The 115,343-nt window shown below is 71.9% G+C and carries 102 protein-coding genes and 1 tRNA gene (2 of these 103 cut by a window edge); 32 read left to right on the top strand and 71 right to left on the bottom strand.

What is annotated here, in order from left to right; translation table 11 throughout:
• The 5 genes from KM842_RS05045 to KM842_RS05025 form a co-directional block, all read right to left on the bottom strand.
• A protein-coding gene (locus KM842_RS05045) for an NAD(P)/FAD-dependent oxidoreductase (RefSeq protein WP_216261396.1) crosses the window boundary here: on the bottom strand, positions 1-1,072 show its 5' portion. The gene continues 257 nt to the left of window position 1, outside the view; 1,072 of the gene's 1,329 nt are visible here — the first part of the coding sequence; the start codon lies at positions 1,070-1,072; its stop codon lies off the left edge, out of view.
• A gap of 76 nt (positions 1,073-1,148) precedes the next feature.
• The gene (locus KM842_RS05040) at positions 1,149-1,352 is read right to left on the bottom strand and encodes a hypothetical protein (protein WP_216261395.1); all 204 of its coding nucleotides are present in this window, start codon (positions 1,350-1,352) and stop codon (positions 1,149-1,151) included.
• Between the two features lie 7 nt (positions 1,353-1,359).
• The gene (locus KM842_RS05035; protein WP_253206345.1) at positions 1,360-3,174 is read right to left on the bottom strand and encodes a DEAD/DEAH box helicase; all 1,815 of its coding nucleotides are present in this window, start codon (positions 3,172-3,174) and stop codon (positions 1,360-1,362) included.
• 110 nt (positions 3,175-3,284) lie between these two features.
• Positions 3,285-4,529: a DNA polymerase IV gene (gene dinB / locus KM842_RS05030; protein WP_216261394.1), complete on the bottom strand. Its 1,245-nt coding sequence runs from the start codon at positions 4,527-4,529 to the stop codon at positions 3,285-3,287.
• A gap of 34 nt (positions 4,530-4,563) precedes the next feature.
• Positions 4,564-5,730 carry an acyl-CoA dehydrogenase family protein gene (locus tag KM842_RS05025; RefSeq protein ID WP_216261393.1) on the bottom strand — a complete coding sequence of 389 codons (1,167 nt, stop codon included), beginning with the start codon at positions 5,728-5,730 and terminating at the stop codon, positions 4,564-4,566.
• A 24-nt stretch (positions 5,731-5,754) separates the two neighbouring features.
• Here KM842_RS05025 and KM842_RS05020 point away from each other — a divergent pair, with 24 nt between their 5' ends.
• Positions 5,755-6,540: an SGNH/GDSL hydrolase family protein gene (locus tag KM842_RS05020; protein WP_216261392.1), complete on the top strand. Its 786-nt coding sequence runs from the start codon at positions 5,755-5,757 to the stop codon at positions 6,538-6,540.
• A 45-nt stretch (positions 6,541-6,585) separates the two neighbouring features.
• Here KM842_RS05020 and KM842_RS05015 read toward each other — a convergent pair whose 3' ends face one another.
• Positions 6,586-7,113 carry a hypothetical protein gene (locus KM842_RS05015; RefSeq protein ID WP_216261391.1) on the bottom strand — a complete coding sequence of 176 codons (528 nt, stop codon included), beginning with the start codon at positions 7,111-7,113 and terminating at the stop codon, positions 6,586-6,588.
• A 92-nt stretch (positions 7,114-7,205) separates the two neighbouring features.
• Here KM842_RS05015 and KM842_RS05010 point away from each other — a divergent pair, with 92 nt between their 5' ends.
• Positions 7,206-7,829, top strand: a complete 624-nt coding sequence (locus tag KM842_RS05010; protein WP_216261390.1) for a TetR/AcrR family transcriptional regulator — start codon at positions 7,206-7,208, stop codon at positions 7,827-7,829.
• A 13-nt stretch (positions 7,830-7,842) separates the two neighbouring features.
• Here KM842_RS05010 and KM842_RS05005 read toward each other — a convergent pair whose 3' ends face one another.
• Positions 7,843-9,102: a D-alanyl-D-alanine carboxypeptidase family protein gene (locus KM842_RS05005; RefSeq protein ID WP_216261389.1), complete on the bottom strand. Its 1,260-nt coding sequence runs from the start codon at positions 9,100-9,102 to the stop codon at positions 7,843-7,845.
• A 119-nt stretch (positions 9,103-9,221) separates the two neighbouring features.
• Positions 9,222-10,037 carry a TrmH family RNA methyltransferase gene (locus KM842_RS05000; protein ID WP_216261388.1) on the bottom strand — a complete coding sequence of 272 codons (816 nt, stop codon included), beginning with the start codon at positions 10,035-10,037 and terminating at the stop codon, positions 9,222-9,224.
• Positions 10,038-10,144: 107 nt separating this feature from the next.
• Here KM842_RS05000 and KM842_RS04995 point away from each other — a divergent pair, with 107 nt between their 5' ends.
• The 3 genes from KM842_RS04995 to KM842_RS04985 all read left to right on the top strand — a co-directional run bounded on the left by KM842_RS04995 (position 10,145) and on the right by KM842_RS04985 (position 12,584).
• Entirely contained in the window at positions 10,145-11,038 is an 894-nt protein-coding gene (locus KM842_RS04995; RefSeq protein ID WP_216261387.1) for an NAD-dependent protein deacetylase, read from the top strand.
• Positions 11,035-11,673, top strand: a complete 639-nt coding sequence (locus tag KM842_RS04990) for a histidine phosphatase family protein (RefSeq protein WP_216261386.1) — start codon at positions 11,035-11,037, stop codon at positions 11,671-11,673. Before KM842_RS04995 ends, KM842_RS04990 begins: the two co-directional genes overlap by 4 nt.
• 131 nt (positions 11,674-11,804) lie before the next feature.
• Positions 11,805-12,584 carry a hypothetical protein gene (locus tag KM842_RS04985; RefSeq protein ID WP_216261385.1) on the top strand — a complete coding sequence of 260 codons (780 nt, stop codon included), beginning with the start codon at positions 11,805-11,807 and terminating at the stop codon, positions 12,582-12,584.
• Between the two features lie 54 nt (positions 12,585-12,638).
• On the opposite strand, the gene KM842_RS04980 is transcribed toward KM842_RS04985, so the two are convergent.
• Both KM842_RS04980 and KM842_RS04975 read right to left on the bottom strand, forming a co-directional pair.
• Positions 12,639-13,691 (bottom strand): glycosyltransferase family 4 protein, encoded by a 1,053-nt coding sequence (locus KM842_RS04980; RefSeq protein ID WP_437124545.1) that lies wholly within the window; start codon positions 13,689-13,691, stop codon positions 12,639-12,641.
• Positions 13,692-13,723: 32 nt separating this feature from the next.
• A complete protein-coding gene (locus KM842_RS04975; RefSeq protein ID WP_253206255.1) occupies positions 13,724-14,797 on the bottom strand; it encodes an alpha/beta fold hydrolase in 1,074 nt (357 codons plus the stop codon).
• An 82-nt stretch (positions 14,798-14,879) separates the two neighbouring features.
• On the opposite strand from KM842_RS04975, the gene KM842_RS04970 reads away from it, so the two are divergent.
• The 11 genes from KM842_RS04970 (at position 14,880) to KM842_RS04920 (ending at position 27,056) form a co-directional block, all read left to right on the top strand.
• The gene (locus tag KM842_RS04970; protein ID WP_437124544.1) at positions 14,880-15,638 is read left to right on the top strand and encodes a 3'-5' exonuclease; all 759 of its coding nucleotides are present in this window, start codon (positions 14,880-14,882) and stop codon (positions 15,636-15,638) included.
• Between the two features lie 69 nt (positions 15,639-15,707).
• Positions 15,708-16,838: a DUF475 domain-containing protein gene (locus KM842_RS04965; protein WP_216261383.1), complete on the top strand. Its 1,131-nt coding sequence runs from the start codon at positions 15,708-15,710 to the stop codon at positions 16,836-16,838.
• 55 nt (positions 16,839-16,893) lie between these two features.
• Positions 16,894-17,481 (top strand): TerD family protein, encoded by a 588-nt coding sequence (locus KM842_RS04960; RefSeq protein WP_216261382.1) that lies wholly within the window; start codon positions 16,894-16,896, stop codon positions 17,479-17,481.
• Positions 17,482-17,537: 56 nt separating this feature from the next.
• Positions 17,538-18,119, top strand: coding sequence for a TerD family protein (locus tag KM842_RS04955; protein ID WP_216261381.1), 582 nt, complete (start codon positions 17,538-17,540; stop codon positions 18,117-18,119).
• Positions 18,120-18,184: 65 nt separating this feature from the next.
• Positions 18,185-18,763, top strand: a complete 579-nt coding sequence (locus tag KM842_RS04950; protein ID WP_216261380.1) for a TerD family protein — start codon at positions 18,185-18,187, stop codon at positions 18,761-18,763.
• Between the two features lie 64 nt (positions 18,764-18,827).
• Positions 18,828-20,048, top strand: coding sequence for a toxic anion resistance protein (locus KM842_RS04945; RefSeq protein WP_216261379.1), 1,221 nt, complete (start codon positions 18,828-18,830; stop codon positions 20,046-20,048).
• Positions 20,049-20,634: 586 nt separating this feature from the next.
• Positions 20,635-21,195 carry a TerD family protein gene (locus KM842_RS04940; protein WP_216261378.1) on the top strand — a complete coding sequence of 187 codons (561 nt, stop codon included), beginning with the start codon at positions 20,635-20,637 and terminating at the stop codon, positions 21,193-21,195.
• On the top strand, positions 21,192-22,280 hold the full coding sequence (locus KM842_RS04935; RefSeq protein ID WP_216261377.1) for a hypothetical protein: 1,089 nt from the start codon (positions 21,192-21,194) through the stop codon (positions 22,278-22,280). Before KM842_RS04940 ends, KM842_RS04935 begins: the two co-directional genes overlap by 4 nt.
• Positions 22,277-23,449 carry an HpcH/HpaI aldolase/citrate lyase family protein gene (locus tag KM842_RS04930; protein WP_253206344.1) on the top strand — a complete coding sequence of 391 codons (1,173 nt, stop codon included), beginning with the start codon at positions 22,277-22,279 and terminating at the stop codon, positions 23,447-23,449. The genes KM842_RS04935 and KM842_RS04930 overlap by 4 nt, the downstream gene beginning before the upstream one ends.
• The gene (locus tag KM842_RS04925) at positions 23,446-26,238 is read left to right on the top strand and encodes a phosphoribosyltransferase domain-containing protein (protein ID WP_216261376.1); all 2,793 of its coding nucleotides are present in this window, start codon (positions 23,446-23,448) and stop codon (positions 26,236-26,238) included. Before KM842_RS04930 ends, KM842_RS04925 begins: the two co-directional genes overlap by 4 nt.
• Complete coding sequence (locus tag KM842_RS04920) at positions 26,235-27,056, top strand: HAD family hydrolase (RefSeq protein ID WP_216261375.1); 822 nt, start codon at positions 26,235-26,237, stop codon at positions 27,054-27,056. The genes KM842_RS04925 and KM842_RS04920 overlap by 4 nt, the downstream gene beginning before the upstream one ends.
• A gap of 89 nt (positions 27,057-27,145) precedes the next feature.
• Here KM842_RS04920 and KM842_RS04915 read toward each other — a convergent pair whose 3' ends face one another.
• From KM842_RS04915 to glgA, 3 genes are all read right to left on the bottom strand, one after another.
• Complete coding sequence (locus KM842_RS04915; RefSeq protein WP_017887280.1) at positions 27,146-27,394, bottom strand: type B 50S ribosomal protein L31; 249 nt, start codon at positions 27,392-27,394, stop codon at positions 27,146-27,148.
• A gap of 110 nt (positions 27,395-27,504) precedes the next feature.
• Positions 27,505-28,287, bottom strand: a complete 783-nt coding sequence (locus tag KM842_RS04910) for an ABC transporter ATP-binding protein (protein ID WP_216261374.1) — start codon at positions 28,285-28,287, stop codon at positions 27,505-27,507.
• 170 nt (positions 28,288-28,457) lie between these two features.
• Positions 28,458-29,654 (bottom strand): glycogen synthase, encoded by a 1,197-nt coding sequence (gene glgA, locus KM842_RS04905; protein ID WP_216261373.1) that lies wholly within the window; start codon positions 29,652-29,654, stop codon positions 28,458-28,460.
• Positions 29,655-29,701: 47 nt separating this feature from the next.
• Here glgA and glgC point away from each other — a divergent pair, with 47 nt between their 5' ends.
• Both glgC and serB read left to right on the top strand, forming a co-directional pair.
• Positions 29,702-30,943 carry a glucose-1-phosphate adenylyltransferase gene (gene glgC, locus KM842_RS04900; protein ID WP_216261372.1) on the top strand — a complete coding sequence of 414 codons (1,242 nt, stop codon included), beginning with the start codon at positions 29,702-29,704 and terminating at the stop codon, positions 30,941-30,943.
• Between the two features lie 104 nt (positions 30,944-31,047).
• Positions 31,048-31,686, top strand: coding sequence for a phosphoserine phosphatase SerB (serB, locus tag KM842_RS04895; protein WP_216261371.1), 639 nt, complete (start codon positions 31,048-31,050; stop codon positions 31,684-31,686).
• A gap of 31 nt (positions 31,687-31,717) precedes the next feature.
• Here the strand turns inward: serB and fabG are convergent, their stop codons facing one another.
• Entirely contained in the window at positions 31,718-32,431 is a 714-nt protein-coding gene (fabG, locus tag KM842_RS04890; RefSeq protein WP_216261370.1) for a 3-oxoacyl-ACP reductase FabG, read from the bottom strand.
• Between the two features lie 165 nt (positions 32,432-32,596).
• Here fabG and KM842_RS04885 point away from each other — a divergent pair, with 165 nt between their 5' ends.
• The 3 genes from KM842_RS04885 to KM842_RS04875 are packed head-to-tail and all read left to right on the top strand — an operon-like array spanning position 32,597 to position 34,325.
• Entirely contained in the window at positions 32,597-33,085 is a 489-nt protein-coding gene (locus KM842_RS04885) for a DUF3099 domain-containing protein (RefSeq protein ID WP_216261369.1), read from the top strand.
• Positions 33,085-33,360, top strand: coding sequence for a hypothetical protein (locus KM842_RS04880; RefSeq protein ID WP_216261368.1), 276 nt, complete (start codon positions 33,085-33,087; stop codon positions 33,358-33,360). The genes KM842_RS04885 and KM842_RS04880 overlap by 1 nt, the downstream gene beginning before the upstream one ends.
• Complete coding sequence (locus KM842_RS04875) at positions 33,357-34,325, top strand: SURF1 family cytochrome oxidase biogenesis protein (RefSeq protein WP_216261367.1); 969 nt, start codon at positions 33,357-33,359, stop codon at positions 34,323-34,325. Before KM842_RS04880 ends, KM842_RS04875 begins: the two co-directional genes overlap by 4 nt.
• 141 nt (positions 34,326-34,466) lie before the next feature.
• Here the strand turns inward: KM842_RS04875 and KM842_RS04870 are convergent, their stop codons facing one another.
• Entirely contained in the window at positions 34,467-36,065 is a 1,599-nt protein-coding gene (locus tag KM842_RS04870) for an ABC-F family ATP-binding cassette domain-containing protein (protein WP_216261366.1), read from the bottom strand.
• Between the two features lie 114 nt (positions 36,066-36,179).
• Here KM842_RS04870 and KM842_RS04865 point away from each other — a divergent pair, with 114 nt between their 5' ends.
• On the top strand, positions 36,180-36,779 hold the full coding sequence (locus tag KM842_RS04865; protein WP_216261365.1) for a biotin transporter BioY: 600 nt from the start codon (positions 36,180-36,182) through the stop codon (positions 36,777-36,779).
• 270 nt (positions 36,780-37,049) lie between these two features.
• On the opposite strand, the gene KM842_RS04860 is transcribed toward KM842_RS04865, so the two are convergent.
• Genes KM842_RS04860 through sufB form a run of 5 tightly spaced genes read right to left on the bottom strand, consistent with a single transcriptional unit; the run spans position 37,050 to position 41,231 of the window.
• Positions 37,050-37,379, bottom strand: coding sequence for a metal-sulfur cluster assembly factor (locus tag KM842_RS04860; protein ID WP_216261364.1), 330 nt, complete (start codon positions 37,377-37,379; stop codon positions 37,050-37,052).
• Between the two features lie 2 nt (positions 37,380-37,381).
• Positions 37,382-38,152, bottom strand: a complete 771-nt coding sequence (gene sufC / locus KM842_RS04855) for a Fe-S cluster assembly ATPase SufC (RefSeq protein WP_216261363.1) — start codon at positions 38,150-38,152, stop codon at positions 37,382-37,384.
• Positions 38,153-38,208: 56 nt separating this feature from the next.
• Entirely contained in the window at positions 38,209-38,535 is a 327-nt protein-coding gene (locus tag KM842_RS04850; protein WP_216261362.1) for a non-heme iron oxygenase ferredoxin subunit, read from the bottom strand.
• The gene (gene sufD, locus KM842_RS04845; protein ID WP_216261361.1) at positions 38,535-39,812 is read right to left on the bottom strand and encodes a Fe-S cluster assembly protein SufD; all 1,278 of its coding nucleotides are present in this window, start codon (positions 39,810-39,812) and stop codon (positions 38,535-38,537) included. Before sufD ends, KM842_RS04850 begins: the two co-directional genes overlap by 1 nt.
• Positions 39,813-41,231 (bottom strand): Fe-S cluster assembly protein SufB, encoded by a 1,419-nt coding sequence (gene sufB, locus KM842_RS04840; protein ID WP_216261360.1) that lies wholly within the window; start codon positions 41,229-41,231, stop codon positions 39,813-39,815. It lies immediately after the preceding gene.
• Positions 41,232-41,481: 250 nt separating this feature from the next.
• Between sufB and KM842_RS04835 the strand changes: the two genes are divergently transcribed.
• The gene (locus tag KM842_RS04835) at positions 41,482-42,450 is read left to right on the top strand and encodes a COX15/CtaA family protein (protein ID WP_216261359.1); all 969 of its coding nucleotides are present in this window, start codon (positions 41,482-41,484) and stop codon (positions 42,448-42,450) included.
• A gap of 537 nt (positions 42,451-42,987) precedes the next feature.
• On the opposite strand, the gene KM842_RS04830 is transcribed toward KM842_RS04835, so the two are convergent.
• On the bottom strand, positions 42,988-43,917 hold the full coding sequence (locus KM842_RS04830) for a heme o synthase (protein WP_216261358.1): 930 nt from the start codon (positions 43,915-43,917) through the stop codon (positions 42,988-42,990).
• A 424-nt stretch (positions 43,918-44,341) separates the two neighbouring features.
• Here KM842_RS04830 and tkt point away from each other — a divergent pair, with 424 nt between their 5' ends.
• From tkt to pgl, 6 genes are all read left to right on the top strand, one after another.
• On the top strand, positions 44,342-46,438 hold the full coding sequence (tkt, locus tag KM842_RS04825) for a transketolase (RefSeq protein WP_216261357.1): 2,097 nt from the start codon (positions 44,342-44,344) through the stop codon (positions 46,436-46,438).
• 151 nt (positions 46,439-46,589) lie between these two features.
• Entirely contained in the window at positions 46,590-47,702 is a 1,113-nt protein-coding gene (gene tal / locus KM842_RS04820; RefSeq protein WP_216261356.1) for a transaldolase, read from the top strand.
• A gap of 2 nt (positions 47,703-47,704) precedes the next feature.
• Positions 47,705-49,303: a phosphoglucose isomerase-related protein gene (locus KM842_RS04815; RefSeq protein ID WP_216261355.1), complete on the top strand. Its 1,599-nt coding sequence runs from the start codon at positions 47,705-47,707 to the stop codon at positions 49,301-49,303.
• A gap of 18 nt (positions 49,304-49,321) precedes the next feature.
• Positions 49,322-50,860, top strand: a complete 1,539-nt coding sequence (zwf, locus tag KM842_RS04810; RefSeq protein WP_216261354.1) for a glucose-6-phosphate dehydrogenase — start codon at positions 49,322-49,324, stop codon at positions 50,858-50,860.
• Complete coding sequence (locus KM842_RS04805) at positions 50,857-51,801, top strand: glucose-6-phosphate dehydrogenase assembly protein OpcA (protein ID WP_216261353.1); 945 nt, start codon at positions 50,857-50,859, stop codon at positions 51,799-51,801. Before zwf ends, KM842_RS04805 begins: the two co-directional genes overlap by 4 nt.
• 121 nt (positions 51,802-51,922) lie before the next feature.
• On the top strand, positions 51,923-52,693 hold the full coding sequence (gene pgl, locus KM842_RS04800; protein WP_216261352.1) for a 6-phosphogluconolactonase: 771 nt from the start codon (positions 51,923-51,925) through the stop codon (positions 52,691-52,693).
• Between the two features lie 510 nt (positions 52,694-53,203).
• On the opposite strand, the gene KM842_RS04795 is transcribed toward pgl, so the two are convergent.
• From KM842_RS04795 to polA, 15 genes are all read right to left on the bottom strand, one after another.
• Positions 53,204-53,566: an RNA polymerase-binding protein RbpA gene (locus KM842_RS04795; RefSeq protein WP_110825022.1), complete on the bottom strand. Its 363-nt coding sequence runs from the start codon at positions 53,564-53,566 to the stop codon at positions 53,204-53,206.
• Position 53,567: 1 nt separating this feature from the next.
• Positions 53,568-53,819, bottom strand: coding sequence for a preprotein translocase subunit SecG (gene secG, locus KM842_RS04790; RefSeq protein ID WP_110825023.1), 252 nt, complete (start codon positions 53,817-53,819; stop codon positions 53,568-53,570).
• 156 nt (positions 53,820-53,975) lie between these two features.
• The gene (gene tpiA, locus KM842_RS04785) at positions 53,976-54,755 is read right to left on the bottom strand and encodes a triose-phosphate isomerase (protein WP_216261351.1); all 780 of its coding nucleotides are present in this window, start codon (positions 54,753-54,755) and stop codon (positions 53,976-53,978) included.
• Complete coding sequence (locus KM842_RS04780) at positions 54,752-55,969, bottom strand: phosphoglycerate kinase (protein ID WP_216261350.1); 1,218 nt, start codon at positions 55,967-55,969, stop codon at positions 54,752-54,754. Before KM842_RS04780 ends, tpiA begins: the two co-directional genes overlap by 4 nt.
• A gap of 4 nt (positions 55,970-55,973) precedes the next feature.
• Positions 55,974-56,978 (bottom strand): type I glyceraldehyde-3-phosphate dehydrogenase, encoded by a 1,005-nt coding sequence (gene gap / locus KM842_RS04775; RefSeq protein ID WP_216261349.1) that lies wholly within the window; start codon positions 56,976-56,978, stop codon positions 55,974-55,976.
• Positions 56,979-57,266: 288 nt separating this feature from the next.
• A complete protein-coding gene (gene whiA, locus KM842_RS04770; protein ID WP_216261348.1) occupies positions 57,267-58,247 on the bottom strand; it encodes a DNA-binding protein WhiA in 981 nt (326 codons plus the stop codon).
• 77 nt (positions 58,248-58,324) lie between these two features.
• Positions 58,325-59,212, bottom strand: a complete 888-nt coding sequence (gene rapZ / locus KM842_RS04765) for an RNase adapter RapZ (protein ID WP_216261347.1) — start codon at positions 59,210-59,212, stop codon at positions 58,325-58,327.
• A 142-nt stretch (positions 59,213-59,354) separates the two neighbouring features.
• The gene (gene uvrC / locus KM842_RS04760; RefSeq protein ID WP_253206254.1) at positions 59,355-61,562 is read right to left on the bottom strand and encodes an excinuclease ABC subunit UvrC; all 2,208 of its coding nucleotides are present in this window, start codon (positions 61,560-61,562) and stop codon (positions 59,355-59,357) included.
• Positions 61,563-64,571, bottom strand: a complete 3,009-nt coding sequence (gene uvrA / locus KM842_RS04755) for an excinuclease ABC subunit UvrA (protein WP_253206253.1) — start codon at positions 64,569-64,571, stop codon at positions 61,563-61,565. It lies immediately after the preceding gene.
• A 48-nt stretch (positions 64,572-64,619) separates the two neighbouring features.
• Positions 64,620-65,567, bottom strand: a complete 948-nt coding sequence (locus KM842_RS04750) for an SDR family NAD(P)-dependent oxidoreductase (protein ID WP_216261346.1) — start codon at positions 65,565-65,567, stop codon at positions 64,620-64,622.
• Entirely contained in the window at positions 65,557-67,647 is a 2,091-nt protein-coding gene (gene uvrB, locus KM842_RS04745) for an excinuclease ABC subunit UvrB (RefSeq protein ID WP_216261345.1), read from the bottom strand. The genes KM842_RS04750 and uvrB overlap by 11 nt, the downstream gene beginning before the upstream one ends.
• A gap of 178 nt (positions 67,648-67,825) precedes the next feature.
• Positions 67,826-68,428: a dephospho-CoA kinase gene (coaE, locus tag KM842_RS04740; RefSeq protein WP_216261344.1), complete on the bottom strand. Its 603-nt coding sequence runs from the start codon at positions 68,426-68,428 to the stop codon at positions 67,826-67,828.
• Between the two features lie 337 nt (positions 68,429-68,765).
• A complete protein-coding gene (rpsA, locus tag KM842_RS04735; protein ID WP_216261343.1) occupies positions 68,766-70,220 on the bottom strand; it encodes a 30S ribosomal protein S1 in 1,455 nt (484 codons plus the stop codon).
• Between the two features lie 194 nt (positions 70,221-70,414).
• On the bottom strand, positions 70,415-72,094 hold the full coding sequence (locus KM842_RS04730; RefSeq protein WP_216261342.1) for a DUF885 domain-containing protein: 1,680 nt from the start codon (positions 72,092-72,094) through the stop codon (positions 70,415-70,417).
• A gap of 188 nt (positions 72,095-72,282) precedes the next feature.
• Positions 72,283-74,955: a DNA polymerase I gene (gene polA / locus KM842_RS04725; protein ID WP_216261341.1), complete on the bottom strand. Its 2,673-nt coding sequence runs from the start codon at positions 74,953-74,955 to the stop codon at positions 72,283-72,285.
• A 161-nt stretch (positions 74,956-75,116) separates the two neighbouring features.
• Between polA and KM842_RS04720 the strand changes: the two genes are divergently transcribed.
• Entirely contained in the window at positions 75,117-75,464 is a 348-nt protein-coding gene (locus KM842_RS04720) for a PaaI family thioesterase (RefSeq protein ID WP_253206342.1), read from the top strand.
• 85 nt (positions 75,465-75,549) lie between these two features.
• Here KM842_RS04720 and KM842_RS04715 read toward each other — a convergent pair whose 3' ends face one another.
• From KM842_RS04715 to KM842_RS04705, 3 genes are all read right to left on the bottom strand, one after another.
• Positions 75,550-76,020 carry a GNAT family N-acetyltransferase gene (locus KM842_RS04715; protein WP_216261340.1) on the bottom strand — a complete coding sequence of 157 codons (471 nt, stop codon included), beginning with the start codon at positions 76,018-76,020 and terminating at the stop codon, positions 75,550-75,552.
• A gap of 137 nt (positions 76,021-76,157) precedes the next feature.
• Entirely contained in the window at positions 76,158-76,763 is a 606-nt protein-coding gene (locus KM842_RS04710) for an ANTAR domain-containing response regulator (RefSeq protein WP_110825040.1), read from the bottom strand.
• A gap of 79 nt (positions 76,764-76,842) precedes the next feature.
• Positions 76,843-76,922: transfer RNA gene (locus KM842_RS04705), tRNA-Leu, on the bottom strand.
• 111 nt (positions 76,923-77,033) lie between these two features.
• On the opposite strand from KM842_RS04705, the gene KM842_RS04700 reads away from it, so the two are divergent.
• Complete coding sequence (locus KM842_RS04700) at positions 77,034-77,573, top strand: HdeD family acid-resistance protein (protein WP_216261339.1); 540 nt, start codon at positions 77,034-77,036, stop codon at positions 77,571-77,573.
• Between the two features lie 154 nt (positions 77,574-77,727).
• Here the strand turns inward: KM842_RS04700 and KM842_RS04695 are convergent, their stop codons facing one another.
• The 18 genes from KM842_RS04695 to KM842_RS04610 form a co-directional block, all read right to left on the bottom strand.
• Positions 77,728-78,867: a VIT1/CCC1 transporter family protein gene (locus KM842_RS04695; protein ID WP_216261338.1), complete on the bottom strand. Its 1,140-nt coding sequence runs from the start codon at positions 78,865-78,867 to the stop codon at positions 77,728-77,730.
• Between the two features lie 147 nt (positions 78,868-79,014).
• Positions 79,015-80,460 carry a pyruvate kinase gene (gene pyk, locus KM842_RS04690; RefSeq protein ID WP_216261337.1) on the bottom strand — a complete coding sequence of 482 codons (1,446 nt, stop codon included), beginning with the start codon at positions 80,458-80,460 and terminating at the stop codon, positions 79,015-79,017.
• Between the two features lie 99 nt (positions 80,461-80,559).
• The gene (locus tag KM842_RS04685) at positions 80,560-82,017 is read right to left on the bottom strand and encodes a glutamate synthase subunit beta (RefSeq protein ID WP_216261336.1); all 1,458 of its coding nucleotides are present in this window, start codon (positions 82,015-82,017) and stop codon (positions 80,560-80,562) included.
• A 113-nt stretch (positions 82,018-82,130) separates the two neighbouring features.
• Entirely contained in the window at positions 82,131-86,747 is a 4,617-nt protein-coding gene (gene gltB, locus KM842_RS04680; RefSeq protein WP_301183817.1) for a glutamate synthase large subunit, read from the bottom strand.
• Positions 86,748-86,935: 188 nt separating this feature from the next.
• A complete protein-coding gene (gene lgt, locus KM842_RS04675; protein ID WP_216261335.1) occupies positions 86,936-87,925 on the bottom strand; it encodes a prolipoprotein diacylglyceryl transferase in 990 nt (329 codons plus the stop codon).
• A 67-nt stretch (positions 87,926-87,992) separates the two neighbouring features.
• A complete protein-coding gene (gene trpA / locus KM842_RS04670; protein WP_216261334.1) occupies positions 87,993-88,832 on the bottom strand; it encodes a tryptophan synthase subunit alpha in 840 nt (279 codons plus the stop codon).
• On the bottom strand, positions 88,829-90,043 hold the full coding sequence (gene trpB / locus KM842_RS04665) for a tryptophan synthase subunit beta (RefSeq protein WP_216261333.1): 1,215 nt from the start codon (positions 90,041-90,043) through the stop codon (positions 88,829-88,831). Before trpB ends, trpA begins: the two co-directional genes overlap by 4 nt.
• A gap of 43 nt (positions 90,044-90,086) precedes the next feature.
• Positions 90,087-90,860, bottom strand: coding sequence for an indole-3-glycerol phosphate synthase TrpC (trpC, locus tag KM842_RS04660; protein ID WP_216262097.1), 774 nt, complete (start codon positions 90,858-90,860; stop codon positions 90,087-90,089).
• Between the two features lie 28 nt (positions 90,861-90,888).
• Positions 90,889-91,128, bottom strand: coding sequence for an HGxxPAAW family protein (locus KM842_RS04655; protein ID WP_216261332.1), 240 nt, complete (start codon positions 91,126-91,128; stop codon positions 90,889-90,891).
• Positions 91,115-91,867 (bottom strand): Trp biosynthesis-associated membrane protein, encoded by a 753-nt coding sequence (locus KM842_RS04650; protein ID WP_216261331.1) that lies wholly within the window; start codon positions 91,865-91,867, stop codon positions 91,115-91,117. Before KM842_RS04650 ends, KM842_RS04655 begins: the two co-directional genes overlap by 14 nt.
• A complete protein-coding gene (locus KM842_RS04645; protein WP_216261330.1) occupies positions 91,864-93,396 on the bottom strand; it encodes an anthranilate synthase component I in 1,533 nt (510 codons plus the stop codon). Before KM842_RS04645 ends, KM842_RS04650 begins: the two co-directional genes overlap by 4 nt.
• Complete coding sequence (gene hisI / locus KM842_RS04640; RefSeq protein WP_216261329.1) at positions 93,393-93,800, bottom strand: phosphoribosyl-AMP cyclohydrolase; 408 nt, start codon at positions 93,798-93,800, stop codon at positions 93,393-93,395. Before hisI ends, KM842_RS04645 begins: the two co-directional genes overlap by 4 nt.
• Before the next feature lie 71 nt (positions 93,801-93,871).
• A complete protein-coding gene (hisF, locus tag KM842_RS04635) occupies positions 93,872-94,666 on the bottom strand; it encodes an imidazole glycerol phosphate synthase subunit HisF (RefSeq protein WP_253206252.1) in 795 nt (264 codons plus the stop codon).
• Positions 94,663-95,502, bottom strand: a complete 840-nt coding sequence (gene hisG / locus KM842_RS04630; RefSeq protein WP_216261328.1) for an ATP phosphoribosyltransferase — start codon at positions 95,500-95,502, stop codon at positions 94,663-94,665. The genes hisF and hisG overlap by 4 nt, the downstream gene beginning before the upstream one ends.
• Before the next feature lie 60 nt (positions 95,503-95,562).
• Positions 95,563-95,826, bottom strand: a complete 264-nt coding sequence (locus tag KM842_RS04625; RefSeq protein WP_058742152.1) for a phosphoribosyl-ATP diphosphatase — start codon at positions 95,824-95,826, stop codon at positions 95,563-95,565.
• A gap of 9 nt (positions 95,827-95,835) precedes the next feature.
• Positions 95,836-96,501, bottom strand: coding sequence for a ribulose-phosphate 3-epimerase (gene rpe, locus KM842_RS04620; protein WP_216261327.1), 666 nt, complete (start codon positions 96,499-96,501; stop codon positions 95,836-95,838).
• Between the two features lie 23 nt (positions 96,502-96,524).
• On the bottom strand, positions 96,525-98,174 hold the full coding sequence (locus KM842_RS04615; RefSeq protein WP_253206251.1) for an RsmB/NOP family class I SAM-dependent RNA methyltransferase: 1,650 nt from the start codon (positions 98,172-98,174) through the stop codon (positions 96,525-96,527).
• Positions 98,171-99,109 carry a methionyl-tRNA formyltransferase gene (locus KM842_RS04610; RefSeq protein ID WP_216261326.1) on the bottom strand — a complete coding sequence of 313 codons (939 nt, stop codon included), beginning with the start codon at positions 99,107-99,109 and terminating at the stop codon, positions 98,171-98,173. The genes KM842_RS04615 and KM842_RS04610 overlap by 4 nt, the downstream gene beginning before the upstream one ends.
• Positions 99,110-99,264: 155 nt before the next feature.
• Between KM842_RS04610 and KM842_RS04605 the strand changes: the two genes are divergently transcribed.
• On the top strand, positions 99,265-99,726 hold the full coding sequence (locus tag KM842_RS04605; protein ID WP_216261325.1) for a DUF4383 domain-containing protein: 462 nt from the start codon (positions 99,265-99,267) through the stop codon (positions 99,724-99,726).
• Between the two features lie 84 nt (positions 99,727-99,810).
• On the opposite strand, the gene KM842_RS04600 is transcribed toward KM842_RS04605, so the two are convergent.
• The 14 genes from KM842_RS04600 to KM842_RS04535 form a co-directional block, all read right to left on the bottom strand.
• On the bottom strand, positions 99,811-101,811 hold the full coding sequence (locus KM842_RS04600) for a primosomal protein N' family DNA-binding protein (protein WP_216261324.1): 2,001 nt from the start codon (positions 101,809-101,811) through the stop codon (positions 99,811-99,813).
• Positions 101,812-101,819: 8 nt separating this feature from the next.
• The gene (gene metK, locus KM842_RS04595; RefSeq protein WP_216261323.1) at positions 101,820-103,031 is read right to left on the bottom strand and encodes a methionine adenosyltransferase; all 1,212 of its coding nucleotides are present in this window, start codon (positions 103,029-103,031) and stop codon (positions 101,820-101,822) included.
• Positions 103,032-103,036: 5 nt separating this feature from the next.
• Positions 103,037-103,300 carry a DNA-directed RNA polymerase subunit omega gene (gene rpoZ, locus KM842_RS04590; protein ID WP_110902190.1) on the bottom strand — a complete coding sequence of 88 codons (264 nt, stop codon included), beginning with the start codon at positions 103,298-103,300 and terminating at the stop codon, positions 103,037-103,039.
• Positions 103,301-103,355: 55 nt separating this feature from the next.
• Complete coding sequence (gene gmk, locus KM842_RS04585; RefSeq protein WP_216262091.1) at positions 103,356-104,264, bottom strand: guanylate kinase; 909 nt, start codon at positions 104,262-104,264, stop codon at positions 103,356-103,358.
• Positions 104,265-104,320: 56 nt separating this feature from the next.
• On the bottom strand, positions 104,321-105,211 hold the full coding sequence (gene pyrF, locus KM842_RS04580; RefSeq protein WP_216261322.1) for an orotidine-5'-phosphate decarboxylase: 891 nt from the start codon (positions 105,209-105,211) through the stop codon (positions 104,321-104,323).
• Positions 105,208-108,486, bottom strand: a complete 3,279-nt coding sequence (gene carB, locus KM842_RS04575) for a carbamoyl-phosphate synthase large subunit (RefSeq protein ID WP_216261321.1) — start codon at positions 108,484-108,486, stop codon at positions 105,208-105,210. The genes pyrF and carB overlap by 4 nt, the downstream gene beginning before the upstream one ends.
• Positions 108,486-109,700 (bottom strand): glutamine-hydrolyzing carbamoyl-phosphate synthase small subunit, encoded by a 1,215-nt coding sequence (gene carA / locus KM842_RS04570; RefSeq protein ID WP_216261320.1) that lies wholly within the window; start codon positions 109,698-109,700, stop codon positions 108,486-108,488. Before carA ends, carB begins: the two co-directional genes overlap by 1 nt.
• Positions 109,697-110,242, bottom strand: a complete 546-nt coding sequence (locus KM842_RS04565; RefSeq protein WP_216261319.1) for a PH-like domain-containing protein — start codon at positions 110,240-110,242, stop codon at positions 109,697-109,699. Before KM842_RS04565 ends, carA begins: the two co-directional genes overlap by 4 nt.
• Positions 110,239-111,594 carry a dihydroorotase gene (locus tag KM842_RS04560; RefSeq protein WP_216261318.1) on the bottom strand — a complete coding sequence of 452 codons (1,356 nt, stop codon included), beginning with the start codon at positions 111,592-111,594 and terminating at the stop codon, positions 110,239-110,241. The genes KM842_RS04565 and KM842_RS04560 overlap by 4 nt, the downstream gene beginning before the upstream one ends.
• Complete coding sequence (locus KM842_RS04555) at positions 111,591-112,550, bottom strand: aspartate carbamoyltransferase catalytic subunit (protein WP_216261317.1); 960 nt, start codon at positions 112,548-112,550, stop codon at positions 111,591-111,593. Before KM842_RS04555 ends, KM842_RS04560 begins: the two co-directional genes overlap by 4 nt.
• Positions 112,547-113,116, bottom strand: coding sequence for a bifunctional pyr operon transcriptional regulator/uracil phosphoribosyltransferase PyrR (gene pyrR / locus KM842_RS04550; protein ID WP_216261316.1), 570 nt, complete (start codon positions 113,114-113,116; stop codon positions 112,547-112,549). Before pyrR ends, KM842_RS04555 begins: the two co-directional genes overlap by 4 nt.
• A 76-nt stretch (positions 113,117-113,192) precedes the next feature.
• Positions 113,193-113,666 (bottom strand): transcription antitermination factor NusB, encoded by a 474-nt coding sequence (gene nusB / locus KM842_RS04545; protein ID WP_216261315.1) that lies wholly within the window; start codon positions 113,664-113,666, stop codon positions 113,193-113,195.
• Positions 113,667-113,677: 11 nt separating this feature from the next.
• On the bottom strand, positions 113,678-114,238 hold the full coding sequence (gene efp / locus KM842_RS04540) for an elongation factor P (RefSeq protein WP_216261314.1): 561 nt from the start codon (positions 114,236-114,238) through the stop codon (positions 113,678-113,680).
• Positions 114,239-114,309: 71 nt separating this feature from the next.
• On the bottom strand, positions 114,310-115,343 hold the 3' portion of the coding sequence (locus KM842_RS04535; protein ID WP_216261313.1) for an ABC1 kinase family protein. It continues 658 nt past the right edge of the window; 1,034 of the gene's 1,692 nt are visible here — the last part of the coding sequence; its start codon lies off the right edge, out of view; it ends in the stop codon at positions 114,310-114,312.

The following is a 115,343-nucleotide window of genomic DNA, read 5'->3' as shown; positions in this document are numbered from 1 at the left end:
ACTCCTCGAGGGGCTTGCCGGTGATCGACGCGACGATGTTGTCCGCGACGGTGACAGCCTGACGGACGGCGTTCTGGGCGTTCGGCGGGTAGTACGCCGGCTGCTTCTCGGCCGTCAGGTCCGGGACCTGCGCGACGTCGCCGAGGCCCCAGACACCCGGGACGACCTCGTGCGTGTCCTCGGCCTCGACCTGGAGCTTGGCGTTCGCGGCGAGGTGGCCCTTCGGCCCGCGCGGCAGGTCGGTGGCGTCGAGGAGCGGGTTCGGCTTGACGCCGGCCGTCCAGACGAGCAGACCGGTGGCGAACTCGTCGCCGTCGGACAGCTTGACGACGCCGCCCTCGCAGCTCGGCATGGTGGTCTTCAGGCGGACGTCGATGCCGCGGGCGCGCAGCGACTCGAGGGTCCACTTCGACAGCTCCGGACCGACCTCGGGCGCGACGCGGTCGAGCGCGTCGATGAGCACCCAGCGGGGCTGCTCACCGGCGAGCGACGGGTAGGTCGCGATGGCGGCCTGGGAGACGTCGAACAGCTCACCGATCGCCTCGACGCCGGTGTAGCCACCACCGATGAAGATGCTGGTGAGGAGTCGGCGACGCTCGTCCTCGTCGCGGGTGGCAGCGGCCTTCGCGATGTTGTCGAGGAGCTTGGCGCGGACGTACGCGGCCTCCTCCACGGTCTTGAAGCCGATGCCGACCTCGTCGAGGCCGGGGGTCGGGAAGGTGCGGGTGACCGAACCGAGGGCGACCACGAGGTGGTCGTACCCGAGCGAGCGGTCGTCGCCGCCGGCCGTGGCGACCGAGACGGTCTTGTCGGCCGAGGAGATCCCGGTGACCTTGCCCTGGATGACGCGGGTCTTGCGGAGCGCGCGTCGGAGTTCGACGGTGACGTCCTTCGGGGCGATGTGGCCGCCGGCGACCTCGGGCAGGAACGGCAGGTACGTGTAGTACGTGTTCTGGTCCACGAGGGTGATGCGCATCGGCACCGTCGCGGCGTGCTTCTGCAGCTGCTTGACGGCCGTGTAGCCGGCCGAGCCGCCGCCGAGGACGAGGACGTGAGGGATGGAGTCTGCCATTCCTCCGGTCTACCCGATCCTGCCCCTCCACGTCATCAGCGCCGCACCTGTCCGGCCGATCCGTGCGTGATCCGGGTCACTTCCGGCCGTCGCGGAGTCGCCACCACGCGGTCTCGGCGATCTCGCGTCCGGTGTAGACGCCGTGCTGGGTCCGCCGGGACTCGTGCAGCGAGAACCGCCGGAGTCGGTACCCGCCGCCGAACCGGTCGATGATCGCCTCGGGCGAGGCGTCGGCGTCGCGCTTGACGTACCAGGTGCGGTCGTCGACCTGCTCGATCACGCCGTGCTCACCGACGACCGCCGATGCGGGAGCGCAGGACGTCGATCCGCTTCTGGATCTGCTCGATGCTGGCCTGCGCGACGGCCGGCCCGCCGCTGATCCGTCGGAGCTCGGCGTGGATCGCGCCGTGCGGCTCGTTCGCGTGCCGGGACCAGATCGACACGAGGCGCTGCAGCTCGGACCGCTGCTCCTTGATCGTGAGGTACATCGGGCGGTTCTCGGGCTCGGGCGCCTTCGGTGTGCCGTCCTTGACGACGCGTCCCTTCGAGCGCTTCGCCTGGGTCGCCTGCCGTGCGCGGAGGAGGTCGCGCACCTGGTCGGGTTCGAGCAGGCCGGGGATGCCGATGAAGTCGAGCTCCTCGAGCGAGCCGACCTCGCCACCGGTGCCGAACTCGCCGCCGTCGTAGAGGACCCGGTCGAAGGACGCCTGCGAGTCGAGGGCCTCGAACGGCTGCACGTCGAGCAGGCTCTCCGAGGCGCGCTCCTCCTTGTTGGCCTCGGCGACCATGGCGTCCTCGGGGTTGTACATGCCGTCCTCGGCGTCCTTCGGACGGTCGAGGGCGTGGTCGCGCTCGAGCTCGAGGCTCGCGGCGAGGGCCATCAGGCCGGGGACGCTCGGCAGGAACACCGAGGCGGTCTCGCCCCGGCGCCGGGCACGGACGAAGCGGCCGATGACCTGCGCGAAGAACAGCGGGGTGCTCGCGCTCGTGGCGTAGACGCCGACGCAGAGGCGCGGGACGTCGACGCCCTCGGACACCATCCGGACGGCGACCATCCAGCGCGAGGTGTCCTCGGCGAAGGACTGGATCCGGCTCGACCCGGCGGCTTCGTCTGAGAGGACGACGGTCGGCCGCTCCCCCGTGATCCGCTGCAGGATGCGTGCGTACGCCCGGGCCGTCGTGGTGTCGGTCGCGATGACCAGGCCGCCGGCGTCCGGCACGCCGCGGCGGACCTCGGTCAGGCGCTTGTCCGCGGCCGAGAGCACCGCGGGCATCCACTCGCCCTCGGGGGAGAGCGCGGTCCGCCACGCCTGCGCGGTGATGTCCTTGGTGACGGCGTCCCCGAGCGAGGCGGCCATCTCGTCGCCCATCCGGGTCTTCCAGCGCATCTGCCCGGCGTAGGCCATGAACAGCACGGGGCGGACGACGCCATCCTTGAGCGCACGGCCGTAGCCGTAGTTGTAGTCGGAGATCGACGTGCGGATGCCCTGCTCGTCGGGGGCGTACTGCACGAACGGGATCGGCGCGGTGTCGGACCGGAACGGCGTCCCGGAGAGCGAGAGCCGGCGCGTGGCCTTCGTGAACGCCTGTCGGATGCCGTCACCCCAGGTGAGGGCGTCACCGCCGTGGTGCACCTCGTCGAGGATGACGAGCGTCCTGCCGCTCGCGGTGATCCGCTCGTGCACGTCGGGGTTCATGCCGACCTGGGCGTACGTGATCGCGACGCCCTGGTAGTGCCGGCCGAACATGCCGTCGCCGTTCTTGAACATCGGGTCGAGCCGGATGTTCACGCGGTCGGCGGCGTCCGCCCACTGCCGCTTGAGGTGCTCGGTCGGGGCCACGACGACCAGCCGGTCGACCGTGCCGCGGGCGAGGAGCTCGGTGGCGAGTCGGAGCGCGAAGGTGGTCTTGCCGGCGCCGGGGGTGGCCGCCGCCAGGAAGTCGCGCGGCTCCTTCTCGAAGTACTTCGTGAGCGCTTCGACCTGCCAGGCGCGGAGCTTCGAGGCGGTGCCCCACGCGGCGCGTTCCGGGAACGCCGGGGACAGGTGTTCCGCTGCCGCGTTGCCCGCGACCTCGGCGATGGCCGCCGGTTCGGTCGGCACCGCGGACGGGGTCGCACGGTCGTCCGGGGACCCGTCGATCGGGAGTTCGGCGGGTTGCTGGTGCTCGGTGTTCTCCGCTGCGCTCACTCCACCCGAGTGTACCGGCACGCTCAGTCCTGCCTGGCGTGCGGGGCACGCTGCTCGCCGGTGCCGCGGACCAGGGAGGCCGGTCGCAGCACGCCGGCACCGAAGCGTGCGGTGACGGCGTCGACCGTGGTCTCGGTCTCCCGCCACGGCGCGTCGTCGTCCCAGAGGGCGTTGCTGGCGGCCGCCGGCACGAGGTTCTCGCCGCGGACGCCGATCAGCCGGATGCGGTTGCCGGGCCGGTGCAGCACGTCGTACAGCTCGACCGCCTCGCGGTGCAGGCGCTTCGCGACGTCGCTCGGCTCGGCGAGCGTCCGGGAGCGGGTGAGGGTCGTGAAGTCGGTGTACCGGACCTTGAGCGCGACGGTCCGCGCCTGCACCTCGGCGCGTCGGAGCCGGACCGCGACCTTCTCGGCCAGTCGGAGGAGTTCGCGGGCGACGTCGTCGCGGTCGGTCAGGTCGCGACCGAAGGTGACCTCGTGCCCGATGGACTTCTCGCCGACGCCGGACTCGACCGTGCGCGGGTCCCGACCCCAGGACAGGTCGTGCAGTCGCTGCCCGCCGGCCGGCCCGAGCAGGGCGACGAGCGACGGCAGCGGGGTCGTCGCGAGGTCGCGGACGGTGTGGATGCCGCGACGCTCGAGGGTCTCCTGCGTCTTGCCGCCGACGCCCCAGAGCGCGGACACCGGCTGCGGGTGCAGGAACGCGACGGTGTGCTCGTGCGGGACGACGAGCAGGCCGTCGGGCTTCGACCGGCTGGACGCGAGCTTCGCGACGAACTTCGTGCTCGCGGCGCCCACCGAGCAGTGCAGGCCCGTCTCGGCGAACACGGTCCGTCGGATCTCGGTGCCGATCTGCCACGGCGTGCCGTACAGCCGCAGGGCACCCGCGACGTCGAGGAACGCCTCGTCGATGCCGAGCCGCTCGACCCGCGGGGTGAACCGGTCGAAGATGCGCATGACCTGGGCGGAGCGCGCGCTGTACTTCTCGAAGTGCGGTTCGACGATGACCGCGGCGGGACACCGGCGTTTGGCGACGGCCATCGGCATCGCCGAGTTGATGCCGTACCGGCGCGCCTCGTACGTGGCGGCGGTGACGACGGAGCGATCCGAGTCGTGCCCGACGATGACGGGCAGACCCACCAGGTCCGGGCGGTCGAGGAGCTCCACCGAGGCGAAGAAGGCGTCCATGTCGACGTGCAGGACCGTCGCCGTGCGGTCGTCGACGGGCGCGTCCGAGACGAGTCGGTTGCGTCCGTCCTGCTTGCTCACCGGGTCATGCTCGCACGGACCGCCGACACCGCGGTCACCGGGTGACGGGCCCGAACTCCGCCGTCGCGATGGTCCGCAGGGCGGAGTCCCGGGTCGACGGGTGGTACTGACCCGCCCGCACGTCCCGCGCCAGGCGGGCGAGCTCGTCGGACGCACGGAACGCCGATCCACCGACCACCCGCAGGGCCTCGTCCACGACGTGCTGTGCCGTGTCCACCGCGCGAGCCTTCGTCCCGACGAGCAGCGGGGACCAGCGGTCGTGGTCCACGAGCTCGTCGACGTCGCGCGCGAGGGCGTCCACCTGCAGGTGCACGGCGTCCGTCGCGCTCCGCATGGCCGCCACCGCCCGCCGGACGTCCGGGTCGGCGGAGCGGGGCGTCCCGTCCATCGCCGTGCGACCGGCGACCCGCTCGACGGCGAGGGCGACGGCGCGCGAGGCGATGCCGACGTACACCGAGGCGACGAGGAGCTCGAAGGCCGCGAAGACGCCGAAGACCAGCGGATCGGCGACGGGCCCGACCGGCAGGACCCGGACGATGCGCTCCGCGGGGAGGTGCAGGCCCTCGAGCAGGGTCGTCCGGCTCTGCGTCGCCCGCATGCCGAGGGTGTCCCAGTCGTCCAGGTGCCGGACGCCCGCGTCGCCGCGGACCGCGAAGCCGTGCACGAGCCGCGGCTCCGGCCCCGAGGTGTCCTTCCCGAACACGCTGAGCACGTCCCAGGCCGGCGCGAGCGACGTGGACACCTTCGTGCCGGTGAAGCGGTACCCGCCGTCACCGTCGGGTTCGGCGACGGTCAGCGAGTCGAACAGGACGGCGTCGTTGCCGGGCTCGCTCACCCCGAAGGCGAGCAGCCGGTCCGCCGCCGCGGCGGCGGTGACGGTCTGGAGGAACGCCCCACCCCGCGCGGTCACGGCCCGGGCCGCCTGCACCCACACCTGGTGCATCCCGAGTCCGAGCGCCGTGGCCGGCGCTGCCTCGGCGAGGGTCCGCTGCACCGCAGCGGTCGCGCGGAGACCCAGCCCCGAGCCTCCGTCCCGGACCGGCACGCCGATCCGCAGGTAGCCCGCCTGCCGGAGCTCGGCGAGGTCCTCGGTGCAGAACGCGTTCTCGGCGTCGTACCGGGGCGCACGCGCCGCGATGCGGGTGCGCAGGTCGGTCGGGACGGCCCAGGGGCGCTGGCTGCCGGAGGTGGACTCGGTCATGGGACGAGAGTACGGTCGCCTGACGTGTCAGACCGTCATCCGTGGACCAGGTACGTCGCGATCGGTGACTCGTTCACCGAGGGGATCGGTGACCCGGACCCCGCGTCGGTCGGCGGTCACCGCGGTTGGGCCGACCGGGTCGCCGAGGCACTCGCCGACGGCACCGACGAGGACTTCGGCTACGCGAATCTGGCGGTGCGCGGCCGGCTGCTCGGGCAGATCGTCGAGGAGCAGACCGAGGCGGCGGTGGCGCTCGGCCCCGACCTGGTGACCGTGTCCGCCGGCGGGAACGACATCATCCGCCCGGGCTCCGACCCGGACGAGCTCGCCGAGCGGTACGACAGCATGGTCGCGACGCTGCGGCGGGACGGCGCGACCGTCGTGCTGTTCACCGGGCCGGACGTCGGGATGACGCCGGTGCTCGGGATGGTGCGCGGCAAGACGGCGATCTACAACGAGCACCTGCAGGCGATCGCGCTCAAGCACGGGGCGCTCGTCACGAACCTGTGGGCGCTCCGCGTCCTGCGCGACCCGCGGATGTGGGCGCCGGACCGGCTGCACCACTCGCCGCTCGGGCACGCGACCGTCGCCGCCGCCGTGCTCGACACGCTCGGCGTCGCCCACCCGCTCGGGGCGTCGGTGCCGGAGCCCCTCGCCGCCCGGCCGTGGCGGGAGGCCCGCGTCGAGGACCTCGGGTGGGCCAAGGAGTACCTCGTGCCGTGGGTCGTGCGCCGGGTGCGCGGGACGTCGTCCGGCGACGGGATCACGGCGAAGCGGACGTCCCTGCAGCCGGTCGCCCCGCGGGGCTGACGGTCCGCAGCGACATGCCGCGGCACCGCGGCCGGTGGCGCCCGGTCACGTCGTCGCCCGCTTCGGCCAGACGGTGTAGCTGAGCGCCCAGAGCAGCTCGACCGCCACGATCACCCCGAGCACCGGGAACCACCCGACGAGCGGTTCGACGGCCGGCGTCCCCGGGCCGCCCAGGACGACGAGCGCGCCGAGCACGGCTGCCGACACCAGTGCCGCGAGCAGCGTGCGAAGGACGTCTCCCCAGCACTTCCGCGTGTACGCCCAGCCGGTGGGGCCGGGCGGCAGCGGCTGCCCGGTGCGCAGGCGCGTCAGGTGGCGGTCGGCCCAGCGCACCATCCGGTGCCCGTAGGTCAGCGAGAACCCGACGTAGAGCGCCGCGAGGCCGTGCTCCCAGGTCGCCGCTCCCCCGGCACGCAGGTCGACGGCCGTGACGACCAGGAGGACGACGTCGAGCACGGGTGCGAGCACGAGGACCGCGGCACCGAGCCGGAGCAGGCCGGCGGCGCGCAGGGTGAGGCCCCCGAGGACGGCGACCCAGAACCCGACCTCGCACGCGACGATGACGACGATCACGTCGCTGTCCCCCGGGTCTCGGCGGACCGGACTGTGCTGAGTACGACTGTGTTCACAACGGCCATGCTAGTACGACTGTGTACGATCAGCGCATGCCCCGCCTCATCGACCACGCCGAACGTGACGCCGTCATCGCAGCGGCAGCCTGGCGCGTCCTGGCCCGCGACGGCCTCCCGGCGTTCTCGGTTCGGCGGATCGCCGACGAGGCGGGTCTCGCGACGGCGTCGCTCCGACGGGCGTTCCCCACGCAGGCCGCCCTGCGGACGTACTGCCTGCGGCTCGTGGGTGAGCGGGTGCAGGCGCGGATGGACGCCCTCGCCGTCGCGTCCGACCCCGCCGCCGACCCGCGGGGCTTCGTGCTCGCGTGCCTGGCCGAGCTCCTGCCGCTCGACGCGGAACGGCGGTCGGAGACGGAGGTCTGGCTGGCCCTCGGCTCCCTGGCCACCACCGACGCCGACGTCCGGGCAGCGTACGACGACTCGTCCCGCACGATCGCGACCGCGTGCCGCTCCCTGCTCGGGATGCTGCCCGGCCCTGGCGGTGGCGACCCCGACGCGCTGTCGGCGGAGGCGCAGCGCCTGCACGCGCTCCTCGACGGCCTCGCCCTGCACCTCGTGCACGCGCCCCCCTCGGCGGACACCGCGTGGGCGCTGGACGCCCTCGACCGCGTCGTCCCGGACGGGCCGCGGCCGGACCCCGGCTCCGCCGCGGGCTAGGCGGCCCGGCGGTTCACCCGAGTGCGGCGGCCGGGTCGAACTGCACCCCGCGGAACGGGTTCGACCAGCGCCACCAGACGCCCGGGTCGTCGATCGCCGCGTCCAGCTCGAGCGGCACCGTCACCGGGTCGTGGTGGGACACCCGGAAGCGGACCGACCCGACCCGGTCGCCCGCCGCACCGACGGTCACCGGCTCGAACGTCGCCTTCGCGGTGACCTCGGTCCGACCCCAGACGAGCACCGAGGCCGCCCGGCTCGCGGTGGCGTCGACACCGTCCTGCCACGGCGCTTCGTACGTCCCGAAGGTCTGCCCCTCGTGCGTCAGCGTGACCACGTGGAAGTCGTCGGCCACCGAGTGGAGCAGCCGCCGGACGTCGACGTCGAGGGAGTCGTGGTCGACCCCGCCGAGCATCACCCCGATCACGGTGACGTCCCGGCCGCCGCGCTCGTACGTCGCGGCGAACAGCAGGCAGGCACCGGCCTCGTCGAGCGTCCCGGTCTTGATGCCCTCGACGCCGTCCATGCCGAGCAGCTTGTTCGAGTTCTCGATCTCCCCGACACCAGGCACCGTCGCGGAGCGGGTGCCGACGACCTGCTCAACGAGCGGGTCGGCCAGGGCGAGCTTGCCCAGGTCCACCAGGTCCGTGGCGGTGGACCGGTTGCGCGGGTCCAGGCCGGTCGGCTCGACGATCGTGGTGTCGTCCAGCCCGTGCTCGTCGAGCCAGGCGGCGGCTGCCTCGCGGTACCCGTCCATCGAGCCGAACGCCCACAACGCGAGTGCGCCGGCGTAGTTGTTGGCGGACTCCATCAGCGCCACCTGGAACACCCGGTACTGCGACATCCGCAGGTCCGACGGCAGCGGCGCCACCTCGCCGTTCTTCGCCGCGTACTGCGCGTACAGCGCCTCCATCGCGGGCGTGAACCGCACCGTGGGGCCCTGCTGCCCGACGTCGAGCGGCTTGCGGTCGAGGACCACGAGCGCCGTCACGATCTTCGAGATGCTCGCGATCGAGCGCTTCTTCCGGTCTCCGCTCGTCGTCAGGCTCTCCGGGAACCCCTCGGCCTCGACTGCCGTGGCCCCGTAACCCGGGAACCGCAGTTCCGGAGCGCTCGACCGCGGTGCGGCGTAGGTCGTCGCGCTCGCGGTCGTCGGGGCGAACGGCACCAGGGCGGCGGCCGCCAGGAAGGCGACGACGAGCAGCAGGACGGCGACGACGGCGATCGTCACGGGCCTCCGGACAGCGGAGCGGGGGCGGCGGACGACGTTCGGCACGAGACCGGATCGTACTGGAGGCGCGGGGCGGGTCGCTGGGACCGGCGCGGCCGCTCCGGGGCCGGGTCGGGCCTCCCGGCGGACCACGGTGGGCAGGTCGCGTCCGCGCCCCGGACGGCTCAGCGCGCGCGTTGCGCGTGCGCCACGGCCCAGAGGCCGACGGCGCTCGCCGCGGCGACGTTCAACGAGTCGACGCCGTGGTGCATCGGGATCCGGACGGTCGTGTCGGCGGCGGCCACCGCGGCCGGGGTGAGCCCCTGCCCCTCCGTGCCCATCACCAGGGCGACCCGCTCGGGCACGTCGGCGACGAAGTCCTCGAGGTCGACGGAGCGGTCGGTGAGCGCCATCGCGGCGAGGTGGAAGCCCTGCGCACGGAGGTCCTCCCCGGCGGCGGGCCACTCGCCGATCCGGGTCCACGGCACCTGCAGCACGGTGCCCATGCTCACCCGGACGCTCCGCCGGTAGAGCGGGTCGGCGCACCGCGGGCTGACCAGCACCGCGTCGGCCCCGAGCCCGGCGACGCTCCGGAAGACCGCACCGACGTTGGTGTGGTCGACGACGTCCTCGAGCACGACCACGAGCCGGGCGTCCCGCACCACGTCGGCGACCGTGGGCAGCTCCGGTCGGTGCATCGCGGCGATCGCGCCCCGGTGCATCCGGAAGCCGGTGAGCTCCTCGAGCAGCGCGTCCGGACCGACGAAGACGGGCCCGTCGTGGTCGGCGACCAGGGGCAGCACGCTGTCGACCCACTTCTCCTGCACCAGCACGCTCCGCGGGACGTGCCCGGCGCGGACCGCCCGCTCGATGACCGTGTTCGACTCGGCGATGTAGAGCCCGCCCTCCGGTTCCGTGACCCGGCGGAGCGCGACGTCGGTGAGCCGTGCGAAGTCGTCGAGGCGGGGGTCGTCGAGGGAGTCGATGCGGACGATGTGCACGGTGCTCGTTCCGGTCGGGGACGGGTCGGTCGTCCGGGGTCTGGTGGTGCCGGTGCGACCCGGGGAAGGCCCGGGGACGCTCGGCGGTTGAGGGTACCGTGGACACGATGGCGACGAGCGACGGCACTGCGACGGACGGCACGGCGGCGGACCCTGCGGGCGACGTCGTGGTCACCGACCTCGACCGTGCGGTCGAGGTCCTGCGCGGCAAGCGTGTCGCGGTCCTGACCGGCGCGGGCGTCAGCACCGACTCGGGCATCCCCGACTACCGCGGCGCGGGCCGCGTCGTGCGGAAGCCGATGACCTTCCAGGAGTTCCTGGCCGACCCCGCCAAGCGGCAGCGGTACTGGGCCGGCTCGCACCTCGGCTGGCGCACCTTCGCCGCCGCACGCCCGAACGACGGGCACCGCGCGCTCGCCGCTCTCGAGCGTGCCGGCGTCGTCGGCGGCATCGTCACGCAGAACGTCGACGGCCTGCACCTGCGCGCCGGGTCCCGTCGGGTCGTCGAGATCCACGGGTCGATGGACCGCGCGGTGTGCCTGACGTGCGGCCAGGTGTTCTCCCGCGCCGACCTCGCGGCCGTGCTCGACCGCGAGAACCCGTGGATCGACGAGCCCGGCACCGTGCAGCTGCAGCCGGACGGCGACGTCGAGATCACCGACGTCGAACGCTTCCGGGTGCCCGACTGCACCGTCTGCGGCGGCGTGCTGAAGCCCGACGTCGTGTTCTTCGGCGAGTTCGTGCCGGCCGAGAAGTTCCGCGAGGCCGTCTCCATCGTCGCCGAGGCGGACGCGCTCCTCGTCGTCGGGTCCTCGCTCACCGTGAACTCCGGCGTCCGCCTGCTCGACCACGCCACCCGCCGCAAGCACCCCGTCGTGATCGTGAACCGCGGCGCGACCCGCAGCGACCGCCGGGCCGCCGTGAAGCTCGACGCCGGCACCACCGAGACCCTGGTCGACCTCGCGGCGCGGCTGTCGCCGTCTGCGATGATCGACGGGTGACGACGCTCCTCTACCTGGTCCGACACGGCGAGACCGACTGGAACCGGCAACGGCGCATCCAGGGCTCCACGGACGTCCCCCTCAACGACACCGGGCGGCGTCAGGCGGTGCAGACCGCGGCGCTGCTCGCCCGCCGCTCCTTCGACGCGGTCGTGTCGTCGCCGCTGTCCCGGGCGCTCGAGACCGGGACGATCATCGCCACTCACCTGGGCCTGCCCGCCCCCGCCGGGTACGACGGGCTCCGCGAGCGCTCGTACGGCGAGGCCGAGGGGCTGACCCACCCGGAGATCGCCGAGCGGTGGCCGCACGACGCGGTCCCGGGTCGCGAGTCCCGCGCCGCCCTGCTCGACCGGGTCACCGAGACGCTCGCCGAGATCGCGGTCCGCTACGACGCCGGTTCGGTCGTCGTCGCCACGCACGGCGCCGTCATCCGCACCGTGGTCGACGCCGCGGCACCGGGCACGTTCGAGCGCTCCACGGTGCCGATCCGGAACGGCTCGGTGCACTCCTTCCGCTGGGACCCGGAACGCTTCCGCGCCGAACTCGTCCGCTCCGACGACCCGATCGACGAGGTGTCGGACGCCCCCGGCCGGTACGCCTTCGAGTACCAGAACCCGCTCGAACGCCGGAGCTGACCGGACACCACCGACCCGCGCTCGTCCGCGGAACGCTCGACACCCGTCCACGGGAGCACCCCCACCCGGCCGCGACTACGCTCCGACGCACGGCGCCCCACCCCGAGGGCCCGGCACTGCGAGGTGAGGCTGTGAGCACACCAGGACGGCACGCCGACGCCGGGGACGCCGGTCGCAGGACCGCCCCGTCCGTCGGGCGGAACGACCCCTCCGCCGGCTGGGACGACGACCTCGACACGGCGTTCGGTCCCGACACCGCCTCGACGCCGACGCGCACCCGGCCGGAGCGCGTCCGCACCGCGACCGTGGTCACCCTCGGCGTGGTCGGGGTCGCCGTGGTCATCGTGGTGGTGCTCGGCGTGATCCTGTCCGGCGTGCAGCGCGGGATCGGCGGGGTGTTCCCGGACCCGGAGGCCGACCGGGAGCGGTTCGTCGCCACGGCCTCGGCGCTGCCGGGCGTCACGGCCGTCGAACGGGCGCGCACCGAGCAGACCTCCCTCGCCGGGTACGACGTGTCGGCCCTGCTGCAGGTGGAGCCGGACCTCGACGACGCCGGGCGTCGCACGCTCGTGGACGCCGTGAGCGCTGCGGCGGCCGAGTCCTCCGGGTCGGGGGTCCGGATCTGGGCGACGGTCGACTTCGGCACCGTGCAGGTCGGCGTCTCCGACTCGCGCGAGACGAGTCGTCAGCGGCTCGACCTCGCCGACCGACTGGCCGCGATCGGCGGGGTCTCCGCCGTGCGCTGCGTGTTCATCACCGGCCCGAGCGGGCGGTCCGACGAGGCGGCGGACCAGTCCGTGTCGGTCACGACCCCGGCCGCCGGGGACGCGCTCGCCGCCATCGCCGCCGCCGCGGAGCAGACCGGGGAGGACGTCTTCGCCGGCGTCCAGGTCCGCACGCTGTCGTCCTGACGCCGCACCCGCCACCGCGCCGCGCCGTCGGCCACCCGCCGGGACGGACGGCGGTCAGCCTCGGCGGGCCGCCCGGTCCGCGACGGCTCGCTCGACGGCCTCCGTGACGCGCTCCGCCGAGTCCTCCCACCGGAAGCGGGCCGCCTGCGCGACCGAGGCCTGCGAGGCGGCGTCCCACCGGGCCTCCAGGCGGCGGACGGCGGCCGCGACGGCGGACGGCGACGACGGGTCGAAGTACTCGGCGACCTCGCCGCCGATCTCGCGGAAGATCGGGATGTCGCTGACGACGACCGGCGTGCCGACGCCCATCGCCTCGACGAGCGGGATGCCGAAGCCCTCGTCGTACGACGCGGTCGCCAGCGCGGTGGCGCTCCGGAGCACGGACAGGTACTCCTCGTCGGACGCGCCGTCGTGGAACACGATCGATCCCCCGGGGGCGAGGCGCTCCAGGCGGTCCCGGTCGGCTGCGGACACCCGGGACATGCAGTGCAGCGTCCAGTCCGGGCCGAGCAGCGGCAGCGCGGCGGCGAGCGTCTCGACGTTCTTGTACGGCATGAACGAGCCCATGTAGACGAGCGACCGCTCGCGGGGGCCGTCGGCGGCCCGGGGCTCGACCGGGTCCGCGGCGTTGTACGCGACCGTGACCGGACGGTTGGTGAGGCGGTGCTCAGCGATGAGGCCCGCCGTCGTCTCCGAGACCGTGACGACCCCGTCGGCGCCGTTCAGCAGGAGGCGCTGCGGCCACCACGCCAGGTGGAAGGCACGCCAGCCCAGGCGTAGCGGCCACGAGAACTCGCGCGGCGGCGTCCGGTTCCGGTAGTAGATGAGGTCGTGCAGCGTGAGCACGAGGGCGTAGCGGCGACCGCGGGAGCCCATCGTCTGCATCGGCGAGAACACCGCGTCGAGGCCGAGCCGGTTCACGTGCCGGGCGACGAGCGGCTCCCCCGCGTCGGTCGGGGCCGGGACGAGCTCCCACGGCAGGTCGGCGGGCAGGGACCCGAGCTGCCGCTCGTCGGAGACGAGCAGCACGTGGTCGTGCCGGTCCGGCAGGTGCGCGGCGATGCCGGCGGTGAAGCGGCTGATGCCGTCGTGCCGTCCGATGCGCACGTACCGGCAGTCGATTCCGATCCGGAGGCGCCTCACGAGCGGTCCCCCGCGTCCTGCCGGGAGGCGCCCCCACGCTTCCGCGGACGGGCTCGCGTGGCCGACGTGGCCGGCTCCCGCACGCGCCGGAGGACGGCGGCGGCCGCCTCGGCGGGCGTCTCGTAGTGCACGAGGTGGCCGACGCCCGGGACGACGACGAGCTCGGCGTCGTGGAGCCGGGCCGCGAGGGCGCGCTGCTCCGGGACGGCGGTGATGTCGTCGTGCTCGGCGGCGACCATGAGCACCGGCGTCGTGATGCGGTCGGCGAACTCCGAGACGTCGTGCGTCACCGAGGTCCGGAACGCCTCGAGGACGCTCGTCCGGTTCGCGAAGGCCGAGAAGTAGCGGTCGTGCTGGTCGTGCACCCAGCGCCGCAGCTCCGGGTCGCGCGACTTGAGCATCGCGACGCTCATCGCGCGCACGATGCCGCGGTTGCGGAGCAGGCCGAGCCCGAGCGCCCGTGGTAGCCGTGCGCCCAGGCGGTAGTACGCGATCGCGATCCCGGTCCCCACGGCACGTGGACCCTGGAGGGCCGGGGCGGCGATCGGGTTCACGAGGACGAGCAGGCGGGTGTCGAGCCCGGCGGCGACGGCGGCCGCGACGACGATCGACCCGAACGAGTGGCCGAGGACGACGGTCTCGCGGTCGAGGCCGAGCGCGGTGCGGAAGCCGTCGAGCCAGTGTACGTAGGCGTCGAGGTCCGAGACGGGCAGCGGGTCGGACACGCCGAACCCGGGCAGGTCCGGCACGAGCACGCGGACGCCCTCCGGGTGGCCGGCGACGAGGTGCGCGGCGAGGGACTCGAGCCCGTGGTGGTCGCCGCGGAAGCCGTGCACCGCGAGCACGGTCACCGGGGCACGGCGCGGGGTCCGGCCGGTCGGGCCGACGGCGGCCGCGGCAGCGTCGGCGGTCGGGACGTCGATGGCAGCGGCACCGTCGGTGCTCGGGACGTCGGCGGTGGGGCCGTACTCCCAGAAGTGCGTGGTCCGGCCGCCGACCAGGACCGAGCGGTGCACGACGGGGACGGCCGCCATGAGCGACTGGTACGGGGACAGCACGGGCGGTTGCATCGGCGTCAGTCTAGGGACGGCCACCGGACGTCCGGCGCGCGCCGCGCGTGGTCGTGTCGGTGCGGTTGGCTAGCCTGGCCGCGTGACCTCCCCCGCCGCCGCGATCGACCCGACGACCCGACCCCCGCAGGACCTGACGAGCCGCCCGTGGTGGCACGCGCTCGGCGTGTTCGACCTCGAGACCACCGGCATCGACGTCGAGACCGCCCGCATCGTGACCGCGCACGTCGGCCTCATCGACATGACCGGGCGCTCCATCGTCGAGGGGGCGTGGCTCGCCGACCCCGGCGTCGAGATCCCCGAGCAGGCGTCGGCGGTGCACGGCATCACGACCGAGCGCGCCCGTGCCGAGGGACGCCCGGCGGGCGAGGTCGTCGCGGAGATCGTCGCCGCGGTCGAGGCCGTCTTCGCCCGCGGCATCCCGCTCGTGATCTACAACGCCCCGTACGACCTGACCCTCCTCGACCGGGAGGCCAAGCGGCACGGCATCGCCTCCCCCGTCATCGGCAACGTCGTCGATCCACTCGTCATGGACAAGGCGCTCGACACCTACCGGAAGGGCAAGCGCACGCTCGAGGCGGCGTCGCAGCTCTACGGCGTCACCCTCGACGACGCGCACGACGCCGGTGCCGACGCGGTCGCGGCCGGACGGGTCGCGCAGGCCATCGCCGCCCGTTACCCGGACGAACTCGCGATCACCGCCGAGGAGCTCCACCGCAAGCAGGTCGTCTGGTGCTCCGAGCAGGCCGCGTCCTTCCAGGAGTACATGCGGTCGAAGCGCGACCCGTCGTTCACCGCGGACGGCCGCTGGCCCCGTCGCCACCCGGTGCCGAGCATGTAGCATTCCGAACGGGGCGTGCACGACGGTGCGTCCCCTCGACGAACGCACCACCAGGGGAGATCCGCGCACGTGTTCCTGAAGACCTTCGGGTGGTCACTGGCCATCACCGTGCTCGCCCTCGCGATCGCACTCGTCTACGGCGGGTGGAGCGCGGTCATCATCACCGCCATCCTCGGCGTGCTCGAGATCAGCCTCAGCTTCGACAACGCGGTCGTCAACGCCCGCATCCTCGAGCGGATGAACCCCTTCTGGCAGAAGATGTTCCTCACCGTGGGCATCATCATCGCCGTCTTCGGCATGCGCGTGCTGTTCCCGCTGCTCATCGTGGGTGTCACGGCGTCGCTCAACCCGGTCGAGGCCGTGCAGCTCGCGCTCGAGAAGGGCCCGATCGACGAGCCCGGCACCTACGCGTACCTCCTGCACGAGGCGCACCCGCAGATCGCTGCGTTCGGCGGCATGTTCCTGCTCATGATCTTCCTCGACTTCATGTTCGAGGAGCGCGAGATCCTCTGGCTCACCTGGCTCGAGCGCCCGCTGCTCTTCATCGGCAAGCTCCCGATGGTGAACGTCGTCGTCGCCCTCGCCGTCCTCGCCGTCGCGGGCACCACCGCGGGCGACCACCAGTCCACGGTCCTGGTCGCGGGCATCGCCGGTCTCGTGACGTACTTCCTGGTCACCGGACTCGGCGGCCTGTTCGACGTCGACGACCCGGAGGACGACGGCAACTCGTTCGAGACCACCGGCGAGATGGTGGCCGAGGCGAACCGCATCAGCGCCAAGCGCCGCGTCGGCAACGTCGCCGGCAAGGCCGCGTTCCTGCTCTTCCTGTACCTCGAGGTCATCGACGCGTCGTTCTCGTTCGACGGCGTCATCGGCGCCTTCGCGATCACCGCCGACCCGATCATCATCGCCCTGGGCCTCGGCCTGATCGGTGCGCTGTTCGTCCGGTCTCTCACCGTCTTCCTGGTCCGACAGGGCACGCTGGACGAGTTCGAGTACCTCGACCACGGTGCGCACTGGGCGATCGGTGCACTCGCGGCGATCCTGCTCGTCACGATCACCACCGAGGTGAACGAGGTCGTCACCGGCCTCATCGGCGTCGTCTTCATCCTCGCCGCGTTCATCTCGTCGGTGGTCCGCAACAAGCGCAAGGCCGGCGAGCACGAGCCCGCCGGTGACCGGGCGACCGTCGCCTCCTGACACCACCGGGGCCGACGTCCCCACCACGACCGACCACGACGAAGGGTTCACCGCAATGGGTCTCAGCCTCCAGAAGGGCCAAGCGCTCTCGCTCACCAAGAACGACGGGAGCGCCCTCACGCGCGTCCGGCTCGGTCTCGGCTGGGACGCGGTCGCCACGAAGCGCGGCCTGTTCGGCGGACGCAAGGCCGCGGACGTCGACCTCGACGCGTCGGCGATCTTCTTCGGCGCCGACGGCCAGCCGGTCGACTACGTCTGGTTCAACCAGCTGCGCAGCAAGGACGGCTCAGCCCAGCACACCGGCGACAACCTGACCGGTGACGGGGACGGCGACGACGAGGTCATCCGCATCGACCTCTCGGCCGTGCACGGCGCCGTCGCCCAGATCGTCTTCGTGATCAGCAGCTACAGCCGGCAGACGTTCGACAACGTGCAGAACGCCTTCTGCCGCGTCGTCGACGACTCGACCGCAGGCGCCCCCGAGGTCGCGCGCTACCAGCTCACCGACGCCGGGCCGCACACCGCGATGGTCATGGCGAAGGTGGCCCGCACCGGAGCAGGCTGGACCTTCACCGCGATCGGTGAGCGCGCCGACGGCCGCACCGTGCAGGACATGGTCGGGCCGGCGGCAGCGGCGCTCTGACCGCGGGCCGTCTCGGCACGACCGACAGCACCACAGCACCGACGGAAGGACGATCGATGGCGACCCTCTCGCTCTCGAAGGGCAACAACCTCTCCCTGACCAAGACCGACCCCGGCCTGCGCCGGGCGATGATCGGCCTCGGCTGGGACCCGCGCACCACGGCGGGCGAGCAGTTCGACCTCGACGCCTCCGCGCTGCTCGTCGGCGCGGACGGCAAGGTGCGCTCGAACGACGACTTCATCTTCTACAACCAGCTGCAGTCGACCGACGGTTCGGTGGTCCACCAGGGCGACAACCGCACGGGTGACGGCGACGGGGACGACGAGCAGATCCTCATCGACCTCGACCTGGTCGCGGCGGACGTCGCGCGGGTCGTCATCGTCGTGACCATCGACCAGGCCGACGCCCGGCACCAGAACTTCGGTCAGGTGCGCGGGGCGTTCTGCCGCGTCGTCAACGACGAGTCCGGCAACGAGGTCGTCCGCTTCGACCTCACCGAGGACGCCGCCTCGGAGACCGGCATGATCTTCGCCGAGATCTACCGGTACGACGGCGAGTGGAAGTTCCGCGCCGTCGGCCAGGGCTACGCCACCGGCCTCCGCGGCGTGGCCACCGACTACGGCGTCGTGCTCGACTGACGTCCGTCACCGCAACGACGCCACTGCACGACCGACAGCGCACCACCAACCCGGAAGGACCGATCATGGCCGGACTCTCCCTCACCAAGGGCAACAACCTCTCGCTCACGAAGACGAGCCCCGGACTCACCGTGGCGACCGTCGGCCTCGGCTGGGACCCGCGCACCACCGCCGGCGAGGCCTTCGACCTCGACGCGTCCGCGCTCCTCGTCGGCGCCGACGGCAAGGTCCGCTCGGACGCCGACTTCATCTTCTACAACCAGCCGCGGAGCGCCGACGGGTCCGTCGAGCACAAGGGCGACAACCGCACCGGCCAGGGTGACGGCGACGACGAGCAGATCGTCATCGACCTGCAGACCCTCCCCGCCGACGTCGAGCGGGTCGTCGTGGTCGTCTCGATCGACCAGGGCGAAGCACGCCGGCAGAACTTCGGCCAGGTGCGCAGCGCGTACTCGCGGGTCCTCGACCAGGAGGGCGCCGAGATCGTGCGCTTCGACCTCTCCGAGGACGCAGCCCCCGAGACGGCGATGATCTTCTCGGAGATCTACCGCAGCGGTGCCGAGTGGAAGTTCCGCGCCGTCGGGCAGGGCTACCAGTCCGGCCTCGCGGGCGTGGCGACCGACTTCGGCGTCCAGCTCGGCTGATCCGCCGGACCCCGACCCGCACCAGCAGCACCCAGCCGTTCCACCTCGTCACAGGAGACAACCGATGCCCGGACCGCTCGCTCCGCCGGAGCCCACCGACCCGTCCCAGGACGCCCTCGTCCTCCGTGCCGCCGACGCCGCCGAGGTGGTGACGCCGGACGACGCCCCCGGGATGGTCCCGGTCGACGCCGAGCGGCAGTCGCAGATCGCGGCGCAGGCGCGGGAGTTCGTCGACGAGGTGGCGAGCCTCGACCCGCGGTCCCCGGCCTTCACCGAGAAGGTCGACGGCATCAACGCGATCGCCGGCTCCGAGATCGCCCGCTCCGGCGGGTTCTCGTCGCGGATGCTCGAGCGGTCGCAGTCCAGCGTCTCGGGTGCCAAGCGCAGTGGTGACGACGCCCAGGTGAAGGTCGCCACCACGCTCGGCGACCTCCGCTCCACCGTCGAGGACCTCACGCCGAACCAGGCGGACCTCAGCACGGGCCGGAAGATCCTCGGCATGATCCCCGGCGGCAACAAGCTGGCGAAGTACTTCCAGCGCTACGAGTCGGCGCAGACGCAGCTCGACAAGATCATCAAGTCGCTCATGGCCGGGCAGGACGAGCTCCGCAAGGACAACGCCACCCTCGCCGACGAGAAGGTCCAGCTGTGGGAGACCATGCAGCAGCTGAGCGAGTACGCCGTGTTCGCCAAGGCCCTCGACGCGGCGACCGTGTCGAAGATCGAGGCGCTCCGCAACGGCGGTCGCGTGGACGAGGCGCAGAAGCTCGAGTCGGACGTGCTCTTCCCGGTGCGCCAGCGGCACCAGGACATCCTGACGCAGCTCGCCGTCTCGGTGCAGGGCTACCTGGCGATGGACCTCGTCCGGAAGAACAACACCGAGCTCATCAAGGGCGTCGAGCGTGCCCGGACGACGACCATCGCGGCGCTCCGCACGGCCGTCGTCGTCGCCCAGGCGCTCGCGAACCAGAAGATGGTCCTCGACCAGATCGACGCGGTGAACAACACCACGAACGCGATGATCCTGCAGACGAGCGAGATGCTCCGCGACCAGACCACGCGCATCCACGAGCAGGCGACGAACTCCGGCGTCAGCGTCGAGACCCTGCAGAAGGCGTTCGACAACGTGTTCCAGACCATGGACGCGATCGACTCCTTCCGCTCGCAGGCCGCGCAGAACATGTCGTCGACGGTCACCGCCCTCGAGTCGGGCATCCAGCGCGCCAAGCCGTACCTGGAGCGTGCCAGGCAGGGTGAGGGCGACCAGCGATCGGTCACGCGATGACGACCGCGGTCCACGCCCGTGCGTGATCGACTGCGTGCGCTGTTCGGCCGCGACGACGACGACCAGGACCGTCAGGTCGCCGACCCCGACGCCGTGACCCCGGCGTCGGCCGCGGCCGCCGCGGCGGCCCGGATCGACGTCCGGGGCTCCGGAGGCGCGGCGGACGACGCCAGTGCCGCCGCCGGCCTCGACGACCTGCGGGCGTTCGTCCGTGCCGCCGGTGCCGAGCTGCCCACCGTCGTGTCCTCGCGCGTGCGCCACGTCGAGGACCTCCTCCGCGAGGCCGCCGGCACCGTCGTCGCCCGTGGCGCGTCGACCGAGCAGCGGTACCTGTTCCAGGCGATCGTCGACGACTACCTGCCCACGCCCGTCCGCACCTACCGGTCCCTCCCCCGTCGGACCGTACCCCGGACAGCACCGCCACGGCGACCCTCGCCGGCCAACTCGACGTCGTCGCGGAGACGGTGGAGGACATGCACGAACAGATCCGGAGTGGCGCCATCGCCGAACTCTCCTCGCACGGACGCTTCCTCCGGGACCGCCTCGGCGAGGGCGACGAGGGGCTGCGCCTCCGCGGAGCGGACTCGTGACCGGGCAGCTCGTCCCCGGCGCGAACGCGGCCCTGACGGCGGAGAACCCCGGGCTGACCTCGGTCGTGGTCGGGATCCACTGGGACCAGATCGCGAGCCGCGGTCCGTCCGCCGAACTCGTCCCCGTCGCGATCGTCTGCGGGCCGGACGGCCGGGTCCTGTCCGACGAGGACCTCGTGTTCTTCAACCAGGTCGAGAGCGCCGACGCCTCGGTCCGGTACCTGGACGAATCGGACCAGGAGGAGATCGACGTCGACTTCGCCTCGGTCCCGGACACCGTGGACAAGATCGTGTTCGCGCTCTACCTCGACCCGGACCCGCGGTCCCCGAAGGACCTCGGCTCGGTCCGGTCGATGCGCGTGCGGGTGTGCGCCCCCGACGGCCGTGAGCTGCTCGTGTTCCCACTGCCGTCCGAGCGCAACCACCAGATCGACGCGGTCATCCTCGGCGAGCTGTACCGCCACCGTGCCGAGTGGAAGTTCCGCGCCGTCGGGCAGGGCTACACGACCGGGCTGGCCGGACTGCGCGCCGACCACGGCATCGGCCGCGCACGATGACGACGGGGCACCCGTTCCTGCGCCGTCGCGTGCGTCCGACCCGGCCGGACCAGGAAGCACGACCGGACCAGGAGACCCGCCCCGGCCAGGAGGACCGTCCCACCGCCGCCTCGTCGGGCGCCGCCGCCACGTCCGGGGCGGCGAGCTCCTCCCGGCCCGGCCCGTCACTCGCTGCTCCCCCGTCGGCGCCGTCGGTCAACTCCGGCTCCGGCTCCGGCTCCGGCTCCGGCTCCGGCTCCGGCTCCGGCTCCGGCTCTGGCTCTGGCTCTGGCTCTGGGCTCAGCCTGTCGTTCGGCCGTCCCGCCCCGGCCGCATCCGGCGGCCCTGCGTCGGGTGGTCCCGCGTCGGGTGGCCACGCGTCGGGTGGCCCAGCGTCCGGCGCCCCGTCGTCCGGTCCGGCGCTCGCGCCGCCCGCCACCCGGCCGAGCGGCGCCGTCCCCGGCTCCGGCACGACCCTCCCGGGTCGCACCGCCGCCACCGGCGGCGGCCGCACCGCAGGCGGCGACCGCACCACCGCCCCCGGCGCACCGGCGGGCCCGTCGGACCGGGTCGCTCGTCGCCTGGCCGCACGAGCCTCCCGGATCGTCCCGTTCCCCGCACCGGACCCGCGCGCGATCCGCGTCCTCGGTGCCGAGGAACCCGTCGCCCGGATCGACCGCCGTCGGTCCGCGGTGGGCGCGCTGCGGATCACCGGCGCCACGAGCGTCGCGTGGGAGTCCGTGGACCGCGTGGTCGGTGCGGCGACGGTCGACGGCGCGACCGCCGGTCGCACCGTGCAGACCGCCGGCAACCGCCCGCTCGTCGGCTACGACGGGCGGGACGTCCTCGTCGCGCTCCGCCACGTCCGCCAGCTCCGACGTGCGCTCGTCATGGCGCGCGGCTCGGAGCGGCTCGTCGTCGCGCTGCACGACGGCACCACCCTCGCCGTCGAGTCCGGCGACGCGCACACCTTCACGATCCTGGCGCTCTCCGTCGTCGACGGGGAACTCGAGCTCCGCGCCGAGCCGTTCCCCAGGGCGTCCCACGACGGCGACGTCTTCGCCGCGTTCGGGTTCGTCCTGTCCGCCCCCACCGTCGGAGTCTGACCCGTGCGCCACTTCGCCAACCTCCCCGAACAGGACGCCCTGTTCCTCCGAGCCCCGAGGACGTCACGCGGGACAGCGACCAGGACCTCCGGGCCGTCGCCCTCGGCGCGACGCTCTACACGCCGGGGATCCGGCCCGACCTCGTCCGTGACGTCCGACGGCAGACCGAGCTCGGCGCCGGGTCGATCGTGCTCTGCCTCGAGGACTCGGTGGCCGACGACGACCTGCCGACGGCCGAGGCGAACGTCGAGGCCGCCCTCCGCACCCTGTCCGAGGACGTCGACGCGGCGACGCTGCCGCAGCTGTTCCTCCGGGTCCGGACGCCCGACCACTTCGCGCGGCTCCTCGACCGGCTCGGGGACCGGGCGCTCGACGCACTGAGCGGTGTCGTGCTCCCGAAGTTCGAGGACGGCCCGGAGTCCGGCGCCCGGTGGTTCGAGGTGCTCGACGCCGCGAACGCCGGACGACCCGCCGCCCGACGGCTGCTCGTCATGCCGATCCTCGAGTCGCCGGCGATCATGCACCGGGAGTCGCGGACCGAGGCCCTCGCCGACGTCCGCGAGCTGCTCCTCGCCCGGCGCAGCGACGTCCTCGCGGTGCGGATCGGCGCGACCGACCTGTCGAGCGTGTACGGCCTGCGGCGTCCGTCGCACCTGACGGTTCACGACGTGCAGGTGCTCGCCTCGGTGATCGGCGACGTGGTGAACGTCCTCGGGCGGGCCCGGGACGGCTTCGTCGTCGCCGGTCCGGTGTGGGAGCACTACCCCGACTCCGACCGGGTGTTCCGCACGCAGCTGCGCACGACGCCGTTCCAGGAGGCCGGCGACCTCCAGCTGCGCCGCCAGTTGCTGCTCGAGGGCTTCGACGGGCTCCTCCGCGAGGTCACGCTCGACCGTGCGAACGGCCTGACCGGCAAGACCGTCATCCACCCGCGCCACGTGCCGCTCGTGCACGCGATGTCGGTGGTAAGCGACGAGGAGTATTCCGACGCGTCCGACGTGCTCGCGAACGCCACGGGCGGGGTCGCGGCCTCGCGCTACGGCAACAAGATGAACGAGATGAAGCCGCACCACGCCTGGGCGGAGCGCACGATGCTCCGCGCCCGGGCGTTCGGTGTGACCACCCCGGACGTGACCTACGTCGACCTGCTCGAGCGGAGCCTCCCGTGACCACGACCACGACCACGACCAGCCTGCCGACCAGCCTGCCGACGCCCGCCGACCTCGGCGTGACCCTCGTCGACGACGCCGCGACCGCGACGACCGGCGCTCCCGGGGTGCCGCTGTCGTCCCTGGTGCGGCTGGCGCTGCGTCGGAACCCGAAGCGCGCCCACCTGCTCGTGTCGACTGTCCTGGCCAAGCACGTGCCGACGGTCCCCGCGGTCGCCCTGCTCGCCGGCGAGGCGCTCGGTGCCCGGGTGGCCGACGTCCTCGACGGCGGGGCGCGGTTCGACGCCACGGCCGCCGCGCGCCTCCGTGCCGTGCTCGACGCGCAGGCCGCCGCCGCCGGTACCGGGTCCGCCCCCGAGGACGCGCCGTCCACCCGCTCGGGACCAGCCGACCCCGCCCGCACCGGGGACGCCGCCGCCGTGGACCGTCACGATGCGCTGCACCGGTCCGCGACGACCCTCCGCACGGACCTCGCCGCCGTCCGCCCCCTGACCTCGGACGCCCTGGTCCTCGGCTTCGCGGAGACGGCGACCGCACTCGGCGCCCTGGTGGCCGAGTCCCTCGGCGCCGCCACCCTGCACTCGACCCGACACGACCCCGCCGGTGCCACCCCCGCCGCGGGGTTCGACGAGGCGCACTCGCACGCCACCGCCCACCGACTGCTGCCGGCCGAGGACGACTGGCTGCCGGCCGACGGCACCGTGGTCCTCGTCGATGACGAGCTGAGCACCGGCGCCACCGCCCGCGCCACGATCCGTGCCCTGCACGCGCTCGCACCGCAGCGGCAGTGGGTCGTCGCCGCGCTCGTCGACCTGCGGTCCGACGCGGACGTCGCCGCGACCGAGGCCCTCGCCGCCGAGCTCGGCGCGCCCGTCGCGGTCGTCGCGCTCGGTCGCGGGCACGTGACGCTGCCCGCGGGGCTGACCACGACCGCCGCGGAGCTCGTCGCCACCGCGGCCGCGCCGCTCACGGGCGGCACGCCCGACGCCGGCCCGGCGACCACGACCGCGACCGCTACCGCTACCGACACCGACACCGCTACCGACCAGGCCGACACGGCGTCGTCGTCGGACGGGAGGTCCGCACCGGCCCCGGCCCGCGCCTCCCGTCCGTCGTCGGTGACGGTCGTCGAGGCGGCTCCGACCGCGGTCGACCGGACCGGGACGCCCGCCGCCCGGGTGCGCACGCCGCGCACGGACGTGGAGGGCGTCGCCGCCGACGTCGCCGCCGTGCTCGGGGACGACGCCGGACGCGTCCTGGTGCTCGGCACCGAGGAGCACATGGCGACCCCGCTCGCCGTGGCGGACGCGCTCCGCCGCCGCAGCGGAGCCGACGTGCTCTCGTCCACGACGACCCGCTCCCCCGTCGCCGTGCTCGACGACCCGGCGTGGCCGATCCGGTCCGGCATCCGGCACCGGTCGCACGACGTCACGGTGGACGGTCCGGGCGACCGGTTCGCCTACAACGTGCACGGATTCGACGCGATCGTCGTCCTCCCCGAACCGGGCACCGACACGGCGCTGCTCGACGGACCCGACGGCCTCTTGCACACGCTTGCCGCGGTGACCCCGCGCGTGGTGCTCGTCACGAGCGCGCTGCAGTCCGACGCACCCGAGGACCGACCGGCCCCGCGCCCGCTCACCGGCCCGTCGTTCGGCTCCTACGAACCCGACGACGTCACCTGGCTGCTGCAGGACCTCGCGGACGCCGCACTCGAGGCGGACACCGCGGACCGTGAGCGGGCCATCCAGCTCGAGGGGGCGAACTACGCCGAGTCCCTGCCCGTCGAGTACGTGCCGACCGAGGCGTACGAGGAGCTCTACCGCGACGCCCTCGACCGCTCGGCGGACCGGATCGCCGAGGCGGTCGGCATCGTGACCGACCTCGTCCTCCGCGACCGCCCGCGCGCGGTGCTCGTGTCGCTCGCCCGTGCCGGCACCCCGGTCGGGATCCTCATGCGGCGCTGGGCCGCCGAGCAGCGTGGCGTGTCCCTTGAGCACTACACGGCGAGCATCGTCCGCGGGGTGGGCATCGACGAGACCGCCCTCCGCTGGCTCGCCGCGCACCACGACCCGACCCAGGTGGTCTTCGTCGACGGCTGGACCGGCAAGGGGGCGATCACCCGGGAGCTGACCGACGCCCTGGACCGGTTCGCCGCCTCCGACGGTGTGCGCTTCGGCGACGAGCTGGCGGTCCTGGCCGACCCGGCCGGGTGCACGCCCCTGCACGGCACCCGCGACGACTACCTCGTGCCGTCCGCCTGCCTCAACTCGACGGTGTCCGGGCTGGTGTCCCGCACCGTGTTCAACGGGGCCTGGACGCCGGAGGGCACCCTGCACGGCGCGAAGCAGTACCGCGAGCTCGCCGGCCGTGACCGCTCCCGTTCCTTCGTCGCGACGATCGCCGACCGGTTCGACGCCGTCCGACCCCGGGTCGACGCAGCCGTGGCGGCCGACGGCGGCCCCGCGGCCCGCGCGGTCGACTGGCGCGGCATGCGCACCGTCGAGGCAATCGGTGCCGAGTACGGCATCGCGGACCTGCACCTCGTCAAGCCGGGCGTCGGCGAGACCACCCGCGTGCTGCTCCGGCGCGTGCCGTGGCAGGTGCTCGTGCGCGACCCGGACGACGTCGACATCGCGCACGTGGTCGCCCTCGCCCGCGAGCGGGGCGTCCCCGTCGTGACGCGCCCCGTCCTGTCCTACAGCTGCGTGGGGCTCATCCACCCGCTCGGCAGCCGCGTGACGGACGCGACCGCCACCCCGGCGACGACGACCGGAGCCGAGGCGTGACCGCGCTCGTCGGGTTCGACCTCGACCGCACCGTCGTGTACTCGTCCGCTGCGCTCATGCTCGACGGCCCCGACGAGGCCGCACCGTCCCTCGTCGTCACCGAGGTCTACCAGGGCCTGCCGCTGTCGTTCATGACCCGCACCGCGGAACGCGCGCTGGCGACCCTCGCGGCGGAGGCCGTCGTCGTCCCCGTGACGACCCGCACCGTCGCGCAGTACCGCCGAATCCGCCTCCCCCTGCCGGACACCGGGTGGGCGGTCACGACGAACGGCGCCGTCGTGCTGCACGACGGCGAGCCCGACGCGGACTGGACCGCGACGCTCCGGACCGAGATGACCGCGGTGTCCGCGCCGCTGCCCGAGGTCGAGGAGCGATTCGCGACCGGACTGCCCCCGGGTGCCGTCCTCCGCGCCCGCCGCGCCGAGGACCTGTTCGTGTACGCCATCGTCGACCGCGCGGAACTGCCGGACACCGCCGTCGAGGCCTTCGCCGCCGATCTGGCCGCACTCGGGTGGCGGGTCTCGGTGCAGGGGCGCAAGCTCTACGCCGTCCCGGTCCCGATCCGCAAGGAACGGGCCCTGGCCGCGGTGGCGGAGCGGATCGGGGCCACGCGGACGATCGCCGCCGGCGACTCCCTGCTCGACCGCGAGATGCTCGCGTGGGCCGACGTCGCGATCCGTCCCGCGCACGGCGAGCTGCACGCGGTGGGGTGGACGGCGCCGAACCTGCGCGTCACGAGCGCTCAGGGGGTACTCGCGGGCGAGGAGCTCATCGGGCTCGCGGCCGCCGCTGTGGCAGCGGAGCGCACACCCGCCTGACCGGACCGGAGCCGGGACACACGAACGGGCGGCCCTCCCGGAGGAGGACCGCCCGTTCGGCGGTACCGGCACCCGTGGGTGCGGTGGACCTACTTGCTGAAGCCCTTGAAGCGCTGGTTGAACTTCTCGACGCGGCCGGCGGAGTCGAGGATGCGCTGCTTGCCCGTGTAGAACGGGTGCGAGGCGGACGAGATCTCGACGTCGATGACCGGGTAGGTCGCACCGTCGAGCTCGATGGTCTTGTCGCTGTTCGCGGTCGAACGCGTCAGGAACGTCTCACCGGAAGCCAGGTCACGGAAGACGATGGCGCGGTACTCGGGGTGGGTGTCGGTCTTCATGGGGATTCCTCGGTGGATCGCGATGACGGAAGATGGGAAGTCGGTGGCGTACGCCAGCCGTCCACGTTACCAGACGACGGCGACGATCGGGAGCGTCGGAGCCGGGCGTGTCAGACGGCCCGGGCGGTCCAGCGCCCGGAGTCCTTCGACACGGTGAGCTCGACGCCGAAGGCGGTGGTCAGGGTCTCGGCGGTCAGGACCTCGTCGATGGGCCCCGCGGCCTGCACGTGCCCGTCGGCGAGCACGAGCGCGTGCGTGAAGCCCGCGGGGATCTCCTCGACGTGGTGGGTGACGATGACGATCGCCGGCGAGTCCTCGCTCTGCGCGTAGCCGCCGAGCGTGCGGACCAGGCTCTCGCGGGCGCCGAGGTCGAGCGAGGCGGCCGGCTCGTCCAGGAAGAGCACCTCGGGGTCGGTCATGACGGCCCGGGCGATCTGCACGCGCTTCTGCTCGCCGTCGCTCAGCTCGCCGAAGGTCCGCTCGGTGAACGAGCCGAGGCCCCACTCCTCGAGCACCCGCTGGGCACGACGGACGTCGAGCTCCTCGTACTCCTCGTTCCAGCGGCCGGTGACGGAGTACGCGGCGGTCAGGACGACGTCGATGACCTTCTCGGTCACCGGGATGCGGCGTGCGAGGGCGGTCGACGCGAAGCCGATGCGCGGGCGGAGGTCGAACAGGTCGGCGCCGCCCAGCTCGGTGCCGAGCACCTCGACCTCGCCGGAGGTCGGGAAGGTCTGCGCGCCGGCGACCTGCAGCAACGTGGTCTTGCCGGCACCGTTCGCACCGAGCACCACCCAGCGCTGGTCGTCCTGCACCTCCCACGAGATCCCGTCGAGGATGGTGGCCCCGTTGCGGACCACGGAGACGTCTGACAAGCGCACGACCGAGGGCATGTCGTCAGCCTACGCGAGCGGCGTCGGCTCCCCCGTCAGCGCCGCGCGCGGTCCGCGTCGGTGACGGCGCCGTCGGCGGCGGCGGCGCCGGACCTGTCGACGACGGACAGGAGGCCCGGTGCCGGTCTCGGGGACCGGCACCGGGCCTCCAGGCCGTCGGCTCGGGCGCGTCAGCGTCCGGCGAGGACCTCGTCGTACACGGCGCGCGTCTTCGTCGCGATCGCCGCCCAGGTGAACTCGCTCTCGACGCGCAGTCGGCCGGCGCGTCCCATGAGCTTCGCGAGGCCGAGGTCGGCCAGCACCTCGTTGAGGGTCGCGGCCAGGTCGGCGACGTACTGCTCCGGGTCGGTCGGGGTGCCGGTGCCGTCGGTCGCCTGGTCGATCGGCACGATGCGGCCGGTCAGTCCGTCGGCGACGACCTCGGGGATGCCGCCGGTCTTCGTGCCCACGACGGGGATCCCGCAGGCCATCGCCTCGAGGTTCACGATGCCGAGCGGCTCGTAGATCGACGGGCAGACGAAGACGGTCGCGCTCGAGAGCACGTGCACGATCTCGCGGTGCTCCAGCATCCGGTCGATCCAGACGACGCCGTCGCGACGGGTGCGGAGCTCCTCGACCAGCCCGGTGACCTCGGCGAGGATCTCCGGTGTGTCGGGCGCCCCGGCGCACAGGACGACCTGCACGTCCTCGGGCAGGGACGCCACCGCGCGGAGCAGGTACGGCAGCCCCTTCTGGCGGGTGATGCGGCCGACGAACACGACGCTCGGACGGTCCGGGTCGATGCCGAGTGCGCGGACGGCGTCGTCGTCGCGGTCCGGGGCCCAGTCGTCGATGTCGATGCCGTTGTAGACGACCTTCACGCGGTCCGGGTCGATCGACGGGTACGAGCGCAGGATGTCCGCGCGCATCGCCTTCGACACCGCGACGACGCCGTCGGCGTTCGTGAACGCCTCGCGCTCCATCCAGCTGGACAGGCGGTAGCCGCCGCCGAGCTGCTCGGCCTTCCACGGACGCAGCGGCTCGAGGCTGTGCGCCGTGACGACGTGCGGGATGCCGTGCGTCAGCTGCGCCAACCGGCCCGCGGAGTTCGCGTACCAGGTGTGCGAGTGCACGAGGTCGGCGCCCTCGACGTCGGCGGCGATCTGCACGTCGGTGCCGAGTGCCTGCAGCGCACCGTTCGCCTGCTCGAGGCCGGCGGGGGTCCGGTACGCCCACACGCCCTCCTCGTCGCGGAACCCGCCGAACGCCCGGACGCGGACATCGGTGTCCGTCCCGGACCGCAGCGCCGCGGTCAGCTGGGCAACGTGGACTCCGGCTCCGCCGTACACCTCTGGCGGATACTCCCTGGTCAGTAGATCGACTCGCACGCGTTCACGGTAACGGTTTCCCAGTGCTGACGCCTACTGTGAGCACCATGGCAACGAAGAAGGTATTCGGCATCGTCCTCGCCGGCGGCGAGGGGAAACGGCTCATGCCGCTCACGGCAGACCGTGCGAAGCCGGCCGTGCCGTTCGGTGGGAACTTCCGCCTCGTGGACTTCGCGCTGTCGAACCTGGTCAACTCCGGGCTCCAGCGGATCGTCGTCCTGACGCAGTACAAGTCGCACTCCCTCGACCGGCACGTCTCACAGACCTGGCGCATGGAGGGGCTGCTCGGCTCCTACGTCGCCTCCGTCCCCGCGCAGCAGCGGCTCGGCAAGCGCTGGTTCGCCGGCTCCGCCGACGCGATCCTGCAGTCGCTCAACCTGATGCGTGACGAACGTCCGGACATCGTCGTCGTGGTCGGTGCCGACCACGTCTACCGGATGGACTTCTCGCAGATGGTGGAGGCGCACATCGCCTCCGGCCGCAGCGCCACGGTCGCCGCGATCCGGCAGCCGATCGAGCTGGCCGACCAGTTCGGCGTCATCAAGGTCGACGACGCGGACCCGACGCGCATCGAGGCGTTCCTCGAGAAGCCCAAGGACGCCACCGGCCTGCCCGACTCCCCGAACGAGGTGCTCGCCTCGATGGGCAACTACGTGTTCGACGCCGACGCGCTCGTCGACGCCGTGCTGCGTGACGGCCAGGTCGAGACGTCGGACCACGACATGGGCGGCGACATCATCCCCGACTTCGTCGCGCGCGGCGACGCCGGCGTGTACGACCTGCAGCGCAACGAGGTGCCCGGGTCGAACGACCGCGACAAGTACTACTGGCGCGACGTGGGCACGATCGACTCGTTCTTCGACGCGCACATGGACCTCATCGCCCCCGTGCCCGTGTTCAACCTGTACAACCAGGACTGGCCGATCTTCAACCAGCAGACGAACCTGCCCCCGGCGAAGTTCGTCCGCGACGCGAACGGCAACACCGGCGCGACCGTCGACTCCATCGTCTCCCTCGGCTGCCTGCTCTCCGGAGCCCAGGTCGAGCGCAGCGTCATCGGGCCGTGGGCGACGATCGACTCGCAGGCGAAGGTGCTCGACTCGATCGTGTTCGAGCGCGCGACCATCGGCGCCGGTGCGATCGTGAACCGGGCCATCCTCGACAAGGACGTCGTCCTCGAGCCGGGCGCGTCGGTCGGCCTCGACCGCGAAGCCGACGAGGCCCGCGGCTTCACCGTCACCGACTCCGGCATCACCGTCGTCGGCAAGGGCGTCCGGGTCGAGGCCTGACCCGACCCGTCCGTCACGCACGAGGACCCCGTCACCCGGCCCCGGGAGACGGGGTCCTCGTGCGTCCGCCGTCACACGGGTCGACGTCCCGCTACCGTGGTCGGGTGCCGCGCTTCCTCGTCGTCCTCGATGCCGACTCCACCCTGCTCGAGGACGAGGTCATCGAGCTCCTCGCAGACGCCGCCGGGACCCGGCTCCGAGTCCAGGCGGTCACGGAGCGCGCCATGCGCGGCGAGATCGACTTCGCCGAGAGCCTCCGGGAGCGGGTGGCGACGCTGGCGGGCCTCCCGACCGAGGTCTTCGCGCGCGCCCAGCGGGTCGTCCGCGTCACGCGCGGTGCCGACGAACTGGTCCGCGGGGTGCACGCCGCCGGCGGCACGGTCGGCGTGGTCTCCGGCGGCTTCAACGAGGTCCTCGACCCGTTCGCGGACGCCCTGGGGCTCGACCACTGCCGCGCGAACCGTCTCGAGGTGCGCGACGGCGTGCTCACCGGGCGGGTGCTCGGCGACGTCGTCGACGCGGCCGCCAAGGCGGTCGCCCTCCGGGAGTGGGCGACGGCCGACGGTGTGGACCCGGCCCACACGGTCGCGGTGGGCGACGGTGCGAACGACCTCGCGATGATGGGCGTGGCGGCGTTGGCCGTGGCGTTCGACGCGAAGCCCCTCGTGCGCGCGCAGGCTGACGTGGCGGTCGTCGACCGCGACCTGTCCGTCGTGCTCGCGGCGCTCGGACTGCGGGGCTGAGGCCGAGCCGCGGTCGTGCGTGTCCGGCCGCTCAGTGCCCCATGCCGAGACCGCCGTCGACCGGGATGACCGCACCCGAGACGTAGCCGGCGCCGTCCCCCGCCAGGAACAGCGTGGCGTCGGCCACATCGTCCACGCTGCCGTACCGGGCCGCGGGGATCGCCTTCTTGAACTCGGCCTGCAGGTCCTCGGACAGCGCCGCGGTCATGTCGGTCTGGATGAAGCCAGGTGCCACGACGTTCGCGGTGATGCCGCGGCTGCCGAGTTCCCGCGTGATCGACCGGGCCATGCCGACCAGGGCCGCCTTCGACGAGGCGTAGTTCACCTGTCCGATCTGCCCGTAGGCGCCGACGACGCTCGACATGAGCACGATGCGGCCGAACTTCGCCTTCATCATGCCCTTCGTCGCGCGCTTGACCACGCGGAAGGTGCCGGTGAGGTTCGTGTCGATGACGCTCGTGAAGTCCTCCTCCGACATGCGGAGCAGGAGACCGTCGTTCGTGATGCCGGCGTTCGCGACGAGGACCTCGACCGGTCCGAGTGCCGCCTCGACCTCGGTGAACGCCCGGTCGACCGACGCCGTGTCGGTGATGTCGGCCTGCACGGTGAGCGCTCCCTCGGGGCCGCCCTGCCCCGAACGCGAGGTGACGGCGACGCGGTGTCCGGCGGCGACGAACCGGGCGGCCAGCGCGTGGCCGATGCCGCGGTTGCCGCCGGTGATGAGGACGGTACGGGGGGTGGTCATGGTCGCTCCGTTCGCTGGTGGTCGCACGCGCCTGGGGCCTGGGCCCGCAACACGCCCGCACGAGCCTACCGGTGCGCCCGCGGCGAACGGCCGGTCTCCGCAGGGCACCGGCCGATGTCGCCCCCCGGGCGTAAACTGGAGGCCGGCAGACGGAGACCCCACCGCATGAACCGCACCAAGAGCACGCAGCGCATCCAGCTCCAGCGAACGAGCCCGGAACCCGAGACGGACCGCCCGGTGTCCTCGCAGAACATCACCACCCTCCCGGACAACCCGGAGATCGACCGGGCCCACCGGTTGTCCCGCTACGTCTGGCAGATGGCCTTCCGCGTCGTCTGCTTCGTCGCGGCGGTGCTGATCTGGAGCGCGTGGCACAGCTGGATCGCCGTCCTCCCCATCGTCGCGGCGGCCATCGTGCCGTGGGTGGCCGTCGTGCTCGCGAACGCGGGCAACCGGACCGGCGGCGACGTCGTCCGTCCGGGCGGGGCCGTCGAGCTGTACGACGCGGTCGACCCGCACCTGCGCGAGGAGCAGGAAGAGGCCCGCGCCCAGGCCTACCGCGCCGAGCAGGAGCGGCTCCGCGACCAGGCACAGCGGGCGCAGGAGGACTGGCAGCGCAACGGCGACCGGTCGCGGGTGTGGGGTCGCCGCTGATGGGAGCGACGTTCGACCTGTTCACCGAACCCGGGGCCACGCCCGTGTGCTCGCGAGCCGGGTGCTCGTCGACCGCCTCGTGGCGGGTGAACTGGCGCAACCCGCGCATCCACGCCGCCGACCGCGTCAAGATCTGGGCGGCGTGCGACGACCACTGCGCCTTCCTCGCCGACTACCTCCGCTCGCGGTCGTTCCCCGTGCAGGTGACCGGCATCGACGAGGACCTCGACGCCCTCGACGACACCACCGCCCGCGTCGCGGGTGACGGGCGATGACGGACGGGTTCGATCCCGGATCACGGTACGGGCGGCGACACGCTGCCCGGATCCGTCACGCCAGCACCAGCACCTCCACCGCGGACGGTCCGTCCACCGACCCGGACGACCCGTCCGTCGGGTGGCGCTTCGTCCGCAGCCGCCGGTGGCTCGGGTACTTCGCCATCGCCGTGGCGTTCGCGATCGTCTGCGCCCTGTTCGGCATGTGGCAGTGGGACCGCCGCAACGAGGCCGTCCGCCAGAACGAGCAGATCGCGGCGAACTACGACCACGCACCGTTCCCGGTCGACGGCGTGCTCCCCCGTGCCGGCACGTGGCACGACGACCTCACCTGGCTCCGTGTCGAGGTCACCGGGCAGTACGACACCGACCACCAGCTCCTCGTCCGCAACCGCGTGCACAACGGCCAGCCGGGCTTCGAGGTGCTCACCCCCCTCGTGACCGCCGAGGGCCGCGCGTTCATCGTCGACCGCGGCTGGGTGCCCACGGGCAACCGGCAGGACCGACCGGACAGCATCCCGGAACCGCCGAGCGGCTCGGTCACCGCCGTCGTCCGTCTGCAGGAGTCCGAACCGCGGATCCCCGGCCGCACCGACCCGGCCGACTCCGACCAGGTGCAGTCGGTGACCCTCGACGACGTCGCCGCGAAGGCCGGGCACCCGATCTGGACCGGCGCCTACGGACAGCTCGACAGCGAGACCCCGGCGCCTCCGGACGCGCGCCCGCTCGGATGGGACCGACCGAGCGCGGACACGGGCCTGCACCTCAGCTACTTCATCCAGTGGTTCCTCTTCGCCGTCGGCGGGTTCGGCTTCCTCGCCTACGTCATGGTGCAGGAGTACCGGAACCTCAACCAGGACGACCCCGAGGAGCGCGTGCGCGCCCTCGACCGGCAGCGCCGCCGCGAGGCGAAGCCCAAGTCCGACGACGAGGTCGAGGACGAGCTGCTCGAGTCGAGGCGCTGACGCGCCACCGGGCCGACGGACGCGCCCACGCGTCACGTGACGGACGGGAGGCCCGTGGCCAGCTGGCCACGGGCCTCCCGTCCGTCGTCGCGGTGCGACACCGCTGCGTCGCCTCGACCGGTGCGCCGGCCGTGTGTCCGCCTACGCGAGCTCGATGAGCTCCGCGTACTCCTTGTTCCAGTGGTCCTCGGTGCCGTCCGGGAGCAGCAGCACGCGCTCCGGGTTGAGCGCCTCGACCGCGCCGGCGTCGTGCGAGACGAGGACGACGGCGCCCTCGAAGCCGGCCAGCGCGTTGAGGATCTCCTCGCGCGAGGCGGGGTCGAGGTTGTTCGTCGGCTCGTCGAGCAGCAGCACGTTCGCGCCCGAGACCACGATCATCGCGAGCGACAGCCGCGTCTTCTCGCCACCCGACAGGACCCCGGCCTTCTTGTAGCCGTCGTCCCCGGTAAACAGGAACGAGCCGAGCACGCGGCGCGCCTCGGTCTCGTTGAGGTCCGTCGAGGCGGAGACCATGTTCTCGATCACCGTGCGGTTGACGTCGATGTTCTCGTGCTCCTGCGCGTAGTACCCGATGCGCAGGCCGTGGCCCGGCTGGATCGCGCCGGTGTCGGGCTCGTCGGCCCCCGCAAGGATGCGGAGCAGCGTCGTCTTGCCGGCACCGTTGAAACCGAGGATGACCACGCGCGAACCACGGTCGATCGCCAGGTCGACCCCGGCGAAGATCTCGAGGGACCCGTAGGACTTCGACAGCCCCTCGGCCATGAGCGGCGTACGCCCGCAGGGAGCCGGCGTGGGGAAGCGGATCTTCGCGACCCGGTCGGCGACGCGCTCGTCCTCGAGTCCGGCGAGCAGCTTGTCGGCGCGAGCGACCATCTGGTGCGCCGCCGCGGCCTTCGACGCCTTCGCGCCGAACCGAGCGGCCTGGTCCTTGAGGGTCGCCGCCTTCTTCTCGGCGCCGGCCCGCTCCTTGCGGCGACGCTCCTCGTCGGCGACGCGCTGCCGCTGGTACAGCTTCCAGCCCATGTTGTAGATGTCGATGGTCTGACGGTTCGCGTCGAGGTAGAAGACGCGGTTGACGACCTCGTCGACGAGCTCCACGTCGTGGGAGATCACGATGACCCCGCCCGCGTAGGTCTTGAGGTGCTCGCGCAGCCACACGACCGAGTCCGCGTCGAGGTGGTTCGTGGGCTCGTCGAGGATCATCGTGTCCGCGTCGGAGAACAGGATGCGCGCCAGCTCGATGCGGCGACGCTGCCCACCCGACAGGGTCTTGAGCTGCTGGTCGAGGATGCGGTCCGGCAGCTTGAGGTTCGACGCGATCGACGCGGCCTCGGCCTCGGCCGCGTAGCCGCCGAGCGCGTTGAACTCGTCGTCCAGGCGGGAGTAGCGCTTCATCGCCTTCTCGGCGACGGCCGGGTCATCGCTCGCCATGTCGAGCGTCGCGCGGCGGATGCCGTCCACGAGCTCGCCGAGGCCGCGCGCATCGAGGATGCGCTTCCGGGCGGTGTCCTCGGGGTTGCCCGACCGCGGGTCCTGCGGCAGGTAGCCGATCTCGCCGGAGCGGTCGATCTTGCCGTCGGTCGGGGCGGCCTCCCCCGCCAGCGCCTTGGTCATCGTGGTCTTCCCGGCGCCGTTGCGGCCGACGAGGCCGATCTTGTCACCCCGCTCGACGCGGAAGGACACGTTCTCCATCAGGAGGCGAGCCCCGACGCGGATCTCGAGGTCGTGCACGGCAAGCACAGAGGTCGTCCAATCAGTTGGTGGATGTGCACAACGGTGTGTGCGGGAGGTGCACCGCTACGCTGACGGGACCGATGGTCCGAAACGGACCAGCAGTCCATTCTAGGAGAATCCATGACGAACGCCACCGGGTTCGCTCCCCGCGCAGTCCTCGCCGACCGTCTGCGGACGCACGGCATCGCCACCGACGCGGCCCTCGTCGCCGGCGGCGCGCTGTTCACGGCAGTGCTCGCGCAGGTCGAGGTCCCGATGTGGCCGGTCCCGGTCACCGGTCAGACCCTCGCCGTCGTCCTCGTCGGCGCGACGCTCGGTGCGCGCCGCGGCGTCCTCTCGATGCTCGTCTACGCGATCGCCGGCCTCGCCGGAGCGCCGTTCTTCGCCGACATGAACGGTGGCCTGCAGGCCCTGGCGCTGCCGAGCTTCGGCTACGTGATCGGCTTCATTCCCGCGGCCGGCGTGGTCGGCTGGCTGGCCCGACGCAACTGGGACCGCCACGTGGGCCGCGCCACCGCGGCGTTCCTGCTCGCCAGCGCGATCCCCTTCGTGACCGGCCTGCCGTACCTGGCCGTCGCGCTCGGGCAGCTCGGCGCCCCGAACGACCTGCAGTCGGTGCTCGCCGCCGGGCTGTACCCGTTCATCGTCGGCGGGATCGCCAAGGCACTCATCGCCGCGGGCGTCCTGCCGCTCGTGTGGAAGGCCGTCGGACGCCGCTGACAGCGAGCCGCGCTCGACGAGGGCCCCGCACCGACCGGTGCGGGGCCCTCGTCGTCTGCGGCACCACCACGCGCTGATGCCGACCGCCCGGATGCCGCTACGGCGGGGACCTCAGTCGCTGCACCGGGCGGCTCCGTCGCCGCGTCGGGAGCCTCCGTCGCCGCGTCGGGAGCCTCCGTCGCTGCTCGTGCCACTGCAGCTCGTGCCACCACGACGGACGGGAGGCCCGGTGCCAGCTGGCACCGGGCCTCCCGTCAGGTGTGGCGTCGTCTAGATCGAGAAGCCGAGCGCCCGCATCATCTCGCGGCCGTCGTCGGTGATCCGGTCCGGACCCCACGGCGGCATCCAGACCCAGTTGATCCGGAACGCGTCGACGATGCCGTCGAGGGCGTTCGCGGTGTCGTTCTCGATGACGTCGGTGAGGGGGCAACCGGCACTCGTCAGCGTCATGCTGATGATGAGCGCGCTCGCTTCGTCGTCCCAGGCCAGGTCGTAGATGAGCCCGAGGTCGACGATGTTCACGCCGAGTTCCGGGTCCTGGACCTCCTTCAGGCCCTCGACGACCTCGTCGAACTTCTCGGGGGCGAGTGTGGTGATCATCGTCACTCCGCCGAGGCGGCAGCGGCCTGCACGTAGCGGTCGTAGCCCTCGTTCTCGAGGCGCTCGGCCAGCTCGGGCCCACCCTGCTCGGCGACCTTGCCCGCGACGAACACGTGCACGAAGTCCGGCGTGATGTAGCGGAGGATGCGCGTGTAGTGCGTGATGAGCAGCACACCGAGGCCGGTCGATGCCTTGGCACGGTTGACGCCCTCGGACACGATCTTCAGCGCGTCGACGTCGAGGCCGGAGTCGGTCTCGTCGAGGACCGCGAACTTCGGCTTGAGGAGCTCGAGCTGCATGATCTCGTGGCGCTTCTTCTCGCCACCCGAGAAGCCCTCGTTCACGTTGCGCTCGGCGAAAGACGGGTCCATCTTGAGGTCGGCCATCGAGGTGCGGAGGTCCTTGACCCAGCCGCGGAGCGCCGGCGCCTCGCCGTCGATCGCGGTCTTGGCGGTGCGTAGGAAGTTCGACACCGTGACGCCCGGGATCTCGACCGGGTACTGCATCGCGAGGAACATGCCGGCGCGGGCACGCTCGTCGACGCTCATCGAGAGGACGTCGACGCCGTCGAGGGTGATCGAGCCACCGGTCACGTGGTAGCGCGGATGCCCGGCGATCGTGTACGCGAGGGTGGACTTGCCCGACCCGTTCGGGCCCATGATCGCGTGGATCTCGCCCTCGTTGATCGTTAGGTCGACGCCCTTGAGGATCTCCTTGACACCCTGGTCGGTGTCGATCGAGACCTGCAGGTCGCGGATTTCGAGAGTGGACATTGCGTTCCTTCGGTCGTGGCTGTGATGCGGCGTCAGCCGCGGAAGAAGTGGAGGGGTCAGTCGACGGGGACCGGGTCGTGCACGTCGACGTAGACGTCGCCGTCACGGACCTCGACCCGGAAGACCGGCACAGGTTCGTAGGCCGGGAAGTTCGCCGGCTTCCCGGTGATGAGCGAGAACTGCGAGCCGTGGGCCCAGCACTCGAGGGAGTCGCCCTCGACGAAGCCCTCGGACAGCGAGATCTCGCCGTGGGTGCAGGTGTCGCCGATGGCGTGCACCGTCCCCGCCGAGTCCTTCACGATCGCGACCGCGGTGCCGTCGACGACCACGCGCATCGGGCTGTCGACCGCGATGTCGCCCTCGGCGCAGACCTTCTCGGCCATCAGGCGTGCACCTCGGTGGTGCCCTCGGCCGGTGCAGCGAGGACGGTCCGCCCCTCGAGCAGTTCCTGCTCGACCGCGGCGATGAGCCGCTCCTCGAGCTCGGGCGCCCCGATCTTCTGGATCACCTCGACCAGGAACCCGAGGACGACGAGGCGACGGGCCTCCTCCTCGGGGATGCCGCGGGCCTGCAGGTAGAACAGCTGCTCGTCGTCGAAGCGACCGGTGGCGCTGGCGTGGCCGGCACCCTCGATGTCGCCCGTCTCGATCTCGAGGTTCGGGATGCTGTCCGCACGGGTGCCGTCGGTCAGCACCAGGTTGCGGTTCTGCTCGTAGGAGTCCGTACCGGGCGCCGAGCGGCCGATGAGGACGTCGCCGATCCACACGGTGTGTGCGCCGTCGCCCTGCAGTGCGCCCTTGTAGTTGACGCGGCTGCGGGTGTTCGGGGCGTCGTGGTCGACGTACACCTGCTGCTCGATGTACTGACCGGCGTCGGCGAAGTACACGCCGTACATCTCGACGTCGCCGCCCTGGGCACCGAGGTGCGTGGACGGGTTGACCCGGATGACGTCGCCGCCGAGCGAGACGACCACGTGCTTGAGGAAGGCGTCGCGGCCCACCTCGGCGAAGTGCGTGGACACGTGGACCGCGTCGTCGTCCCAGTCCTGCACCGTCACGACGGTGAGGCGGGCGCCGTCGCGGACGACGACCTCGACGTTCTCGCTGAGGAGCGCGGACCCGCGGTTGTCGATCACGACGATGCCCTGCGCGTGCGGCTCGGCGGTGATGACCGTGTGCGCCGCTCGGGGCTGCCGACCGAAGTCGGAGCGCGTCACCGTGATGAACTCGTGCTCGTCGGTGCCCTTCAGGGTGATCGCCAGGACGGCGTCACGCGCACTCCAGGCAGCCGCGGCCGCGCGGTCCTCCGGCAGACCGGCCCCGCCGACGCGAGGGTCGTCACTGCGACCCCACTCGACGTCCGCGCCCGAGGACTGCGTCGCCAGGAACGGGTACGCCGAGCCGTCGAGGGCGCCGTCGAGCAGCGGCTTGATCTTCTCGAGGGGCGCGAACTTCCAGTTGACCTCTCGGCCGGTGACCGCGGGGAACGCCTCGAGGTCGCCGGACCGGAACCGCTCGGAGCGGGTCTGAACCGGGACCTTGGAGTCCCAACCGCCGTCGGAGTGCGCGCGCGCGCCGTGCTGGTCCGTGCCGCCCGCGGCGAGCGTGCTCGCGGGCTCCGTCGGCTGGTCGATGTGGGGAGGAGGGGTGGTGCTGGACATCTAGCCGACGGATCCTTCCATGCTCATCTCGATGAGCTTGTTGAGTTCGAGTGCGTACTCCATCGGGAGCTCGCGGGCGATCGGCTCGATGAACCCGCGCACGATCATCGCCATGGCCTCGTCCTCCGGCATGCCGCGGGACATGAGGTAGAACAGCTGCTCCTCGCTCACGCGGGAGACGGTGGCCTCGTGGCCGAGCTGGACGTCGTCGATGCGGATGTCGATCGCCGGGTAGGTGTCGCTGCGCGACATCGTGTCGACGAGCAGGGCGTCACAGCGGACCGTGTTGGCCGAGTGGTGCGCGGCCGGGTCGACGCGGACCTCGCCGCGGTACCCGGCGCGACCGCCGCCGCGGGCGATGGACTTCGAGACGATCGAGGACGTCGTGTACGGCGCCATGTGGATCATCTTCGCGCCGGCGTCCTGGTGCTGACCCGGACCGGCGAAGGCGACCGAGAGGGTCTCGCCCTTCGCGTGCTCACCGGCGAGGTAGATCGACGGGTACTTCATCGTCACCTTCGAGCCGATGTTGCCGTCGATCCACTCCATCGTCGCGCCCTCGTGTGCGATCGCACGCTTGGTCACGAGGTTGTAGACGTTGTTCGACCAGTTCTGGATCGTCGTGTAGCGCACGCGGGCGTTCTTCTTCACGATGATCTCGACGACGGCCGAGTGCAGGGAGTCCGACTTGTAGATCGGGGCCGTGCAGCCCTCGATGTAGTGGATGTAGGAGTCCTCGTCCGCGATGATCAGCGTCCGCTCGAACTGGCCCATGTTCTCGGTGTTGATGCGGAAGTAGGCCTGCAGCGGGATCTCGACGTGGACGCCCTTCGGGACGTAGACGAACGAGCCGCCCGACCAGACCGCCGTGTTCAGCGCGGCGAACTTGTTGTCGCCGGCGGGGATCACGGTGCCGAAGTACTCCTGGAACAGCTCGGGGTGCTCGCGCAGCGCCGTGTCCGTGTCCATGAAGATGACGCCCTGCTGCTCCAGGTCCTCGCGGATCTGGTGGTAGACGACCTCGGACTCGTACTGCGCGGCGACGCCGGCGACGAGACGCTGACGCTCGGCCTCGGGGATGCCCAGGCGCTCGTACGTCTTGCGGATGTCCTCGGGGAGGTCCTCCCACGACTCGGCCTGGTTCTCCGTCGACTTCACGAAGTACTTGATGTTGTCGAAGTCGATGTCCGACAGGTCGGCACCCCAGGACGGCATCGGCTTGCGGTCGAAGGTCTTGAGCGCCTTCAGCCGGGTCGAGCGCATCCACTCCGGTTCGTTCTTCCGCTCGGAGATGTCGGTGACGACCTCCTCCGAGAGACCACGGCGCGCAGAGGCACCCGCAGCGTCGGAGTCGGCCCAGCCGAATTCGTACTGGCCGAGCCCTTCGAGTTCTGGACGGTCGATGAGCACGTCGGACATGGTCTCCTCGTTTCCTTCTCGCAACAGCGTCTCCGGGACAACCCCGTGGTGTCGGACACCATTCCACCGCGGACCGCCGACACGACGGGACCGGGTGTTGCTGCCTCGCAACGTCGATGCTTCCACGCAGTCCCGGCATCGGGCGGCGATCTCGGCCCATTCGGAGCCGGCGCCTGCCTAGACTTGACTGCTGCTGAACCCTCGAATCCTACAGGTCCAGGGCCCGGAACAACAGGAAGGCACCACCCTCGTGACTCGCGTCGCACCATCCGTCGAGCAGGACACCCCGACCTCGGCCTCCTGGTGGTCGCTCCCCCGGACCGTCGACCGTCGTGTCGTCGTCCTCGCGTGGGCGTCGTTCGTGGTCGAGGTGGTCCTCATCGGCACCGGCGGCCTCGTCCGGCTCACGGCCTCGGGCCTGGGCTGCCCGACCTGGCCGAAGTGCACGTCGGACTCCCTCGTGTCGACGCCCGAGATGGGCATCCACGGCGTCATCGAGTTCGGCAACCGGCTCCTCACCTTCGTGCTCGTGGTCGTCGCGATCGCGATGTTCCTGGCCGTGGTGCGGATGCGGAAGAACCGTCCGGAGCTGTTCTGGCTCGCGTTCGCCCAGGGCGCTGCGATCCCGGTGCAGGCCGTCATCGGCGGCGTGTCGGTCATCACGAACCTCAACCCGTACGTCGTGGGCCTGCACTTCGTCGTCTCCGCCGTGCTCACCAGCGTCACGGCGGCCCTGGTCTACCGGTCGGTGAACGGTCCCCGCCTCCGGGACCGCATCGTCCCGCCGTGGTACCTCGGCGTCGTCCGCCTCACGGTCGTCACCGTCGCCCTGACCGTCCTCGTCGGCATCCTCACCACCGGCAGCGGTCCGCACGCCGGCGCGAGCGAGCGCGTGGACGGCGGCGCACTGCACCGCACCGGTTTCGACACGGCGCTCATGGAGCACCTCCACGCCGTCCCCGCCTACGCGACGTTCGCCCTCACCCTCGTCCTGGTGATCGGTGCCGTCCGCCTCCGCATGGCGAGCCGTGCCGTGCTGCTGCTCTTGGTGGTCGAGTTCGTGCAGATCGCGGTCGGCCTCACGCAGGCGCGCACCGGCCTCCCGGTCGGGCTCGTCGGCGCGCACATGGTCCTCGCCGGCCTGCTCGTCGCGGCGATGACGGCCGTCGTGCTCTCGACGCGCTCCAGCGCCGGTCCGGCGGCCGTCCGCGGCGCCTGACGGCACCCGGCGCACGCGCGCCACGCCGCGGCCTGTGCGGGGACCGCCGTGTGTCGCGGTGCCTCGCGCAGGACGGTGCTCCTCGCTCCCGAGCAGCGTCCGCCGCTCCGGTCCCCTCGGCCGATCGTCCGGGCATCGTCCACCGGCCGGGCGGCACGCGGCCGCCCACACCGTGCCTCCTGGGCGGCCGTGCCGCGGCGCCGTCAGCGGGACGGGGTCAGGAGGAGTGGCGTCCCGGGTGTCCGTCGGCGGCGCGCGTCGGCGCGCTCGTCCCGCGCTGTCGTCGGCCGCTGACGGAAGGACACGGACGGGAGGCACGGCGCGGGCCGGCACCGCGCCTCCCGTCGGCAGGTCCGGCCGCGACGCCGTCGACGGTGCAGGGCACCGCTGGCGCAGGCGGACGTCGCGGGACGCGGCAGCGTCCGCAGCGCCCTTCGGCGTGCACGCCGCACTGCCCGGCTGCCCGGGATCGTTCGACCCCGACACGACGACGGGCCCGACCTCCGAGGAGGCCGGGCCCGTGTCAGGACGCGCAGGTCAGATGCTGAACGTGAACACCTGCGGCAGCAGCGGGTCGATGCCCACCGCGATGAACAGCAGCGTCAGGTAGGTGATCGAGCTGCGGAACACGCGCATCGGCTGCACCTGCTCCATGTGCTGGATCGCCCGGTTGTAGAGCAGGTGAGACTCGACGACGAACCAGATGCCCGCGGCCAGCGCGACGACCGTGTAGAGCGGCCCCATGTTCGCGACCGGGACGAGCAGCAGCGAGCAGACGAGCGTCGCCCAGGCGTACAGCACGACCTGGAGACCGACGACGGTGCGGCCCCGGACGACCGCGAGCATCGGGACGTCGGCGGCGTCGTAGTCGTCGCGGTACTTCATCGACAGCGGCCAGTAGTGCGGCGGCGTCCAGAGGAAGATCACCATGAAGAGGATGACCGGCGCCCAGGTGAGCGACCCGGTGACGGCGGCCCAGCCGATGAGGACCGGCATGCAGCCCGCGGAGCCGCCCCAGACGATGTTCTGCGGGGTCCGGCGCTTGAGCCACAGCGTGTAGACGAACACGTAGATGAGGATCGCGGCGATGCTCAGCGCGGCGGCGAGCCAGTTCACGAAGACCACGAGGACCACCGTCGAGGCGATCCCCAGCGCCCACGAGAAGACCAGGGCCTCCCGGTCGGACAGCTCCCCGGTGACGAGCGGCCGCGTGCTGGTGCGCTTCATCAGACGGTCGATGTCGCGGTCGATGTAGCAGTTGAACGCGGACGCCGACCCGGCCGACATCGCACCACCGAGCATCGTCCAGAACACGAGCCACAGGTCGGGCACGCCGCGTTCGGCGAGGAACATCGTCGGCGCGGTGGTGACGAGCAGGAGCTCCATCACGCGCGGCTTGGTGAGCGAGACGTACGCCCGGACCTTGCGGGACAGCATCGACCGACGAACGGTGTCTGGCCTGGTCACGGTGGCAGTCGGCAAGGGAACCTCAGTCTGTTTCGCTGCAGCTCGCACGCTCGGGTGGACGTCACCGTCGGCGTCGGGGCGTGCGTGTCCGCGGAATGGTCGCGGATCACCGACAGTTTACGTGATGGACGGCGCCACGACGATGTCCCGCCGCCGCCCACACCGGATCCGCACGAGCGGGACACGCCCGGACGACCGTGCACCACCGGACGGTCATCAGCACCGCGACGTCACCTGGACACCTTCTGAGTGCCGGTTCACTATGCTGGAGAGGCCCTCCCGCAGCGTGCCCCGAAGACGTCGGCCGCGTTCGAGCCGGTCGGCCGCCGGAGACGGCGCCGCGACGGAGCCCCGGGTGGGCACCATGTCCGTGCGATGGCACGAGCCCTCGCACATGTCGCATCAATGAAGGGTCAACATCCAAGTGGCTGAATTCACCTGGGACGCCATCGACCGGAAGGCCGTCGACACGGCCCGCGTCCTCGCCGCCGACTCTGTCGAGGCGGCCGGCAACGGTCACCCCGGCACCGCGATGAGCCTCGCGCCGCTGGCTCACCTCCTCTTCCAGAAGGTGATGCGTCGCGACCCGAGCGACTCCACGTGGATCGGTCGCGACCGCTTCATCCTCTCCGCGGGTCACGCCTCGATCCTGCAGTACGTGCAGTTCTACCTGCACGGCTACGGCCTCGAGCTCGACGACCTGCAGCACCTGCGCAAGTGGGGCTCCAAGACCCCGGGTCACCCGGAGTACGGCCACACCGACGGCGTCGAGATCACGACCGGCCCGCTCGGCCAGGGCCTCGCCTCCTCCGTGGGCTTCGCCTACGCGCAGCGCTTCGAGCGCGGCCTGTTCGACCCGGAGACCCCGGCCGGCCAGTCGCCGTTCGACCACTACACCTACGTGATCGCCGGCGACGGTGACATGCAGGAGGGCGTGACGAACGAGGCCGCGAGCCTCGCCGGCCGCCAGCAGCTCGGCAACCTCATCGCGTTCTACGACTCGAACCAGATCTCGATCGAGGACGACACCGACATCGCGTTCTCCGAGGACGTCCACGCCCGCTACGAGGCGCTCGGCTGGCACGTCCAGGTCGTCGACTGGAAGAAGACCGGCGAGTACAGCGAAGACGCCGAGGCGCTCCACGCCGCCGTCGAGGCCGCCAAGCAGGTCCACGACAAGCCGTCGCTCATCGTCCTCAAGACGATCATCGGTTGGCCGTCGCCCACCAAGCAGAACTCCGGCAAGATCCACGGCTCCGCCCTGGGCGCCGACGAGCTGAAGGGCCTCAAGGAGGTCCTCGGCTTCGACCCCGAGAAGACCTTCGAGGTCGACCCGGAGGTCCTCGACCACACCCGCGGCTCGATCGCCAAGGGCCAGGCCGAGCACGCCGAGTGGCAGAAGAGCTTCGACGCGTGGGCCGCGGCCAATGCCGACAAGAAGGCGCTGTTCGACCGCGTCCAGGCCAAGGAGCTCCCGGAGGGCCTCGAGGCCGCGCTGCCGGTCTTCACCTCCGAGAAGGCCGTCTCGACCCGCGCCGCCTCCGGCAAGGTCATCAACGCCATCGCGCCGCTCATGCCCGAGTTCTGGGGCGGTTCCGCCGACCTCGCCGAGTCGAACCTCACCACGATCGAGGACGGCAAGTCCTTCGGTCCGGCCGAGGCCTCGACGAAGACCTGGACCACCGACCCGTTCGGCCGTGTCCTGCACTTCGGCATCCGCGAGCACGCCATGGGGTCGATCCTCAACGGCATCGTCCTGCACGGGAACACCCGTCCCTTCGGCGGCACCTTCCTCATCTTCAGCGACTACATGCGCCCGGCGGTCCGTCTCGCCGCGCTCATGAAGGCGCCGGCGATCTACGTCTGGACGCACGACTCCATCGCCCTCGGCGAGGACGGCCCGACGCACCAGCCGATCGAGCAGATCAGCTCGCTCCGTGCGATCCCGGGTCTCGACGTCGTCCGCCCGGCCGACGCCAACGAGGTCGCGTACGCGTGGCTCGAGATGCTCAAGCACCAGGACCGCCCGGCCGGCATCGCGCTGAGCCGTCAGAACCTCCCGGTCTTCGAGCGCGGTGAGGGCGACGCCTCCGGCGAGACGCTCGCCTCGGCGAAGAACGTCGCCAAGGGCGCCTACGTCCTGGCGGAGGCCCCGAACGGCACGCCGGACGTCATCCTGATCGGCACGGGTTCCGAGGTGCAGATCGCCATCGACGCCCGTGAGCAGCTCAAGGGCGAGGGCATCAACGCCCGCGTCGTCTCGGCTCCGTCGCTCGAGTGGTTCCACGAGCAGGACGAGGCGTACCGCGAGTCGGTGCTGCCGAAGGCCGTCAAGGCCCGTGTCTCGGTCGAGGCCGGGATCGCGATGAGCTGGCGGGACATCGTCGGCGACGCCGGTCGCAGCGTGTCGATCGAGCACTTCGGTGCCTCGGCCGACTACCAGAAGCTGTTCGAGGAGTTCGGCTTCACGACGGAGCACGTCGTCGCCGCCGCCAAGGAATCCATCGCAGCAGCGTCCTGACCCACGGGGCCGGGTCCGGACATCCGGACCCGGCCCTTCGTCCGGGAGGCCCGCGGCGACCCCGCCACGGACCTCCCGCCCCGGGGGCCACGCCCCCGCACAGACCACGGCTCCCCGGAGCCGACGAACGAACGAAGCAGAGAAGAAGCGAATGACTGACACCACCCCCACCGAAGCCCTCTCCGCCGTCGGCGTGAGCATCTGGCTGGACGACCTGTCCCGCGAGCTCCTCGAGACCGGCCGTCTCGAGAACCTCATCGCGGACCGCAACGTGGTCGGCGTGACCACGAACCCGACGATCTTCGCCTCGGCCCTCGCCAAGGGCGAGCGCTACGACGCGCAGGTCAAGGAGCTCGCGGCGAAGGGCACCGACGTCACCGAGGCGATCTTCGAGATCACCACGCAGGACGTCGCGAACGCGTGCGACATCTTCACGCCGCTGTACTCCTCCACCAAGGGCTTCGACGGCCGCGTCTCGATCGAGGTCGAGCCGGGCCTCGCGCACGACACCGCCAAGACCATCGAGCAGGCGAGGTTCCTGTTCGACAAGGTCGGCAAGGAGAACGTCCTCATCAAGATCCCGGCGACGGTCGACGGCCTCGAGGCCATCACCGAGGTCATCGGCGCCGGCATCTCGGTCAACGTCACCCTGATCTTCTCGCTCGAGCGTTACCGCGCCGTCATCGACGCCTACCTCGGTGGCCTCGAGAAGGCCAAGGCCGCCGGCCACGACCTCTCGAAGATCCACTCGGTCGCGTCGTTCTTTGTCTCGCGCGTCGACTCCGAGATCGACAAGCGTCTCGACGCCGTCGGCTCCGACGAGGCGACCGCCCTCAAGTCGAAGGCCGGCATCGCCAACGCGCAGCTCGCCTACCAGGTCTGGACCGAGGCGTTCTCGACCGAGCGCGCCCTGGGCCTGCTCGAGTCCGGCGCCAACACGCAGCGTCCGCTCTGGGCCTCGACCGGTGTCAAGGACCCGTCGCTGCCCGACACGCTCTACGTGACCGAGCTCGCCGCCCCGAACACCGTCAACACCATGCCGGGCAAGACCCTCGAGGCGACGTTCGACCACGGTGAGGTCCACGGCGACGCCATCGCCGGCACCTTCGACGACGCGAACCGGGTCATGGACCAGCTCGCCGCCGTCGGCATCGACTACGACGACGTCGTCGCGCTCCTCGAGAAGGAGGCCGTCGAGAAGTTCAACGTCTCGTGGGGCGAGCTCGTCGACACGGTGAAGACCGCGCTCGAGAACGCCAAGTAGGAGTGACCGTCTCCATCGCCGCCAGCGGTGACGCGGCGCGGGCCATCGACACGGTGGTCCCGCGCCTCGTCACCGACCTGGTGGCGTCCGGGATCACCGCCCAGGACGCCGCCCTCTGGGGTCCCGACGCGGAGGCCGAGGCGTCGAAGCGTCTCGGCTGGGTGGAGGCTGTCTCCGTCTCCCGTCCGCTCGTCGCCGAGGTCGTCGCCCTCCGCGAGCAGCTGCTCGAGCAGGGCGTCGACCGGGTCGTCCTCGCGGGCATGGGCGGCTCGTCGCTCGCGCCGGAGGTCATCACCCGCACCGCGGGCGTGCCGCTCGTCGTGCTCGACTCGACGGCGCCCGGCCAGGTCCGCGCCGCGCTGACGGACCTCGAGCGCACCGTGCTCGTGGTGTCGTCGAAGTCCGGCTCCACGGTCGAGACCGACTCGCAGCGACGGGCCTTCGAGCAGGCGTTCCAGGACGCCGGCATCGACCCAACGGGGCGCATCGTCGTCGTCACCGACCCGGGCTCGGCGCTCGAGTCGGCCGCGCACGACGCCGGGTACCGCGTCTTCACCGCCGACCCCACCGTCGGCGGTCGCTACTCGGCGCTGACGGCCTTCGGGCTCGTCCCGTCCGGGCTGGCCGGTGCCGACGTCGCGGAGCTCCTCGACGAGGCCGACGCCATCTCGGTGCTCCTCGCCGTGGACACCGACGAGAACCCCGGGCTCGTGCTCGGTGCCGCCCTGGGCGGCACCGCTCCCCTGCGCGACAAGATCGGCATCGTCGCGGACGGCACGCACATCCTCGGCTTCGGCGACTGGGTCGAACAGCTCATCGCCGAGTCGACGGGCAAGGACGGCAGGGGCCTGCTACCGGTCGTCCTCGACGTCGACTCCCCCGAGGTCAGCGCCGGCCTGCCGGACCTGCAGGTCGTGCGGCTCGTGGGCTCCCGTGAGGACGAGCGGCACGTCGCCGCCGGCGAACTCGAGATCACCGGCACCCTCGGCGGTCAGTTCCTGGTCTGGGAGTACGCCGTCGCGGTCGCCGGACGGCTGCTCGGCATCAACCCGTTCGACCAGCCCGACGTCGAGGCCGCCAAGGTCGCCGCGCGGGCGCTGCTCGACGGCGAGGCGTCGGCCGACACGGCCGTCGCCTTCGAGGACGACGGCATCGCCGTCGCCGCCACGGGTGGACTCGATGCCGGTGCCACCCTCACCCAGGCCGTGGCGGGCCTCCTGGCCGGTCTCGACGACGACGGGTACGTCGCCGTCCACGCCTACGTGGACCGCGCCGCCGGTCACGACCTGGAGGCCCTCCGCGACCTCCTGGCGACGCGCACCGGCCGCCCCGTGACCTTCGGGTACGGGCCGCGGTTCCTGCACTCCACGGGCCAGTACCACAAGGGCGGCCCCGCGAACGGCGTCTTCCTGCAGATCGTCTCCGACGAGCAGGACGACCTCGCCGTCCCCGGTCGCCCGTTCACGTTCGGCCAGCTCATCCGAGCCCAGGCCGCCGGCGACGCGAGTGTCCTCGCGGCGCACGGCCGTCCGGTGCTGACGCTGTCGACCCGGGACCTCCCGGCGGCGACGGCGGTCATCACGGCCGCACTCACCACCTGATCAAAGGAGTTCACCGACATGTCACCGGTGGCGATCACCCCGGAGCACAACCCGCTCCGGTTGCCCACGGACCGTCGACTGAACCGGATCGCGGGTCCCAGCACCCTCATCATCTTCGGAGTCACGGGAGACCTCTCGCGCAAGAAGCTGATGCCCGCGGTCTACGACCTCGCGAACCGGGGGCTCCTGCCCCCGGGCTTCGCGCTGGTCGGGTTCGCTCGGCGTGACTGGGAGGACCAGGACTTCTCCCAGCTCGTCCACGACGCCGTCAAGGAGCACTCGCGGACCCCGTTCGACGAGGACGTCTGGCGTCAGCTCGAACAGGGCATCCGCTTCGTCCAGGGGTCGTTCGACGACCCGGAGGCGTTCCGGCTCCTCAAGGAGACCGTCGACACGCTGGACGCCGAGCGCGGGACGCTCGGCAACCACGCGTTCTACCTCTCCATCCCGCCCAAGATGTTCCCGGTCGTCACCGAGCAGCTGAAGCTGTCCGGCCTGACCGAGAAGCGCGACGGTTCCTGGAGCCGTGTCGTGGTCGAGAAGCCGTTCGGCTCCGACCTGCGCACGGCGCGCGAGCTGAACGCGATCGTCGAGAGCGTCTTCGCGCCCGACGACGTCTTCCGCATCGACCACTACCTCGGCAAGGAGACCGTCCAGAACCTCCTGACGCTCCGGTTCGCCAACCAGATGTACGAACCCATCTGGAACTCGAACTACGTCGACCACGTGCAGATCACGATGGCCGAGGACATCGGCGTCGCAGGTCGTGCCGCCTACTACGACGGCATCGGCGCGGCGCGGGACGTCATCCAGAACCACCTGCTGCAGCTCCTCGCCCTCACCGCGATGGAGGAGCCCGTCTCGTTCAAGGCCGGACACCTCCGCGCCGAGAAGGAGAAGGTGCTCTCCGCCGTCCGGCTGCCCGAGGACCTGTCGACGGCGACGAGCCGCGGGCAGTACGCCGGCGGCTGGCAGGGCGGCGAGAAGGTGCTCGGGTTCCTCGAGGAAGCGGGCATGAACCCCGAGTCCACGACCGAGACCTTCGCGGCCATCCGGCTCGACATCGCGACCCGCCGCTGGCAGGGCGTGCCGTTCTACCTGCGCGCCGGCAAGCGTCTCGGTCGTCGGGTGACCGAGATCGCCATCGTGTTCAAGCGCGTCCCTGAGGACGTCTTCGGCATCGAGCAGTCGCCGCTGGGGCAGAACGCCCTCGTGATCCGCGTCCAGCCCGACGAGGGCGTCACGCTCCGCTTCGGCTCGAAGGTCCCCGGCGTCGGGACGCAGGTCCGCGACGTCACGATGGACTTCGGCTACGGCCATGCGTTCACCGAGGCCTCGCCCGAGGCCTACGAACGGCTCATCCTCGACGTGCTCCTCGGTGACCCGCCGCTGTTCCCGCGGCACCAGGAGGTCGAGCTGTCCTGGAAGATCCTCGACCCGATCGAGGAGTTCTGGCGGACACAGGGCCAGCCCGAACAGTACCGTCCCGGCACGTGGGGCCCGGCTTCGGCCGACGAGCTCCTCGCGCGCGACGGTCGGACCTGGAGGCGTCCATGAAGATCGACCTGCCGAACACCACGGTCTCGAAGATCCAGAAGACCCTGGTGCACATCCGCGAGGAGGGCGGCGCCGTCGCTCTCGGCCGCGTGCTGACCCTCATCGTGTCGACCGCCCTCGGCCGCGAGGAGGAGGCGATCGAGGCCGCCAACCAGGCGTCCCGCGAGCACCCGATGCGCGTCGTGATCGTCTCGAAGAACGAGGGCGACGTCGGCTCCCCCGGGCGCCTCGACGCGCAGATCCGTGTCGGCAGCGACGCGGGCGCCAGCGAGGTCATCGTCCTCCGGGCCTACGGCGAGACCGGCTCGGACGAGGAGAGCCTGGTCACCGGCCTGCTCCTGCCCGACGCGCCGGTCGTGGCCTGGTGGCCGGAAGCCGCACCCGAGAAGCCGTCGGCGTCGCCGCTCGGCCGGATCGCCCAGCGACGGATCACCGACGCGGCCGCGCAGAAGGACCCGAACGCCGCGATCGCCGCGTTGGCCGACTCGTACGCCCCGGGTGACACCGACTTCGCGTGGACCCGTCTGACCCTCTGGCGGAACCAGCTCGCGGCGGCGCTCGACCAGCCGCCGTTCGAGCCGATCACCGCGGTGGAGGTCTCCGGCGCGTTCGACAGCCCGTCGACGGTGCTGCTCGCCGCCTGGCTCGGTCTGCAGCTGCAGGTGCCCGTCGAAGTCACCACCTCGCCGCGGGCGACCGGGTCGAGCGGCATCCACGGCGTCACGCTCGTGCGTGAGTCGGGCAGCATCGAACTCGAGCGGTCCCTGGTCGACGTCGCGACGCTGTCGATGCCCGGCCAGCCGACGCACGACCTGTCCCTGCCGCGCCGCAACCTGCGCGACTGCCTGGCCGAGGAACTCCGTAGACTCGACCCGGACGTCCTCTTCGGAGACGTCGTCAAGCACGGGGTCGCGAAGATCCGCGAAGGCATCGCGGGCTGAGCGCCTCCACGGTCCGACCGTCCGTCCCCCCTCGTCCTGCTCCGGCGGGCCGCGTGGGCCGGACGGCCGGCCGGACCGACCGCGGTCACACCGGTGACCGCATCACGAACACGGGAGTCACGTGACCAACGAACGGCGGGTGCTGGTGCACCCCGACAAGCAGGCCCTCGGCGCCTCCGTCGCCGCACGCTTCATCACGAAGATCATCGACGTCGTCGACGAGCAGGGGCGCGCGGACATCGCGATCAGCGGCGGCTCCGTCTCCACCCTCGTCCTCGCGGCGATCGGGCAGTCGCAGGCGCAGGAGAGCGTCGACTGGTCGAAGGTGCACGTGTGGTGGGTCGACGAGCGCTGGGTCCCCGAAGGTGACGCCGACCGGAACATCACCGGGACGCAGACCGACTTCCTCGAGCACGTGGCCATCCCCGCCGAGAACGTGCACCCGATGGCGCCGTCCGACGCCGGGCTCACCATCGACGAGGCAGCCACGCAGTACGAGCGCGAGTTGCACGACGCGGCGCCCGACTCCGCCGACGCACCCCGTTTCGACATCACGCTCCTCGGAGTCGGGCCCGACGGCCACACGGCGTCGCTGTTCCCGGAGTTCCCGCAGCTGCGCATCACCGACCGCATGGTCGTGTCGGTCGACGACTCCCCCAAGCCGCCGGCGCAGCGACTGACGCTCACCTACCCGGTGATCAACGCGTCGCAGCGAGTCTGGGTCATCCTGTCCGGTGCCGAGAAGGCGTCCGTGCTCGGGCTCGCCCTCGCCGGCGCCTCGGTGGACGAGGTCCCGGTCGGCGGCGTGCAGGGCCGCAAGCGCACGGTCTTCTTCGTCGACCAGGTCGCCGCTCGCGACGTCCCGGAGAACCTCATCGCGTCGACGTACTGACGCACGGGTCGCCTGCGGGTGACTGCACGGACGGGAGGCCCGGTACCAGCTGGTACCGGGCCTCCCGTCCGTCGTCGGGCTGTGTCCGGCGAGCGGCGCCGACCACGGGCCGCTCCCCGGTCGCGGGCCGTGCCCGGTCGCGGGCCGCCGGCCCGGTCGCGGGCCGCCGGCCCGGCCCGCGGTCGGCCGAGGTCGCACGAAGTGCCGCCTCCTGCGCCCCCGGGCGGCAGCCCGTGCGACCTCGGCGGAACGACGGCGGCACGTCGTGCGACCCCTCGGGCCCGCCGCCCGGCCCGCGGTCGGCCGAGGTCGCACGAAGTGCCGCCTCACGCGCCCGCGGACGGCACTCCGTGCGACCTCGACGGAACGACGACGGCGCGTCGTGCGACCCCGCAGGCCGCGAGGAGGCCACCGGGCGCGCGACGCCGCGCCGCGCTGACGGCTCGGCTGATCCGCCGACGACGAAGGCCCCCGCTCCTGATGGAGCGGGGGCCTTCGGACGTCTGACCGCTACTTGGCGGCCGTGCCGCGACGCTGGCGGAGCTGCTGCAGCGCGTCCTCGAGGAGCTGCGCGGCTTCTTCCTCCGTGCGACGCTCCTTCACGTAGGCGAGGTGCGTCTTGTAGGGCTCGGTCTTCGCGACCTGCGGCGGGTTCTCCTTGTCGCGCCCGGCCGGGAGCCCGGTGGACGGCGAGTCGACCGTCTCGGGGATCTCCTCGTCGGGGAGGTTCGCGGCGAAGTACCGGACCACCTCGTTGCCCATCGCGTCCCAGTACGAGATCGCCACGCGCTCGGCCTGGACGCCACGGTCCTGTTCGCCCATCGGGCCGGCGCCGACGCGCGACCCGCGGATTGCGCTTCCTCCGGATGCCATGTCAGCTCCCTGCCGTGAACTTGTTGATGAGACCGAGCACGATGATGCTCGAGATCCAGAGGAGCCCGAGGATCACGGTGATGCGGTTCAGGTTGCGCTCGGCGACGCCAGATGCCCCGAGGTTGCTCGTCACACCACCGCCGAACATGTCGGAGAGGCCGCCACCGCGACCCTTGTGCAGGAGGATGAGGAGCGTGAGCAGGAGGCTCGTGATCGCGAGCAGGACCTGCAGCACGACGGAGAGTATCGCCACGACGTACCTTTCGTGTGTCAGTCAGCCATCCGAGTATACCGGTCGCGCGGAGGGCGCTCGGGACCCGGGTGGGGCGTGGTGTGCCCGGGGCGCGGCCCGGGCCACACGGCACGAGGCGCGACGGGCAGGACCCGTCGCGCCTCGTCCGGTGCTGGTCTAGAGACCGACGTGCTGTTGGAAGCGCGCGATGGCGGCGAACTCCTGGACGTCCAGCGAGGCGCCACCGACGAGCGCGCCGTCGATGTCGGGCTCACGGAGGAACCCGGCGATGTTGCCGGACTTCACGGAGCCGCCGTAGAGCACCCGCGTGTCCGCCGCGGCCTGGTCGCCCCAGGCGGCCGCGATGCCTCGACGGAGCGCTGCGCAGTCCTCCTGCGCCTGCTCCGCCGTGGCGGCCTGCCCGGAGCCGATCGCCCAGACGGGCTCGTACGCGACGACGATCTCCGCCGGGGAGACGGCGCCGAGGACGACCTGGAGCTGCTCGACCGGGACGACGCCCGCGCCACGCTGCTCTCGCTGCTCGCCGGTCTCGCCGACGCACACCACCGGGACGAGCCCGTGCTTGACGGCCGCTGCCGTCTTCGCGGCGACGACCTCGTCGGTCTCACCGTGCATGGTGCGTCGCTCTGAGTGACCGACGATGACGTACTTCGCGTCGAGCGCGGCGAGGAACGCCCCCGAGACGTCCCCGGTGTAGGCACCGGAGTCGTACTGGGACAGGTCCTGCGCGCCGAACGCGATCGGGAGCTTGTCGGCCGAGATGAGCGTCTGGACACTGCGGAGGTCGGTGAAGGGCGGGAACACCGCGACCTCGACGTCCGCGTGGTCGTGCCGTGCGTCCTTCAGGGTCCAGGCGAGTTTCTGCACGGTCGCGATTGCCTGGAGGTGGTCCAGGTTCATCTTCCAGTTGCCGGCGATGAACGGTGTGCGGGTCATGCGCTCCACCCCAGTGCTTCGAGGCCGGGCAGCGACTTCCCCTCGAGGAACTCGAGCGACGCGCCGCCACCCGTCGAGATGTGGCCGAACTGGTCGTCGGCGAACCCGAGCGAACGGACCGCGGCGGCGGAGTCGCCACCGCCGACGACGCCGAGGCCGTCGACCTCGGTCAGCGCCTTGGCGACGGTCTTCGTGCCGGCGGCGAAGGCCGGGAACTCGAACACGCCCATCGGGCCGTTCCAGAACACCGTCTTCGACGACGAGACCGCTGCGGCGAACCGCTCGGCCGTCTCCGGGCCGATGTCGAGGCCGATGCCGTCCGCGCCGAACGAGGACGACTCGATGGCGTCCGCTGCGACGGTCTCGTGCTCGGCGTCCGCGGCGAACCCGGAGGCCACCACGACGTCGGTCGGCAGGTCGATCGTCACGCCGAGCTCGGTTGCGCGGGACAGGTACTCGCGGACCGTGTCGAGCTGGTCCTGCTCGAGCAGCGACTTCGCGACCCCGTGGCCCTGGGCCGCGAGGAACGTGAAGAGCATGCCGCCGCCGATGCAGAGCGTGTCGACGCGGGGCAGGAGGTGGTCGATGACCCCGAGTTTGTCGCTGACCTTGGACCCGCCGAGGACGACCGTGTACGGCCGTTCCGGGTCCTTCGTCAGTCGCTCGAGGACGGCGAGCTCCTGCTCGATGAGCTGACCGGCCGCGCTGGGCAGCGCCGCCGCGAGCTCGTAGACCGAGGCCTGCTTGCGGTGGACGACACCGAAGCCGTCGGAGACGAAGGCGTCCCCGAGGGCGGCGATGCGCTCCGCGAAGGCACTGCGTTCGGCGGCGTCCTTCGAGGTCTCCTCCGGGTTGAACCGGAGGTTCTCGAGCAGCAGGACGTCACCGTCCTCGAGGGCCTCGGCAGCCGCGGTCGCTTCGTCGCCGACGGTCTCGCCGACGAAGGTGACCGGCTTGGCCAGCAGTTCGGACAGCCGCTGGGCGACCGGCGCGAGCGAGTACTCGGGTGCCGGGGAGCCGTCGGGCCGACCGAGGTGCGACACGACGATCACGCGCGCGCCGGCGGTGATCAGCGTGTTCAGCGTGGTGAGCGACGCCCGCACGCGGCCGTCGTCCGTGATCGTGCCGTCCCGCAGGGGGACGTTCAGGTCACAACGGACGACGACGCGCTTGCCGGCGAGGTCGCCGAGGTCCTCGAGGGTGCGGAGAGCCATCAGGTCAGAGCTTCTCGCCCACGAACTCGGTCAGGTCGACCAGGCGGTTCGAGTAGCCCCACTCGTTGTCGTACCACGAGGTGATCTTGACGAGGTTGCCCATGACCTTGGTCAGGCCGGAGTCGTAGATCGAGGAGTGCGGGTCCGTGGTGATGTCGGTCGACACCAGCGGGTCCTCGCTGTAGAGCAGGATGCCCTTGAGCGGGCCCTCGGCCGCGGCCTTGTAGACGGCGTTGATCTCGTCGACCGTGACGTCCGCCTTGGTCTCGAGCGTGAGGTCCGTGATCGAGCCGGTCGGGACCGGGACGCGGAGGGCGAAGCCGTCGAGCTTGCCGGCCAGCTCCGGGAGGACCAGGCCGATGGCCTTCGCCGCACCGGTCGAGGTCGGGACGATGTTCAGGGCAGCGGCGCGGGCGCGACGCGGGTCCTTGTGCGGGCCGTCCTGCAGGTTCTGGTCGGCGGTGTAGGCGTGGACCGTGGTCATGAGGCCACGCTCGATGCCGAACGCGTCGTGGAACACCTTGGCGAGCGGCGCGAGGCTGTTCGTGGTGCACGAGGCGTTGGAGATGATGTGGTGGTTCGCCGCGTCGTAGGTGTCCTCGTTCACGCCGAGGACGATCGTGACGTCGTCACCGGTCGCCGGCGCGGAGATGATGACCTTCTTGGCGCCAGCGTCGATGTGCTTCTGCGCATCGGCTGCCTTGGTGAAGAAGCCGGTCGACTCGATGACGATGTCGACGCCCAGCTCGCCCCAGGGGAGGTTGGCGGGGTCGCGCTCGGCGAGGACCTTGATGGCCTTGCCGTCGACGACGATGTTGTCGCCGTCGAGTTCGACGGAGACGCCGAGCTTGCCGGTGATCGAGTCGTACTTGAGCAGGTTCGCGAGTGCGGCGTTGTCGGTGAGGTCGTTCACCGCCACGATCTCGAGGTCGCTGCCCTTGGCCAGAGCGGCGCGGAAGAAGTTACGGCCGATCCGGCCGAAGCCGTTGATACCGATCTTGACGGTCAATGGATCTCCTGTTGAGTGTGGAGCGCCTCGGGAGCGCTGCTTTTCGGAGTGTGGAGGTGTCGTACGGGACGACGGCCGACCCACGTGTGGTGGACGATGTGCCCGTGACGTCGCCGCCTCGACCCTAGCAGTCGGACCCCCTCGGACCACCTGGATGACGACGGCCCGTGTGGGTCGTGCGCGGTGGTCGAGGGGGTCCGGTGGTCGAGCGGCTCCGACAGCCGGGGTCCGGCTGTCGCCGGGGTACGCCGGCCGGGGTCCGGCCGGGCGGGGTCAGGCCGGGCGGGGTCAGGCGCCTTCGAGCTCCTCGGGGACGCTCGCCTCGGTGCCCGGGATGCCCAGGTCGGTCGCGCGCTTGTCGGCCATGGCGAGGAGGCGGCGGATGCGCCCCGCGATCGCGTCCTTCGTCATGGGCGGGTCGGCGTGCTGGCCGAGCTCGTCGAGCGAGGCGTCACGGTGCTCGAGGCGCAGGGCCCCGGCGTACTGCAGGTGGTCCGGCACCTCGTCGCCGAGGATCTCGAGCGCACGCTCGACCCGGGCGCAAGCGGCGACGGCGGCCTGCGCGGAGCGACGGAGGTTGGCGTCGTCGAAGTTCACCAGGCGGTTGGCGGTGGCGCGCACCTCGCGGCGCTGGCGCATCTCCTCCCAGTCGGCCGTCGTGCGGGCGGCGCCCATCGCGGTCAGCATCTGCCCGATGGCCTCGCCGTCGCGGATGACGACGCGGTGCACGCCGCGGACCTCGCGGCCCTTCGCGGCGATCCCGAGACGGGAGGCGGCCCCGACGAGTGCCATGGCGGCCTCGTTGCCCGGGCAGGTGACCTCGAGCGCGGCGGCACGGCCCGGGTCGGTCAGCGTGCCGGAGGCGAGGAAGGCACCGCGCCAGATGGCGGCCAGGTCCTCGCGCGTGCCGGTGGTCAGGCGGTTCGGCAGGCCGCGCACGGGGCGACGTCGGGCGTCCATGAGCCCGGTCTGCCGCGCCAGCGTCTCGCCGGCCTCGAGCACGCGGACGAGGTAGCGGGTCCCCCGGCGGGAGGACGCGGTCGACCCGACGGACGCCTCGCTCCGCACGCCGTACAGCTCGGCGAGGTCCTTGCGGACGCGGTGCACGATGATCCGCGTGTCGAGTTCGACCTCGACGGCGATCCGGCCGGAGATGACGTGCAGGCCCCCCGCGAACCGGAGCACGGTCGCGAGTTCGGCAGCGCGGACCGTGTTCCGGTTGACGACCACCCTGGCCAGTTCGTCCTTCACCTCGGCAGTCAACGGCACGGCATCATTCCTTACGTTCTTCGGGGTGGGGTTCTGCGGTCCCGGGGCGCACGCGTGTGGGGCGGCCGGTGGGACGGTCACTCCCGGCCGAGATCTCGGTTCTTCACACGCACGGCGACGTTGGGCATCCCGCGGAGGAGGCTCGCCAGCTCGGCGACGATGGCGACCGAACGGTGCTTGCCGCCGGTACAGCCGATGGCGATCGTAGCGTGTCTTTTGTTCTCCCGCTGGTACCCCTCGAACACCGGCTCGAGGACGGAGGCGTACCGGTCCACGAACTGACGCGCTCCGGACTGCTGCAGGACGTAGTCGGAGACGGGCTCGTCGAGCCCCGTGTGCGGCCGGAGTTCGGGCACCCAGTAGGGGTTCGGGATGAAGCGCACGTCGGCCACCATGTCCGCGTCCGCCGGCAGTCCGTACTTGAACCCGAAGCTCATCAGCGTGACCTGCACGCCGACGAACCGGTCCTCGGCGAACTTCTCGGTCACGGCGTTCGCGAGTTGGTGGATGTTCAGGTCGGAGGTGTCGATGATCATGTCGGACGCCTCGCGCAGCCCGAGCAGCCGAGTGCGCTCCCGGGCGATCCCGTCGAGCAGCGTGTCCTCGCCCTGCAGCGGGTGCGGGCGACGCACCTGCTCGAAACGGCGGACGAGCACCTGGTCGGTGGCCTCGAGGAAGAGCACCCGCACGCGGGCACTCGTGCTCTCGCGGAGCTGCTGCACGGCGTGCTCGGGGTCGGTGAAGAAGCGCCCGCCCCGGACGTCGACGACGGTAGCGATCTTCGGGATCGACTCCCCTGCGCGGTCGGCGAGATCGGTCAGCGGACCGAGCATCTGGGTCGGCAGGTTGTCGACCACGTACCACCCGAGGTCCTCGAGCGCCTTCCCCACGGTCGACCGGCCGGCGCCGGACATGCCCGTCACGATGAGGACGTCGTGCTGCTGCTGCGAGGTGGTGTCGGTCATCTGCGAAGGAGCTCCGTCGTGGTGGGGCCGGGCGGGTCGCCCGGCCGGTTCGAGCGCGGATGGGGCCGGCACACGGTCCGGTCGGGCTCGCGCCGCCGGTCCGCGACCAGGCTATCGTCCGACCGGGAGGCCCGTGGGGCCGTCATGCGGGCAGGTGCGGCCCGTCGGGGGTCGCCTGCGGGACGCGCACCGGGCCTCCCGTCCGTCGGTCGCCGTCACTGCCGTCCCCGACCGACGGTGCGGACGCACCGGGCGAGCCGAAGCGCGCGCCCGTCGGGACACCGTCACCGTCGGGACCGACGCCACCCGCGGGGCTGGCGGGGCCGGCCGCACTGGCGGGGCTGGCTGCACTGGCGGGGCTGGCTGCACTGGCGGGGCTGGCGACGCTGTCCGTCTCCGGGGCGTCGGCGGGGACCGTCGTCAGCTTCCGGACGACCGCCGCCGCCGTCGCGGGCCCGACGCCCGGGACCTCGGCGACCTCCTCCGCGGTGGCCTGGCGCAGGCGCGCGACCGACCCGAAGTGCTTGAGCAGTGCTGCCACGCGGTTCGGACCGAGCCCCGGGATCTCGGACAGCTGCGAGCGGACGTCCCGCTTGCGGCGCGTGCGCTGGTGGGTGATGGCGAAGCGGTGTGCCTCGTCACGGAGGCGCTGGATGAGGAACAGCGCCTCGGAGTTGCGCGGCAGGATCACCGGGAAGTCGTCGTCCGGCAGCCAGAGCTCCTCCAGCCGCTTCGCGATGCCGACGAGGGCGATGTTACGGACTCCGGCCTCGTCGAGTGCTCGCTTCGCCGCCGCGACCTGCGGTTGCCCACCGTCGACGACGAGGAGCTGCGGGCGGTACGCGAAGCGCTTCGTGGGCTTCGACCCCTCGACCACGTCGTCGCCCGTGACGTCGGGCACGTCCGGGACCGCCGCGTCCTCGTCCAGCCGGGCCAGGCGCCGGGTGAGCACCTGGTACATACTGTCGGTGTCGTCGGTGGTCTCGGCGATCGTGTAGCGACGGTACTGGTCCTTGCGCGGCAGGCCGTCCTCGAAGACGACCATCGACGCCACGACGTTCGTGCCCTGCAGGTGCGAGATGTCGTAGCACTCCATCCGGAGCGGCGCCTCGGTCATGCCGAGCGCTTCCTGGATGTCCGCGAGGGCGGCGGCGCGCGTGGTGTAGTCGGCCGAGCGCTTCGTCTTGTAGAGCATGAGCGCCTGCTGGGCGTTCTGCGAGGCGGTCCGGGCGAGACCGGCGCGGTCGCCGCGCTGGGCGGTGCTGAGCTTCGTGCCGCGGCCACCCCGGCGGTCGCTGAGCCACTGCTGGAGCGCCTCGGCGTCGTCCGGCAGCGCCGGCACGACGACCTCGCGGGGCGGCCCGTCGTTCGCCACACCGGGCGTCGGGTCGGCACTCGCCGAGGTGACGAGCTCCCCGTCGGCGTAGACGCCCTGCACGATCTGCTCGACGAGCTCGCCCGTGCTGATGTCGAGCTCCTTGTCGACGACCCAGCCGCGGACACCGCGGATGCGGCCGCCACGGACCGAGAAGAGCTGCACGGCGGCGGCGAGCTCGTCCTCGGCGATGCCGAACAGGTCGAGGTCGACCGAGTCCTTGAGCACGACGGCGGACTTCTCGAGCACGGCCTCCAGCGCCTCGACCTGGTCGCGGAACCGAGCGGCCTGCTCGTACTCCATCGCGTCGGCGGAGGCCGCCATCCGCTGCCGGAGGCGCGTGATCACCCGGCGGTCGTAGCTGCCCATGAACCGGACGAACTCCTCGACGAGCGCACGGTGCTCCTCGATCGTCACGCGCTGCGAGCACGGACCGCCGCACTTGCCGATCTGGCCCGGGAAGCAGGGCTTGCCCGTCTGCATGGCGCGCTTGTACGACGACTCGGAACACGTCCGGATCGGGAAGACCTTGATCATCAGGTCGATGGTGTCGTGCACCGCCCAGATCTTCGGGTACGGCCCGAAGTACTTCGCGCCCTTGATCTTCCGGTTGCGGGTCACCATCACCCGCGGCGCCTCGTCGGCCATCGTGATCGCCATGTACGGGTACGACTTGTCGTCCCGGAACTTGACGTTGAAGGGCGGGTCGAACTCCTTGATCCAGGTGTACTCGAGCTGCAGCGCCTCGATCTCGGAGCCGACCGTGGTCCACTCGACGCTCCTCGCGGTGAGCACCATGCGGCGGGTGCGCTCGTGCAGCGTCGGCAGCGGCGCGAAGTAGTTGCTCAGTCGCGCGCGGAGGTTCTTCGCCTTGCCGACGTAGAGCACCCGGCCGGTTCCGTCGCGCCAGCGGTAGACGCCCGGGTCGGTCGGGATCTCCCCCGCCTTGGGGCGCCAGGGGACGGTGTCTGCCACCTAGCGAGCACCTGCCTTCTCTGCACCTGCCCGGCGTGCGCCCACCGACCGCTCCTTGCCGACCCGGGCGTCCTGCGCGTCGAGGATCTCGCGCAGGAAGACACCGGTGTGGCTCTCCGGGACGTCGGCGACGTGCTCCGGGGTGCCCGTCGCGAGGACCGTGCCACCGCCCGAACCACCCTCGGGGCCCATGTCGATGAGCCAATCCGCCGACTTGATGACGTCGAGGTTGTGCTCGATCGTGATGACGGTGTTGCCCTTGTCGACCAGGCTCTGCAGGACGAGGAGGAGCTTGCGCACGTCCTCGAAGTGCAGACCCGTCGTCGGCTCGTCGAGCACGTACACGGTGCGGCCGTTCGACCGGCGCTGGAGCTCGGTCGCGAGCTTGACGCGCTGCGCCTCGCCACCGGACAGGGTCGTCGCGCTCTGACCGAGCCGGACGTAGCCGAGCCCGACGTCGACGAGGGTCTGCATGTACCGGTGGATCGCGGAGATCGGCTCGAAGAACTCGGCCGCCTCGCTGATGGGCATGTCCAGGACCTCGGAGATGCTCTTGCCCTTGTAGTGCACCTGCAGCGTCTCGCGGTTGTAGCGAGCACCCCCGCAGACCTCGCACGCGACGTAGACGTCGGGCAGGAAGTTCATCTCGATCTTGATCGTGCCGTCACCGGAGCAGTTCTCGCAGCGGCCCCCCTTGACGTTGAAGCTGAAGCGTCCGGGCTGGTAGCCGCGGGTCTTCGCCTCCTGCGTCTCGGCGAACAGCTGGCGGATCCGGTCGAAGACGCCCGTGTACGTGGCCGGGTTCGAGCGCGGGGTGCGCCCGATCGGGGCCTGGTCGACGTGCACGACCTTGTCGAGCTGGTCGAGGCCCTTCACCCGGGTGTGCTTGCCCGCGATGTGCCGGGCACCGTTGAGCTGGTTGGCGAGCACCTTGTACAGGATGTCGTTGACCAGGGTCGACTTGCCGGAGCCGCTCACCCCGGTGACCGCGGTGAAGACGCCCAGCGGGAAGTCGACGTCCACGTCCTTGAGGTTGTTCGCCCGGGCACCCTGCACGGTGATGACGCGCTTGCGGTTGACCTTCCGGCGCTCGGCCGGCATCTCGATCGCCCGCCGCCCGGCCAGGTAGTCGCCCGTGATCGACTCGCGGTTCTCGATCATGTCGGCGTAGGAGCCCGAGTGGACGACGTTGCCGCCGTTGACGCCCGCGCCCGGTCCGATGTCGACGACCCAGTCCGCGGTCCGGATGGTGTCCTCGTCGTGCTCGACCACGATGAGCGTGTTGCCGAGGTCCTTCAGCTTGACCAGGGTGTCGATGAGACGACGGTTGTCGCGCTGGTGCAGACCGATGCTCGGCTCGTCGAGGACGTAGAGCACACCCGTGAGCCCCGAGCCGATCTGCGTGGCGAGCCGGATGCGCTGCGCTTCGCCACCGGAGAGCCCGCCCGCCCCGCGCGCGAGGGTGAGGTAGTTGAGGCCCACCTCGAGCAGGAACTCGAGTCGTGCCCGGATCTCGCGCAGGACCGCTGCCGCGATGTGCGCCTCACGCGTGGTCAGGGTGATCTCGTTCATGAAGCCGTAGGCGTCGTCGAGCGCCATGTCCGTGACGTCGGCGATGCTGCGGCCGTCGACCGTCACGGCGAGGACCTCGGGCTTGAGGCGGGTGCCGTCACAGACCGGGCAGGGCACCTCGCGCAGGTAGCCCTGGAAGCGCTGGCGCTGCGAGTCGGTCTCGGCCTCGGCGAACTTCCGCTCGATGTAGGGCATGACGCCCTCGAACCCGCTCGTGTAGCGCATCTCACGGCCGAACCGGTTCTTCCACGAGACCGAGACCTCGAAGTCCTTGCCGGTCAGGATCGCCGCCTGCACGGACGACGGCAGCTGGTTCCACGGGGTGTCGAGCCGGAAGCCGAGCTCCTTGCCGAGACCGGCGAGCAGCTTCTCGAAGTACGAGTACAGGCCGCTCGTCCCGGTCCAGGGCAGCAGCACACCGTCGGCGAGGGATGCCTCCGGGTCGCCGAGCACCAGGTCCGGGTCCACCGACATGCGCGTGCCGAGGCCCGAGCACTCCGGGCAGGCACCGAACGGCGCGTTGAACGAGAACGTCCGCGGCTCGATCTCGGTGAGCGCCAGCGGGTGGTTGTTCGGGCAGGAGAGGTTCTCGGAGTAGAGCCGGACCGCGCCGGGGCCCTCGTGGTCGACGAGGTCGATCGCCACCGTGCCGTTGGTCAGGCGGAGCGCCGTCTCGAGCGAGTCGGTCAGCCGTCCGAGGATGTCGTCCCCGGCGACGAGGCGGTCGACGATGACCGAGATGTCGTGCTTGACCTGCTTCTTGAGCGTCGGCGGGTTGCTGAGCTGGACGCGCTCCCCGTCGACGATCGCACGCGCGTACCCGGACGCCGCGAGCTCCTGGAAGAGGTCGACGAACTCGCCCTTCTTCTTCGAGACGATGGGCGCGAGGACCTGGAAGCGGGTGCCGGACTCCTGCGTCATGAGCTGGTCGGCGATCTGCTGCACGCTCTGCTTGCTGATGACCTCGCCGCAGACGGGGCAGTGCGGGATGCCGATGCGCGCCCAGAGCAGACGCATGTAGTCGTAGACCTCGGTGATCGTGCCCACGGTCGACCGCGGGTTGCGGTTCGTCGACTTCTGGTCGATCGACACGGCGGGCGACAGGCCCTCGATGAAGTCGACGTCCGGCCGGTCGACCTGTCCGAGGAACTGACGGGCGTACGCCGACAGGGACTCGACGTAGCGCCGCTGGCCCTCGGCGAAGATCGTGTCGAACGCCAGCGAGGACTTGCCGGAACCGGACAGCCCGGTGAACACGACGAGCGAGTCCCGCGGGATCTCGAGGTCGACGTCCCGGAGGTTGTGCACGCGCGCGCCACGGACGCTCAGCGTCGACGTGTCGTGTGGTGCCGTGCCGCCGGGGAAGTGCAGGTCCGAGGGCTCGTCGAAGTCGTCCGGGTCGGACATGGCGGTTCCGCGGTCAGAGGTGATGGTCATCGCAGACGATTCTACGAACCCGCTCCGACAAACGCCCGCCCCGAGGGCTCAGACGAGTGCGTCCAGAGCGAACGCGACACCGGAGGCCGCCTCGCTCGCCGCCCACAGCCGTGCCGCTTCGCCCCGGTCGTGCGCGCGGGGCTCGGCGGGGACGACGGCTGCCCCGCCGCGGAGCTGGAACCACCCGTCGGGTCCCCAGTACTCCCCCGACCGGACGTCGTCGCCGGTCGTGGCGTGCACGAGCGGGACCGCTCCGGCGTCCTTGCCCTGCGCGACCCAGCGCTGTCCGGCACCGATCCAGGCCGGCTCCTCGCGGGCGACGGTCACTTCGGGCCGGGGCGGTGTCAACGCGTCGAGGGCGAGCCCGGGGTGCGCCACGACGCTCGTGACCGCGGACCCGGCGTCGGCGAGCCGCTGGGCGAGCTCGAACCCGAACAGCATCACCGCGAGCTTGCTCCGCGCGTACTGCCGGTAGCCGTTGTACCGACCGGCACCGAGCGGGTCGCGGCGGTCCAGCGTGACCCAGCGGTGCGAGATCGAACCGAGGTGGACCACCCGTCCACCGGTCGCCTGCAGCAGCGGCAGGACCAGGCCCGTCCAGGCGAAGTGGCCGAGGTGGTTCGTGCCGGTCTGGAGCTCGTGCCCCTGGGCCGTGGACTGGCGTGCTCGGGACCCGACCACGCCGGCGTTGTTGAGGACCGCGTGCACGGGGCCGCGGTCGGCGAGCTCGGTCGCCGCGGCACGGACGGATGCGAGGTCGGCCAGGTCGAGGTGCAGGTGGTCGAGCGCTGCACCGGGGACGTGCTGCCGGATGCTCCGCTCGGCCGCTGCTGCCCGCTCCGGGTTCCGGGTCGCGAGGACGACGCGGTGCCCCGCGGCAGCCAGCTGTTCGGCGGCCTGGTACCCGAGCCCGGCGCTGGCCCCGGTCACGACGACGGTCCGCTGCCGACCGTCCGTCGCCGGTCGGTCGGCGGGCGTGGCCGCGTCAGCTGACATGGCCGGCGGCCTCCATCTGTCGCAGTGCCTTCTTGAGGTCCTGGACCTCGTCGCGGAGCCGCGCGGCGAGCTCGAACTTGAGCTCGGCCGCGGCCTGCAGCATCTGGTCGTTGAGGTCCGCGATGGTCGCCTCGAGCTGGGTCGCACCCTCGCCGGCGATGCCCTCGCGGCGCAGGGAGGGCGTCGGGGCGCGACGGCCGTCCCGGACGCCACCACCCCGGCGCTCGAGCAGTTCGCGCGTGTCGTCGCTCTCGCGGTTGAGCACCTCGGTGATGTCGGCGATCTTCTTGCGCAACGGCTGCGGGTCGATGCCGTGTTCGAGGTTGTACGCGACCTGCTTCTCGCGACGGCGGTCGGTCTCCTCGATGGCCTGCTTCATCGAGTCGGTCATCTTGTCGGCGTACATGAGCACCTGACCGGACACGTTGCGCGCGGCACGACCGATCGTCTGGATGAGCGACGTCGACGAGCGGAGGAAGCCCTCCTTGTCGGCGTCGAGGATCGCGACCAGCGAGACCTCCGGCAGGTCGAGCCCTTCACGGAGCAGGTTGATGCCGATGAGCACGTCGTACACGCCCTGGCGGAGCTCGGTCAGGAGCTCAACGCGCTTGAGGGTGTCGACGTCGGAGTGCAGGTACCGCACACGGACGCCGGCGTTCCCGAGGAAGTCCGTCAGTTCCTCGGCCATGCGCTTGGTCAGCGTGGTGACGAGGACACGCTCGTCCTTCTCGGAGCGCTGCTTGATCTCCTCGAGCAGGTCGTCGATCTGTCCGTCGCTCGGCTTGATGACGATCTCGGGGTCGACCAGACCGGTGGGGCGGATGATCTGCTCGACCACGCTGTCGGTGATGCCGAGTTCGTACTCGCCCGGTGTCGCCGAGAGGAACACCTTCTGCCCGACGCGGTCGAGGAACTCCTCCCACTTGAGCGGGCGGTTGTCCATCGCACTCGGCAGGCGGAACCCGTGCTCGACGAGCGTGCGCTTGCGCGAGGCGTCGCCTTCGTACATCGCGCCGATCTGCGGCACGGTGACGTGCGACTCGTCGATGACCACGAGGAAGTCGTCCGGGAAGTAGTCGATGAGGCAGTGCGGCGCCTCCCCCGGACCACGACCCTCCATGTGCCGGGAGTAGTTCTCGATGCCCGAGCAGAACCCGATCTGCTCCATCATCTCGATGTCGAACGTGGTGCGCATCCGCAGGCGCTGGGCCTCGAGCAGCTTCCCCTGGCCCTCGAGTTCGGCCAGGCGCTCGGCCAGTTCGTCCTTGATCGAGGTGATTGCCCGGTGCATGACGTCGGTGTCGGCGACGTAGTGCGACGCGGGGAAGATCGACACCGCGGGCAGGTCGTCGATGACGTTGCCGGTCAGCGGGTGCAGCGACGAGAGCGCTTCGATCTCGTCGCCGAACATCTCGATGCGGATGGCGTGCTCTTCGTACATCGGGATGATCTCGAGCGTGTCGCCGCGCACCCGGAAGGTGCCGCGGGCGAAGTCGACGTCGTTGCGCTGGTACTGCATGCTCACGAACTTGCGCACGAGCTGGTCGCGGGAGATCGTCTGCCCGATGTGCAGCGCCACCGAGGCGTTCATGTACTGCTCCGGCGTGCCGAGACCGTAGATGCACGACACGGTGGAAACCACGACGGTGTCACGGCGGCTGAGGAGCGAGTTGGTCGTCGAGTGCCGGAGCCGCTCGACCTCGGCGTTGACGGACGAGTCCTTCTCGATGAAGGTGTCCGTCTGCGGCACGTACGCCTCGGGCTGGTAGTAGTCGTAGTACGAGACGAAGTACTCGACCGCGTTGTTCGGCAGCAGCCCGCGGAACTCGTTGGCGAGCTGTGCCGCCAGGGTCTTGTTGTGCGCGAGCACGAGGGTCGGGCGCTGCACCTGCTCGATGAGCCACGCGGTCGTCGCGGACTTGCCCGTACCGGTGGCACCGAGCAGCACGACGTCGGTCTCACCGGCGTTGATGCGCCCGGCGAGCTCGGCGATCGCAGCGGGCTGGTCGCCGCTGGGCGAGTACTCGCTGATGACCTCGAAGGGTCGGATGGCACGCGTGGGCTCTACGGCAACTCCCATGGAGTCCACAGTAGGCGCGGCCCCTGACATCCGGCGGCCCTGCTCGCCCACGGCGTAGCGCTCCTGCAGCGCCGCGGCCGGCGCCGCCGCCCGACGGCCGGTCCCCGACAGCTGGTCCCCGACAGTGCAGCACGCAGCGCGCAACGTCACTGCGGAGGCGCGGCCACGGTCCGCAGCGTCAGCCGACCAGTCGCGCCCAGACCTCGTCCGCCGAGCGGAGCGTGTCCTCCACCGTGCCCGTCGCGTCGACGACGTGGTTGGCGAGGGCCAGCCGCTCGGCGTCGGTCGCCTGCGCCGCCACACGCCGCTCGGCGTCCTCGCGCGCCATCCCCCGGTGCGCCACCATGCGCTCCACCCGGACGGCAGCGGGTGCGTCCACCACGACGACGGCGTCGAAGCGCAGCGGCCGCGTGCCCGACGCCTCGGCGAGCAGTGGGACGTCGTAGACCACGACGGCATCGGGGTCCGCTGCGGCTGCGGCGTCGAACCGTTCCCGGGCGAGACGCCACACCTCGGGGTGGGTGATCGCCTCGAGGTCCTTGCGTGCCGCGGGGTCCGCGAACACGATCGCGCCGAGCGCTGCGCGGTCGAGCGACCCGTCGGCGTCCACCACGGCGTCACCGAAGCGCGCACGCACCGCGTGCAGCCCCGGGCTACCCGGGGCGACCGCCTCGCGGGCGAGACGGTCGGCGTCCACCACCACCGCGCCGTGCTCCGCGAACCGCTTCGAGACCGTCGACTTGCCCGCGGCGATGCCGCCCGTGAGACCGATGATGCGCACGACGCCAGCGTGGCACGGACCGCTCCACGAACGCCACCCGAGCGAGGACGCCGAGCCAGCTCCGCCGATGCCGCCGGCACCGCCGCGCAGCCCGCACGGCCCGCACCGCCCCACGGCCTGCAGCCCGCACCGCCGCATGGCCCGCTCCGCCCCGATCGACGCCGCAGCACGCCGCCCAGCACGCCAGCCCTCGCCCGCCCGCCGCAGCCCACGACGACGTCCGCATCCCACGACCTCCGGAGCCCGCAACGCCGGAAGCCCGGCCCCGGTCATCCCCGTGGGAACGATCGGGACCGGGCTTCCGGTCAGTGCGATTCGGTCATCGACCGAGCGGTGCTCAGTTGGTCGAGCTGAGCTTCTCGCGGAGCGCCGCGAGGGACGCGTCGTCGGCGAGGGTGCCGGCGCCGGTCGTCTCGCTCGTGAACGAGGAGGACGCGGCCGGGAGGTCGAAGCCACCCTGCGCCTCTTCGGTGAGCGACTTCGCGACCTGGGCCTTGTGGGCCTCCCAGCGGGACTGCGCAGCAGCGTACTGACGCTCCCACTCCTCGCGCTGGGTGTCGTAGCCCTCGAGCCACTCGTTGGTCTCCGGGTCGAAGCCCTCAGGGTACTTGTAGTCACCCTTGTCGTCGTACTCGGTCGGCATGCCGTAGAGCGCCGGGTCGAACTCGGTGCTCTCCGGGTCGACGCCCTCGTTGGCCTGCTTGAGGCTGAGCGAGATGCGGCGACGGTCGAGGTCGATGTCGATGATCTTGACGAACACCTCGTCGCCCACGGACACGACCTGCTCGGCGAGCTCGACGTGCTTGTTCGAGAGCTCCGAGATGTGCACGAGACCCTCGATGCCGTCCGCGACGCGGACGAAGGCACCGAACGGCACGAGCTTCGTGACCTTGCCCGGCGCGATCTGACCGATCGCGTGGGTGCGGGCGAAGACCTGCCACGGGTCTTCCTGCGTGGCCTTGAGCGAGAGCGACACGCGCTCGCGGTCCAGGTCCACCTCGAGGATCTCGACGGTGACTTCCTGACCGACCTCGACGACCTCGCTGGCGTGCTCGATGTGCTTCCAGCTGAGCTCGGAGACGTGGACGAGACCGTCGACGCCGCCGAGGTCGACGAACGCACCGAAGTTGACGATCGACGAGACGACGCCCTTGCGGACCTGGCCCTTGTGGAGGTTGTTGAGGAAGGTGGTGCGCGACTCGGACTGCGTCTGCTCGAGCAGGGCGCGACGCGAGAGGACCACGTTGTTGCGGTTCTTGTCGAGTTCGAGGATCTTCGCCTCGAGCTCCTGACCGAGGTACGGCGTCAGGTCGCGGACGCGGCGGAGCTCGATGAGCGACGCCGGGAGGAAGCCGCGGAGGCCGATGTCGACGATGAGACCGCCCTTGACGACCTCGATGACCGTACCGGTCACGACGCCGTCGGACTCCTTGATCTTCTCGACGTCGCCCCATGCACGCTCGTACTGTGCACGCTTCTTCGACAGGATCAGGCGGCCTTCCTTGTCCTCCTTCTGGAGGACCAGGGCCTCGACCTCGTCACCGACGTTGACGACCTCGTTGGGGTCGACGTCGTGCTTGATCGAGAGCTCGCGCGAGGGGATGACGCCCTCGGTCTTGTAACCGACGTCGAGGAGGACCTCGTCGCGGTCGATCTTCACGACGGTGCCGGAGATGAGGTCTCCGTCGTTGAAGAACTTCAGGGTCTTCTCGACCTCGGCCAGGAAGTCATCAGCCGAGCCGATGTCGTTGATGGCGACCTGCTTGGGAGCCTTGGTCGTGGTGGTTGTCATGTAGAGATTGCTCCGAACGGACATGAGTCGGGCCGTGGCGGCGAGGGAGCGACCCCCGGTCCGCGGGCCGGTCCTGCAGGGAATCCACCCTGTCGAGCCGGTGCGAGCCACCATGGCGATGTGTGTTGTTGGCGCGGATTGCGCCGCACAAGTCTATCCAGCGGGACGGGCGCCCACAACCGGGCGTGTCGGCCTCAGCCGACGAGCGCACTCCGCAGCGTGTCGAGCCCGACGCCGCCGAGGGCGAGCGCCCGGTGGTGGAAGGACTTGAGGTCGAACGCGGCACCCTCGCGGGCCGCGACGTCGTCCCGGATGGACTCCCAGACGCGCTGCCCGACCTTGTACGACGGAGCCTGTCCCGGCCACCCGAAGTAGCGGGCGACCTCGAACTGCACGAACTCCGGCGCCATGTTGACGTTCTGCCCCATGAAATCGAGCGCGTACTCCCACGTCCAGCCGCCGCCGTCGGGGTTGGTCTTCTGCAGGTGCACGCCGATGTCGAGCACCACACGGGCCGCACGCATCCGCTGCCCGTCGAGCATGCCGAGACGGTCGCCGTCGTCGTCGAGGAACCCGAGCTGCTCCATCAGCCGCTCGGCGTAGAGCGCCCAGCCCTCGACGTGCCCGGACGGACCGGCGAGCTGCCGGCGCCACGTGTTCAGCTCGCCGCGGTTGTGCACGGCCTGGCTGATCTGCAGGTGGTGACCCGGCACGCCCTCGTGGTACACCGTGGTCTTCTCGCGCCAGGTACCGAACTCGGTGACGCCCTGCGGCACGGACCACCACATGCGTCCTGCCCGCGAGAAGTCGTCCGACGGGCCGGTGTAGTAGATGCCGCCCTCCTGCGTCGGGGCGATCCGGCACTCCAGGCGCTTGATCGGGTCGGCGATGTCGAAGTACGTGCCGTCCATCGCGCGGATGGACTCGTCGCTGGTCTCCTGCATCCACGCACGCAGCGCCTCCGTGCCGTGCAGCACCCGTGCCGGGTCGGCGTCGAGGACCTCGATCGCGCGGGCCACGCTCGCGCCGGACTCGATCCGGTCGGCGATGCGCTCCTGCTCGTCGCGCATCCGGGCGAGCTCCTCGATCCCCCACTCGTACGTCTCGTCGAGGTCGACGACCGCGCCGAGGAACCGGCGGGAGTGCAGCGCGTAGTCCTCGCGGCCGACGGCGTCGACGGCGGTGGAGAGCGGCAGGACCTCATGCTGCAGGAAGGACCCGAACGAGCGGTACGCCGCAGCCGCGACCTCGGACCCGCGGACGAGCTCGGCCCGGAGCTGCTCGGGGACGGGCTCGCCGCCCTCGAGGACGGCGCCGTCGACGAACTGCCGGAAGAACCCGTCGGGCGCGCCGTTGCGTGCGGCCTGTTCGGCGATCAGCTCGACTTGGCGCTTCGCAGCTGTCACCCGCTCGCGTGTGCCCTCGAGCAGCGTCTCGCGGTACCCCTCGAGCGCGTCCGGCAGGGCGTGCAGACGGCCGACGACGTCCTGCCAGTCCTCCCGGGTCGCGGTCGGCATCAGGTCGAACACGTCGCGGAGCGACTGCGCGGGGCTCTGGATGACGTTCAGGTCGCGCAGGTGCAGCCGGCGCTCGTACGCGTCGACGGTGAGGTCGAGCTCGGCGCCGAGGTCGGTCTTCGTCACCCGGTCGACGTCGTCGCGGGCCTCGGCCGCGTCCAGCGACCGCTTCGCCGCACGCGCGGCGTCGGCCAGGGCGGCGGCACCCGCGGGCGAGGTGTCGCCGTAGGAGTCGGTGCGGCCCGGGACGCCGATGTACGTGGCGACGGTCGGGTCGAGGTCGACGAGCGTGGTGACCCACTGCTCGGCGACCTGGTCGACGGCGGACGGCTGGCGGACGGGACGGTCATCGCTCATGCGTCCGACCCTACCGACCACCCCCGTCGGCCCGCCGCGGACGGCCCTCCTCGCCGGGCGACGGACGGGAGGCGCAGCACCGGCCCGCCTCACCACGGACGGGAGGCGCGGCACTGCGGGCCGCCACACGACGGACGGGAGGCGCAGCGCCGTCCGGCACCGTGCCTCCCGTCCGGTGGCGGCGCACGTCAGTGCGCGGCCGCCTCCCAGTTGGCGCCCGTGCCGACCTGGACTTCGAGCGGCACGCTGAGGTCCGCCGCGCCGCCCATGCGGGTGCGGAGGATCTCCTCGACCCGGTCCTGCTCCCCCGGTGCGACCTCGAGGATCAGTTCGTCGTGCACCTGCAGGAGCAGGCGGGAGCCGAGGTCGCCCTCGCGCAGGTCGGCATCGACCCCGAGCATCGCGATCTTCATGATGTCGGCGGCCGACCCCTGGATCGGCGCGTTGAGTGCGGCGCGCTCGGCGTTCTCGCGGAGGACCCGGTTCGGGCTCTTCAGGTCCGGGAACGGCCGACGGCGTCCGAAGATCGTCTCGGTGTAGCCGTCCTCACGGGCCTGCTCGACGACGTTGCGGAGGTAGTCGCGGACCGAGCCGAACCGCGCAAAGTACTCGGTCATCAGCGTCCGGGCCTCGCTCTGCTCGATGCGGAGCTGCTTCGACAGGCCGAACGCGCTGAGCCCGTAGGCCAGGCCGTAGGACATCGCCTTGACCTTGGTGCGCATCTCGGGGCTGACGTCCGCCGGCTCGACGCCGAAGACCCGGGCGCCGACGAAGCGGTGCAGGTCCTCGCCCTCGTTGAACGCCTGGATGAGCGCCGGGTCGCCGGACAGGTGCGCCATGATGCGCATCTCGATCTGCGAGTAGTCGGCGGTGAGGAGCGTCGTGTAGGGCTCGGCGACGGCGAACGCCGACCGGATGCGACGGCCGACGGCGGTCTTCACCGGGATGTTCTGCAGGTTCGGGTCGGTCGACGAGACGCGGCCGGTGCTCGTGCCCGTCTGCTCGTACCGGGTGTGGATGCGCCCGTCCACGACGGCGGCGTCGAGCGTGTCGACGATCTGCCGGAGCTTCGTGGCGTCGCGGTGCTGCAGCAGCAGTCCGAGGAACGGGTGCGGGTGCTGCTCCTGCAGGTCGGCCAGGCTCGCGGCGTCGGTCGAGAAGCCGGTCTTCGTCTTGCGGGTCTTCGGCATCGCGAGCTCGGTGAACAGGACCTCCTGCAGCTGCTTCGGCGATCCGAGGTTGACCTCGTGCCCGATCTCGGCGAAGGCCTGCTGCGCGAGTTCCGCGGCACGCTCCCCCAGCTCGTGCGAGAGCCCGGTGAGGACGGGGCGGTCGATGCCGACACCGGTCGTCTCCATCCGCGCGAGCACGGACGTCAGCGGCAGCTCGATGTCGTCGAGCACGGTCAGGGAGCTCGGGTCGACGCGGGCCCGCAGCGCCGTCGTGACGCGGAGGACGTACCAGGCGTGCACCCCGACGTTGACCGGGTCGGTCTCGGGGACGAGCTGGTTCGGGTCCGCCGTCGGCAGGTCCTCGCCGAGCTCCTGGTAGACGAGGTCGGCCAGCGGCTGCCCCTGCTTGCCGGGGTTCGCGAGCCAGCCGGTGATGCGGGCGTCGCCGGTGATCCCCGCGACCGTGAAGCCGGCCGTCCCGAGCGCCTTCGTCGCGGCCTTGGCGTCGTGGAAGTGCTTCGGGGCGTCCGAGGCGAACCAGGCGGCGAGCTGCTCGTAGTCCTGCGCGCCGCTGCCACCGGGCACGAGGACGGCATCGTCGTGCGTGGCGATGCCGATCGCGCTGAGGCGGCCGTCGATGACCTCCACCGCGACGCCGAAGCCGTTCTCGGCGTCGGCCGCGGCCTTCCGCTCGAGCCAGTACCCGAGTTCCTCGTCGATGAGGGTCTTCACCGGCGGCGGCGTGGGCCCGGCGTCCTCGACGCTGCCCTCGGTCGACGTGGCCTCGGTGGACTCGCCGCTGCCGACGACCTTGAACACGCGGTCCAGGAGCGTGCGGAACTGCAGGGTCGCGAAGAGCTCGCGCACCGCCGCTTCGTTCATCGGTCGGAGGGCGACGTCGGCCGGCCCGACGGGCAGCTCGACGTCGGTGACGAGCCGGTTGAGCCGGCGGTTGCGGACGGCCCGGTCCTTCTGCTCGCGGAGGTTGTTGCCCACCACGCCCTTGATGTCGTCGGCGTGCTCGAGCACCCCGTCGAGCGAGCCGTACTGCGTGACCCACTTCACCGCGGTCTTCTCGCCGACCTTGTCGATGCCGATGAGGTTGTCGCTGGTCTCGCCCACGAGCGCCGCGATGTCCGGGTACTGGTGCGGCTCGATGCCGTAGCGCTCGTACACCTTGTCGCGGTCGTAGCGGGTGAGCTCGGACACACCGCGGACCGACGGGTACAGCAGCGTGACGTCGTCGTTCACGAGCTGGATCGAGTCGCGGTCGCCGGAGACCACGTAGACCTGGAAGCCCTGGTCGGCGCCCTGCTTGGAGAGGGTCGCGAGGATGTCGTCCGCCTCGAAGTCCTCCTTCGTGACGGTCGTGATGCCCATCGCCTCGAGCGCCTGCTGCAGGAGCGGGATCTGGCCCTTGAACTCCGCCGGGGTCTCCGAGCGGGTGCCCTTGTACTCGGCGTACTCCCGCGTGCGGAAGGAGAACCGCGAGATGTCGAACGCGACCGCCAGGTGGGTCGGCTTCTCGCGCTGCAGGAGCATGAGCAGCATCGAGATGAAGCCGTGGATGGCATTCGTGTGCTGACCTTCGCGGTTCACGAAGCTGTCCACCGGCAGGGCGTAGAAGGCCCGGAAGGCGAGCGAGTGGCCGTCGATGACCATGAGGGTAGGCTTTGCGGAGTCCGACACCCGGACAGCCTACCGACGGCCCCCGACAGGGTGCGGCCCGGTCGGGCGGGACCACCACGCGGAAGGCCGATCGCGACGTGACCGACGAACAGACCGCCCCGGCGGCGACCGGAGCCCTCGCGACCGCGCAGGACATCGGGCTGGGTCAGCTCGCCGACAAGATGGGCATGGTCGTCACCGAGCTGAGCGCCGAGCGTGCCGTCGCGTCGATCCCGGTCGAGGGCAACCGGCAGCCGGCCGGCCTGCTGCACGGCGGTGCGTACGTGGTGCTCGCCGAGAGCCTCGGGTCGATGGCCGCGAACGTGCACGCCGGCCCCGGGCGCTACGCCGTCGGCATCGAGCTCAGCGCCTCGCACACGCGCAGCGCCACGAGCGGCCGCGTGACCGGCACCTGCACGGCGATCCACCTCGGCGGGACCCTGACGACGCACGAGATCGTCCTCACCGACGACGAGGGCCGCCGCTGCTCCACCGTGCGGATCACCAACATCATCCGCGACGCCCGCTGACCCACCGGCGTCGTCCGGCCGGCGTCGTCCCACCGGCGTCGACGGGTCAGCGGCACCCGGCCGCTCCTCCGCCGACGCCGGGACGTCAGTCCTCCGGCGGCCGCTGCAGCAGCAGGCGCGCGTCCCCGAACCCGAGCCGGCGGTAGAGCGTCTCGCCGTCGACGCTCGAGTGCACGACGACACGCTCCGCACCGGCCTCGTCCGCGGCGTCGAGCAGGGCGGCGACGAGCCTCCTCGCGACACCCCCGCCACGCAGGTCCGGGTGCACGTAGACGCTCTGCAGCTCGGCCGCGACGCGCCCCCGCGGCCGGTGCGGCATCGGCGGACGGGCGTTCAACGCGAGCCACGCCATGCCGAGCACGGTCCCGTCGCGCTCCGCGACGACACAGCGGTGCGAGTCGGCGTGCTCACGGGCGAACGCGGTCATCGCCTCGCGGTACTCGTCCCGGGTCACCGACGCGGCCCGTCCGTCCTCGTCCACGCTCCACCGCCAGCGCAGGTCGGCCACCATCGGCATGTCCTCCGGCCGGGAGGAACGGATCACCACGTCGTCCACGGCTCCACCCTGCCAGGTCACGGTGTGCGGCGGGGCTGAGCCGCGTCTCCCGTCCGGCTCGTGCCGTGGCCCGGAACGCGGAGAGCGCCGCCGGACCAGGTCCGGCGGCGCTCTCCGCGTGAGCGAGCGGGGGCTCGTTACTTCTTCGCGCTGAGCTGCTCGATGATCGCCTTCGCGACGTCGTGCATGGTCAGGCGGCGGTCCATCGAGGCCTTCTGGATCCAGCGGAAGGCCTCGGGCTCGGTGAGGCCCATCTTCTCGTTGAGCAGGCCCTTGGCGCGGTCGACGAGCTTGCGAGTCTCGAAGCGCTCGACGAGGTCGGCGACCTCGGCCTCGAGCGTGATGATCTGCTGGTACCGCGAGAGGGCGATCTCGATCGCGGGGAGCAGGTCGTTCGGGGTGAAGGGCTTCACGACGTAGGCCAGTGCACCGGCCTCGGTCGCACGCTCGACGAGCTCCTTCTGGCTGAACGCCGTGAGGAGGACGACCGGGGCGATGTGGTTCTTCGACAGCTTCTCGGCTGCGGAGATGCCGTCGAGCTGGGGCATCTTGACGTCCATGATGACGAGGTCGGGACGCAGGTCCGTCGCGAGCTGCACGGCGGTCTCACCGTCGCCGGCTTCGCCGACCACGTCGAACCCGTTGTCGCGGAGGATCTCGACGATGTCGAGGCGGATGAGCGACTCGTCCTCGGCGACGACGACGCGACGGGGTGCGGCTGCGGTTGCTTCTGTGTCACTCACGACGGAGAGCCTACTAGACGCTCGATCCGTCCGCGGCAACCCGCCGGAAGGGTCCGGCGCCGAGCCGACGCGGACCGAGTACGAGTGGCGGGACTCGAACCCGCACGCCAGAGGCAGAGCATTTTGAGTGCCCCGTGTCTACCATTCCACCACACTCGCGAGCGGAGCCAGCGTAGCAGCCGACGGCGGCCCGGGCCGGGCCGGTCCTGACGGAGTCGTCCGACGCGCGGTACGGTCGGAGGTCCGGCTGATCGGTCAGGGAGGAGCCCCGTGGACTCACGTGCCGTCCGCACGTTCCGAGCGTTCGTCATCGTCACCGCCGTCGTGGCGGTGGTGGCCGGCGTGGTCGCCGTCGTCTGGCCCCGGCCGACGCTCGTCCTCGTCGCACTGCTGTTCGGCGTGTACCTCGTCGTCGCCGGAGCGATGCGCGTCTTCGCCGCCGCCCGCGGCCACGGCACGTCGCCGGTGTGGCGCTGGACCTCGGGCGTCGTCGGCGTCCTGGTCGGCCTCGCCGGACTCGTGGCCCTGGTCGACCCGGCCGTGCCGCTGGTCGTCTACGCGGTCCTCGCCGGGGTCGGGTTCGTCGTCGAGGGCATCGCCGCGCTGGTCGGCGCGGCGGTCGGGCACCCCGGGTCCTCCCGCGTCCCGACGGTGGTCAGCGGGGTGCTGTCGGTGCTCTGCGGCGTCGCCGTGCTCCTCGCCCCCACCACGGCCCTCGAGGTGTTCACCGTCCTGGCCGGCATCGCCCTCGTCGGCGTGGGCAGTGCGGCGCTCCTGCTGCTGCCGGCACGCGCCGCCGCCCGACGCTGAACCGCACGCGTCGCCGCCCGACGCCCGACGCCGACCAGCAGGCACCGCCGCTGGGCATCGGTACGCCGATGCCGCCGTCCGCCGTCCGCCGTCCGCCGTCCGCCGTCCGGCATCTGCCGTCCGCCGTCCGCCGTTCGCCGTCACGGGCCGCTGGCTAGGCGGGGCCGGTCCCGAAGAGCAGCCCGAGCCCGTACGTCACCGCGGCGGCACCGAGGCCGATCCCGAGCTGACGGAGCGCACGTCGGAGCGGCGACGCACCGCTCAGCACCCCCACCACCGCTCCGGTGCCGAGCAGGGCGAGCCCGACCAGCCCCGCAGCGGTCCCGATGGCGGCCCACCCGTCGAGGCCGACCAGGTACGGCAGCACCGGGATCACCGCCCCCGAGGCGAAGAAGCAGAAGCTCGACAGCGCCGCGCTCGTCCCGGTGCCAATCGCCTCGTGGTCGTCCGACGCCTCACCCGCTGCGGCACGCGGCAGCGCCGACCGCGACCGGACGACCGGCACGCCACCGGTCGTCGGGGCCGCGAGCATGGTGGCGAGCACCTCGTCCGCGTGCGTCGCGGCCTCCGCCTCCGACATGCCGCGGGCGCGGTACACGAGGGCGAGCTCGTTCGCGTCGACGTCGAGGTCCGCGACCGCGCGCTGGGCCTCCGGGTGCGGGGCCGACGCGTCGAGCAGTTCCCGTTGCGACCGGACCGACACGTACTCGCCCGCGCCCATCGACAGCGCACCCGCGAGCAGGCCGGCGACGCCGCTCAGCAGGACGACGTGCCGGTCGGCCCCGGAGGCGCTGATGCCGATGATGAGCGCCAGGTTCGACACGAGGCCGTCGTTCGCGCCGAACACCGCGGCGCGGAAGGTCCCGGACAAGCGCATGCGCCCGCGGTTCGCGAGCCCACGGACGACCTCGCCGTGGATCCGCTCGTCGGCCGCCATCTGCGCGGTGGCGTCGTCGTCGTCCGCGTAGGGCGAGCGGTCCTCGGCCCGCTGCATCAGCGCGAGCACGAACACCGACCCGAACCGCTTCGCCAGCGCCGCGAGCACGCGCGTCCGCAGGCTGCCGGCGAGGGGCCGCCCGACGTCGTCGCCGAGCAGGTCCCGCCAGTGCTGCTCGTGCCGGCCCTCGGCCTCGGCGAGGGCGACGAGGATCTCGCGCTCCTCGCCCGACCGGCGTGACGCGAGGTTCCGGTAGACGGCCGCCTCGGCACGCTCGTCCGCCAGGTAGCGCCGCCAGCGCTGCACGTCGGCCCGCGACCGCGTCGCGGTGGCGGACTGGAGGCTCGGATCACCCATGCGACGCTCCTCGCGTGCTCGGTCGGTCGGGACGCCGACCACGGTACCCAGGCGAGGGTCGCGTCGGACGCCGGCAGCGCCTCCCGGCCGGGACGACGGGAGGCCGCCACCCACGAGGGGTGACGGCCTCCCGTCGGTGGACCGGACTCAGTCGCGGACGTAGGCCGGCGCGGCCTCGGCGTGCGCGTCGCCGACCCGGTGCACGCGCAGGTCGTTCGTCGATCCCTCGAGTCCGGGGGGAGAACCGGCCGTGACGATGACCCGGTCACCGGGGACGGCGAGACCGTTGCCGATGAGGACGTCGTCGACCTGCGAGAAGAGCTCATCGGTGTGCGTCTTGCGGTCCACCAGGTAGGAGCGGACGCCCCACGTCATCGCCAGGCGACGACGGGTGGCCTCGTTCGGGGTGAACGCGATGATCGGCAGACCGTGGCGCAGCCGCGACATGCGGCGGGCCGAGTCACCGGACTCGGTGAAGACGCAGAGGTAGGACGCTTCGGTGAACTCCGCGATCTCGACCGCGGCGAGGGTGATCGCGCCGCCGAGGGTGCGCGGCTTCGTGCCGAGCGGGGCGATGCGCTCGAGGCCGTGGTCCTCGGTGGACTCGACGATGCGCGCCATGGTGCGGACCGTCTCCACCGGGTACTCACCGACGCTCGTCTCGCCGGAGAGCATGACCGCGTCGGCACCGTCGAGGACCGCGTTCGCGACGTCGGAGGTCTCGGCGCGGGTCGGGATGGGCGACGAGATCATCGACTCGAGCATCTGCGTCGCGACGATGACCGGCTTGGCCATGCGGCGCGAGAGCTCGACCGCACGCTTCTGCACGATCGGGACCGCCTCGAGCGGGAGCTCGACGCCGAGGTCACCGCGGGCGACCATGATCGAGTCGAAGGCGTCGATGATCTCCTCGAGCGCGTCGACGGCCTGCGGCTTCTCGACCTTGGCGATGACGGGGAGACGCTTGCCCTCCTCGTCCATGATCTGGTGGGCACGCTCGACGTCGGCCGCGTTCCGGACGAACGAGAGGGCGATGAGGTCGGCGCCCATCCGGATGCCCCAGCGGAGGTCGGCCTCGTCCTTCTCGCTGAGCGCGGGGACGTTCACCGCCACACCCGGCAGGTTGATGCCCTTGTTGTTCGAGACGGTGCCGGCGACGACGACCTCGGTCCGGACGCGCACGCCGTCGGTGTCGAGGACGCGCAGGCGCACGCGACCGTCGTCGATGAGCAGCGGGTCGCCCGGCTTCACGTCCTGCGGCAGGCCCTTGAAGGTCGTCCCGCAGATCTCCTTCGTGCCCGGGACGTCCTCGGTCGTGATCGTGAAGACGTCACCGACGGCCAGCTCGTGCGGCCCGTCGGCGAACTTCGCGAGGCGGATCTTGGGGCCCTGCAGGTCGACCAGGATCGCGACGGGCTTGCCCAGCTCCTCGGCGGCCCGGCGGACGTTCACGTAGTTGGCCTCGTGCACGCTGTAGTCACCGTGGCTGAGGTTCAGGCGGGCCACGTCGACCCCGGCCTGGATGATCTGCTTGACGACCTCGTAGTCGGAGGTCGCAGGTCCGAGCGTCGAAACGATCTTTGCGCGTCTCAATGGATTCCTTCGTGTGGTGGAGTGGCTTCGCGGGAACGACGAGAGGCCACCAGCACCCTATCGAGTGCTGGTGGCCTCTCGCCTACGTGGTGCGGACCATCAGACCGAGATCGCCCGGTCCGTCGCCTTGACCGGGGCCGGCAGGATGGTCGAGCCCTCGAGGTACTCGTCGACCTTCGCCGCCGCGGCACGCCCTTCGGCGATCGCCCAGACGATGAGCGACTGGCCGCGGCCGGCGTCACCGGCGACGAAGACGCCCGGCTCGTTCGTGGTGTAGTCGGCCTGGCGGGACACCGCGCCGGAGACCGTGGTCGGCAGGCCGAGCTGCGGCTCGAGCGTGTCGGTCTCCGGGCCGGTGAAGCCCATCGCGATGAGGACCAGGTCGGCCGGGATCTCCCGCTCGGTGCCGGCCTTCGGGACGCGGCGGCCGTCGAGGTACTCGGTCTCGGCGACGCGGAGCGCCCGGACCTCGCCGGCCTCGTTCGACAGGAACTCGACCGTGGTGGCGAGGAACTGTCGTTCCCCACCCTCCTCGTGCGCGCTCGTGACCTCGAAGACCGTCGCGAACATCGGCCAGGGCTGGTCCGACGGACGCTCGAGCGGCGGCTGCTTGCCGATCGCCAGGTTCGTCACGCTCAGGGCGCCCTGTCGGTGTGCGGTGCCGATGCAGTCCGCGCCGGTGTCACCGCCACCGATCACGACGACGTGCTTGCCCTCGGCGCTGACCTGGTTGTCGACGACCGTGCCCGCGTTCGCCTTGTTCTGCTGGACCAGGTAGTCCATGGCGAAGTGGACGCCGGCGAGGTCGCGACCGGGGATCGGCAGGTCGCGCGGGACCGTGGCGCCGGTGGCGACGACGACCGCGTCGTACCGGGACTTCAGGTCGTCCCAGGTGATGTCGCGACCGATCTCGACACCGGCGCGGAAGCGGGTGCCCTCGGCCTGCATCTGGGCGAGGCGGGCGTCGATCTGCCGCTTCTCCATCTTGAAGTCCGGGATGCCGTAGCGGAGCAGACCACCGATGCGGTCGTCACGCTCGAACACCGCGACGGTGTGCCCGGCACGCGTGAGCTGCTGCGCGGCCGCGAGTCCGGCGGGACCGGACCCCACGACGGCGACGGTCTTGCCGGTGAGGCGCTCGGGCGGGTGCGGGGTGACCCAGCCCTTCTGGTACGCCTCGTCGATGATCGAGACCTCGACCTGCTTGATCGTCACCGGCGGCTGGTTGATGCCGAGCACGCAGGACGACTCGCACGGCGCGGGGCAGAGACGACCGGTGAACTCCGGGAAGTTGTTCGTCGCGTGCAGCCGCTCGATGGCCTGGCGACCCTCGCCGCGCCACGTCAGGTCGTTCCACTCCGGGATGAGGTTCCCGAGCGGGCAGCCCTGGTGGCAGAACGGCACACCGCAGTCCATGCAGCGCCCGGCCTGTCGCTTCAGTGCGCCGGACTCCTGCTGCTCGTAGACCTCCTTCCAGTCCATCAGCCGGACGGGGACCGGTCGGCGGGGCGGGAGTTCACGTTCCTGGACCTTGAGGAAGCCCTTGGGGTCAGCCACCGGTCACCTCCGATCCTTCTGTCTGCGTGGTGGTCGTCGAGCGGGTGCTCGCTGTCGAGCGGGCGCTCGCGGTCGTACGGGTGTTGCGGGTGGTCGGGGTCGAGGTGCGCGGCTCAGCCACCGGTCACCTCCAGGATGCGGTTCCACACCACGGTGCCGTCGGGGTCGAGCCCCTCGTCGGCCGCCTGGCGACGCGTCTCGAGCACGGCCGCGTAGTCGCGCGGCAGCACCTTGACGAACTCGGACAGGTCGCCCGAGTCGAGCAGGCCCGCGGCGATGGTGGACCCGGTCTCGTCGGCGTGCCGGCGGAGCAGGTCGGAGACGATCGCGACGTCGGCGCTGTCGAGCGGCTCCAGGCGGAGCTCCCCCGAGGCCAGCGCGTCGGTGTTCACCAGCTCGCTGCGGAGGCCGCGCACGTACGCGGTGCCGCCGGACATGCCGGCGCCGAGGTTCCGGCCGGTCTCACCGAGGATGAGCGCCAGCCCACCGGTCATGTACTCGAGCGCGTGGTCGCCCACGCCCTCGACGACCGCCGTCGCCCCGGAGTTGCGGACCAGGAAGCGCTCGCCCACGATGCCGCGGATGAACATGCTGCCCTGCGTCGCGCCGTACCCGATGACGTTGCCGGCGATGACGTTCTCGGCCGGGTCGAACCCGACGTCCTCGGCCGGACGGACCACGATCTCGCCGCCGGACAGGCCCTTGCCGACGTAGTCGTTGCTGTCGCCGACCAGTCGGAGGGTGATGCCGGCCGGCAGGAACGCACCGAGCGACTGCCCCGCCGAACCGCGGAGCGTGACGTCGATCGAGCCCGTCGGCAGCCCGTTCTCGCCGTGGCGGAGGGTGACCTCGTGACCGAGCATCGTCCCGACCGCCCGCTCCGTGTTCCGGATCGGCAGGTCGAGCGACAGCGTGCCGCCGTGCTCGAGGACGTCCGACGCCTCGGCGATCAGCCGCACGTCGAAGTGCTGCTCGAGCTCGTGGTCCTGCGCACGGTGCCGGGTGCGCGGCTCGTCGTCGGCGAAGTCCGGACCCTTGAGCACCGGCTCGAGGTCCAGGCCCGACGCCTTCCAGTGCTCGAGCGCACGGTCGACGTCGAGGGCGTCGGAGCGACCGATGGCCTCGTCGAGGCTGCGGAAGCCGAGCTCGGCGAGCAGCTCGCGGACCTCCTGCGCGATGAACTCGAAGAAGTTCACGACGAACTCCGGCTTGCCGGAGAACCGTGCACGGAGCTCGGGGTTCTGCGTGGCGACGCCGACCGGGCACGTGTCCAGGTGGCAGACGCGCATCATGATGCAGCCCTCGACGATGAGCGGCGCCGTGGCGAAGCCGTACTCCTCGGCGCCGAGCAGCGCGGCCACGACGACGTCGCGACCGGTCTTCATCTGCCCGTCGACCTGCACCGTGACGCGGTCCCGCATGCCGTTGAGCATGAGGGTCTGCTGCGTCTCGGCGAGACCGATCTCCCACGGGGTACCGGCGTGCTTGAGCGAGTTCAGCGGGCTCGCGCCGGTGCCGCCGTCGTGGCCGGAGACGAGGACGACGTCGGCCAGGGCCTTCGTCACACCCGCCGCGACCGCGCCGATGCCGGACTGGCTGACGAGCTTGACGTGGACGCGGGCGGCCGGGTTGGCGCGCTTCACGTCGAAGATCAGCTGCTTGAGGTCCTCGATCGAGTAGATGTCGTGGTGCGGCGGCGGCGAGATGAGTCCGACACCGGCGGTCGCGTGCCGGGTCCGGGCCACCCACGGGTAGACCTTCTGCGGGGGCAGCTGGCCGCCCTCGCCCGGCTTCGCACCCTGGGCCATCTTCAGCTGGATGTCCGTGGCGTGCGTCAGGTACATGCTCGTCACGCCGAACCGCCCGGACGCGACCTGCTTGATCGCGCTCCGGCGCTCGGGGTCGAGGAGTCGTTCGACGTCCTCGCCGCCCTCACCCGTGTTCGACCGGCCGCCGAGACGGTTCATCGCGATCGCGAGCGTCTCGTGGGCCTCCTGCGAGATCGACCCGTAGGACATCGCGCCGGTGTTGAAGCGCTTGACGATGTCGGCGATCGACTCGACCTCGTCGAGCGGCACCGGCGTGCGGGCGCCGTGTCGGAAGCCGAACAGACCGCGGAGCGTCATGAGCTGCTCGGACTGGTCGTCGACCGACTTCGAGTACTCGCGGAAGACGTCGTAGCGGCGTGCGCGGGTGGCGTGCTGCAGGCGGAAGACCGTGTCCGGGTTGAACAGGTGCGGCGGTCCCTCGCGTCGCCACTGGTACTCGCCGCCGGTCTGCAGGCGCTCGTGCGAGAGCACGGCGCCGTCCTGCGGGTACGCCTGCGCGTGCCGCTCGGCGTTCTCGGCGGCGATGACGTCGACGTCGACCCCGCCCAGGATCGAGGACGTCCCGGTGAAGTAGCGGTCGACGAACTGCTGGCTGAGGCCGACCGCCTCGAACGCCTGCGCGCCGGCGTAGCTGGACACCGTGGAGATGCCCATCTTCGACATGATCTTGAGCACGCCCTTGCCGAGCGCCTTGATGACGTTCTTGACCGCCTGCTCGGGGGTGAGCCCGGTGATCATGCCGGAGCGGACGAGGTTCTCGCAGGTCTCCATCGCCAGGTACGGGTTGATCGCCGAGGCGCCGTACCCGATCAGGGTCGCGACGTGGTGCACCTCGCGCACGTCGCCGGCCTCGACGATCAGGCCGACCTTCATGCGCTGCTCGGTGCGGATCAGGTGGTGGTGGACCGCGGCGAGGAGCAGGAGGCTCGGGATCGGCGCGTTCTCGACGTTGCCGTCGCGGTCCGACAGCACGATGAACTGCTTGCCCGACTCGATGGCGGCGTCGACCTCGTCGCAGACGGCCTGGATCCGCTGCTCCATGGCGGTCTCGCCGGCGTCGACGCGGTACAGCCCACGGATCGTGACGGTGAGGTGGCGACCGGAGGCGGTCTCGAAGTGCTGCACCTTCGCGAGCTGGTCGTTGTCGATCACCGGGAAGTCGAGCACGATCTGCTTCGCGTGCTCCGGACCGGCCGCCAGCAGGTTGCGCTCCGGACCGAGACCGAGGCCCATCGACGTGATGACCTGTTCGCGGATCGAGTCGAGCGGCGGGTTCGTGACCTGCGCGAACTGCTGGGTGAAGTAGTCGAACAGCAGCCGCGGGCGCTGCGACAGGATGGCGATCGGCGTGTCCGACCCCATCGCGCCGAGGGGTTCGGCCCCGGTCTGCGCCATCGGGCGCAGCAGGACACGGACCTCTTCCTCGGTGTAGCCGAAGGCGCGCTGCCGACGCGTGACCGATGCCGGCGTGTGCACGATGTGCTCGCGCTCCGGCAGGTCGTTCAGGTTGATCCGACCGGACTCGAGCCACTCTGCCCAGGGCCCGGACGTGGCGAGGTCGCGCTTGACCTCGTCGTCCTCGATGATCCGGCCGTTCTCGGTGTCCACCAGGAACATGCGGCCCGGGCGCAGACGGCCCTTGCGGACCACCTTCGACGCGGGGACGTCGATGACACCGGTCTCGCTGCCCATCACGATGAGGCCGTCGTCGGTGACGAGGAACCGCCCGGGGCGCAGGCCGTTGCGGTCGAGCGTGGCGCCGACGAGCGTGCCGTCGGTGAACGTGATCGCCGCCGGACCGTCCCACGGCTCCATGAGCATCGAGTGGTACTCGTAGAACGCGCGGAGCTCCGGGTCCATGTCGGTCTGGTTCTCCCACGCCTCCGGCACCATCATCGACATCGCGTGCGGGAGCGAGCGGCCGGTCAGGGTGAGGAGCTCGAGCACCTCGTCGAACGAGGCGGAGTCGCTCGCGCCGGGGCTGACGATCGGCAGGAGCGGCGCCATGTCGCCCAGCAGCTCGCTCTCGAGCTGCGATTGTCGGGCGCGCATCCAGTTCCGGTTGCCGCGGACGGTGTTGATCTCGCCGTTGTGCGCGAGCGACCGGAACGGCTGCGCGAGCGGCCACGACGGGAAGGTGTTCGTCGAGTACCGGGAGTGCACGATGGCCAGGCGCGAGGCGAAGCGCTCGTCGCTCAGGTCGGGGTAGAACGGCTCGAGCTGGAGCGTCGTGACCATGCCCTTGTAGACCATGGTCCGGCTCGACAGCGACATGAAGTAGAGCTCGCTGCCCTGCTCCGCACGCTTGCGCAGCCGGAACGCCTGGCGGTCGAGCGCGATGCCCGAACGCGGTGCCCCGTGCTCGTCGTGGTGGGTGGACGTGACGAAGACCTGCTCGAAGGCGGGCATCGCGGCGCGGGCGAGGGTGCCGAGGACCTCCGGGCGGACGGGGACCTCACGCCACCCGAGCACGCGGAGCCCCTCGTCGGCGGCGAGGGCCTCGACGCTCGCCTTCACCGCGGCACGGCTGTCGGCGTCCAGCGGCAGGTAGGCGGTGCCGACCGCGTACTCCCCCGCACCGGGCAGCTCGAACGGCACGACGTCACGCAGGAACGCGTCGGGCACCTGGCAGAGGATGCCGGCGCCGTCGCCGGTGCCCGCGTCGGACCCGACGGCACCGCGGTGCTCGAGGTTGCGCAGGGCGCCGAGCGCGGCGTCGACGATGTCGTGCCCGGGCGTCCCGCGGAGCGTCGCGACCATGGCGAGGCCGCAGGCGTCCTTCTCGTTCGCCGGGTCGTACAGACCGGCGGCGTCGGGGATCGCGGAGAACCGTCGGTGCGGCGGGCGGAGCCGGGACGCGCCGTTCGGCACTGCAGAGGGCTGGGGTGGCAGGAGCGCCATGGGGAACCGTCCTCACGAGGAAGTGGAACAGGGACAGCGGTGGCCCGGTGGTGCGTTCCGCCCGAGCGGGCGGGACTGGTGCCCGTGCTCGCCGCCAGGAGGTGTCCGGGCGGCGTGCGAGGAATGGGGTCCGCTTGTGGCGGACCGCGGGTGCGGTGTGGTGCTGCGTTCTGGAGAGGCTGGGGACCTCAGCGTCGGTCGGCGACTGTGGCGACCGGCTCCGGATCGGCGACACCGGTCGTGGTGTCGTGCTCCGAGTAGGTGTCGTCCGAGTCTACATCGGACTTCGAGCGAGGCTCGCGACCCGGCAGGTACGGGCTCGGCTCCTTGCCGACGTGTCGCCGGGACTGGACGAGGAAGATGACGAGCCCGAGCAGGATCGCCGCGAAGGACATCCACACGTTCGTCCGGATGCCGGCGAAGGTCTCGCTCGTGTCGACGCGGATCGATTCGAGGACGGACCGGCCGGTGCCGTACCAGACCAGGTAGAGGGCCATGACGCGGCCCCACTGCAGTCGGAAGCGACGGTCGATCAGCAGGATGAGCACCGCGCCGACGACGTTCCAGATGATCTCGTAGAGGAACGTCGGGTGGAAGAGCACTCCCTCCGGCAGGCCCTTCGGGTAGGCCGGGTTCGACGCCTCGATCTGCAGGCCCCACGGCAGGCTGGTCGGCATCCCGAACAGCTCGTGGTTGAAGTAGTTGCCGAGCCGACCGGCGGCCTGGGCGAGGAGCACGCCGGGCGCCGCGGCGTCGATGAACGCCGAGAAGCGGATCCCGGCCATGCGGCACCCGATCCAGGCTCCGAGCGACCCGAGGATCAGCGCCCCGAAGATCGCCAGACCGCCTTCCCAGATGTAGAACACCGAAAGGGGGTCGATCCCCGGACCGAAGTAGTCGTCGACGTGGCTGATCACATGGAACGCGCGTCCGCCGATGATGCCGGCCGGCACCGCCCAGAGCGCGATGTCGATGATGATCCCCCGCTCGACTCCGCGCGCGTTCATCCGGCTGTTCGTGAGCAACACGCAGATGACGATCCCGATGAGGATGCAGATCGCGTACGCGTGGATCCGGAAGTCGAGCGGCATGCTGACGCCGAACGTGCTCCGCAACCAGGCGGTGAGGTCGAAGTACTGCCAGGCCGTGCTCGGGCTCGGGATGCTCAGGAGGGGCATTGCGTGCGGTCGCCTTTCGGTCCTGGTGGTGCCGGGGGCTGGGAGGCCCCGATCACTGTAGCGCGGGTCAGCGACGCCCAGCGCCGGACGACGCAGCGCCCGGCGGTGCGGCACCCGGGGCCGCGGCACCGGCGGACAGCTCGGCCGCACGTTCGGCGACCCCGCCCACGCCGAGGTCGGCCAGCGCACGCACGAAGGCCGACCCGATGATGGCTCCGTCGGCGTACTCGAGCACCTCGCGCACCTGGTCGGCGGTGGAGATGCCGAGACCGACGCAGGTCCGCTCGACGCCCGCGTCCCGCAGCCGCGAGACCACGGTTCGGGCGGCACTGTCGACACCGGTCCGGGCGCCGGTGACGCCCATCGTCGACACCGCGTAGACGAAGCCGCGACTGCGGTCGACGGCCTGCCGCATCCGCGTGTCCGTGGAGGACGGCGCCGCCAGGAACACGCGGTCGAGACCGGTGCGCTCGGAGGCGTCGATCCACTGCTGGCCCTCGTCGGGGATGAGGTCCGGGGTGATGAGACCGGCGGCGCCCGCGGCCACGAGGTCGTCGGCGAACCGCTCGACTCCGTACCGCAGGACGGGGTTCCAGTACGTCATCACGAGCACGGGGGTGTCCACGCGCTCCGTGATGGCGCGCACGGCGTCGAAGACCTGCGCGACCTTGAAGCCGTTTGCCAGGCTCTCCTCGGCGGCACGCTGGATGACCGGCCCGTCCATGACCGGGTCGGAGTACGGCAGGCCGAGCTCGATGACGTCGACGCCGTTCTCGGCGAGGGCCACCGCCGCGTCGACGCTGGTCTCGAGGTCCGGGTAGCCGGCGGGCAGGTACCCGACGACGGCGCCGGCGCGCTCGGTGTTCGCGCGGTCGATGGTCGCCGCGACCGTCCGGTCCGTGCTCACGACTGGACCGCCGTCTCGTCGAGGATGCCGAAGTACCGGCTGGCGGACGCCACGTCCTTGTCGCCGCGACCGGAGAGGTTCACGAGGACGACGCCCTCGGGCCCGAGCTCCTTGCCGAGCTTGATGGCGCCGGCCAGGGCGTGCGACGACTCGATCGCCGGGATGATGCCCTCGGTGCGGCTGAGGAGACGGAACGCCTCCATCGCCTCGGTGTCGGTGATCGGTTCGTACTTCGCCCGTCCGATCGACGCCAGGTACGCGTGCTCCGGCCCGACGCTCGGGTAGTCGAGTCCCGCGGAGATGCTGTGGCTCTCGATGGTCTGCCCGTCCTCGTCCTGCATGAGGTACGACTTCGCTCCCTGCAGCACGCCCTCGCGACCGAGCGTGATGCTCGCCGCGTGCCGTCCGGTCTCGACGCCGTCACCGCCGGCCTCGAAGCCGTGCAGGCGGACGGACTCGTCGTCGAGGAACGCCTCGAAGATGCCCATCGCGTTCGAACCACCGCCGACGCACGCTGCCACGGCGTCGGGCAGACGGCCGACGCGGTCGAGGACCTGCTGACGGGCTTCCTCGCCGATCACCTTGTGGAACTGGCGGACCATCTCCGGGAACGGGTGCGGTCCGGCGACCGTGCCGAGCAGGTAGTGCGTCGAGTCGACGTTCGCCACCCAGTCGCGCAGCGCGTCGTTGATGGCGTCCTTGAGCGTGCGGGAGCCGGTCTCGACCGGGATCACCTGCGCGCCGAGCAGGCGCATCCGCGCGACGTTGAGCGCCTGGCGCTCGGTGTCGACGGCGCCCATGTAGACGACGCAGTCCATGCCGAACAGTGCCGCGGCGGTCGCCGTCGCGACGCCGTGCTGACCGGCACCGGTCTCGGCGATCAACCGCGTCTTGCCGAGCCGCCGGGCGACGAGGGCCTGACCGAGCACGTTGTTGATCTTGTGCGACCCGGTGTGGTTGAGGTCCTCGCGCTTGAGGATGATCCGCGCGCCACCGGCGTGCTTGGCGAAGCGCGGCACCTCGGTGATGATCGACGGCCGACCGGTGTACTCCCGGTGCAGCGTGTCGAGCTCCTCGCGGAAGGACGGGTCCGCCCAGGCCTCGCGGAAGGCGGCCTCGAGTTCGTCGAGTGCCAGGACGAGGGACTCGGGGACGAAGCGTCCGCCGAAGTCGCCGAAGTAGGGGCCTTGCAGGTCACGGAGTGAGGTCACGGTGGTGCTCCCGGAGGTGTCCGGCCAGGGGCCGGACGGGTTGTCAGCCGTCGATGAACGACGCGAGCGTGGCGGCGGGGTCGGCGCCGGTGACGAGCGCTTCCCCGACGAGGACGACGTCGGCCCCGGCGGACCGGTAGTGCGCGACGTCGGCGGGGGTCTTCACGGCGGACTCGGCAACGCGCACGACCCCGTCGGGGATGCGGTCGGCGAGCGAACCGAAGAGGTCGCGGTCGAGCGAGAAGTCGGTGAGGTCGCGGGCGTTGACGCCGAGGATCCGTGCGCCGGCGTCGAGCCCGCGGGAGACCTCGTCCGCCGAGTGGGCCTCGACGAGCACGCGCATGCCGAGCTCCTCGGCCAGGGCGTGCAGCTCGACCAGCGCGCGCTGCTCGAGGGCGGCGACGATCAGGAGGACCAGGTCCGCCCCCGCCGCACGGGCCTCGACGACCTGGTACGGGTCGGCGATGAAGTCCTTGCGGAGCACGGGCACCGTCACACGGGCCTTCACCGACTCGAGGTCGGCGAGCGACCCGAGGAACCTGCGCCCCTCGGTCAGCACGCTGATCGCCGAGGCACCGCCCCGCTCGTAGTTGGCCGCGAGGGCGGCCGGGTCCTCGATCGTCGCCATCGACCCGCGGGACGGGCTGGCGCGCTTGACCTCGGCCAGGACCTTCACGCGGTCGCCCGGCGCGAGGAAGTCCAACGCGTCGAGCGGCGACGCCACACGGTCGAGGTCACGCTCGACGTCCGCGTAGGGGCGGTCGAGTCGGCGTGCGGCGGCGTCCTCGAGGGCGCCGGCGACCAGGCTCTCGAGCAGGTTCGGCCCGGACGCTGCGGTCACGCGCTCACTCGCCGTGGTGCTTGGGGACGAACTTCGGACCGTTGACGCCGTAGCCGGCCTTGCCCATCGCGAAGCCCACGACGAGGCCGATGAGCACGATGCCGGCGGAGACCCAGACGCCCCAGGCCATGTCGAACCAGAAGAAGAGCGTCCCGGCGGCGAAGCCGATCAGCATGATGACGACGGCCGTCCAGGCCGCCGGCGAGTGGCCTTCGCCGAGTTCTGCGGGCTCAGTGTTGCTCACGGTGCTCCTCGTTGTCGCTGGCGCCACCGGTCGGGCGGCGCTCCGTCGATCCTACCGTGTCCGCGGTCCGCGACTCCCCGACGGCGGCGTCCCCCGCGGTCGGGTCGACCCCGGCGCTGAGGTCGTCCCAGTCGACGATCGCGTCACGTGCGACCGGCGCGGCGGCGACGTCGCCGGACGGTGCCGGGGCGCTGCCCGTGGCGCGTGCACCGGCGGCGGAGGCCGCACCGGGTGTGGTGGCGTCGCCGTACTTCCGGCTCGGGCCGGGCCACGACCGCTGCAGGAACAGCACCGCGATCCCGAGGAGAGCGGCGAGCACCCCGGCGGCGATCCCGACGACCGGCCAGGGGCTCACGTCGACGCTCGTGACGACCTGCCGGACGGCGCCGACGTCGCTCACGCCGGCGACCGACCCGACCGCGCTGCGGGCCGAGGCGACGGGATCGGTCAGCGCCGAGACCCCGGTGACCACGACGGCCACGCCGAGCAGGACCTGGACGACGGCGAGCACGACGCGGACGATCCGGCCCGCGATCGTGAGCGCGAGGAACAGCGCGAGGCTGGCGATGGCGACCGCGGTGTACTGCGGCACCACGGCCGCACCGTCGGCGGCGACGGTGGACACGACGGCGGCCGAGTGGTCGAGGTGCATCGTGAACCACGTCTGCGTCCACGAGAGCATCACGAGCCCCGCGACGGCGAGACCGACCACGACGACGAGCGGACGGGAGCGCTTCACCGTGCGACCCCGGTCATCCGGTTCGCGGTGGCGACGGCCCGGAGCGGCGCCGCGGCCTTGTTGACCGCCTCGAGGTGCTCGCTCGTCGGGTCCGAGTCGGCCACGAGTCCCGCACCCGCCTGCACCCGCGCGATCCCGTCCTGGATGAGCGCGGTGCGGATCGCGATGGCCACGTCGGCGTCCCCGGCGAAGTCGAAGTACCCCACGACCCCGGCGTACGCACCGCGCTTCGCGGGTTCGAGCTCGTCGATGATCTGCAGGGCGCGCGGCTTCGGCGCCCCGGACAGCGTCCCCGCGGGGAAGGTCGCCCGGAACACGTCGATCGCCGAGGCACCGGGACGGACGGCGCCCTCGACGCTCGAGACCAGGTGCATGATGTGGCTGAACCGCTCGACGGTCATGAACTCCGTCACCGCGACGGACCCCGGCTCGCACACCTTCTGCAGGTCGTTGCGGGCGAGGTCGACGAGCATGAGGTGCTCGGCGCGTTCCTTGGGGTCCTGCAGGAGCTCCTCGCCCAGGCGGACGTCCTCCTCCGTGGTCGCGCCACGGGGGCGGGACCCGGCGATCGGGTGGGTCATCGCGCGGCCGTCCTGGACCTTCACGAGCGCCTCCGGCGAGGCGCCGACGATCCAGAACGGAGCGCCGTCGGTGCCCTCGAGCGCGAGGAAGTACATGTACGGGCTCGGGTTCAGGGTGCGGAGCACGCGGTAGACGTCGAGCGGGTCGGCGGTCACGTCGTGGTCGAAGCGCTGCGAGATGACGACCTGGAAGACGTCGCCGTCGCGGATGTACCGCTTCGACCGCTCGATCGCCGCCGCGTACTCCTCGGGCGTCGAGCGGGACCGTGCGGTCGGCTCGGCGATGTCGAACGCCTCGGCGACGGTCGCGACGCTCGGCTGGACGAGGTCGGCCTGCATCCGGTCGAGCCGCGCCTGCGCGTCGGACCAGAGCGTGTCGGCGTCGTCGGTGCCGTCGTTCAGCGCGCTCGCGACGAGGACGACCAGGCCGGTGCGGTGGTCGAGGGCCGCGAGCTCGGCGACGAAGGACAGCGCCTGTCCGGGCACGTCGAAGTCGGCGGGCGGTGCGTCGGGCAGGTGTTCGAGCTGCCGGACGGCCTCCCACCCGATGAAGCCGACGGTGCCGCCGACGAGGGGCGGGGTGCCCGGCACGCGCGGGGTCGCCCACCGCTCGTGCAGGCGCGCGAGCACGTCGAGCGGCGCGCCGTCGAGCGACCCCACGGCACGCTCGACCGACAGTCCGGTGTCGATCCACGACGCCCGGTCGCCGTCCTGCGTGAGGACGCCGAAGCTCCGCACGCCGACGAAGGACCACCGGGACCACAGGCCGCCCTGGCCGGCGGACTCGAGGAGGAACGTGCCGGCGCGGCCGTCGGCGAGCTTCCGGTAGACCCCGACCGGGGTCTCGCTGTCGGCGAAGAGCGCCCGGACGACCGGGACCACGCGGTGGCCGCGCGCGACCAGGTCGTCGAAGTCGGTGCGCGCCGTGGTGCGGGGCGCGTCCGTCACCGGTCCGCCCCGCCCGTCGCGGCGCCGACCTCGGTCGGGGCCGACGCGGTCACCGGGTCGAGCGGGTCCACGTCGAAGCACCGGTGCGCGCCGGTGTGGCAGGCGGCCCCGACCTGGTGGACCGTGACGAGCAGCGTGTCGTCGTCGCAGTCCAGCGCGGCGCCGCGGACGTACTGGGCGTGCCCGGACGTGTCACCCTTTCGCCAGTACTCGTTCCGGGAGCGGGACCAGAAGGTCACCCGGCCCTCGGTGAGGGTGCGGCGGAGTGCTTCTCGGTCCATGTACCCGAGCATGAGGACGTCCTTCGACGATTCCTCCTGCACGATGGCGGGGAGCAGTCCGTCCGCACCGAAACGAGCGCGGTCGAGGACCGCTTCGGTGCTGGCGCTGGTGCTGTCGGTCATGAGACCACCAGCCTACGGCCCGGCGCCTCCCCCGACCGGACGGGAGGCACGCCTCCCCCGGTCGCGTCAGCTCAGCGGACCACGTGGCCGGTCGCGCGCAGCGCGTCCTTGACGTCGGCGACGGTCATCTCGCCCCGGTGGAAGACGCTCGCCGCGAGGACGGCGTCGGCCCCCGCGTCGATCGCGGGGGCGAAGTGCTCGACGCGACCCGCGCCTCCCGAGGCGATGACCGGGACGGACGAGACCGCACGGACCGCCGTGACGAGTGCGAGGTCGAACCCGTTCTTCGTGCCGTCGGCGTCGATCGAGTTGACCAGGAGCTCCCCCGCGCCGCGCTCGACGGCCTCGCTGGCCCAGGCGACGGCGTCGACGTCGGTCTCGGTGCGGCCGCCGTGCGTCGTGACGACGAAGCCCGAGGGCGTGCGGGAGGACCGCTTGACGTCGAGGGAGAGGACGACGGCCTGCGACCCGAACCGGTCGGCGATCTCGGTGACGAGTCCGGGACGGGCGATCGCCGCGCTGTTCACGCCGATCTTGTCCGCGCCGCACTGCTGCAGCCGCGAGACGTCGTCGACGCTGCGGACCCCGCCGCCGACCGTGAGCGGGATGAAGACCTGCTCGGCGGTGCGGGTGACGGTGTCCCACATGGTGGCGCGGTTCTCGACCGTGGCACCGACGTCGAGGAAGGTCAGCTCGTCGGCACCCTGCTCGTAGTAGCGCGCGGCGAGCTCCACCGGGTCCCCGGCGTCCTGCAGGTCGAGGAAGTTGACGCCCTTGACGACGCGGCCGCCGGAGACGTCGAGGCACGGGATGACCCGGACCGACACCCCGCCGAGCGCGGTCGCCGTGGTCGTGCCGTCGGTCACAGCCGTGCGGCGTGGATCGGGCTGACGAGGATGGCGCGCGCTCCGAGGTCGTAGAGCGCGTCCATGATGAGGTTCGCGTCCTCGCGCGGGATCATCACGCGGACGGCGGACCAGTCGCGGTCGTGCAGCGGCGACACCGTCGGCGACTCGATGCCCGACGCGACCGCCGTGGCCTGCTCGAGCAGGTCGGACGGGATGTCGTAGTCGAGCATGACGTAGCCGCGGGCCACGAGCACGCCCTGCAGCCGGCGCCGGAGCACGTCGATGCCGGCGATCGACTCGTCGGTGGTGATGAGCACCGCGGTGGACTCGAGGATGACCGGGCCGAAGATCTCGAGCCCGGCGGCGCGGAGGGTGCTGCCGGTGGAGACGACGTCGGCGACCGCGTCGGCGACCCCGAGCCGGACCGCGCTCTCGACGGCGCCGTCGAGCTTGACGAGGGTCGCGGTCACGCCGTGCTGCGCGAGGAACTCGCCGACGAGCCCCGGGTAGCTGGTGGCGACGCGCACGCCCTCGAGGTCCTGCAACGTCGCGTACCGACCGGGTGCACCGGCGAACCGGAAGGTCGAGTCGGCGAACCCGAGCGCGTCGACCTCGTGCGCGGTGGACCCGGAGTCGAGCAGCAGGTCGCGACCGGTGATGCCGACGTCGAGCGCGCCGGAGCCGACGTAGGTGGCGATGTCGCGCGGGCGGAGGAAGAAGAACTCCACCCCGTTGCGCTCATCGATGAGGTGCAGCGCCTTCGGGTCGCGGCGACCGGCGTACCCGGCCTCCCGCAGCATCTCGGAGGCGGTCTCGGACAGGGAGCCCTTGTTGGGCACGGCGACGCGGAGCATCAGGGTCTGCTTCCTGGAGGGGGTCGGTGACGGTCTGCGGTGCGCTGCGGGCAGCGCTCCCTACAGATGTCGCCAGACGTCCGCCGGGGTGAGCCCCTTCGCGACCATGAGCACCTGCAGGTGGTACACGAGCTGCGAGATCTCCTCGGAGGTGCGCTCGTCACCTTCGTACTCGGCCGCCATCCAGACCTCGGCGGCCTCTTCCACGATCTTCTTGCCGATCTGGTGCACACCGGCATCCAGTTCGGCGACGGTGCCGGAGCCCTCGGGACGCGTGCGCGCCTTCTCGGTCAGCTCCGCGAACAGGTCGTCGAACGTCTTCACGGTTCCAGGCTACCGGTCTGCGAGGGCACGCCGTGCCGCCGCCCGGAGATCGGTGATGCGCTCGGCCGGTTCCCCGCCGTACACGGCGGAGCCGGCGACCAGGGTGTCGGCGCCGCTGCGGACCGCTTCGGGGACGGTGTCGACCGCGATGCCGCCGTCGACCTCGAGCCAGACGTCGAGCCCGGAGGCGTCCACCGCGGCCCGGGCGTCGGCGAGCTTCGGCATCACCTCGGACATGAAGGCCTGGCCGCCGAAGCCGGGCTCGACGGTCATGAGCAGGACCATGTCGTAGGCGTCGAGGTGGTGCAGCACCTGCGTGATCGGCGTGCCGGGCTTCACGGCGACTGCGGCGCGAGCACCGTTCGATCGGATCGCCGCCGCGGTCGCCACCGGGTCCGTCGCCGCCTCGAAGTGGAACGTCACGCTCGACGCCCCGGTCTCGGCGTACTTCGGCGCCTCGGTGTCGGCGTCCGTGATCATGAGGTGCACGTCGAGCGGCACGGGCGACACCTGCTGCAGGCGCTGCACGATCGGCAGGCCGAGCGTCAGGTTCGGCACGAAGTGGTTGTCCATGACGTCGACGTGCACCATGTCGGCGGTCGCGATGCGCTGGAGTTCACGCTCGAGGTTCGCGAAGTCGGCGGACAGGATGCTCGGCGAGATGCGGATCGTCACCCGTCGAGCCTACCGGCGGGTGGTCAGGCCGTTCGGCGCACGAGTGCGATGAACATCGCGTCGGTGCCGATGCGGTGCGGCCAGAGCTGTGCGGTCCGCCCGTCGGCCACCTGCGGGTCGCGCGCGGCCACCGAGCGGACGACCGCGGCGGTGTCGAGCTGTTCGAGCTCGTGCCCGTGCCGACGCATGAGGGCGTCGACCTGCCCGCGGGTCTCGGCGAGGTGCGGCGAGCAGGTGACGTAGGCGAGCGTGCCGCCGGGCGCGAGGACCCGGACCGCGGCCTCGAGCAGTTCCTCCTGCAGCGCGGCCAGTTCGGCGACGTCCTCCGGCTGCTTGCGCCAGCGCGCCTCCGGACGACGACGGAGCGCGCCGAGCCCGGTGCACGGCGCGTCGAGCAGGATGCGGTCGTACGTGACGCCGGAGCCGTCGGTGCCGTAGCGGCGGCCGTCGCCCTCGACGACGGTGACGGTGTCCCGGAAGTCGCGGAGGGCCTCCCGGACGAGTCCGACGCGCGCGGGGACGAGTTCGTTGGCGACGAGGGTCGCGCCGGACTGCGCGGCCTCGGCCGCGAGTAGCGCGGCCTTGCCCCCGGGCCCGGCGCAGAGGTCGAGCCAGCGCTCGCCCGGGCGCACCGCGGAGGAGCGGGAGAGGGCGAGGGCCGCGAGCTGCGAGCCCTCGTCCTGCACGCGGAGGCGGCCGGCGGCGACACCGGGGACGCGTGCGGGGTCGCCGGTCACGCCGCGGATGCCGACGGGCGAGACGGGCAGGTCGGGTGCGACCGGCGCGGTTGCGTGCGCCGGGGCGGCGGTGCCGTCGTCGTCGCTGGCCGCGTCGTCCGGGGCGACGTCGTCGTCGACGGCGGGCCCGACGGGAGGCTCCTCCCCGGCCTCGACGTCGTCCCCCGCCGTGCGGGCGGTCGCCTGCTCCACGTCCTCGGCCGTGGCGATGCCGGGCAGCGCGGCGAGCTGGACCCGGGGCGCCTCGTTGTCGGCCGCGAGGAGCGCCGCGAGTTCGTCGCGCGACCGCTCGGCGGCGAGAGCGTCACGGAGCGCCGACACGACCCAGACCGGGTGCGACCACCGCGTGGCGAGCAGCGCCTCGCCGCCGAGGCCCGCTGTCACCAGGGCGTCCCACTCCTCCGGGGTCTTCGCGGCCACCTTCCGCATGACGGCGTTGACGAAGCCGGTCGCGCGGGACACGCCGACCTCCCGGGCGAGCTCCACCGTGGCCGAGACCGCGGCGTGCGTCGGCGTCCGCATGCCGAGCAGCTGGTGCACGCCGAGGCGCATGACGTCGAGCACGTCGGCCTCGACGAGGTCCGCGCGCCGTCCGGACGCGAGGGCGACGACCGCGTCGTACCGGCCGATCATCCGGATGGTGCCGTAGGTCAGCTCGGTCGCGAAGCCGGCGTCCCGGGCGCTCAGCCCCGCGCGCCGGATGCGCGTCGGCAGGAGCAGGTTCGCGTAGGCGTCGTCGACCTGCACGGCGCGGAGCACGTCGAAGGCCACCCGACGGGCGCTCACCTGGCGGGGAGCCTGCGGTCGACCACCGGGACGGCGTGCGGCACCCGACCCGGTCGGACCACCGCCCTGTCGTCCGCCGCTGTCCCGGCCGCCGCTCCCGCGTCCGCCGTCGCGCTGGGGGCCGCGCGACCGTGCCTGTTCCGCGCTCATGCGAGCACCTTCCCGTCGAGCGGTCCGAGCCCGCGGGCCCAGGCCGCGGCGTCCATCGCCTTCTTGCCGGCCGGCTGCACCTCGCAGAGCACGAGCGGCTCGTCCGCCGTGCCGACGAGCAGGACGCCGTCGGTGAGCCGGAGGGCGCCGGGCGCGAGCGGCGCGGCGGACTCCCCCGCGCCTCCCGGACGGACCCGGCCCGCACGGAGCAGCTTGACCCGCGTCTCGCCGAGGTGTGCGAAGGCACCGGGCTCGGGCGTGACGCCGCGCAACCGGGCGTGCACGACGGCAGCCGGTGCCGTGAAGTCGGTGCGGCCGTCCGCGAGGGTGAGCTTCGGGGCGGTGGTGACCTCGCCGACCTGCTCGTGCGCCACCGCGGTGCCGGCGGCCAGGTCGTCGACGACCCGGGCGACGAGCTCGGCCCCGGTGTCGGCCATCGCGGCGAGGACATCGCCCGAGGTCGCCTCGTCGTCGATCGGGAACGGTTCCGAGGCGAAGACGGGTCCGGCGTCGAGGGCCTCCACCAGCTGGAACACCGTCGCCGCCGTCGTCGTCGCACCGGCCATCACGGCACGCTGCACCGGCGCGGCACCGCGGAGGGCCGGCAGGTCGGAGAAGTGCAGGTTCACCCAGCCCATGCGCGGGGCGTCGAGTGCCGGTCGCCGCAGCAGCGCGCCGTAGGCGACGATCACGCCGAGGTCGACACCGAGCTCGGCGATCCGGGCGGTGACCGCGTCGTCGACCCGGGCGGCCTCGACCACCGGCAGGCCGAGCTCGGCGGCCGCGACGGCGACGGGCGTCGGGGTCAGGACGCGCTTGCGGCCCTGCGGTGTCGGCGGGCGGGTCAGCACCGCCGCGATCTCGTGGTCGGACGCCGCCAGACGGCGGAGGGTGGGGACCGCAGCAGCGGGGCTGCCGGCGACGACGAGACGCATGGGCTCCAGTCTCCCACGACGGACGGCGCTCCCCCGGCGCGGTCGGTCGGGTCCGGTGGACCGGGCTGTCCGCCTCGCGCGGGAGCGCGGGGTCGGCGGACGACCACGGCCCGGGGCGGGTACCTTCTCAGGCGATTCCCGGAAAGGAACGAACCATGGCAGATCGACTCTCCACCCCCGCCCCCACCAGCTTCGCCGAGACGCCCGTGCAGAAGGGCGCCCTCGTCGTCGGCATCGTCTTCCTGCTCGTCGGACTCGCCGGGTTCGTCCCCGGCGTCACGTCGGGGGACCTCGGCGGCGCAGGCAACGGTTCGATGGGCATGCTGCTCGGCATCTTCCAGGTGTCCGTGCTGCACAACATCGTCCACCTGCTCTTCGGCATCGTCGGCGTCGCGGCCGCGCGTCGGGCCAGCGGCGCCCGGCTGTACCTCGTCATCGGCGGCGTCGTCTACTTCGTCCTCTGGATCTACGGCCTCTTCACCGCGGGCAGCGACAGCGCCGCGAACTTCGTGCCGCTCAACTCGGCGGACAACTGGCTGCACCTCGTGCTCGCCGTCGGCATGGTCGCCCTCGGGGTCGTCCTGTCGCGCGGTCGTCGCGCACCGGTCGGCGCGTAGCACCCGTCGCCGACCCGGGTCGGCGACACCGACGGGAGGCCCGTGGCGGGATCGCCACGGGCCTCCCGTGCGTCCGGGGTCCGGTCAGACCTCGGAGAACGGCTCCGCGTCGTCCATGCGGACGCGGAGCGCGGGTGCGGCGCGGCGCTTCGCGCCACCGGCGACCACCCGGCGCGTCGACGACCGACGGATGACCTCCGCCTTCAGGGTCGCGGCGACCTCGGCACCGTGCCCGTAGGGGAAGCGGACGATCGCGCGGACGGTACCCGGCGTCGGGTCGTCCACGGGCACCGGACCGAGCACCGGCCCGACGGGCGCGTCCCCCAGCGCCTCGACGGCACCCGTCACGGCCTCGTCGGTGCCGGTCAGCGTCGCGACCCGGACGGCCGGCGGGAAGAACAGCTCGCGGCGGTCGGCCAGTTCGTCGTGCGCCGGTCCGTCGAGTCGCCACAGCGCCATCGCGTTCGCGAGTTTGCCGCCGATGCCGACGAGGTAGACCGGAGCCCCGGGCGCGCCCTTCGCCGCCGCGTTCGACCAGACCCGCAGGACGTCCTCCTGCACGCGGAGCCCCTCGCGCGCCAGCATCCGCTCGCCGTCGAGCAGGAGCACGCACGCGTACCCGCCCGCCACGTCCGGTTCGGCGCCGCGGGTGGCGACGACGACGGCCGGGCGTGCCGGGACCTCGTCCACCGGACGGCTACCGTCCGCGACGACGATGCGGGTGTTCGGGAACGCCCGACCGAGTTCGTCCGCGGTCCGCTGCGCACCCTGCCCGACCGGCTTGAGCTTCCCGTTGCCGCACGTCGGGCAGCGGTACCCGGCCGCGAGCGCGCCGCAGAACCGGCACTGCGGGGTCGAGCCGGCGTGCGGGCTGCCGAGCGGCCCACCGCACACCCGGCAGTGTGCGCGCTCACCACACGCGGTGCAGACCAGGCCCGTGCCGAAGCCCGGGTTCGACACCTGGACGAGCACCGGCCCCTCGCGGCTGGCCTCGCGCGCGGCGCGCCACGCGCTGCTCGGGATGCGGGCCTGCGCCGCGTACCCGTCGGCGTTCGTCTGGTGCGCGGTCGGCACCACCTTCGGCACCCGGACGCGGTGCGGGGTGAGCTCCTGCAACCACCCGAGCTCGACGAGCCGCTGCACGTCGGTGCTGCGGGCGTGGGAGAGCAGGAGCAACGCCGCACCGGACTGCGCGGTGCGGACGAGGGCGACGTCGCGGGTGTGCACGTACGGGGCACGCTGCTCGGCGAACGAGGGGTCCCCGTCGTCCCAGAGCGCGATGAGGCCGAGGTCCGACGCCGGCGCGTACACCGCGGCGCGACTGCCGATCGCCACGACCGGGTGGGTGCGGGCGGTCAGGAGTGCCCGGGCCCGCTGCCCGTTCGTCTGCTTCGCGTCGAACCGCACGACCCGCTCCGGTGGCACGAGCACGTGCAGGGCCCGCTCGAGGTCGGTCACGTCACGGAAGTCCGGGACCGCGATGACGGCCGACCGTTCCCCCGCCAGCGTGTGCGCGGCCGCCTGCGCCAGGGTCGCCGCCCAACCGGGCACCCAGGTCGGGTCCTCGTCGGCGTCGGACAGGGCGACCGGGTGCGGGATCGCGCTGACCGCGGCCCGCCTCCCGGCGTCGATCACCGCCTCCACCGTGCCGTCGCCGTAGCCGTCCACCGGCACGGGGACGACCGCGGGCGGCACGTACTCGGGATCGCGGGCGAGCCAGGCCTTCTCGGGCCGGACCTGCCGCGTCGGGACCGCCAGCCGCAGGACGTCGCTGGCGACCCCGGCTGCACGGTCGGCGACGGCGCGGGCGAGCCGCCAGACCTCGGGCGCGAGGACCGCCACGGGGCTGACGAGTTCCTCGACGACGCTCAGTTCACCGGGGAAGTCGTGCTCCGGCGAGAGGGCGTCGTCCCGGACGACCTCGACGACGTAGGCGTCCGTCATCCGGGCGCCGGAGCGCAGCGGCACCTTGACGCGCACGCCCGGCACGCAGTCGTCCTCGAACTCGGCCGGCACCCGGTAGTCGAACAGACGGTCCAGCTGCGGGAGCGGCGAGTCGAGGACGACACGCGCGACGGTGGCCACGCCGGGCCTCAGACGGCGGCGGAGACGAGTCCTGCCGCGGTCCGGAGTTCCTCGACTCGATCGAGGTGCTCCCACGTGAACCCGGGCAGCTCGCGGCCGAAGTGGCCGTACGTGGCGGTCTGGGCGTACTTCGGGGTGAGCAGGTCGAGGTCGCGGATGATCGCGGCGGGCCGCAGGTCGAACACCTGGCGGATGGCGGCCTCGATCGTGGCGTCGTCGACGTGTCCGGTCCCGAACGACTCGACGTACAGCCCGACGGGGGCGGCACGGCCGATCGCGTACGCGACCTGCACCTCGAGGCGGTCGGCGAGTCCGGCCGCGACGGCGTTCTTCGCGACCCAGCGCAGCGCGTACGCCGCCGAGCGGTCGACCTTCGACGGGTCCTTGCCGCTGAAGGCGCCGCCACCGTGGCGGGAGGCCCCGCCGTACGTGTCCACGATCACCTTGCGCCCGGTGAGCCCGGCGTCGCCCTGGGGACCGCCGATCTCGAAGCGCCCGGTCGGGTTCACGATGACGTCGACGCGCGACGCGTCGAGATCGACCATGGCGAGCACCGGACGGATGACGTGCTCGGTGATGTCGGCGGTGAGCTGGTCGAGCGTGACGCTCGGCGCGTGCTGCGTCGAGAGCACCACGGTCTCGACGGTCTTCGGCGTGACGCCGTCGTAGCCGACCGTGACCTGGGTCTTGCCGTCCGGACGCAGGTACGTCAGCTCGCCGGACTTGCGGACCGCGGCGAGCTTCTCGGCCAGGCGGTGCGCGAGCCAGATGGCGACGGGCATGTACTCCGGGGTCTCGTTCGTCGCGAAGCCGAACATGATGCCCTGGTCGCCCGCACCCTGGCGGTCGAGCGGGTCGACACCGGCGCCGGAGCGGGAGTCGAGCGACTCGTCGACACCCTGCGCGATGTCCGGGGACTGCGCGCCGATCGAGATCTCGACGCCGCACGTACGGCCGTCGAAGCTCACGTCGGAGGAGTCGTACCCGATCCCCGTGATGACGTCGCGGACCAGCTGCGGGATCTCGACGTAGCCGGAGGTGGTGACCTCACCGGCGACGTGCACGAGCCCGGTCGTCACCATGGTCTCGACGGCGACCCGCGCGTGCGGGTCGACCGTGAGCAGGGCGTCCAGGATCGCGTCCGAGATCTGGTCGCAGATCTTGTCGGGGTGACCCTCGGTCACCGATTCCGACGTGAACAGACGGAGTGCGCTCGTCACCGGGATCAGGCGGAGGGCTGCTGCTGCTTGGTGACGGTCAGCTTGTCCTCGTTGATCTCGTGGAGCGCGACCGAGAGCGGCTTGTCGTCGATCGTCGAGTCGACGAGCGGGCCGACGTTGTCGAAGAGCGAGCCCTCGTGCAGGTCGGCGTAGTAGTCGTTGATCTGGCGGGCGCGCTTCGAGGCGAAGATGACGAGCGCGTACTTCGACTCGACCTTGCTGAGCAGGTCGTCGATGGGCGGGTCGATGATGCCCTGGGGGTTGGCCATGGGTTGCTCCTCGTCGTCGGTGCACCCGTGAGGGCACAGGGGATCGGTGCACCCGTCAGGGCGCAGAGAACAAGTCTACGACCTCGCGTGCCGCCGTGCTGACATCGGAGTTCACGATCCGCACGTCGAACTCGTCCTGCGCGGCCAGCTCCACCTTCGCGGTCTCGAGCCGACGGGCCTGCTCCTCGGCGGACTCGGTGCCCCGGCCGATGAGCCGACGCACGAGTTCGTCCCACGTCGGCGGCAGCAGGAACACCAGGACCGCCTCGGGCATGGCGTCCCGCACCTGACGGGCACCCTGCAGGTCGATCTCGAGCATGACCTTCTCGCCGGCGTCGAGCGCCCGGTCGATCGGCGGCCGCGGGGTGCCGTAGCGGTACGAGTTGTGCACGGTCGCCCACTCGAGCAGTTCGCGGTCGCGGACCATGCGGTCGAACTCGGCGTCGTCGACGAAGTAGTAGTGCACGCCGTCGACCTCGCCCGGGCGGGGCTTCCGGGTCGTCGCGGACACGCTGAGGTTGACCTCGGGGTACTGCTCGCGGATGTGGGCGCTGACGGTGCCCTTGCCCACCGCGGTGGGTCCGGCGAGCACGACGAGCTTCGACGCCCCGCGCTTCCGGCCGCGACCGGCGAGCCAGTCGGCGAGCTCCGTGCGCTGCCGGCTGCCGAGGCCGCCCAGCCGCTTCGACGGCGCGATCCGCAGCGCGCCCATCACGGCATCCGCGCGGGCCGGTCCGACCCCGGGCAGGCTCGTCAGCAGGTCGCGGACGCGCAACGATCGTTCGGCCGCCGTCGACGCGACCACCGAGTCGTCCTCGGACCACGCCGACCGTGCCACCTCGAGCGGCGACCGGTCCCCCGACGCCACGGCGGCCTTCACGGCGGCCCGGGCGCGGCGGGCGGCGACGGCGGCCTTGGCGGCGGCGACCCGGTCGACCTCCGGCGGGTTGCGGTGCGCCGGCAGCCCGGAGCGGTCGTCGGTCGTCGGGTCGGACACCACGTCGTCCGGGCGCTCGCCGCTCACGCGGCCGTCCCCAGCGCCGCCGCGATCCGGTCCGCACGGTCGGCCACCAGGGCGGTGACGCCGTCCGGGCCGTCGACCAGGAGCCCGCGGGACTCGTTCACGAGCACCTGCTCGGCGCGGCTGCCGTACAGCGGGCGGAGGTCCTCGATGCGGGCGCCCTGGGCACCGAAGCCCGGCGCGAGGACCGGCGCGGAACCGATCTCGTCCGCGGTGATGCCGAAGTCGCCCAGGTCGAGCGTCGCGCCGAGCACCAGCCCGATGTCCCCCAGGGCCTGGTCGGCCGTCGTCCGGTTGTCGTCTGCCACGTCCACGACGATACCGGCCGCCACGGTCCGCCCGGCACGCGGCCCCTCCGCGAGCACCGCAGTCTGCAGGACCCGTGCCTCCGGGTTGCTCGTCGCCGCGAGCACGAAGACACCGGCGCCGTGCTCCCGCGCGACGGCGACGGTGCCCGCGAGCGACCCGTACCCGAGGTACGGCGACACCGTCATCGCGTCGGCCGCGAACGGCCCGTCGCGGTCCAGCCACGCCAGGGCGTAGTCGTCGCCGGTCGATCCGATGTCGCCGCGCTTGACGTCCGCCACGACCAGGAGGCCCGCGTCGCGTGCCCGACGGATCGTCGCGTCGAGCGCACGGTAACCGGGAACCCCCGCGGCCTCGAAGAAGGCGATCTGCGGCTTCACGACGGCCGCCCGGCCGGCGGCCGCGTCGACGAGCGTCGCCCCGAAGGCGGTCAGGCCGGCCTCGTCGCGGCCGAGCCCCCACGCCGCCAGGGTGGCGGCGTGGGGGTCGATGCCGACGCAGAGCGCGGACCGCGACCCCACGGCGGCGGCGAGCCGCACGCCGAACGGGGTCGGGCCTCCCGGCCCACCGTGCCCCCAGGTCACCAGCCGGCCCGCTCGAGCGCGTAGTCCTGCAGGCTCCGGACGCTGTGCGGCGTCCCGATCGTCTCGATCGCCGCGACCGCCGCGCCGAGCTGCGAGATCGTCGTGAACAGCGGCTTGTCGGCCGCCACGGTGGCCGCGCGGATCTCGTACCCGTCCGCCCGGCCCGAGGCACCGCTCGGCGTGTTGATGACGATGTCGACCTCGTTGCGGGCGAGCAGGTCGACGACGCTCTCCTGGCCCTGGCTGTACTTCCCGACCGTGCCGACGAGGATGCCGTTGCGGCGGAGCACCTCGGCGGTCCCCTCGGTGGCGATGATCCGGAAGCCGAGCTGCTGCAGCCGGTGGACGGGCAGGACGATCGCGCGCTTGTCGGTGTCGGCGACGCTCACGAACACCGTGCCGCTCGTCGGCAGCCCGCCGTACGCGGCCTCCTGGCTCTTCAGGAACGCCCGCGGGAAGTCGCGGTCGATGCCCATCACCTCGCCGGTGGAGCGCATCTCGGGGCTGAGGACCGAGTCGACGACCTGTCCCTCGACCGTGCGGAAGCGGCGGAACGGGAGCACGGCCTCCTTGACGGCGACCGGTGCCTGCGCCGGGACGAACGCACCGTCGCGGGCCGGCAGCAGGCCCTCGTCGACGAGCGCGTCGATCGACGTGCCGGTCATGACGCGGGCCGCGGCCTTGGCCAGGGCGATGCCGAGCGCCTTCGAGACGAACGGGACCGTGCGGCTCGCGCGGGGGTTCGCCTCGAGGACGTAGAGGACGCCCGCCCCGATCGCGAACTGCACGTTGAGGAGCCCGCGCACGCCGACGCCCCGGGCGATCTTCTCGGTCGCGTCGACGACCGCCTGGATCTCCGCGCGGCCGAGGCCGACCGGGGGCAGGGTGCAGGACGAGTCGCCGGAGTGGATGCCGGCCTCCTCGATGTGCTCCATGATCCCACCGACGTACAGCCGCTCGCCGTCGTAGAGGGCGTCGATGTCGATCTCCACGGCGTCGTCGAGGAACCGGTCGACGAGCAGCGGCAGGTCCGGCCCGATGATCGCCTGGTCGGCCATCCGGTCGAAGTAGTCGGCGAGGGTGGCGGAGTCGTAGACGATCTCCATGCCGCGACCGCCGAGCACGAAGGACGGGCGGACGAGCACCGGGTACCCGATCGACTCGGCGACCGCGGTGGCGCTGGCCAGGTCGTGCGCGGTGCCGTTCTTCGGGGCGAGCAGGCCGGCGTCCTCGAGGATGCGGGAGAACTGCCCGCGCTCCTCGGCGAGGTCGATGGCCTCCGGCGTGGTCCCGAGGATCGGGATGCCGGCCGCCTCAAGCGGCTTCGCGAGCCCGAGCGCGGTCTGGCCGCCCAGCTGCACGACGACGCCCACGACCTCGCCCGAGGCCTGCTCGGCCGCGATGACCTCGAGGACGTCCTCGGCGGTGAGCGGCTCGAAGTAGAGCCGGTCCGAGGTGTCGTAGTCGGTGGAGACCGTCTCCGGGTTGCAGTTGATCATGATGGTCTCGAAGCCCGCGTCGCTCAGCGCGAAGGACGCGTGCACGCACGAGTAGTCGAACTCGACGCCCTGACCGATGCGGTTCGGGCCCGACCCGAGGATGACGACCTTCTTGCGGTCGCTCGGGGCGACCTCGGTCTCGGTGTCGTAGGACGAGTAGTGGTACGGCGTCAGGGCCGGGAACTCGCCGGCGCAGGTGTCGACGGTCTTGAACACCGGGCGGATGCCGAGCGCGTGACGCGCGTCACGCGCCTCCTGCTCGGTGATGCCGCGGAGCGCGGCGATCTGCGCGTCGCTGAAGCCGTGCTCCTTCGCCCAGCGGACGGTGTCGGCGTCGAGGGTGTCGGCGGCGCGGACCTCGGCGGCGACCTCGTTGATGAGGACGATCTGGTCGATGAACCACGGGTCGATCTTCGTGGCCTCGAACACTTCGTCGGCGGTCGCGCCGGCGACGAGGGCCTGCTGGACCGTGACGATGCGACCGTCTGTCGGGACGGCCGAGGTCGCGAGCAGCGCGTCCTTGTCGAGCTGGTCCGCCGGGACGTCCCAGTGGAAGCTCGACCCGCGCTTCTCGAGCGAGCGGAGCGACTTCTGCAGCGCGGTGGCGTAGTTGCGGCCGATGGCCATCGCCTCGCCGACGCTCTTCATCGTGGTGGTCAGGGTGGCGTCGGCGGCCGGGAACTTCTCGAACGCGAACCTCGGGGTCTTCACGACCACGTAGTCGAGCGTCGGCTCGAAGCTCGCCGGGGTGACCTGCGTGATGTCGTTCTGGATCTCGTCCAGGCGGTACCCGATCGCGAGCTTCGCGGCGATCTTGGCGATCGGGAAGCCCGTCGCCTTCGACGCGAGGGCGGACGAGCGGGACACGCGCGGGTTCATCTCGATGACGATGAGGCGCCCGTTCGACGGGTCCACGGCGAACTGGATGTTGCAGCCACCGGTGTCGACGCCGACGCGACGGATGATGTCGATGCCGATGTTCCGCATGTTCTGGTACTCGCGGTCGGTCAGCGTCAGGGCCGGGGCGACCGTGATCGAGTCCCCGGTGTGCACGCCGACCGGGTCGACGTTCTCGATCGAGCAGATGACGACGGTGTTGTCCGCGTTGTCGCGCATCAGCTCGAGCTCGTACTCCTTCCAGCCGAGGATCGACTCCTCGAGCAGGACCTCGGTCGTCGGGCTCGACTGCAGCCCGTCGCCGACGAAGCGGACGAGGTCCTCCTCGGTGTACGCGAAGCCCGAACCGAGGCCGCCCATCGTGAACGAGGGGCGGACGACGAGCGGGTAGCCGAGGTCCTGCGCGAACTCCTTGGCCTCCTCGAGGGTGTGCGCGATGTGGCTCCGGGCGACGTCCGCGCCGGACTCGAGGACCAGCTCCTTGAAGAGCTGCCGGTCCTCACCCCGCTGGATGGCGTCGACCTTGGCGCCGATCAGCTCGACGCCGTACCGCTCGAGGATCCCCGCCTCGTCGAGCGCGATCGCGGCGTTGAGCGCGGTCTGCCCGCCGAGGGTCGGCAGCACGGCGTCCGGCTGCTCGATGCGGATGATCTCCTCGAGCGACGCGTTCGTGATCGGCTCGATGTACGTCGCGTCGGCGAAGTCCGGGTCGGTCATGATCGTCGCCGGGTTCGGGTTGACCAGGATGACGCGGACGCCCTCCGCACGGAGGACTCGGCACGCCTGGGTGCCGGAGTAGTCGAACTCGGCGGCCTGCCCGATGACGATCGGGCCGGAGCCGATGACGAGGACCGAGTCGATGTCGGTGCGCTTGGGCATCAGTTGCCCTCCTTCGAGGAGTCGGTGGCCGTGACGTCGGCAGCGGGGGTGGTGGCGTCGGCGGTCGCGGCGTCGAGGGGCTCGCCCCGGCGACGGGCGACGACCATGTCCCGGAAGCGGTCGAACAGGTACATGCTGTCGTGCGGCCCGGCGGCGGCCTCGGGGTGGTACTGCACGCTGAACGCGGGGATGTCGAGCGCGCGGAGCCCCTCGACCACGTTGTCGTTCAGCGAGTAGTGCGAGACCTCGACCCGGCCGAAGCCGATCGGGGACTCGAGGACCTCGCCGACCGGGGCGTCGACCGCGAAGCCGTGGTTCTGGCTCGTGATCTCGACCTTGCCGGTGGAGGTGTCGAGCACGGGCTGGTTGATCCCGCGGTGGCCGAACGGCAGCTTGTAGGTGCCGAAGCCGAGCGCCCGTCCGAGCAGCTGGTTGCCGAAGCAGATGCCGAAGAACGGACGGCCGTCGCGGAGGCTCTCCTGCAGCAGCGAGACCTGCGCGTCCGAGGCCGACGGGTCGCCGGGGCCGTTCGAGTAGAAGAGCGCGTCGGGGTCGAGCTCGCGGAGCCGCTCGACGGTGACGTCCTGCGGGAGCACGTGCACCTCGAACCCGCGCTCGGACAGGTAGCGGGTGGTGGAGGCCTTCACCCCGAGGTCGAGGACGGCCAGCGTGCCGATCTGCTCGCCCACCGGTGCGACGACGTACTCCTCGGCCGTGGAGACCTCGGCGGAGAGGTTCTTGCCCGCCATGCCGGCCTGCTCGGTGACGACGCGGAGCTGCTCGTCGGCGCCGAGCGCGGCGTCGGCACCGCTGAAGACGCCACCCTTCATCGCGCCGGCGTCGCGGATGCGGCGGGTGAGCGAGCGGGTGTCGATGCCCGAGATCCCGACGATGCCGTCACGCTCGAGGTGCTCGTCGAGCGAGGCGTTCGCCCGGTGGTTCGAGACGACGCGGCTGGGGTCGCGCACGACGTAGCCGGCCACCCAGATGCGACGGGACTCGGGGTCCTCGTCGTTCACCCCGGTGTTGCCGATGTGCGGCGCCGTCTGCACCACGATCTGTCCCGCGTAGGACGGGTCGGTGAGCGTCTCCTGGTAGCCGGTCATGCCGGTCGCGAAGACCACCTCACCGAGCGTGCGCCCACGGGCGCCGTAGGCCCAGCCGTCGTACCGGGTGCCGTCTTCGAGGACCAGTACGGCCCGTTCGCGTGTCATGAGTTCGTCCCTTCGCCCGCGGTCTGCGGGGAGTCGTTCGTCGTCGGCGGTCCCTGCAGGGCGCGGAGTGCGTCCGCGTCGCCCTGCGGGAACCGGAAGTAGGTGTCGAGGTCCGTCGCTGCTGCGGCGCCGGTCGCCGTCCATCGCAGGCGGACCAGTCCCCCGGGCTCGACCACGCGGTCGATCGCCCAGGTGGCACGGTCGGCGCCGCGGACGGCGCTCCAGGCGATCCACCGGTCGTCGGCGCCGGCGTGGTGCAGGACGACGCCGGTCCGGTGGACCGTCACGCCGCCGCGACCGCGGAACCCGAGGCCGCCAGCGGTGATCCGTTCGAGCGGCTCGTCGGCGCGGGTCGTCGCGACGGTGAACCCGTCCCACGACCCGACCGCCGGTCCGACGTCGGCCGGCACCGGGACCGGAGGCACGGCCTCCGCCTGTCGTCGGCTGCGCGTCCGCCAGGTCCGCGCCATCGCGACGAACAGCGCGGCGACGGCGAGCAGGATGAGCCCGCCCAACAGCCACCGTCCGGTGTCACCGCTCATGCGGTGGCCGTCCGCTCGTGTGCGGCGCGCGCAGCGACCGTCGCGGCGTCGACGAGCCGGCCGTCGAGGACGGTCGGCATGCCGGCGTGGAAGGTCGCGACGATACGGCCGGGAAGGCGCATGCCGAGGTACGGCGAGTTCTGCGACTGGCCGTGCAGGTCGGCCGTCGAGAACTCCCGACCGGCGGCGGGGTCGTACAGGGTGAGCTCGGCCGGGGCGCCCTCGGCGATCGCGTGCCCGTGTCCCGCGACCTGCCCGATGCGGGCCGGTGCGCTCGAGAGCACACGGGCGACGTCCGTCCAGTCGAGCCGACCGTCCGCGACCACGGCCGCGTGCACGACGCTCAGCGCGGACTCGAGCCCGACCATGCCGTTCGCCGCCGCGGGCCACTCGCAGTGCTTCGCCTCGGCCGGGTGCGGGGCGTGGTCGGTGGCGACGATGTCGATCGTCCCGTCGGCCAACGCGGCCCGGAGCGCGTCGACGTCCTCGCGGCTGCGGAGCGGCGGGTTCACCTTGTACCGGGCGTCGTAGCCGGGCGCGCCCTCGTGCCCGGCGATGAGGTCCTCCGTGAGCACGAGGTGGTGCGGGGTGACCTCGGCCGTGACGGCGATGCCGCGGGACTTGGCCCAGCGGATCACCTCGACGCTGCCGGCGGTCGAGACGTGGCAGACGTGCAGCCGGGCTCCGACGTGGTCGGCGAGCAGCACGTCGCGGGCGATGATCGACTCCTCGGCCACCGCCGGCCACCCGGCCAGTCCGAGCTCGGAGGACAGCCGGCCCTCGTTCATCTGCGCGTCGATGGTCAGGCGGGGTTCCTGGGCGTGCTGCGCGAGCACCCCGCCGAAGCCCTTGATGTACTCGAGCGCCCGGCGCATGAGGAGCGGGTCGGCGACGCACGAGCCGTCGTCGGAGAACACCCGGACGGCGGCGCGCGACGTCGCCATCGCGCCGATCTCGGACAGGTGGGTGCCCTGCAGCCCCTGCGACACCGCGCCGATCGGGCGGACCGTGACGTACCCGGCCGCGTCCCCGAGCGCCTGGACCTGCTCGACGACCCCGGCGGTGTCGGCGACCGGCGAGGAGTTCGCCATCGCGTTCACCGCGGTGAAGCCGCCGGCCGCGGCGGCGCGGGAGCCGGACAGGACGGTCTCGGACTCCTCGTGGCCCGGCTCGCGCAGGTGGGTGTGCAGGTCGACCAGGCCGGGCAGCGCGAGCAGGCCCTCGGCGTCGACCACCGTCGCGCCGGCCGCGTCGAGACCGGATCCGACCGCGGTGACGACCCGGCCCTCCAGGCGGATGTCGGCGCGGGTGCCGTCGACCAGCTGGGCGCCGCGGATGAGGTGGGCGGTCATGCGACGGTCTCCTTCTGGTGGTCGCCGGTGAGGGCGAGGTACAGCACGGCCATCCGGACCGAGACGCCGTTCGCGACCTGCTCCACCACGGTGGAGCGGGCGTCGTCGGCGGCGACGCCGGCGATCTCGAGGCCGCGGTTCATCGGACCGGGGTGCATCACGAGCGTGCGCTCCGGCAGCCGGGCGAAGCGCGCGGCGGTGAGCCCGAAGTGCCGGGTGTACTCACGGGGGTTCGGGAAGAACGCGTCGTTCATCCGCTCCTGCTGGATCCGGAGCGTCATCACGACGTCCGGGTCCTCGGCGAGGGCGGCGTCGAGGTCGTGGTGCACCGCGGCGCCGAACGGCCGGTCGACCGCCGGCAGCAGGGTCGGCGGCGCGGCGAAGGTGACGTGCGCGCCGAGGGTCCGGAGCAGCCAAGCGTTGCTGCGCGCGACCCGGCTGTGCAGCACGTCGCCGACGATGAGCACGCGCACGCCGTCGAGGCCCTGTCCCCGGCTCGCGGCACCGTGCAGCCGACGGCGCATCGTGAACGCGTCGAGGAGCGCCTGCGTCGGGTGTTCGTGCGTCCCGTCGCCCGCGTTCACGACCGGCACGTCGATCCAGTCCGCCTCGGCCAGGACCCGCGGGGCGCCGGACGCGCCGTGCCGGATCACGATGCCGTCGATGCCCATCGCGCCGAGGGTCTGCACGGTGTCCTTGAGCGACTCCCCCTTCGAGACGCTCGAGCCCTTCGCGGCGAAGTTGATGACGTCCGCGGACAGGCGCTTGGCGGCGGCCTCGAACGAGATGCGCGTGCGGGTGGAGTCCTCGAAGAAGAGGTTCACGATCGTCCGGCCGCGGAGTGCGGGGAGCTTGCGGACCTCGCGCGTGTTGACCTCGGCCATCTCCTCGGCGACGTCGAGGACACCGATCGCGTCCTCGCGCGAGAGGTCGGCGGTGGAGAGCAGGTGCCTCATGCCGCACCGCCCTGCTCGATGACGACCTCGTCGACGCCGTCGGTCTCGGTGAGGTGCAGTGAGACCCGCTCGTCGCCGGCGGTCGGCAGGTTCTTGCCCACGTGGTCGGCGCGGATGGGCAGTTCGCGGTGGCCCCGGTCGACGAGCACCGCCAACCGGACGGCGCGCGGTCGGCCGATGCCCTGCAGGGCGTCGAGCGCCGCGCGCACGGTCCGGCCGGAGTAGAGCACGTCGTCGACGAGGACGACCACCTTGGCGTCGACCCCGCCCGCGGGGATGACCGTGCGGTGCGGTGCACGGCCCATCCCGCGGCGGAGGTCGTCGCGGTACATCGTCACGTCGAGGGCGCCGACGCGCTCGGTGCCGATGCCGCCGGACGCCGACTCCCACCCGGGTTCGATGCCCGCCAGGACACGACCGAGTCGTTCGGCGAGGACGGCTCCGCGGGTCGGGATGCCGAGCAGCACGAGGTCCGAGCCGCCGTGGTTGGCCTCGAGGATCTCGTGCGCGATGCGTGTCAGGGCACGCGTGATGTCGGGTTGCTGCAGGACCGTTCTGGTTCCCACGCCGACCTCCTTCCCCGTCTCACTGGACGGCTCCCGCCTCGCTGGACGGCATCAAAGGGTGCTGGTGTGGACGAGCCTAGCGGGACTCCCGGTCCTCTGCGACCGTCCGACCGGACGGTGCACGGTCGTCGCCGGCGGGCGCGCGGCCACCCGCGACGGCGCCGAGGACGCCGTTCACGAAGCCGGCCGAGTCGTCCGTCGAGAGCGACTGCGCGAGCTCGACCGCCTCGGCGATCGCGACCGCGTCCGGGACCTCCGGGTTGAACCGGAGCTCCCACACGCCCATGCGCAGGATGCAGCGGTCGAGGACCGGCATGCGGGCGATCGACCACCCCTGCGCGTGGTCGGTGATGACGTGGTCGATCTCGTACCGGGCCTCGTCGACGCCGGTGACGATCTGCCGCGCGTAGTCCCAGCTGGAGGCGCGCTCCGGCTGGTCCAGGTGGCGCACGGTCTCGGTCGCCAGGACGTCGGCGATCGGCAGCTCGCGCACCTCGGCGACGTACAGCATGTCGAGGGCGCGCTTGCGGGCCTTCGAACGAGCACTCATACGGTCAGCGCCTAGTCGTTGACGCGGCCGAGGTAGTTGCCGTCGCGCGTGTCGACCTTGACCTTGGTGCCCGTCTCGAGGAACAGCGGGACCTGGATCTGGTAGCCCGTGACGATCGTCGCCGGCTTGGTGCCACCGGAGGAGCGGTCGCCCTGCAGGCCCGGCTCGGTCTCGATCGTGGTGACGATCGAGGTCGGGAGCTCGACGTAGAGCGGGTTGCCCTCGTTCATCGCGATGGTGACCTGCGCCGACTCGAGCAGGAAGTTCTTCGCGTCGCCGACGACGGACGCCGGGACGTTGATCTGGTCGTAGGTGTCCTGGTCCATGAACACGTACGAGTCACCGTCCTCGTAGAGGTACTGGTAGTCGCGGCGGTCCACCACGGCGGTCTCGATCTTCGCGCCCGCGTTGAACGTGCGGTCGACGACCTTGCCGGAGACGACGTTCTTGAGCTTGGTCCGCACGAACGCGCCGCCCTTGCCCGGCTTCACGTGCTGGAACTCGACGACCGACCAGAGCTGCCCGTCGATGATGAGAACGGCGCCGTTCTTGATGTCAGTGGTACTCGCCATGGGTCTTCCGTTCGATGGTGTTGTGAAGGTGTCCAGGCTCGTGGAGCCCCGGTCGAGTGTAGCGGACGGCTCTAGTGGCGCCGTCGCGCCAGCCAGGCGTCGACCGCCGCCCAGACGAGCAGGACGACGCTGGTGCCGCCGAGCAGCGCCCCCGCGACGAGCGTGCTAATCACCGCCGTCGGCCGCACCGGTGCCGCCAGGTACACGACGGCCAGGAGGCCCGCCCCGGCTCCCAGGAGCACCAGCAGCACCCGACGGATCATGCCCGACACGGTCTGCCGGTCGCGTCGGTCGCTGAGCAGTCGGATGTTCACGGAGAGCCGGCCGTCCTCGACCGCCTCGGTGATCTTGTCGATCCGGCGCGGCAGACGCCGCGCCGAGGAGACCAGGCCGAAGAGCTCGCGGACGAGCACGTTCCGCACCGCCGCCGGACGGAGCTGGTCGCGGATCTGCTCGGCCGCGAGTCCGCGGGACTCCTCGAGCAGGTCGAAGGACGGGGTCAGTGTGCGCAGGGTCCCCTCGAAGATGGCCAGCGCCCGCGCCGCCGCCACGAAGTCCGCCGGCGCACGCAGGCGGTACCGACCGAACACCTCGACGGCGTCGTCCACCGTCTCGACGCCGATGCGGGCGCCGGGGCCGAGCTCCTCGGCCACGAACCGCGCCATGTCGCGCCGGAAGTCGGCCTCGTCCTCCTGGTCCCGCACCGGCGCCATCCGCAGCACCGCGTCCGCGATGCGCGAGGTGTCGTCCTGCAGGTAGGCGGCGAGCAGTTCCTGGACCGTGTCCCGGAGACCCGGGTCGAGCCTCCCGACCGAGCCGAAGTCGATGAGCGCGGGACGGCCGTCGGGCAGCACCAGGACGTTCCCCGGGTGCAGGTCGGCGTGGTAGACGCCGTCGAACACGACCTGCCGGAGGAACGACCGGAGGATCGCGCGCATCGGTTCGTCGAGGTCGCGGTCCGCGCGCTCGGCGCGGATGGCGCTGAGCGTGTCGCCCTCCAGGAACTCCATCACGAGCACCCGGCGGGAGGACAGGTCACGGTACGGGTCCGGGAAGCGGACCTCGTCGGGCCGGGCGCTCCGGGCCTGTGCCGCGCGCAGGGACT

Origin of the sequence: Curtobacterium sp. L6-1 (assembly GCF_018885305.1) — a bacterium.
GTDB lineage: Bacteria > Actinomycetota > Actinomycetes > Actinomycetales > Microbacteriaceae > Curtobacterium > Curtobacterium aetherium.
Note: the sequence above shows the minus strand (reverse complement) of the source record. Positions and strands in the feature narration are given on the sequence as shown.

Excerpts from the sequence above, each read along its gene's own strand:
- KM842_RS04960 (WP_216261382.1), top strand. The coding sequence starts at position 16,894 with ATGGGTCTCAGCCTCCAGAAGGGCCAAGCGCTCTCGCTCACCAAGAAC.
- KM842_RS04780 (WP_216261350.1), bottom strand. The coding sequence starts at position 55,969 with ATGGCTCTCCGCACCCTCGAGGACCTCGGCGACCTCGCCGGCAAGCGC.
- KM842_RS04695 (WP_216261338.1), bottom strand. The coding sequence starts at position 78,867 with ATGGGTGATCCGAGCCTCCAGTCCGCCACCGCGACGCGGTCGCGGGCC.
- KM842_RS04555 (WP_216261317.1), bottom strand. The coding sequence starts at position 112,550 with ATGAGGCACCTGCTCTCCACCGCCGACCTCTCGCGCGAGGACGCGATC.
- KM842_RS04935 (WP_216261377.1), top strand. The coding sequence starts at position 21,192 with ATGACGACGGGGCACCCGTTCCTGCGCCGTCGCGTGCGTCCGACCCGG.
- hisG (WP_216261328.1), bottom strand. The coding sequence starts at position 95,502 with ATGCTCCGCGTCGCCGTGCCCAACAAGGGCTCCCTGTCCGAGACCGCC.
- sufB (WP_216261360.1), bottom strand. The coding sequence starts at position 41,231 with ATGTCCGACGTGCTCATCGACCGTCCAGAACTCGAAGGGCTCGGCCAG.
- tal (WP_216261356.1), top strand. The coding sequence starts at position 46,590 with ATGACTGACACCACCCCCACCGAAGCCCTCTCCGCCGTCGGCGTGAGC.
- KM842_RS04750 (WP_216261346.1), bottom strand. The coding sequence starts at position 65,567 with ATGTCAGCTGACGCGGCCACGCCCGCCGACCGACCGGCGACGGACGGT.
- KM842_RS04910 (WP_216261374.1), bottom strand. The coding sequence starts at position 28,287 with ATGCCCTCGGTCGTGCGCTTGTCAGACGTCTCCGTGGTCCGCAACGGG.
- efp (WP_216261314.1), bottom strand. The coding sequence starts at position 114,238 with ATGGCGAGTACCACTGACATCAAGAACGGCGCCGTTCTCATCATCGAC.
- uvrA (WP_253206253.1), bottom strand. The coding sequence starts at position 64,571 with ATGACCATCACCTCTGACCGCGGAACCGCCATGTCCGACCCGGACGAC.
- KM842_RS04605 (WP_216261325.1), top strand. The coding sequence starts at position 99,265 with ATGGCAGATCGACTCTCCACCCCCGCCCCCACCAGCTTCGCCGAGACG.
- KM842_RS04795 (WP_110825022.1), bottom strand. The coding sequence starts at position 53,566 with ATGGCATCCGGAGGAAGCGCAATCCGCGGGTCGCGCGTCGGCGCCGGC.
- KM842_RS04730 (WP_216261342.1), bottom strand. The coding sequence starts at position 72,094 with ATGAGCGATGACCGTCCCGTCCGCCAGCCGTCCGCCGTCGACCAGGTC.
- glgC (WP_216261372.1), top strand. The coding sequence starts at position 29,702 with ATGGCAACGAAGAAGGTATTCGGCATCGTCCTCGCCGGCGGCGAGGGG.
- uvrB (WP_216261345.1), bottom strand. The coding sequence starts at position 67,647 with ATGGGAGTTGCCGTAGAGCCCACGCGTGCCATCCGACCCTTCGAGGTC.
- KM842_RS05010 (WP_216261390.1), top strand. The coding sequence starts at position 7,206 with ATGCCCCGCCTCATCGACCACGCCGAACGTGACGCCGTCATCGCAGCG.
- sufC (WP_216261363.1), bottom strand. The coding sequence starts at position 38,152 with ATGTCCACTCTCGAAATCCGCGACCTGCAGGTCTCGATCGACACCGAC.
- sufD (WP_216261361.1), bottom strand. The coding sequence starts at position 39,812 with ATGTCCAGCACCACCCCTCCTCCCCACATCGACCAGCCGACGGAGCCC.
- lgt (WP_216261335.1), bottom strand. The coding sequence starts at position 87,925 with ATGCCCCTCCTGAGCATCCCGAGCCCGAGCACGGCCTGGCAGTACTTC.
- carB (WP_216261321.1), bottom strand. The coding sequence starts at position 108,486 with ATGCCCAAGCGCACCGACATCGACTCGGTCCTCGTCATCGGCTCCGGC.
- KM842_RS04955 (WP_216261381.1), top strand. The coding sequence starts at position 17,538 with ATGGCGACCCTCTCGCTCTCGAAGGGCAACAACCTCTCCCTGACCAAG.
- fabG (WP_216261370.1), bottom strand. The coding sequence starts at position 32,431 with ATGACCACCCCCCGTACCGTCCTCATCACCGGCGGCAACCGCGGCATC.
- KM842_RS04975 (WP_253206255.1), bottom strand. The coding sequence starts at position 14,797 with ATGCAACCGCCCGTGCTGTCCCCGTACCAGTCGCTCATGGCGGCCGTC.
- carA (WP_216261320.1), bottom strand. The coding sequence starts at position 109,700 with ATGACACGCGAACGGGCCGTACTGGTCCTCGAAGACGGCACCCGGTAC.
- KM842_RS04565 (WP_216261319.1), bottom strand. The coding sequence starts at position 110,242 with ATGAGCGGTGACACCGGACGGTGGCTGTTGGGCGGGCTCATCCTGCTC.
- KM842_RS04860 (WP_216261364.1), bottom strand. The coding sequence starts at position 37,379 with ATGATCACCACACTCGCCCCCGAGAAGTTCGACGAGGTCGTCGAGGGC.
- KM842_RS04880 (WP_216261368.1), top strand. The coding sequence starts at position 33,085 with ATGGGAGCGACGTTCGACCTGTTCACCGAACCCGGGGCCACGCCCGTG.
- KM842_RS04560 (WP_216261318.1), bottom strand. The coding sequence starts at position 111,594 with ATGACCGCCCACCTCATCCGCGGCGCCCAGCTGGTCGACGGCACCCGC.
- KM842_RS04885 (WP_216261369.1), top strand. The coding sequence starts at position 32,597 with ATGAACCGCACCAAGAGCACGCAGCGCATCCAGCTCCAGCGAACGAGC.
- KM842_RS04875 (WP_216261367.1), top strand. The coding sequence starts at position 33,357 with ATGACGGACGGGTTCGATCCCGGATCACGGTACGGGCGGCGACACGCT.
- KM842_RS04915 (WP_017887280.1), bottom strand. The coding sequence starts at position 27,394 with ATGAAGACCGACACCCACCCCGAGTACCGCGCCATCGTCTTCCGTGAC.
- KM842_RS04865 (WP_216261365.1), top strand. The coding sequence starts at position 36,180 with ATGACGAACGCCACCGGGTTCGCTCCCCGCGCAGTCCTCGCCGACCGT.
- KM842_RS04995 (WP_216261387.1), top strand. The coding sequence starts at position 10,145 with ATGGCGACGAGCGACGGCACTGCGACGGACGGCACGGCGGCGGACCCT.
- KM842_RS04615 (WP_253206251.1), bottom strand. The coding sequence starts at position 98,174 with ATGAGCGCGGAACAGGCACGGTCGCGCGGCCCCCAGCGCGACGGCGGA.
- rpoZ (WP_110902190.1), bottom strand. The coding sequence starts at position 103,300 with ATGGCCAACCCCCAGGGCATCATCGACCCGCCCATCGACGACCTGCTC.
- gltB (WP_301183817.1), bottom strand. The coding sequence starts at position 86,747 with ATGGCGCTCCTGCCACCCCAGCCCTCTGCAGTGCCGAACGGCGCGTCC.
- KM842_RS04610 (WP_216261326.1), bottom strand. The coding sequence starts at position 99,109 with ATGCGTCTCGTCGTCGCCGGCAGCCCCGCTGCTGCGGTCCCCACCCTC.
- KM842_RS04720 (WP_253206342.1), top strand. The coding sequence starts at position 75,117 with ATGGGCATGGTCGTCACCGAGCTGAGCGCCGAGCGTGCCGTCGCGTCG.
- KM842_RS04950 (WP_216261380.1), top strand. The coding sequence starts at position 18,185 with ATGGCCGGACTCTCCCTCACCAAGGGCAACAACCTCTCGCTCACGAAG.
- nusB (WP_216261315.1), bottom strand. The coding sequence starts at position 113,666 with ATGAGTGCTCGTTCGAAGGCCCGCAAGCGCGCCCTCGACATGCTGTAC.
- KM842_RS04945 (WP_216261379.1), top strand. The coding sequence starts at position 18,828 with ATGCCCGGACCGCTCGCTCCGCCGGAGCCCACCGACCCGTCCCAGGAC.
- zwf (WP_216261354.1), top strand. The coding sequence starts at position 49,322 with ATGTCACCGGTGGCGATCACCCCGGAGCACAACCCGCTCCGGTTGCCC.
- tpiA (WP_216261351.1), bottom strand. The coding sequence starts at position 54,755 with ATGACCCGCACACCGTTCATCGCCGGCAACTGGAAGATGAACCTGGAC.
- hisI (WP_216261329.1), bottom strand. The coding sequence starts at position 93,800 with ATGACCGACAGCACCAGCGCCAGCACCGAAGCGGTCCTCGACCGCGCT.
- KM842_RS05025 (WP_216261393.1), bottom strand. The coding sequence starts at position 5,730 with ATGACCGAGTCCACCTCCGGCAGCCAGCGCCCCTGGGCCGTCCCGACC.
- KM842_RS04850 (WP_216261362.1), bottom strand. The coding sequence starts at position 38,535 with ATGGCCGAGAAGGTCTGCGCCGAGGGCGACATCGCGGTCGACAGCCCG.
- KM842_RS04805 (WP_216261353.1), top strand. The coding sequence starts at position 50,857 with ATGAAGATCGACCTGCCGAACACCACGGTCTCGAAGATCCAGAAGACC.
- rpsA (WP_216261343.1), bottom strand. The coding sequence starts at position 70,220 with ATGACAACCACCACGACCAAGGCTCCCAAGCAGGTCGCCATCAACGAC.
- rapZ (WP_216261347.1), bottom strand. The coding sequence starts at position 59,212 with ATGACCGACACCACCTCGCAGCAGCAGCACGACGTCCTCATCGTGACG.